87 protein-coding genes and 1 tRNA gene (1 of these 88 only partly in view) are annotated in these 105,149 nt (G+C 72.2%); 50 read left to right on the forward strand and 38 right to left on the reverse strand.

What is annotated here, in order from left to right:
• Window positions 1–337, reverse strand: partial view of a cell division ATP-binding protein FtsE gene (ftsE, locus tag ASF18_RS12705; protein ID WP_156394047.1) — the 5' end (the start) only. It extends 362 nt beyond the left edge of the window; 337 of the gene's 699 nt are visible here — the first part of the coding sequence; it begins with the start codon at window positions 335–337; the stop codon falls past the left edge of the window.
• Window positions 338–562: 225 nt separating this feature from the next.
• Here ftsE and ASF18_RS12710 point away from each other — a divergent pair, with 225 nt between their 5' ends.
• The 5 genes from ASF18_RS12710 to ASF18_RS23715 all read left to right on the forward strand — a co-directional run bounded on the left by ASF18_RS12710 (window position 563) and on the right by ASF18_RS23715 (window position 3,851).
• On the forward strand, window positions 563–1,369 hold the full coding sequence (locus ASF18_RS12710; RefSeq protein ID WP_056352038.1) for a zinc-ribbon domain-containing protein: 807 nt from the start codon (window positions 563–565) through the stop codon (window positions 1,367–1,369).
• A gap of 12 nt (window positions 1,370–1,381) precedes the next feature.
• Entirely contained in the window at window positions 1,382–1,951 is a 570-nt protein-coding gene (gene hpt, locus ASF18_RS12715; protein ID WP_056211657.1) for a hypoxanthine phosphoribosyltransferase, read from the forward strand.
• A 158-nt stretch (window positions 1,952–2,109) separates the two neighbouring features.
• Window positions 2,110–2,475 carry a response regulator gene (locus ASF18_RS12720; protein WP_055946868.1) on the forward strand — a complete coding sequence of 122 codons (366 nt, stop codon included), beginning with the start codon at window positions 2,110–2,112 and terminating at the stop codon, window positions 2,473–2,475.
• Window positions 2,476–2,515: 40 nt separating this feature from the next.
• On the forward strand, window positions 2,516–3,565 hold the full coding sequence (locus ASF18_RS12725; RefSeq protein ID WP_056352041.1) for a cysteine synthase A: 1,050 nt from the start codon (window positions 2,516–2,518) through the stop codon (window positions 3,563–3,565).
• 130 nt (window positions 3,566–3,695) lie between these two features.
• A complete protein-coding gene (locus ASF18_RS23715) occupies window positions 3,696–3,851 on the forward strand; it encodes a DUF3309 domain-containing protein (protein WP_156389751.1) in 156 nt (51 codons plus the stop codon).
• A gap of 9 nt (window positions 3,852–3,860) precedes the next feature.
• Here the strand turns inward: ASF18_RS23715 and ASF18_RS12730 are convergent, their stop codons facing one another.
• Window positions 3,861–5,345 (reverse strand): serine protease, encoded by a 1,485-nt coding sequence (locus ASF18_RS12730; RefSeq protein ID WP_244472688.1) that lies wholly within the window; start codon window positions 5,343–5,345, stop codon window positions 3,861–3,863.
• 147 nt (window positions 5,346–5,492) lie between these two features.
• Between ASF18_RS12730 and ASF18_RS12735 the strand changes: the two genes are divergently transcribed.
• From ASF18_RS12735 to ASF18_RS12750, 4 genes are all read left to right on the forward strand, one after another.
• Complete coding sequence (locus ASF18_RS12735; RefSeq protein ID WP_082487475.1) at window positions 5,493–10,868, forward strand: alpha-2-macroglobulin; 5,376 nt, start codon at window positions 5,493–5,495, stop codon at window positions 10,866–10,868.
• Between the two features lie 208 nt (window positions 10,869–11,076).
• Entirely contained in the window at window positions 11,077–13,095 is a 2,019-nt protein-coding gene (pbpC, locus tag ASF18_RS12740; RefSeq protein ID WP_244472722.1) for a penicillin-binding protein 1C, read from the forward strand.
• A gap of 164 nt (window positions 13,096–13,259) precedes the next feature.
• Complete coding sequence (locus ASF18_RS12745; RefSeq protein ID WP_156389770.1) at window positions 13,260–15,110, forward strand: KUP/HAK/KT family potassium transporter; 1,851 nt, start codon at window positions 13,260–13,262, stop codon at window positions 15,108–15,110.
• Between the two features lie 132 nt (window positions 15,111–15,242).
• Window positions 15,243–16,394, forward strand: coding sequence for a histidine kinase dimerization/phosphoacceptor domain -containing protein (locus ASF18_RS12750; protein WP_056211660.1), 1,152 nt, complete (start codon window positions 15,243–15,245; stop codon window positions 16,392–16,394).
• 36 nt (window positions 16,395–16,430) lie between these two features.
• On the opposite strand, the gene ASF18_RS12755 is transcribed toward ASF18_RS12750, so the two are convergent.
• Together ASF18_RS12755 and ASF18_RS12760 are read right to left on the reverse strand one after the other, a co-directional pair.
• Window positions 16,431–17,975 carry a sodium:proton antiporter gene (locus tag ASF18_RS12755; RefSeq protein ID WP_056352044.1) on the reverse strand — a complete coding sequence of 515 codons (1,545 nt, stop codon included), beginning with the start codon at window positions 17,973–17,975 and terminating at the stop codon, window positions 16,431–16,433.
• Window positions 17,976–18,041: 66 nt separating this feature from the next.
• Window positions 18,042–18,551, reverse strand: a complete 510-nt coding sequence (locus ASF18_RS12760; protein WP_056211665.1) for an OsmC family protein — start codon at window positions 18,549–18,551, stop codon at window positions 18,042–18,044.
• Between the two features lie 176 nt (window positions 18,552–18,727).
• Here ASF18_RS12760 and ASF18_RS12765 point away from each other — a divergent pair, with 176 nt between their 5' ends.
• The 3 genes from ASF18_RS12765 (at window position 18,728) to ASF18_RS12775 (ending at window position 23,185) form a co-directional block, all read left to right on the forward strand.
• Window positions 18,728–19,603 carry a cell envelope integrity EipB family protein gene (locus ASF18_RS12765; RefSeq protein ID WP_082487479.1) on the forward strand — a complete coding sequence of 292 codons (876 nt, stop codon included), beginning with the start codon at window positions 18,728–18,730 and terminating at the stop codon, window positions 19,601–19,603.
• 186 nt (window positions 19,604–19,789) lie between these two features.
• Window positions 19,790–20,365: a PilZ domain-containing protein gene (locus ASF18_RS12770; protein ID WP_056211668.1), complete on the forward strand. Its 576-nt coding sequence runs from the start codon at window positions 19,790–19,792 to the stop codon at window positions 20,363–20,365.
• 309 nt (window positions 20,366–20,674) lie between these two features.
• Window positions 20,675–23,185: an EAL domain-containing protein gene (locus ASF18_RS12775; RefSeq protein ID WP_056352047.1), complete on the forward strand. Its 2,511-nt coding sequence runs from the start codon at window positions 20,675–20,677 to the stop codon at window positions 23,183–23,185.
• 7 nt (window positions 23,186–23,192) lie between these two features.
• On the opposite strand, the gene ASF18_RS12780 is transcribed toward ASF18_RS12775, so the two are convergent.
• A complete protein-coding gene (locus ASF18_RS12780; protein ID WP_056352050.1) occupies window positions 23,193–24,497 on the reverse strand; it encodes an FAD-dependent oxidoreductase in 1,305 nt (434 codons plus the stop codon).
• A 292-nt stretch (window positions 24,498–24,789) separates the two neighbouring features.
• On the opposite strand from ASF18_RS12780, the gene ASF18_RS12785 reads away from it, so the two are divergent.
• From ASF18_RS12785 to ASF18_RS12800, 4 genes are all read left to right on the forward strand, one after another.
• Complete coding sequence (locus tag ASF18_RS12785; protein WP_056211675.1) at window positions 24,790–25,506, forward strand: sulfate transporter family protein; 717 nt, start codon at window positions 24,790–24,792, stop codon at window positions 25,504–25,506.
• 159 nt (window positions 25,507–25,665) lie between these two features.
• Window positions 25,666–26,805, forward strand: coding sequence for a complex I NDUFA9 subunit family protein (locus tag ASF18_RS12790; RefSeq protein WP_056211677.1), 1,140 nt, complete (start codon window positions 25,666–25,668; stop codon window positions 26,803–26,805).
• Between the two features lie 57 nt (window positions 26,806–26,862).
• Window positions 26,863–28,245: a glutamate--tRNA ligase gene (gene gltX / locus ASF18_RS12795; RefSeq protein WP_056352052.1), complete on the forward strand. Its 1,383-nt coding sequence runs from the start codon at window positions 26,863–26,865 to the stop codon at window positions 28,243–28,245.
• A 117-nt stretch (window positions 28,246–28,362) separates the two neighbouring features.
• The gene (locus ASF18_RS12800; RefSeq protein ID WP_056352055.1) at window positions 28,363–30,291 is read left to right on the forward strand and encodes an ABC transporter ATP-binding protein/permease; all 1,929 of its coding nucleotides are present in this window, start codon (window positions 28,363–28,365) and stop codon (window positions 30,289–30,291) included.
• 11 nt (window positions 30,292–30,302) lie between these two features.
• On the opposite strand, the gene ASF18_RS12805 is transcribed toward ASF18_RS12800, so the two are convergent.
• On the reverse strand, window positions 30,303–32,159 hold the full coding sequence (locus ASF18_RS12805) for a LysM peptidoglycan-binding domain-containing protein (protein WP_056352057.1): 1,857 nt from the start codon (window positions 32,157–32,159) through the stop codon (window positions 30,303–30,305).
• A gap of 221 nt (window positions 32,160–32,380) precedes the next feature.
• Here ASF18_RS12805 and ASF18_RS12810 point away from each other — a divergent pair, with 221 nt between their 5' ends.
• Complete coding sequence (locus tag ASF18_RS12810; protein ID WP_056352060.1) at window positions 32,381–32,983, forward strand: TIGR00730 family Rossman fold protein; 603 nt, start codon at window positions 32,381–32,383, stop codon at window positions 32,981–32,983.
• A 28-nt stretch (window positions 32,984–33,011) separates the two neighbouring features.
• On the opposite strand, the gene cysS is transcribed toward ASF18_RS12810, so the two are convergent.
• Window positions 33,012–34,391 carry a cysteine--tRNA ligase gene (cysS, locus tag ASF18_RS12815; RefSeq protein WP_056352063.1) on the reverse strand — a complete coding sequence of 460 codons (1,380 nt, stop codon included), beginning with the start codon at window positions 34,389–34,391 and terminating at the stop codon, window positions 33,012–33,014.
• Between the two features lie 329 nt (window positions 34,392–34,720).
• Between cysS and ASF18_RS12820 the strand changes: the two genes are divergently transcribed.
• On the forward strand, window positions 34,721–35,059 hold the full coding sequence (locus tag ASF18_RS12820; RefSeq protein WP_056211689.1) for a hypothetical protein: 339 nt from the start codon (window positions 34,721–34,723) through the stop codon (window positions 35,057–35,059).
• Window positions 35,060–35,138: 79 nt separating this feature from the next.
• Here the strand turns inward: ASF18_RS12820 and ASF18_RS12825 are convergent, their stop codons facing one another.
• Window positions 35,139–35,657 carry a CreA family protein gene (locus tag ASF18_RS12825; RefSeq protein ID WP_056352065.1) on the reverse strand — a complete coding sequence of 173 codons (519 nt, stop codon included), beginning with the start codon at window positions 35,655–35,657 and terminating at the stop codon, window positions 35,139–35,141.
• A gap of 163 nt (window positions 35,658–35,820) precedes the next feature.
• Here ASF18_RS12825 and ASF18_RS12830 point away from each other — a divergent pair, with 163 nt between their 5' ends.
• From ASF18_RS12830 to mscL, 7 genes are all read left to right on the forward strand, one after another.
• Window positions 35,821–36,831 carry a DUF2865 domain-containing protein gene (locus tag ASF18_RS12830; protein ID WP_056352067.1) on the forward strand — a complete coding sequence of 337 codons (1,011 nt, stop codon included), beginning with the start codon at window positions 35,821–35,823 and terminating at the stop codon, window positions 36,829–36,831.
• A 92-nt stretch (window positions 36,832–36,923) separates the two neighbouring features.
• The gene (locus tag ASF18_RS12835; protein ID WP_056352070.1) at window positions 36,924–39,218 is read left to right on the forward strand and encodes an OmpA family protein; all 2,295 of its coding nucleotides are present in this window, start codon (window positions 36,924–36,926) and stop codon (window positions 39,216–39,218) included.
• A gap of 639 nt (window positions 39,219–39,857) precedes the next feature.
• Complete coding sequence (locus tag ASF18_RS12840; protein ID WP_056352073.1) at window positions 39,858–41,528, forward strand: methyl-accepting chemotaxis protein; 1,671 nt, start codon at window positions 39,858–39,860, stop codon at window positions 41,526–41,528.
• 237 nt (window positions 41,529–41,765) lie between these two features.
• The gene (locus tag ASF18_RS12845) at window positions 41,766–42,980 is read left to right on the forward strand and encodes an MFS transporter (protein WP_056211698.1); all 1,215 of its coding nucleotides are present in this window, start codon (window positions 41,766–41,768) and stop codon (window positions 42,978–42,980) included.
• 180 nt (window positions 42,981–43,160) lie between these two features.
• Entirely contained in the window at window positions 43,161–43,871 is a 711-nt protein-coding gene (locus ASF18_RS12850; RefSeq protein ID WP_056211700.1) for a phosphatidylserine decarboxylase, read from the forward strand.
• A gap of 9 nt (window positions 43,872–43,880) precedes the next feature.
• Window positions 43,881–44,753 (forward strand): phosphatidylcholine/phosphatidylserine synthase, encoded by an 873-nt coding sequence (locus ASF18_RS12855; protein ID WP_056211702.1) that lies wholly within the window; start codon window positions 43,881–43,883, stop codon window positions 44,751–44,753.
• A 91-nt stretch (window positions 44,754–44,844) separates the two neighbouring features.
• Window positions 44,845–45,273 carry a large conductance mechanosensitive channel protein MscL gene (gene mscL, locus ASF18_RS12860; protein WP_056211704.1) on the forward strand — a complete coding sequence of 143 codons (429 nt, stop codon included), beginning with the start codon at window positions 44,845–44,847 and terminating at the stop codon, window positions 45,271–45,273.
• Between the two features lie 4 nt (window positions 45,274–45,277).
• On the opposite strand, the gene ASF18_RS12865 is transcribed toward mscL, so the two are convergent.
• The 4 genes from ASF18_RS12865 to ASF18_RS12880 all read right to left on the reverse strand — a co-directional run bounded on the left by ASF18_RS12865 (window position 45,278) and on the right by ASF18_RS12880 (window position 48,123).
• Window positions 45,278–45,544 (reverse strand): hypothetical protein, encoded by a 267-nt coding sequence (locus tag ASF18_RS12865; RefSeq protein WP_200917582.1) that lies wholly within the window; start codon window positions 45,542–45,544, stop codon window positions 45,278–45,280.
• Window positions 45,545–45,759: 215 nt separating this feature from the next.
• The gene (locus tag ASF18_RS12870) at window positions 45,760–46,170 is read right to left on the reverse strand and encodes a DUF1236 domain-containing protein (RefSeq protein ID WP_056211707.1); all 411 of its coding nucleotides are present in this window, start codon (window positions 46,168–46,170) and stop codon (window positions 45,760–45,762) included.
• Window positions 46,171–46,374: 204 nt separating this feature from the next.
• Entirely contained in the window at window positions 46,375–47,115 is a 741-nt protein-coding gene (locus tag ASF18_RS12875) for a sigma-70 family RNA polymerase sigma factor (RefSeq protein ID WP_056211709.1), read from the reverse strand.
• A gap of 150 nt (window positions 47,116–47,265) precedes the next feature.
• Entirely contained in the window at window positions 47,266–48,123 is an 858-nt protein-coding gene (locus ASF18_RS12880) for a class II glutamine amidotransferase (RefSeq protein ID WP_056352076.1), read from the reverse strand.
• Between the two features lie 313 nt (window positions 48,124–48,436).
• Here ASF18_RS12880 and ASF18_RS12885 point away from each other — a divergent pair, with 313 nt between their 5' ends.
• From ASF18_RS12885 to ASF18_RS12895, 3 genes are all read left to right on the forward strand, one after another.
• A complete protein-coding gene (locus ASF18_RS12885; protein ID WP_056352078.1) occupies window positions 48,437–50,983 on the forward strand; it encodes an ABC transporter transmembrane domain-containing protein in 2,547 nt (848 codons plus the stop codon).
• 228 nt (window positions 50,984–51,211) lie between these two features.
• Complete coding sequence (locus tag ASF18_RS12890; protein WP_056352807.1) at window positions 51,212–52,354, forward strand: murein L,D-transpeptidase family protein; 1,143 nt, start codon at window positions 51,212–51,214, stop codon at window positions 52,352–52,354.
• Window positions 52,355–52,585: 231 nt separating this feature from the next.
• Complete coding sequence (locus ASF18_RS12895; protein WP_056276078.1) at window positions 52,586–53,485, forward strand: MBL fold metallo-hydrolase; 900 nt, start codon at window positions 52,586–52,588, stop codon at window positions 53,483–53,485.
• A 45-nt stretch (window positions 53,486–53,530) separates the two neighbouring features.
• On the opposite strand, the gene ASF18_RS12900 is transcribed toward ASF18_RS12895, so the two are convergent.
• The 6 genes from ASF18_RS12900 to ASF18_RS12925 form a co-directional block, all read right to left on the reverse strand.
• A complete protein-coding gene (locus ASF18_RS12900; RefSeq protein WP_056211717.1) occupies window positions 53,531–55,003 on the reverse strand; it encodes an amino acid permease in 1,473 nt (490 codons plus the stop codon).
• 166 nt (window positions 55,004–55,169) lie between these two features.
• Window positions 55,170–55,832, reverse strand: coding sequence for a DJ-1/PfpI family protein (locus ASF18_RS12905; protein WP_056352808.1), 663 nt, complete (start codon window positions 55,830–55,832; stop codon window positions 55,170–55,172).
• 137 nt (window positions 55,833–55,969) lie between these two features.
• A complete protein-coding gene (locus ASF18_RS12910) occupies window positions 55,970–56,347 on the reverse strand; it encodes a response regulator (protein ID WP_056211718.1) in 378 nt (125 codons plus the stop codon).
• 15 nt (window positions 56,348–56,362) lie between these two features.
• Window positions 56,363–57,634: an ATP-binding protein gene (locus ASF18_RS12915; protein WP_056352081.1), complete on the reverse strand. Its 1,272-nt coding sequence runs from the start codon at window positions 57,632–57,634 to the stop codon at window positions 56,363–56,365.
• A 511-nt stretch (window positions 57,635–58,145) separates the two neighbouring features.
• Entirely contained in the window at window positions 58,146–59,648 is a 1,503-nt protein-coding gene (locus ASF18_RS12920; protein ID WP_082487481.1) for a M48 family metalloprotease, read from the reverse strand.
• Window positions 59,649–59,653: 5 nt separating this feature from the next.
• Complete coding sequence (locus tag ASF18_RS12925) at window positions 59,654–60,481, reverse strand: DNA-binding protein (protein ID WP_082487582.1); 828 nt, start codon at window positions 60,479–60,481, stop codon at window positions 59,654–59,656.
• Between the two features lie 1,514 nt (window positions 60,482–61,995).
• On the opposite strand from ASF18_RS12925, the gene ASF18_RS12935 reads away from it, so the two are divergent.
• The 4 genes from ASF18_RS12935 to ASF18_RS12950 all read left to right on the forward strand — a co-directional run bounded on the left by ASF18_RS12935 (window position 61,996) and on the right by ASF18_RS12950 (window position 66,491).
• Window positions 61,996–62,421 (forward strand): helix-turn-helix transcriptional regulator, encoded by a 426-nt coding sequence (locus ASF18_RS12935; RefSeq protein WP_056276073.1) that lies wholly within the window; start codon window positions 61,996–61,998, stop codon window positions 62,419–62,421.
• A gap of 141 nt (window positions 62,422–62,562) precedes the next feature.
• Window positions 62,563–63,741 carry a methionine adenosyltransferase gene (gene metK, locus ASF18_RS12940; protein ID WP_056276071.1) on the forward strand — a complete coding sequence of 393 codons (1,179 nt, stop codon included), beginning with the start codon at window positions 62,563–62,565 and terminating at the stop codon, window positions 63,739–63,741.
• Window positions 63,742–63,745: 4 nt separating this feature from the next.
• Complete coding sequence (locus ASF18_RS12945; RefSeq protein WP_082487483.1) at window positions 63,746–64,492, forward strand: tRNA (guanine(46)-N(7))-methyltransferase TrmB; 747 nt, start codon at window positions 63,746–63,748, stop codon at window positions 64,490–64,492.
• Between the two features lie 223 nt (window positions 64,493–64,715).
• Window positions 64,716–66,491: an HWE histidine kinase domain-containing protein gene (locus tag ASF18_RS12950; protein ID WP_056211728.1), complete on the forward strand. Its 1,776-nt coding sequence runs from the start codon at window positions 64,716–64,718 to the stop codon at window positions 66,489–66,491.
• Between the two features lie 27 nt (window positions 66,492–66,518).
• Here the strand turns inward: ASF18_RS12950 and ASF18_RS12955 are convergent, their stop codons facing one another.
• Window positions 66,519–67,463 carry a hypothetical protein gene (locus ASF18_RS12955; protein WP_056352090.1) on the reverse strand — a complete coding sequence of 315 codons (945 nt, stop codon included), beginning with the start codon at window positions 67,461–67,463 and terminating at the stop codon, window positions 66,519–66,521.
• 279 nt (window positions 67,464–67,742) lie between these two features.
• Between ASF18_RS12955 and ASF18_RS12960 the strand changes: the two genes are divergently transcribed.
• From ASF18_RS12960 to ASF18_RS12970, 3 genes are all read left to right on the forward strand, one after another.
• Window positions 67,743–68,342, forward strand: coding sequence for a superoxide dismutase (locus ASF18_RS12960; RefSeq protein ID WP_055946939.1), 600 nt, complete (start codon window positions 67,743–67,745; stop codon window positions 68,340–68,342).
• A gap of 436 nt (window positions 68,343–68,778) precedes the next feature.
• Window positions 68,779–70,320: a murein biosynthesis integral membrane protein MurJ gene (gene murJ / locus ASF18_RS12965; RefSeq protein ID WP_056352094.1), complete on the forward strand. Its 1,542-nt coding sequence runs from the start codon at window positions 68,779–68,781 to the stop codon at window positions 70,318–70,320.
• 78 nt (window positions 70,321–70,398) lie between these two features.
• Window positions 70,399–71,058 carry a haloacid dehalogenase type II gene (locus tag ASF18_RS12970; RefSeq protein WP_056352096.1) on the forward strand — a complete coding sequence of 220 codons (660 nt, stop codon included), beginning with the start codon at window positions 70,399–70,401 and terminating at the stop codon, window positions 71,056–71,058.
• 49 nt (window positions 71,059–71,107) lie between these two features.
• On the opposite strand, the gene ASF18_RS12975 is transcribed toward ASF18_RS12970, so the two are convergent.
• The 3 genes from ASF18_RS12975 to ASF18_RS12985 form a co-directional block, all read right to left on the reverse strand.
• Complete coding sequence (locus ASF18_RS12975) at window positions 71,108–72,796, reverse strand: methyl-accepting chemotaxis protein (RefSeq protein WP_056352098.1); 1,689 nt, start codon at window positions 72,794–72,796, stop codon at window positions 71,108–71,110.
• Between the two features lie 134 nt (window positions 72,797–72,930).
• Window positions 72,931–73,212 (reverse strand): hypothetical protein, encoded by a 282-nt coding sequence (locus ASF18_RS12980; RefSeq protein WP_056352101.1) that lies wholly within the window; start codon window positions 73,210–73,212, stop codon window positions 72,931–72,933.
• A gap of 430 nt (window positions 73,213–73,642) precedes the next feature.
• Window positions 73,643–74,272 carry a TlpA disulfide reductase family protein gene (locus ASF18_RS12985; RefSeq protein ID WP_056352816.1) on the reverse strand — a complete coding sequence of 210 codons (630 nt, stop codon included), beginning with the start codon at window positions 74,270–74,272 and terminating at the stop codon, window positions 73,643–73,645.
• A 54-nt stretch (window positions 74,273–74,326) separates the two neighbouring features.
• Here ASF18_RS12985 and argH point away from each other — a divergent pair, with 54 nt between their 5' ends.
• The 3 genes from argH (at window position 74,327) to ASF18_RS13000 (ending at window position 77,046) form a co-directional block, all read left to right on the forward strand.
• The gene (gene argH / locus ASF18_RS12990) at window positions 74,327–75,712 is read left to right on the forward strand and encodes an argininosuccinate lyase (RefSeq protein ID WP_056352103.1); all 1,386 of its coding nucleotides are present in this window, start codon (window positions 74,327–74,329) and stop codon (window positions 75,710–75,712) included.
• Between the two features lie 199 nt (window positions 75,713–75,911).
• On the forward strand, window positions 75,912–76,232 hold the full coding sequence (locus ASF18_RS12995; protein ID WP_056211741.1) for a hypothetical protein: 321 nt from the start codon (window positions 75,912–75,914) through the stop codon (window positions 76,230–76,232).
• A 100-nt stretch (window positions 76,233–76,332) separates the two neighbouring features.
• Window positions 76,333–77,046, forward strand: coding sequence for a hypothetical protein (locus ASF18_RS13000; RefSeq protein ID WP_056352108.1), 714 nt, complete (start codon window positions 76,333–76,335; stop codon window positions 77,044–77,046).
• A gap of 15 nt (window positions 77,047–77,061) precedes the next feature.
• On the opposite strand, the gene ASF18_RS13005 is transcribed toward ASF18_RS13000, so the two are convergent.
• The 3 genes from ASF18_RS13005 to ASF18_RS13015 form a co-directional block, all read right to left on the reverse strand.
• Complete coding sequence (locus ASF18_RS13005; protein ID WP_056276049.1) at window positions 77,062–78,003, reverse strand: ABC transporter ATP-binding protein; 942 nt, start codon at window positions 78,001–78,003, stop codon at window positions 77,062–77,064.
• A 37-nt stretch (window positions 78,004–78,040) separates the two neighbouring features.
• A complete protein-coding gene (locus ASF18_RS13010) occupies window positions 78,041–78,310 on the reverse strand; it encodes a hypothetical protein (RefSeq protein WP_056211747.1) in 270 nt (89 codons plus the stop codon).
• A 196-nt stretch (window positions 78,311–78,506) separates the two neighbouring features.
• The gene (locus tag ASF18_RS13015) at window positions 78,507–78,827 is read right to left on the reverse strand and encodes a hypothetical protein (RefSeq protein ID WP_056211749.1); all 321 of its coding nucleotides are present in this window, start codon (window positions 78,825–78,827) and stop codon (window positions 78,507–78,509) included.
• 190 nt (window positions 78,828–79,017) lie between these two features.
• Here ASF18_RS13015 and ASF18_RS13020 point away from each other — a divergent pair, with 190 nt between their 5' ends.
• On the forward strand, window positions 79,018–79,734 hold the full coding sequence (locus ASF18_RS13020; protein ID WP_056352113.1) for an HAD-IA family hydrolase: 717 nt from the start codon (window positions 79,018–79,020) through the stop codon (window positions 79,732–79,734).
• Window positions 79,735–80,127: 393 nt separating this feature from the next.
• Window positions 80,128–80,457: a hypothetical protein gene (locus tag ASF18_RS13025; RefSeq protein WP_056211753.1), complete on the forward strand. Its 330-nt coding sequence runs from the start codon at window positions 80,128–80,130 to the stop codon at window positions 80,455–80,457.
• A 19-nt stretch (window positions 80,458–80,476) separates the two neighbouring features.
• On the opposite strand, the gene ASF18_RS13030 is transcribed toward ASF18_RS13025, so the two are convergent.
• The 6 genes from ASF18_RS13030 to ASF18_RS13055 form a co-directional block, all read right to left on the reverse strand.
• Window positions 80,477–81,190: a TenA family protein gene (locus ASF18_RS13030; protein WP_056352116.1), complete on the reverse strand. Its 714-nt coding sequence runs from the start codon at window positions 81,188–81,190 to the stop codon at window positions 80,477–80,479.
• Window positions 81,187–82,077 carry an aldose 1-epimerase family protein gene (locus tag ASF18_RS13035; RefSeq protein WP_056352118.1) on the reverse strand — a complete coding sequence of 297 codons (891 nt, stop codon included), beginning with the start codon at window positions 82,075–82,077 and terminating at the stop codon, window positions 81,187–81,189. The genes ASF18_RS13030 and ASF18_RS13035 overlap by 4 nt, the downstream gene beginning before the upstream one ends.
• 56 nt (window positions 82,078–82,133) lie before the next feature.
• Window positions 82,134–83,060 carry a penicillin-insensitive murein endopeptidase gene (gene mepA, locus ASF18_RS13040; RefSeq protein WP_056352121.1) on the reverse strand — a complete coding sequence of 309 codons (927 nt, stop codon included), beginning with the start codon at window positions 83,058–83,060 and terminating at the stop codon, window positions 82,134–82,136.
• Window positions 83,061–83,185: 125 nt separating this feature from the next.
• Window positions 83,186–83,734 carry a hypothetical protein gene (locus tag ASF18_RS13045; protein ID WP_056276029.1) on the reverse strand — a complete coding sequence of 183 codons (549 nt, stop codon included), beginning with the start codon at window positions 83,732–83,734 and terminating at the stop codon, window positions 83,186–83,188.
• A gap of 5 nt (window positions 83,735–83,739) precedes the next feature.
• On the reverse strand, window positions 83,740–83,949 hold the full coding sequence (locus ASF18_RS13050; protein ID WP_055948660.1) for a TOBE domain-containing protein: 210 nt from the start codon (window positions 83,947–83,949) through the stop codon (window positions 83,740–83,742).
• Window positions 83,950–84,082: 133 nt separating this feature from the next.
• The gene (locus ASF18_RS13055) at window positions 84,083–84,391 is read right to left on the reverse strand and encodes a DUF2293 domain-containing protein (RefSeq protein WP_056381971.1); all 309 of its coding nucleotides are present in this window, start codon (window positions 84,389–84,391) and stop codon (window positions 84,083–84,085) included.
• 446 nt (window positions 84,392–84,837) lie between these two features.
• Here ASF18_RS13055 and ASF18_RS13060 point away from each other — a divergent pair, with 446 nt between their 5' ends.
• The 7 genes from ASF18_RS13060 to ASF18_RS13090 all read left to right on the forward strand — a co-directional run bounded on the left by ASF18_RS13060 (window position 84,838) and on the right by ASF18_RS13090 (window position 92,046).
• Complete coding sequence (locus ASF18_RS13060) at window positions 84,838–85,938, forward strand: HD domain-containing phosphohydrolase (protein WP_244472689.1); 1,101 nt, start codon at window positions 84,838–84,840, stop codon at window positions 85,936–85,938.
• A 350-nt stretch (window positions 85,939–86,288) separates the two neighbouring features.
• Window positions 86,289–86,879 (forward strand): FMN reductase, encoded by a 591-nt coding sequence (gene msuE, locus ASF18_RS13065; RefSeq protein WP_056211764.1) that lies wholly within the window; start codon window positions 86,289–86,291, stop codon window positions 86,877–86,879.
• A gap of 13 nt (window positions 86,880–86,892) precedes the next feature.
• Window positions 86,893–87,849: an aliphatic sulfonate ABC transporter substrate-binding protein gene (locus ASF18_RS13070; protein WP_056276026.1), complete on the forward strand. Its 957-nt coding sequence runs from the start codon at window positions 86,893–86,895 to the stop codon at window positions 87,847–87,849.
• A gap of 7 nt (window positions 87,850–87,856) precedes the next feature.
• Window positions 87,857–88,639 carry an aliphatic sulfonate ABC transporter permease SsuC gene (ssuC, locus tag ASF18_RS13075; RefSeq protein ID WP_056352124.1) on the forward strand — a complete coding sequence of 261 codons (783 nt, stop codon included), beginning with the start codon at window positions 87,857–87,859 and terminating at the stop codon, window positions 88,637–88,639.
• Window positions 88,640–88,693: 54 nt separating this feature from the next.
• Window positions 88,694–89,536: an ATP-binding cassette domain-containing protein gene (locus ASF18_RS13080; protein ID WP_056352127.1), complete on the forward strand. Its 843-nt coding sequence runs from the start codon at window positions 88,694–88,696 to the stop codon at window positions 89,534–89,536.
• A gap of 31 nt (window positions 89,537–89,567) precedes the next feature.
• Complete coding sequence (gene ssuD / locus ASF18_RS13085; RefSeq protein WP_056276019.1) at window positions 89,568–90,731, forward strand: FMNH2-dependent alkanesulfonate monooxygenase; 1,164 nt, start codon at window positions 89,568–89,570, stop codon at window positions 90,729–90,731.
• A 334-nt stretch (window positions 90,732–91,065) separates the two neighbouring features.
• A complete protein-coding gene (locus tag ASF18_RS13090) occupies window positions 91,066–92,046 on the forward strand; it encodes a sulfonate ABC transporter substrate-binding protein (protein ID WP_056211775.1) in 981 nt (326 codons plus the stop codon).
• 6 nt (window positions 92,047–92,052) lie between these two features.
• On the opposite strand, the gene ASF18_RS13095 is transcribed toward ASF18_RS13090, so the two are convergent.
• From ASF18_RS13095 to ASF18_RS23720, 4 genes are all read right to left on the reverse strand, one after another.
• Window positions 92,053–93,288, reverse strand: a complete 1,236-nt coding sequence (locus ASF18_RS13095; protein ID WP_056352131.1) for an oxalate decarboxylase family bicupin — start codon at window positions 93,286–93,288, stop codon at window positions 92,053–92,055.
• Window positions 93,289–93,413: 125 nt separating this feature from the next.
• Window positions 93,414–96,935: a DEAD/DEAH box helicase gene (locus ASF18_RS13100; protein ID WP_244472690.1), complete on the reverse strand. Its 3,522-nt coding sequence runs from the start codon at window positions 96,933–96,935 to the stop codon at window positions 93,414–93,416.
• Window positions 96,936–97,108: 173 nt separating this feature from the next.
• The gene (locus ASF18_RS13105) at window positions 97,109–98,602 is read right to left on the reverse strand and encodes a DUF2252 domain-containing protein (protein ID WP_082487485.1); all 1,494 of its coding nucleotides are present in this window, start codon (window positions 98,600–98,602) and stop codon (window positions 97,109–97,111) included.
• Window positions 98,603–98,835: 233 nt separating this feature from the next.
• Window positions 98,836–98,912, reverse strand: a tRNA-OTHER gene (locus ASF18_RS23720).
• A gap of 236 nt (window positions 98,913–99,148) precedes the next feature.
• Between ASF18_RS23720 and ASF18_RS13110 the strand changes: the two genes are divergently transcribed.
• Together ASF18_RS13110 and ASF18_RS13115 are read left to right on the forward strand one after the other, a co-directional pair.
• The gene (locus tag ASF18_RS13110) at window positions 99,149–100,780 is read left to right on the forward strand and encodes an alpha-D-glucose phosphate-specific phosphoglucomutase (protein ID WP_056352134.1); all 1,632 of its coding nucleotides are present in this window, start codon (window positions 99,149–99,151) and stop codon (window positions 100,778–100,780) included.
• Window positions 100,781–100,892: 112 nt separating this feature from the next.
• Window positions 100,893–101,663, forward strand: a complete 771-nt coding sequence (locus tag ASF18_RS13115; protein ID WP_056352136.1) for a glucose 1-dehydrogenase — start codon at window positions 100,893–100,895, stop codon at window positions 101,661–101,663.
• A gap of 188 nt (window positions 101,664–101,851) precedes the next feature.
• On the opposite strand, the gene ASF18_RS13120 is transcribed toward ASF18_RS13115, so the two are convergent.
• A complete protein-coding gene (locus tag ASF18_RS13120; protein ID WP_056352139.1) occupies window positions 101,852–102,745 on the reverse strand; it encodes a LysR family transcriptional regulator in 894 nt (297 codons plus the stop codon).
• A 96-nt stretch (window positions 102,746–102,841) separates the two neighbouring features.
• Between ASF18_RS13120 and ASF18_RS13125 the strand changes: the two genes are divergently transcribed.
• On the forward strand, window positions 102,842–103,963 hold the full coding sequence (locus tag ASF18_RS13125; RefSeq protein WP_056352142.1) for an aldo/keto reductase: 1,122 nt from the start codon (window positions 102,842–102,844) through the stop codon (window positions 103,961–103,963).
• A 240-nt stretch (window positions 103,964–104,203) separates the two neighbouring features.
• On the opposite strand, the gene ASF18_RS13130 is transcribed toward ASF18_RS13125, so the two are convergent.
• Window positions 104,204–104,578, reverse strand: coding sequence for a hypothetical protein (locus tag ASF18_RS13130; protein WP_200941355.1), 375 nt, complete (start codon window positions 104,576–104,578; stop codon window positions 104,204–104,206).
• A gap of 120 nt (window positions 104,579–104,698) precedes the next feature.
• Window positions 104,699–105,149: protein kinase (locus ASF18_RS24745; protein ID WP_244472691.1), on the reverse strand; the 451-nt coding region annotated here is incomplete at its 5' end.

Here is a 105,149-nt window from a genome sequence, read left to right on the forward strand (position 1 = left end):
CGTTCTCGTAGGTGGTGAGGTGGTCGAGCAGGCGGAAATCCTGGAAGACCACGCCCATGCGCCGCCGCAGGCCGGTCAGCGCCTCGCTGGAGATGTCGCTGACCTCCTCGCCGAAGACCGAGACGAGGCCGCGGGTGGGGCGCACCGACAGGAGGATCAGGCGCAGCAGGGTGGTCTTGCCCGCACCGGACGGCCCCGTGAGGAACTGGAACGAGCGCGGCGCGATCTGGAAGCTGACATCGCTCAGCACCTCCGGCCCGAGACCGTAGCGCATGCCGACGCTCTCGAACTGGACCACCGGCTCCTCGGCTCCGGAGAGGAGCGACTGCGTGTTCACCCGATCCGCCACGATCCCCCCAAGGTCCTGCCTAACCGAGGTCCTGCCTGACCAAGCCTGCCTGACCAAGCCTGCCCAACACAGTCGGCCCTTTTGCGACGGCCCCGCGCATCCGGGTTATAGGCCGTCCGCTTCACGGACGGTTAACCGTGTTGGCCGAGAACCGTTTGAGTCTTTTTGCCCCCGTCGGCAACCGTCCATCGAGATCCGAGGCCCACGGACGCCATGCTGATCGTCTGCCCGTCCTGTGCCAGCGAGTACGAGATCGACGTGGACCGCGTCGGCGCGGATGGGCGCTCGGTGCGCTGCGCGGCCTGCCGCGAGACCTGGTTCATCTCCCCCGACGACGTCTCCGCCGCCCTTGAGGCCGAGATGACCGCCGCCATGATGGCCGCCTCCGAGCTCGGCCCCGCCGCGGCGCAGAGCCGCGCCTCGGCCCAAGCCGATCTCGATGCCTGGGAATCGGCCCTGACCGCCGAACCCGAGCCCGTTCCATCGCCGCCCGAGACGCCGCGCCCGCGGGCGCGGGCCAAGCCCGTGAAGCCGAAGCGCACGGGCTTCCCCCTGGCGTCGCCTGGGGCCGCCCTCGGGCTCGCCGTGGTGGGCGGACTCGGCCTCGCCGTTCTCGGACGCGCCACGGTGGTGCGGGCGATGCCCCAGAGCGCCGGGCTCTATGCCCGCGTCGGTTTCCCGGTGAACCTGCGCGGCGTCGAATTCCGCGACGTCGTGGCGTTCCAGAGCCCGGGAGAGGGCGCGCAGGGCCAACTCGTGGTGGAGGGCGATCTCGTCGGTGTCGCCGCCGAGGCCACGGTGCCGCCGATCGAGGTGGAGGTCCGGGACGGCCGTGACCAGCCGCTCTATCGCTGGCGCATCGCGCCCCCGCGCACGACGCTCGAGAAGAGCGAGACCGCGCGCTTTCATGCGAGCCTGTCGGCGCCGCCGGCGCAGGGCCGCTCGGTCCGCGTGCATTTTGCCGCCGCCGAGGCGGGCGAGACCATGCCGAAGGCCGGTGCCAGCGCTCCGGCCCCGTGATAAGGAATGCGGATGACCAGCGCTTCCCGACGCGTCCGCGTCCTCTTCGACGAAACCGCCATCGCCCGGCGCACCGAGGAACTTGCAGCGGCCATCGCCGCCGCCAACCCCGAGAACCTGCTCGTGGTGGCTGTGCTCAAGGGCAGCTTCATGTTCGCCGCCGACCTCCTGCGCGCCCTGCACCGGGTCGGGCTGGAGCCGCAGGCCGAGTTCGTCCACCTGTCGAGCTACCGCACCGCCACGGTCTCCTCGGGGCAGGTCGAGATCCTGCGCGACGTGGAGAGTGAGGTGCGCGGACGCGACGTCCTCCTGGTGGACGACATCCTCGAATCCGGCCGCACCATCGTGTTCGCCAAGGACCTGCTGATGGCGCGGGGCGCCAAGCGGGTGCTCACCGCCGTGCTCCTGGAGAAGCCCGGCAAGCGGGCCGTGACCATCGACGCGGATTTCGTCGGCTTCACCTGCCCGGACGTGTTCGTGGTCGGCTACGGCATGGATGTCGCCCATGCCTACCGCCAGCTGCCCTTCGTCGGCCTCGTCGACTACGACAGCCGCGAGCCCGACCTGTTCGGCGGCACCTGAGGCGCGACCGCCCACGATCCGCGGAATTTCTCTGGCGCGCCAGAGAATATGAAACGATTTGGCCCTTAAAGGGCTTGCTGTGTCCGACGATCCCTTGACAGGGCGCCTCAGCGCTTGCGTGACTGAGCGCCCGGACCCGAGAGAGACACAGACGAACGATGGCCCGCATCCTCCTGGTGGATGACGAAGAGACGGTGCGGGGCTTCCTCAAGCGGGGCCTCGAGATCGACGGCCACGCCGTGGTCACGGCCACGGACGGCAGCGACGGGCTCGACCGGCTGACCGAGGCGGATGGCGCGTTCGACCTCATGCTCACCGACATCCGCATGCCGCTGATGGATGGGATCGCCCTGGCGCTCGCGGCCAAGCGCGACTTTCCCAATCTCACGATCCTGCTGATGACCGGCTTCGCCGACCAGCGCGAGCGCGCGCGGGGCCTCGATGCCATCGTGACCGACGTCCTGACGAAGCCGTTCTCGCTGGCCGACCTGCGTTCCACGGTGAATCGGGCCCTCGCCGCCTGACACGCGCCGGGTCCGTCGCCTCGCCCCCGGAATCCCGCGCATGATCCTCCATTCTGATCGTCCTCTGCCGGACATCCTCTCGGCCATCGGCGCCACGCCTCTGATTCGCCTGGCGCGCGCCTCGGAGGAGACCGGCTGCACCATCCTGGGCAAGGCGGAGTTCCTGAATCCCGGCCTCTCGGTAAAGGACCGGGCGGCGCTCTCCATCGTGCGCGACGCCGAGGCCCGGGGCGCCATCCGGCCCGGCGGCACGATCGTGGAGGGCACGGCCGGCAACACCGGCATCGGGCTGGCGCTCGTCGCCGCGGTGCGCGGCTACCGCACGGTCATCGTGATCCCGGAGACGCAGTCGGCCGAGAAGAAGGAAACCCTGCGCCTGGCCGGCGCCCGCCTGGTCGAGGTGCCGGCGGTGCCGTTCGCCAACCCGAACAACTACGTCCACGCCGCGTGCCGCCTGGCCGAGCGCCTGGCCGAGACCGAACCGGGCGGCGCCTTCTTCGCCGACCAGTTCGACAACGTCGCCAACCGGCAGGCGCACGTGGAAACCACGGGCCCGGAGATCCTGGCGGCGACCGGTGGGGCGGTCGATGGTTTCATCTGTGCGGCCGGGACCGGCGGCACCCTGGCGGGGACCGCCGAGGCCCTGCGCGCGGCGCGTCCCGGCGTGCGGATCGGCCTCGCCGACCCGGAGGGGTCCGCACTGCACGCTCATTACACCACCGGTACCCTGAGGGCGGAGGGCTCCTCGATCACGGAGGGCATCGGCCAAGGCCGGATCACCCGCAACCTCGCGGGCTTCACCCCGGACGTCTCCTTCCGGATTCCCGACGCCGAAGCCCTCCATATTGTCTTCCGGCTGATGCGGGAGGAGGGCCTCAGCCTCGGCGGATCGTCGGGCATCAACGTCGCCGGGGCGATCCGGCTCGCCCGGGATCTCGGGCCGGGCCACACCATCGTGACCATCCTGTGCGATGGTGCCGCGCGCTACGCCTCGAAGCTGTTCAACCCCGCCTTCTTGGCCGAGCGGGGCCTGCCGGTGCCGGATTGGCTTGGAACCGCATCGGATTCCCTGCCGGAGTGGCGAGCCTGACGTCGAACCGGCGAAAAACCCCGCCTTCGTGGGATTATGCCGCACGGACCGTTGAACGGAATCGCCACGGCGACGTTTGTACGGTCAAGCTCAAGCAATTCCGGTTGGGCGCGTGACGGAGTTCCCATCCATGACCCTGACCACCATTCTCCTCATCGTCCTGATCCTGATCGTTCTCGGCGGCGGCAACTTCCTCGGCGGCGGCGCTTACCGCGGACCGAGCTTCGGTCTCGGCGGCCTGCTGGTGATCATCTTGATCGTGCTGCTCGTCACCGGACGAATCTGACGGCCCCGCTCACGGCTGGCACGTGATGGCCACCACCGCGCCCACCAGGGTCGCGGCGGCTGCGCCCAGCGTGCCGGCCGCCTTCGGCGCAGGCGCTGTCCGCAAGCCCGCAGCGCCGAGGAAGACCGCGAGCGCGTCGGCCGGGACGAGCCTGTAGCTCGCAGGCGGCATGACCCCCGCGATCAGGCGGGGCTGTTTCGGAACCGTCGCGACGAGGCCCGCGAGCGCACCGGCGCGGTCCAGAACCGGAGCGCCGCCGGCGCCGGGCTGCAGCGGCGCGGCGACGCGCGCCCCGCCCGGCTCGGAGCGGCCCGGCGCCGCCACGACGCCCCCCTCGGCATCGACGGCCAACGCCACCACGGCCTCGCCCTCGGCGAGGGCGCCGGCGTGCAGGGCCGGCGTGCGTTCCGTCCGGCCGGGGAGCAGAGCCGTTTCCAGCAGCATCAGATCGGCGGTGCCGCCAGGGCTCGCCCGCGTCGGCAGGCCCGCGACCACCGGTGCCCGGCAGTCCACCAGCGCCGCTGCGCTGGTAAGCACCCGTCCCGGCGCCACGACCAGGCCCGTCGCGACTGGGGCCGGCCGGCTGCCTGCGACGGGCGGCAGGCTCGATGACGGAACGGCCGTCGCGGCCGGAGCCGGTGCCGAGGCGGGGGCCGTTTCGGGGAAGGGCACGAAGCTGTTGGCGATGGCGATGGCGAGGCGGTCGACCTCCCCGGACAGGGCCTTGTCGTAGCCGAGGGTGAGGCCGCGCAGGCCCGCCTCGCCGGCGGCGTAGCGGATGTAGGATTTGCCGGTTCCGGTCTCCGCGGTCACCACCAGGAAGTCGGGTCTCAGGAGCTTGTAGGTCACCCGCCGGTCGGGCCCTGGGGCGGTGATGCGGGCGAAGACCGCCTCCAGCCCGGTCTCGCCGGGCGGATAGGATTTCGTCTCCAGCGTGATGCGCCCGTCGGCGCTCTGCCAGCGGGTGCCCCCGGGCTGGGGCGTGCGCTTCGACAGGATGCGCTCGGGCACGCCCAGCACGACGCCGCTGGCCGGGTCCGGCTTCACGGCGAATCGGGCGGCCGCGCGCGCCGCGGCCCCCTCCTTGAGGAGGGCGGCGCGTCCGGCCGCGTCCGGCAGCCCCGCTCCGCCGGTTCGTCGGGCATGCGCCTGAAGCGCCTCGTAGCTGCGCCGCCCGAACGTGCCGTTGACCAGGCTGTTGTAGTCGCCGGTCCAGACCAGGGCGTCCTGCAGCCCCTTGCGCTCGGCCTCCGGCAGGGCCTCGAACAGGCTCCGTGCCGCCTCGAAGGCGGGATCGGGCGCAGCCGGCTTCGCCCGCGCGGGCGCCGATGCGGCGGGCGTCGACGGGATCGGCATCGGTATGGCGGGTCTCGGTATGGCGGATCTCGATGCGCCGGGGCTCGGTGCCGGCGGCGTCTGGGCGGAGGCCGCGCTCGCCGCCAGGGCCAGCACGAACCCGGTCAGGCCCCGGGTGGTCCGATCGCGTCGCATCATGGCCGAGTCGCGTCTCCCCCGCGAGAACCCGTCCGGTGTGGCAGAGCCCACGCCCGAATTCCAGGCCGTTGCGGCCGATGCGCGAAGTGCTACGGTTCCGCGCGGGACCGGTGCGACGGGCCGGCCTCCAGAGAACGGGGTGGAAGCATGGCGGGATCATCCGGATACGGGCGCTCGCCCCGATCTGTGGTCGGACTCTCTGGCCTCGTGCAGGTCCTCACGATCGCCGGGCTTCTGGCCCTCCCCGTCCAGGCGCAGGGGCAGGCCCAAGGGCAAGCCCAGTCGCCGACGACGCGCCCCGCTGCCAAGGTCTCGCCCAGGCCGTCCGCCGCCAAGAGCTTCGTGCGCGAAGACCTCGCCAGCGACGGTGTCCGCCTCGAAGCGACCCTGAAGGCCGAGGTGGGGAATCCCCGGCCCGATACCCGATCCGCCGCGAAGGCGCGGGCCGAGGGCGAGGCCCTGGTGGAAGCCGAGAAGCCGGCGGATGCCCTGAAGCCCCTCGGCCTCGCCGTGGCGAGCGAACCCGGCGAGCCGGCGAACTGGCTGGCCTATGCGCGCGCCGCCAGCGCGGTCGGCAGCGACGAGCAGACCGGTGACTACGCAGGCCGTCTGCGCCTGCGCCGCAACGCGCGGGCCGCTGCCTACCAGGGCTATCTGCGGGCGAGTGCCGGAGCGGTCGAGGCCGAGGCGCTCGCGACGCTGGGCGAGGTCTATGCCGCCGAATCGGAGTGGCGCCCGTCGCTCGAGGCCTACCGCGCCAGCCTGGCGCTCGCCGACGACGCGGACGTGCGTGCGACCTACGAGGGCCTTCGCGCCGAGCACGGCTTCCGCATCCTCAACTACACCGTCGATTCGGACGCTGCCGCGCCGCGCGTCTGCTTCCAGTTCTCGGAAGGCGTCGCGGCCAAGACCGACTTCACGCCCTTCATCGCCGTCTCCGGCGCAGCCAACGCCGCCGTCACCGGCACCGGCCAGCAGATCTGCGTCGACGGGCTCAAGCACGGCGAGCGCTACGCCTTCGTGGTCCGCTCCGGGCTGCCCTCCGGCGCTGGGGAGACCCTGCTCAAGGCATCCGATTACGAGGTCTATGTCCGGGACCGCTCGCCCCAGGTCCGCTTTACCGGGCGCAACTACGTCCTGCCCCGCACCGGTCAGGCCGGCGTGCCTCTGGTTTCGATCAACGCGGCCAAGATCGACGTTGAGGTCTTGCGCGTCGGTGACCGGGGGCTGCTGCCGTCGCTGCGGGCCGAGGACTTCCTGTCCCAGCTCAACGGGACGACGGCGCGGACCATCGCCGACCAGAAGGGTCGGCGCGTCTGGAAGGGCGTCCTCGACACGGCCAAGGCCGAGCTGAACCAGGAGGCCGTCACCGCCTTCCCGGTGCTCCAGGCGGTCGGCAAGCTGGAAGCCGGCATCTACATCATGGTGGCCCAACCCGCGGGAGCCACGGCGTCCACCGACGAGGAGGGCGGCTACGAGCAGCAGGCGACGCAATGGTTCGTGGTCTCGGATCTCGGCCTCACCGCCTTCAAGGGCCGCGACGGCGTCCACGTCTTCGCCCGCTCGCTGGCCTCGGCCGACGTGCTGACCGGTGCCGAGATCCGGCTGGTGGCGCGCAACAACGAGGTCCTGGCCACGGCGAAGACCGACGGCCAAGGCCACGCCGCCTTCGCGTCGGGCCTCGCCCGCGGGGAGGGGGGCACCGCACCGGGCCTCGTGGTGGCGCAGATCGGCGACGATTACGGCTTCCTTGATCTCGGCCAGTCGGCCTTCGACCTCACGGATCGCGGCGTGAAGGGCCGGCCCCAGCCCGGCGCCGTCGAGGCCTACGTGTTTCCCGAGCGCGGGGTCTACCGCTCGGGCGAGACCGTGAACCTCACCGGCCTGCTGCGCGATGCACAGGGCGCCGCCGTGCCGGAAATTCCTCTGACCCTGGTGGTCAAGCGTCCCGACGGCGTCGAGTACCGCCGCGCCCAGGTGGCGGATGCGGGCCTCGGCGGACGCGCCCTGGCGCTGCCCCTTCTGGCCGGCGCGCAGCACGGCACCTGGCGGGTGGCGGCCTACACAGACCCCAAGGCGCCGGCCATCGGCGAGGCGAGCTTCCTCGTGGAGGATTACGTCCCCGAGCGCCTCGACGTGACGCTCTCGAGCGCGACGCCGAGCCTGACCAGGGGTGCGCCCGCCACCATCGACGTGGCGGCGCGCTACCTCTACGGCGCGCCGGGCGCCGGGCTCGAGGTTTCCGGTACCGTCCTGGTCCAACAGGCGGCAGGCAGCGGGATCCAGGGCCTGGAGGGCTTCTCGGTCGGCCTCGACGACGAGCGGGTGGAGGCCGCCTCGGCGGAGATCGACGCCCGCGCCACCACCGATGCGGCCGGCAGGGCCCGGCTCGTCGTCCCGGTCCAGGCGCTCGCCGCCCCGCGCCCCGTCGAGGCGAAGATCACCCTGCAGGTGGGCGAGCCCGGCGGGCGGGCGCTGAGCCGCAGCCTGACCCTGCCGATCCTGCCCGACGCGCCGGTGCTCGCCATCCGCAAGGGCTTTGCCGGCGACCTCACCGAGGGCGGCGTCGCCGGCTTCGACGTGGTCATGGCCGCTCCCGACGGCCGGCGCCTGGCGCAGGGGAACGTGGCCTGGACGCTCCAGCGCGTCGAGAAGAACTATCAATGGTACCGCGAGGGTGGGCGCTGGTCCTACGAGCCGGTGACCAGCACCCGCCGCGTCGCCGATGGCCGTCTCGACCTGATCCCCGCCGCGCCGGGCCGCGTCAGCGCCACAGTGAGCTACGGCACCTACCGGCTGGAGGCGAGCGTGCCCGGTCGCCCGGCCGCCACCGCGAGCGTGACCTTCACAGTGGGCTGGAGCGGGGGCGAGACGGCGGACGTGCCGGACCTCCTCGACCTGCGCCTGGACAAGGCGGCCTACGCCACCGGCGAGACGCTGCACGCGCGGCTGCAGCCGACGTTCAAGGGACAGGCGACGCTGGCCGTCGTCAGCGACAAGCTGCACGCGCTCCTCACCGTCGACGTGCCGGCCGCCGGTGCCACCATCGACATCCCCGTGAAGGCCGAGTGGGGCTCGGGCGCCTACCTCGTGGCCACCGCCTACCGGCCCCTGGACCAGGCGGCCAAGCGCCTGCCGGGCCGTGCGCTCGGTGTCGCGTGGTTCGGGGTCGACCGGGACAGCCGCAATCTCGGCGTCACGCTCGACGCGCCGGCGAAGGTCCGTCCGCGCGAGACCCTGACCCTGCCGATCCGGCTCGCCGGCCTGCGAGCCGGCGAGGAGGCGCGGGTCACCGTCGCGCTGGTGGATGTCGGCATCCTCAACCTCACCCGCTACGAGGCACCGAACCCGTTCGGCTACTTCTTCGGCCAGAAGGCCCTCGGCCCGGAGATCCGCGACCTCTACGGATACCTGATCGACGGCATGCAGGGGACGCTCGGCGCCATCCGCTCCGGCGGCGACGGGGCTGCAGCCGAACTCGCCGATTCGCCGCCGACCCAGGCGCCGCTGGCGCTCTATTCCGGGCCGATCGCCGTCGGACCCGACGGCCGTGCCAGCGTCAGCTTCCCCCTGTCGTCCTTCAACGGCACCGGCCGGGTGATGGTCACCGCCTGGAGTCGCGCGAAGGTGGGCGCCGCCCAGGCCGACGTGATCATCCGCGATCCCGTGATCGTCACCGGCACCCTGCCGCGTTTCCTCAATGTCGGCGATCGCTCGCGCGTCCACGTCGCCATCGACAATGTCGAGGGGCCGGCCGGCGACTACACCGTGGATCTCGACCTGACCGGCTCCGTGCTGGTCGGTGCCGAGGCCCTGCACAAGACCCTGCGGCTGGAGGCGGGCGCCAGGGGGGGCCTCGTCATTCCCATCACCGCTGCCGGGCCGGGCCCGTCGCGGATCGACCTCACGCTCAGCGGCCCCGGACTGCCCGAGGGCGTCGGCCAGAGTTTCGCCCTGACCATCGGTCCCGGCACGGGGGCGCTCGCCCGCCGCTCCGTGGAGACCCTCGAACCCGGCGCGGCGTTGCACCTCTCCGACGAGCTCCTGGCCGACATCCTGCCCGGCACCGGCACGGTCTCGCTCTCCGCCTCGAATCTCGCCGGCATCGACGTGCCGGCGCTCCTCCAGTCCCTCGACCGCTATCCCTACGGCTGCTCCGAGCAGACGGTGAGCCGGGCGATGCCGCTCCTCTACGTCCACCGCCTCGCGGCTCAAGATCAGCTCGGTCAGGATCCGCTCGGCCTCGACAAGGCCGACGAGCGCGTGCGCCAGGCGATCGAGCGGGTGCTCGGCCGCCAGAACGCGGCCGGCGATTTCGGCCTGTGGTCCACGGATGGCGCCAGCGACACCTGGCTCAACGCCTACGTCACCGACTTCCTGACCCGGGCCCGGGAGCGCGGGTTCGCCGTGCCCCAGACCGCCTTCGCCAATGCCCTCGACCGCCTGCGCAACGCGGTGGCCAACACCACCGAGGTCGGCGACGGCGGCATGGACATCGCCTACGCCGCCTACGTGCTCGCCCGCAACGGCCGCCCGGTGATGGGCGACCTGCGCTACCTCGTCGACACCAAGCTGGCCGCGTTCGCGACGCCCCTCGCGCGCGGACAGATCGCGGCGGCCCTGGCGTTGTTGGGGGACCGGGGCCGGGCGGCGAAAGCCTTCGCCTCGGCGCTGGCCGGTTTCCGGGAGGCGGCTTCCACGACCTCGGCCTACCGGCCGGATTACGGCTCGCGCCTGCGCGACAGCGCGGGCTTGCTGGCGCTGGCCGCCGAGACGGGGCTTGCCCGCGACAGCGTCCAGCCGCTCGGTGCCATCATCGCGGCCGAGCGGGCCGCCGGCCGGCCGACCAGCACGCAGGAGGAGGCCTGGATGGTGCTGGCCGCCGAGGGCTTGAGCGCGGATTCCGACAACCTTCGCTTCACCCTGGACGGTAAACCGCAGAGCGGTGCTCTGGCGCGCCGCTACCGCGCCGCCGCCCTGGAGGGGAAACCCGTCACCCTGGTCAATGCCGGCACCCAGCCCGTGCAGGCGGTGGTCAGCGTCAGCGGCAATCCGATCGCTCCCGAGCCGGCCGAGGCGCGCGGCTACACCATCGAGCGACGCTATCACCGTCTCGACGGCGCCCCGGTGGATCTCGCGCAAGGAATCCACCAGAACGACCGTCTCGTGGTGGTGCTCACCGTGACCGAGGCCAAGGCCAGCGCCGGTCGCCTCCTCCTGGTCGACCGGCTGCCCGCCGGCCTGGAGATCGACAACCCGAAGCTCCTCGATGCCGATGCGCTCACCGGTCTCGCCTTCGCCAAGTCCGACGTGGCGCCGGTGCACACCGAGTTCCGCGACGACCGCTTCGTGGCCGCCTACGAGCGCACCCCCGAGCAATCGGCCTTCTTCCGGGTCGCCTACACCGTGCGGGCGGTCTCGCCCGGCACCTACGTTCACCCGGCCGCCACCATCGAGGACATGTACCGGCCGGAGCGCTTCGGGCGTACGGGGTTCGGTTCGATGACGGTGAGCGCGAAGTAGGGCCGTGGATACGGGCCGCGACCCTCCTCTCCGGTCCGATCGGGCGCGCACGGCATGGCGCACCGCGTCCCCCTCGTGGAGGGGGGGACGCGGTGCGCGTGACCGTGAAACTCCGAGTGCCCCCGGAACGGGGCGGGGACTTCGGCGCCTCGCGCTCGCAGCCCTTGCCGTTGTCGGTCTCGGCCCGACCCTCGCCCTCTGGCACTTCATCCAAACCCTGCCGCCCCTCGACCTGATCCCGGCCGGGCTCCGCTCGACGGTGGTGCTCGACCGCGACGGGCGGCTGCTGCGCCCCTTCGCCACCGCCGACGGGCGCTGGCGTCTGCCGGTGACCGGGTCCCAGGTCGATCCGCGCTTCCGCGCCATGCTCACGGCCTACGAGGACCGGCGCTTCGCGAGCCATCCAGGCGTCGATCCGACGGCGACCCTCCGGGCCGCGGGGCAATGGCTGGGGGCGGGCCGCATCGTCTCGGGCGGCTCGACCCTGTCGATGCAGGTGGCCCGCCTCGTCGAGCCGCGGGCCCAGCGCTCCCTGGCCGCCAAGCTGCGCCAGATGGTGCGGGCGGTGCAGCTGGAGCGTCGCCTCGGCAAGGACGGGGTGCTCGACCTCTACCTGGCGCTCGCTCCCTATGGCGGCCCGGTCGAGGGCCTGCGTGCCGCCAGCCTCGCGTATTTCGGCCGCGAGCCGGCCCGGCTCACCTTCGCCGAGAGCGCGCTCCTCGTGGCTCTGCCGCAAGCGCCGGAAGCCCGGCGACCCGACCGCTTCCCCGAGGCGGCCCGGCGCGCCCGCGACCGGGTCCTCGCCATCGCCGCCGCTCAGGGCGTCGTCACGGCGGCCGAGGCGGAGGCCGCCCGCGCCGAGCCGGTGCCATCCGCGCGAAAACCCTTCCCGATGCTCGCCGCCCACGCGGCGGAGGCGGCCCATGCCGCCGACCCGGGTGCCCAGGCGATCCGCCTCACCCTGGACGGCCGCCTGCAGGCGAGCCTCGAAACCCTGGCCGCCGAGCGCGCGGCCGCCCAGGGACCCGGGATCTCGGCCGCCATCCTGGTGCTGGACAACCGCACGGGCGCGGTTCTGGCCCAGGTCGGCAGCCCCGGCTACCTCGATGCGAGTCGCGCCGGCGCCATCGACATGACGGGCGCGATTCGCTCGCCGGGCTCCGCCCTCAAGCCGTTCATCTACGCGCTCGCCTTCGAGACCGGGCTGGCGCATCCCGAGACGCAGCTCGACGACCGGCCGGTGCGCTTTGCCGGGGCCTACGCCCCCGAGAACTTCGACCTCGGCTACCAGGGCAGCGTGACGGCGCGACGCGCCCTCCAGCTCTCCCTGAACGTGCCGGCGGTGGACCTGCTGGAAGGGGTCGGCCCCGCCCGCTTCATCGCCCGCCTGCGGGCCGCCGGCGCCCGCATCGACCTGCCCCGCGACACCGCGCCGGGCCTGCCGGTGGCGCTCGGCGGCCTCGGGATCACCCTCACCGACCTCGCCCGCCTGTTCTCCGGACTCGCCCGGCAGGGGCTGGTACCGAACCTGACCCGTCGCGTCGGGGAGGCGTCGGGCGGAGGGGCCGGCGCGCCGCCGCAGGAGGCCCGCATCACGGACGCCGTCGCTGCCTGGTACGTCGCCGACATCCTTCGGGGTGCGCCGCCGCCCGAGAATGCCCTGGCGGGCCGGTTCGCCTACAAGACGGGCACCTCCTACGGCTACCGGGATGCCCTGGCGGTGGGGTTCGACCGGCGCATCACCCTCGCGGTCTGGGTCGGACGGCCGGACGGCAATGCCGTGCCGGGCCTCGTCGGCCGGGTGGTGGCGGCCCCGATCCTGTTCGATGCCTTCGCCCGTTTCGGCGGCGAGCCCGACTCCGTGCCGATGCCGCGCGACGCCCTGGTGACCACCACGGCCGGCCTGCCGCCGCCGCTACGCCACATCCGGCGCGACATCCCCAAGACCCTGTCGGCGGCGCTGGGGGGCGCCCTGAAGATCGCCTACCCGCCAGACGGCGCCCGCATCGATCTGGGCCTGTCGGAGCCCGATCCCGCATCGTCGGCGCGTCTCGCCCTGAAGGCGCTGGGCGGCGTGCCGCCCCTGACCTGGATGGTCGACGGCCTGCCGGTGGCGGGGGGCGCGCGCCGACAATCGGCTTGGGCTCCGGACGGTGCCGGCTTCGCGCGGATCTCCGTGATGGACGCCACGGGCGCCAGCGACAGCGTCGTGGTCCGGCTCGAGTAACGTCCCCGCCCGGGGTTTCACGCCGGAGGGCGGCCCGGCCCCTGGTCGGGCGGACAGCCGCCCCTACCTGCGAGCGGCAGAGCGAACCTTCGCCGTTGCCGGAGAGCGTGCCCGTGGTCCACGAGGAATCCCGTTCGGGACGGCCGGCCCTGCGCCCGGCGGTGATGCTGGGGGCGCTCGGCATCGTCTACGGCGATATCGGCACGTCCCCCCTCTACGCCTTCAAGGAGGCGGTCCGCGCCGCGAGTGCCGGGGCGCCCCCGACTCCGATCGCGGTGACGGGGGCCGTCTCGCTGATCCTGTGGTCGCTGATCCTCATCGTCTCGATCAAGTACGCCGTGCTGATCCTGCGCGCCGACAACCGCGGCGAGGGCGGCATCGTCGCCATGCTGGCGCTGCTCGGAGCCCGGAACGCCAAGCCCGGCTCCTGGGCCGGCCTTCTCCTCGTGGTCGGACTCATCGGCGCCGCGCTCCTCTACGGCGACGGCGCGATCACGCCGGCGATCTCGGTGCTCAGCGCGGTGGAGGGCCTGAAGGTCGAGGCTCCGGCCTTGTCGCGCTTCGTCGTGCCGATCACGGTGCTGATCCTGGTCGGGCTGTTCCTGGTCCAGAGCCGAGGCGTGGCCTTCATCGGCCGCATCTTCGGCCCGGTGATGTTCGTCTGGTTCGTCGTGCTGGCGTTGCTCGGTCTCGGCGGCATCTGGCATGCGCCGCAGATCCTGACCGCTCTCAACCCGCTCAAAGCCGTCGAATTCCTGACGCATGCGGGCTGGCACGTCAGCTTCGCCATGCTGGGCGCGGCCTTCCTGGCGGTCACCGGCGGCGAGGCGATGTATGCCGATCTCGGGCATTTCGGAGCCGGCCCGATCCGCGCCTCGTGGTTCGGCCTCGTGCTGCCGGCCCTGGTGATCCACTATTTCGGACAGGGCGCGCTGCTCCTGGTCGAGCCCGACGCCATCGAGAACCCGTTCTACCGCCTCAGCCCGGACTGGGCGCATTATCCGCTGATCGGCCTCGCCACGGTCGCCACCGTGATCGCCTCGCAATCGATCATCTCGGGGGCCTTCTCGCTCACCCAGCAGTCGATTCAGCTCGGCTTCCTGCCGCCGATGCGGGTGGTCCACACCGCCCGGCACGAGCGCGGACAGATCTACGTGCCGATGGTGAACTGGCTGCTCGCCGCCGCCACCCTGAGCGCGGTCCTGGTCTTCGGCTCCTCGGATGCCCTGGCCGGCGCCTACGGCATCGCCGTCGCCTCCCTGATGGCGATCACCACCCTGCTCGCCGCCCTCGTGGCACTGAAATGGGGCTACAACCCCGTGGCCGTGCTGGCGGTGAACGGGTTCTTCCTAGCGATCGACTTCGTGTTCCTCGGGGCCAACAGCGTGAAGCTGTTCGAGGGCGGCTGGTTTCCGCTGATGCTGGCGGCCGTGGTGGCGTTCCTGATGCTCACCTGGCGCAAAGGAAACCAGCTCGTCGAGTCGGCCCGGGTCGCCCTGCGCCAGCCCGAGGTCGAATTCCTGGAGCAGCTCCGGCGCGATCCGCCGATCGTCCTGCCGGGCAACGCCGCTTTCCTGTCCTCCGCCACCAGCGCCATTCCGCTGCACCTGTCCCGCTTCGTCGCGCGCAGCCACGCCCTGCACGAGCGCATCCTCATCGTGACCGCCCGCTACGAGGAGGAGCCGGCCGTCGCTCGCGATCAGCGCGCCGAGGTCATCCCGATCACGCCCGACATCACCCGCGTGATCCTGCGCTACGGCTTCATGGAGGATGCCTCGGTGCCCGACGGCCTCCGCTGCGCCGTGGATGCCAAGCGCCTGCCGGCAGAGTGCCTCGAGGATCTGACGATTTTCATCGGGCACGAGACCATCATCCCGAAGAGCGACCAGCGCGGCATGGCGACCTGGCGGGAGGAGATCTACGCCTTCCTCCTGCGCAACGCCGAGCGCACCGGCGCGCATTTCTGCGTGCCGACCCGGCAATTGGTCGAGGTCGGCACCGAGATCGAGATCTGAGCCGGGCGCGGGCCATCAACTCTCGTGCGGACCGTGCTGTATGACCTTGCGGGCAGCGCTCCGGGTGTCGCACAAGGGAGCCATGCGGACGGGCGGCCCGGCCGCGCCGAAACCGGGACGTGTAGCGTAGCGATGACCGAACTGGCGCCGAAGGCCCTGGCGATCCGCCTGCGGCAGCAGGCGATCCTCTCCGATTTCGGGGTCGAAGCCCTGCGGGCCACCGAGCTGCTGCCCCTGCTCCAGCGCGCCACCGAACTCTGTGCCGAGGGCATGGAGGCGCAGTTCTGCAAGGCGCTGGAATACAAACCGCACCAGGATTGCCTCCTCGTCTGTGCCGGTGTGGGCTGGGCCGAGGACGCGGTGGGCACCACCATCATCGGTGCCGACCTCGCCTCGCCGGCGGGCTATGCCCTGAAGACCGGCCGGCCCGTGATCTCGAACCATCTCGAGAACGAGACGCGCTTCCGCACGCCGAAGCTGATGGCCGACCACGGCATCCGCCGCGCGATCAACGTGCTGATCGCCAACCGCGACGGCAATTACGGCGTGCTGGAGGTGGACGACACCCGCGAGGGCCAGTTCGAGGAGGCCGACATCGCCTTCATGCAGGGGTTCGCCAACCTCGTCGGCGGTGCCATCGAGCGCCAGCGGGCCGAGGCACGGCTGAAGGCGGCCCTGGAGCGCCAGGAGCTCCTATCCCGGGAAATGAGCCACCGGGTGAAGAACAGCCTCGCGGTGGTGGCGGGCTTTCTCGGGCTCCAGGCCCGGGGCTCCGACAACGACGACGTGAAAAGCGCCCTCGCCGATGCCCGCACCCGGGTCGAGGCAGTGGCCCAGGTCCACGACCAGCTCTGGCGCCAGCCGAGCCTCGAGGCGATCGACGTCGCGGGCTTCCTCGAGGCCCTCTGCGCCAAGCTGCAGGAGAGCGCGCCGCGCCACCGCCTCGTCTGCCGCGCGGCGCGGATGAACATCCCCGCCGATCTCGCGATCCCCCTCGGCCTCTTCGTCAACGAACTCGTCACCAACGCGATCAAGTACGCCTACGCGGACGGCGAGGGCGAGATCAGGGTCGAGGCCCGGCCCGACGGGGCGGCCGGCCTGATCCTCGCGGTGGAGGATGACGGCGCCGGGCTTCCGGACGGATTCGATCCCACGGCGGCGCGCAGCGCCAGCCTCGGCATGCGCATCATCAACAGCCTCGCCCGCCAGCTCGGGGGCGCCCTCGCGGTCGCCCCGGACGTGCAGGGCGCACACTTCTCCCTGCGGGTGGCGCCCGTGGCCTGAGGCGTCGGGGTCGAGATGCGACTCCGCGCCCGCGTGTCAGGTCTCGGCCCGGGGCGTCGCATTCATCTCGGCCCAGTCGAACTCCTCCTCCAGCACGTAGTAGGCGTCGTCGCCGATCGTGCCGGAGCGGCGCAGGGCCAGCACCCGGTCGCGGGCCGCCTCAATGGCGCGCCGACGGGCGGCATCGGCGGGCAGCGCCTCGGAGGCGAAGCCCGTGTCGCGGGCCTCGGCCTGCTCCAGGGCGATGCAGAACTCCTCGCGCAAGGCCTCGGAGGGGGCATCCTCGGCATTCTCCAGGCTCTCCAGGGCGGCTCGGTAGGCTTCGGTGCGGCCGTGCCCGACCTCGCGCCCGACCGGGTCGTTGTCCTCCAACCCAAGCCGGCCGAGCAGGAGACGCAGGGTCAGGCCCTGGATCGTCAGCGTGCCGATGATGACGCAGAACGCGGTGAGCACGATGAGGTCGCGGTAGGGAAAGCCCGGATCGCCGTCGGGCAGGGCCAGGGCCGTGGCGATGGTGACGATGCCCCGCATGCCCGCCCAGGACACCGCGATCCCGGCCGAGAGCCCGCGGTCGCGGGTCTCGGTCCCGTCGGCTCCCAGGCGGGCGAGGTGGGCCGTGGGCAGGACCCAGAGGAAGCGCACCACCACCACGGTGAGGAACACCGCCGCGCCGACCAGCGCGTAGGAGATCTGCTGCTCCCGGGTCAGGCGCTCCAGGATCGGGCCGATCTGCAGGCCGATCAGCACGAAGGCGAGGACGTTCAGCACGAACACCGCCGTGTCCCAGACCGCGTAGGAGACGATGCGGGTGCGCGGCGGGGTGTGGCCCGGCGCGATGCGCGCCACCGTGATGGCGAAGGTGACCACGGTGAGCACCCCGGACAGGTGCACGTGCTCCGCTCCGATCCAGATTCCGAAGGCGGCCACGAACTGCAGGACGATGACGCTCGGCGCGTCGGTGGCCGGGCGCGTGGCGGCGCTGTAGAGGAGGGCGAGGACCGGCCCGGCGACGAGGCTGCCGAGGATGCCCACGAGGAAGGCCGGGCCGATCTGGCTCACCGAGAAGGTGCCGGTGACCGCCGCCGTGACCCCGAGGCGGTAGATCATCAGCGAGCCCGCGTCGTTGAGGAGGCTCTCGCCGCGCAGGATCGTCGTGAGGCGGTGGGGCAGCGAGACGTGGCGCAGCACCGACAGCGCGGCCACGGCGTCGGGGGGCGCCACCACCGCGCCGAGCACGATGCAGGCCGCCCAGGGCATGTCCGGCACGAGCCACTTCACCACCACGGCCACGGCGGCCGTGGTCGCGACCACCGCCCCGAAGGCGAGGCCGGCGATCGGGCGCCAGTGGGTGCGCAGGTCCCGCACCGAGGTGTCGTAGCCCGCATCGAGCAGGACGGGCGCCAGGAAGAGGGCCAGCGCCAGCTCCGGGTCGAGCACCAGGTTGGGCACGGCCGGGATGAAGGCGAGGCCGATGCCCCCCAGGGCCAGGAAGACGGGATAAGGGGCACCCACCCGGCGGGCGAGCCCCGCCAGGAGCACGGCGCCGAGAAGGACGCCGACTGTCCATTGAAAAATCATCATGTCGAGGGGAACGCGCCAGCACGGCCCCGGGATCATTCGCCCCGGCGCGAAACCCGGCGCTGCCGGTCAGCCCTGCGCGAGGGTGACGGCCAGCTCCGGCTTGTGGTTCAGGGTCTGGAACACGACACAGTAGCGCTCTGTCAGCTTGAGGAGCTGGTCGAGCTTGTCCGGGGGGGCGTCCGTGTCGAGGGCGAAGGTGAGGCGGATCGCGCGGAAGCCCACGGGCGCCGCCTTGTCGACCCCGAGGGTGCCGCGGAAATCGAGGTCGCCCTCGGCGCTCACCGTGCCGGACCGGAGCGCGACGCCGATCGCGGTGGCCACCGCCTTCAGGGTCACGCCGGCGCAGGCCACCAGGGCTTCGAGCAGCATGTCGCCCGAGCAGAGCTCGGCGCCGGAGCCGCCGGTGGCCGGGTGCAGGCCCGCCACCGCGAGGGCGCGCCCGGTCTCGACCTTGCAAGCGATGGCCGTGTCGTCGAGGCTGCCCCGGGCCCGCAGGGTCACCACGGCCGAGTCCGGGGCGTTGCGGTAGCGGTCCTTGATCGGGGCCTGGAGCGAGCGCAGGGTATCGGCGTCCATGGGCGTTTCCTTCTCCCGTCTTCCGGTTCTACTTCTCCGATCCGATCTAGGGCGCCCCGTCGGCGCGGCGAATGCGGACGGGGGGGGACCGAGCCTCGCGCGGGCCCGCGGGGTGCCCTATCTGAGGGGCGTCGGCGGGGCCCCTGTCCTCCGGCCCCGTCCTGTCAGGAGAGTCCATGCGTCGTCCCAGCGTGAGTGCAGCCGTCCCGAGGGCGCGGATGGCCGTCCCCGGCATCGCCGTCGGTCTCGTCCTGTTCGCGACCGGGGCAGGGGCCGCCGCGCCGATCACCCTCGCCAACCATCGGGCCGTCTACGATCTCTCCCTCGCCGAGAGCAGCGGCACGCGGGCGGTGGAGAGCGCGCGGGGGCGCATCGTCATCGATTTCACCGGGGATGCCTGCAAGGGCTACACGATGCAGACCCGCCAGGTGACCGTTCTGGAGAGTGGCGAGACCGGCAGCCGCACCTCGGACCTGCGCAACAGCACGTTCGAGAGCGGGGACGGGCGCAGCTACCGCTTCAAGACCAGCACGGTACTCAACGGCACGCCCGGCCAGGCTGTGGACGGCACCGCCGAATCGAGTTCCGACCTCCTGAAGGTCAAGCTGAAGGAGCCCAAGCGCGACCAGTTCCAGGATGCGGGCGAGGTCCTCTTCCCCACGGTGCACATGCGGCGCCTGATCCAGGCGGCCCGCGACGGGCAGAGCACCGTCTCCGTCAAGGTCTTCGACGGCTCCGACGATGGGCGCAAGGTTTACGACACCCTCGCGGTCATCGGCCGTCAGGTCCCGGCGCCGGCGGCCTCCGACAAGGCGGCCGAGCGCGACAAGCCCCTGCGGGAGGGGCCGATGGCGACCGTGCCGCGCTGGCCCGTCACCCTGAGCTATTACATTCCCGGCGAGGGCGAGCGCACGCCGATCTACGTCCTCAGCTTCGACCTCTACGAGAACGGCGTCAGCGGCGCGCTGCGGCTCAACTACGGCGAATTCGCGGTGGTCGGCGACCTCACCCGCCTCGACACCCTGGCGTCGAGCAGCGACTGCCATCCCTAGCCCGTCCGACCGGGTGAGGGGCGGGTCCGCACCGACGCGGCGTGCGAGGATTCCGAGCAGGGCCTTCTGCACGGAAATCGTGCATGGCCGGCCTTCCCGGGCCCGGTTGGATCAAATTTTCGGCGTTCGGGTAAAGGAATGTCGGGGGGCGCCCCGTCTTATGGCCTCCGCAACCTCAGGATGGCCATGGGCGAGACCCTCACAGCAACGCAGACGAGAGTGATCCTGCCTGCCCTCTGCTGGAATCGGTATCGTGCCGATTTCTACGCCGTCACCGCCGATCTCTCCGTCACGGGTCTTCGCTTCCGTTCGTCCGTCGTGCCGTCCCTGGGCGAGATCTTGTCCTGCAGCATCCGACACGCGGGCGCGATGGAAGCCCAGGTCATCGAGGGCGGCAAGGAGCAGTTCGTCACCCGGGTGATCCGCGCCGAGGCCCCGCTGCCCGTCATCGTGCGTCGCCTGCTCGACCTCGCCGCCGAGCAGAACGGCGGCGAGGTGCCCCAGCGTGTCCATCCGCGCTTCGTGCCGGATTCGCCCGACATCCTCGTCACGATGTCCTGCGGCACCCGGATCCCGGGCCGCCTCCTCAACGTCTCGGCCTCGGGCGCGGCCGTGCGGATCGACATCCGCTTGGAGCCCGGCACGCAGATCACCCTGGGCCGAACGCCGGCCACGGTCGCGCGCTGCTTCGAGGACGGCATCGGCGCGGCGTTCCTCCAGCCCCTTCCGGCGAAGGATCTCGGCCCCCACGTCCTGTTGTGACGCGCGATCTCTTCTCGTGACGCGGGAGTGCCTCCGGCCCGTCCGAGGCCGGTCCGGTTTCTGAGGCGATCAGGAGGGGGGGGCGATCCGGGACGGGATAACTGGCGACGCAACCGCTGCGGGACCGCGCGAAAGGCTACAATTAAGTTTCTATCAAATGATCGGGACTAGCCTGTGGCCTCGCCCTCCAGTCGGAGACTTGACGATGCGGTACGCGGACGATGCGACCCCGATTCCGTCAAGTCCTGTCCGGTTGGGTCGATCCGGCAGGCCCCCACTGCTGGCGATAACCTGAAGATCGCTCAGCTGATGCCGCGTCCACCTGCCCCCGTCCTCGCCTGCCCCTCCCTCGCCTCCGGGCCGCTCGTCTCCCCCGCCGCCGGGGCGCGGGTGCGCGAGGCCACGTGGGGACGCCGGGCGGGTGATCGCGTTCGCGCCTCGGCACCGGGGAGCCCGGAGCCGGCGGCCGAGGGGGCGCCGTCCCGCGCCGCGAGCCTTCGGACCAATCGCTACGATCTGGAGGCCCGCGCCGGCCATCTCGACGAGGTGCTGCAATTCGCACCCTACCTGGCCTTGACCCATACGGTGGTCGTCGGTGCCGTGCTGCTGCTCTTCTGGAGCGAGGCGCACCGGACCTACCTGCTGATCCTGTTCGGCAGCGTCGCCGGTCCCATCACCCTCGCGGCGATCGGGGCGCGGCGCTACCGCCGGCGGCGCCTGGGGGAGCGCGACGTCGTCACCGGGCATCGGCTCGCCGCCCTGTTCTCGCTGATCCTGGGGCTGGCCTGGGCCAGCATGCCGCTGATGATCCTCCCCACCGCGGGCACCCAGGACCAGACCTTCGTGGTGGCCATCGGGGCCGGCCTGATGGCCACCACCTACACCTTCGGCTCGCTCGCGCATCTCGGCCTAGTCTACTCCGCGCCGATCGCCCTGGGCAGCCTCGCCGCTCTGTTCCTTGTCGGAGGGGCCGCCAACGGGTGGCTGGCGATGCTGATGGGCGTCTATTCGGCCTTCGTCGCCTTCACCGCCGGGCGGATGGGACGTCTCTCGGAACAGCGGATCATCGATCGCGTCCGGGTCGGCGAGCAGAACGAGACGATCAGCCTGCTGCTCCATGACTTCGAGGCGAGCACCAGCGACTGGCTCTGGGAGACCGACCCAATGGGACGCCTCCAGCACGTGTCCGAGCGCATCGGCCAGGTGGCGGGCGAGGACCCGGCGATCCTACACGAGGCGCCGTTCGCGGCACTCTTTCTCGGCGTTCGCAAGCCCCGTCGGATGACCCCGGAGATCGCCGAGATCCTGGCCCTCGTCGCCGGGCGCAAGGCCTTTCGCGAGCGCGTCGTCGAGGTCACCATCGGCGGATTGACGCGGTGGTGGCGCCTCAGCGGCAGGCCCATCACCGACGGCGGCGAGACCTTCCTGGGCTTTCGCGGGGTCGGTTCGGACATCACCGACACCCGCCAGTCCGAGGCGCGGATCGCCTATCTGGCGAGCTACGACCCGCTGACGGGCCTGGCCAACCGGACCCAGTTCCAGGGCGTGGCGACCCAGCTCTGCGCCCGGGCGCAGACCGGGGGCGAGGCCTGCGCGCTGCTCTATCTCGACCTCGACGGCTTCAAGTTCGTCAACGACACCTTCGGCCATGCCCTCGGCGATGTCCTGCTGGTCCGGGTGGCCCAGCGCCTGACCGGTACGGTCCCGCCCCAGGGGCTGGTCTCGCGCCTCGGCGGCGACGAGTTCGCCATCCTCCTGCCCGGCGGCGACGAGGATGCCCTGACCGAACTGGCCCGGCGCCTCATCGCGGCCCTGAGCACACCCTACACTCTCGACGGGGTTCAGGTGGAGATCGGCGCCAGCGTCGGCCTCGCCCTAGCGCCGCGCGATGCGCACAGCCCCGAAGGCCTCCTCAGCAAGGCCGATCTCGCCCTCTACAGGGCCAAGGCCACCGGCCGCGGCAAGGTCCGGGTGTTCTCGCCCGACCTCGAGGCGACGATGCGCCTGCGGCGCGAGCTCGAGGTCGATCTCAAGCGGGCGGTGGCGCAGGGCGAATTCAGCCTGCACTACCAGCCCCTGGTGGGTCTGGAGGACGGTCGGGTCCGTACCTTCGAGGCCCTGCTGCGCTGGACCCGCGGCGCCGGCGGCCCGGTCTCCCCCGCCGATTTCGTGCCCGTCGCCGAGGCCTCGGGCCTGATCACCGAGATCGGCCGCTGGGTCCTGATGCAGGCCTGCCGGGAGGCCGCGCGCTGGCCCGACGACATCCGGCTGGCGGTGAACCTCTCGCCGATCCAGTTCCGGAACACCGACCTCGTCGCCGACGTGACCCAGGCGCTGGAGGCCAGCGGGCTGAGGCCGGAGCGCCTGGAGATCGAGGTCACCGAGTCGGTGTTCTTCGAGATGAACGCGACGACCATCGCCAACCTCAACGAGTTGCGCGCCCTGGGCATCCGCGTGGCGCTCGACGATTTCGGCACCGGCTACTCGTCGCTGAGCTACCTGATCCGGTTCCCGGTGGACAAGATCAAGATCGACCGCTCCTTCATCAAGGACATGGACAGCCGACCCGAATGCCTGGCGATCATCGAGGCGATCCTGACCCTCGCGCGCAAGCTCTCGATCACCGTCACCGCGGAGGGCGTCGAGACGAGGGAGCAGGCGCAGATGCTCAGGGCGAGCCGCTGCGACGACATCCAGGGCTTCCTCTTCAGCCCGGCCCGACCGGCCGACGAAATCCCCCACCTCATCGCATCCCTGCCGGTGCGCTTCGGCGAGATTTTCCCCCTCCTGCCCCTGATGTTCCGCCGGGCGCCGGCCTGAGGCCGTCCTAAGCGCGCAGGCGCTCGGCCACCGCCGCGGCGGCCCGCGCGCCCTCCGCATAGGCGCCCCCCGCCGTGCCCCATTGCAGGCGCGACAAGGCCTCGCCGGCGAACCAGATCCGGTCCGCCACGGGCGCCTGCAGGCGGACCCGGGCATCGGCATGGCCCGGCGGCACCACGGCCCAGGATCCGCGCGCCCAGGGGTCGTGGCGCCACGCGCTCACCGCCGGGATGCTCAGGTCGTGCAGGGCGCGGGCGCCGACATGTGCGGCGAGCGTCGCCCGCACCAGGTGGCGGACCCCGTCCGGCCCGGCCCCACGGGCGTCGAGGGCGGCGGCCATCGGCGCATCGAGCTCGAAGAAGTGGAACGGCGTGCCGTCGATCCGGGTGAGGAGGCCCGGGCTCGCCTCGCGCCCGCCGACGAGGCTCGCGAGCCGGTCCGCCCCCCGGAATGGGCAGGAGGGCCAGTGCAGCACCGCATGCTCGTAGATGCCGGTGGCGAATCCCGTGATCGCGTCCGCGACCTCCGGGGGAAGGACGGGGGTGAAGAGAGGCGCGGCCCGCAGCACCATGGTGGGTATCGTGACGATGACGGCCCGGGCCGCGAAGCTCCGGGATCCCGTGTGCACCCGTACGCCCGCGCCCGACCAGTCGATGCCGGTGACCGGCGTCCCAAGGGCGATGGGCAGCCCCTGGGCGAGGCGGGCGAGATAACCGCCGTAGCCCCCGGCGATGAAGCGGTTGTCGCCGTACTCCATGCTGGGAAAGTCCTGGAGCGAGACGCGGGCGAGGGACTGCCCGGAGACCAGGCCGTGGACGCGCTCGACCCGCCGGCCCCAGGGTCCGAGGCCCGGCGGCAGGGCGGTGGCCGCTGGCCGGTCCGGCCCGGCCCAGCCCGCCTGGGTGCTCATCGCCCGGTCGGCCACCGCGAAGGCACGGCCGAGGGCCGCCGCCTCCGCCGGCCGGCCGCGCCGGCGCCCGACCCAGAGATGGCTCTCCTGGGCCGCCATCCGCAGGGGCTCCCCCCGCTGGGTTCCGAGCCGCACCAGCGGGTTGATCGGCCCCGCATGCAGCCAGTGCCCGCCGAGGTCGACGGCGTGACCCCGCAGGGAGACCGTGACGAGGCGCCCGCCGACCCGGTCGCGCGCCTCCAGGACCGCCACCCGGACGCCCAGGGCCGCGAGGCCGCGCGCCGCCGCGACGCCGGCGGCGCCCGCCCCGACGACGATGACCTCCGGATCGTCGGGCAGGGGGGCCAGGCGCGGCGCGATGCTCGGGCGCCAGCGTTCGTGCTCGGGGCGGGACGTCCGCATGGATGACGGTCTCGTTCCTGTCGGCGAAGGATGGCGATGGGCCTAGCAGAGGGCGGTGCCGGGCGACACCGTGCGACCGGTCGCACGCCGGTCACACGCCAGAAAACTCGGGCGTCCAGGGTCGGCGCCGCGAATCGCCCGTCCGCCGCCCGGCGGGACGGGTGGTGCAGCGATGGCCCGCACTTGCGCCTGCGCACGGCCATCGCCAGAACCTCGGGACACGGCGCGCGCGGGGGCGACGCAGGCCGGGACCTCACGAACGGATCGATCCACGACCACGGGATACCCAGGTATGCTCATCCAGGCCGCCTTCGCCGCCGTCCGGCAGGTGTTCTCAGCCCCCTTGCGCGCGATCCTGTGGAAGTCCCTCGGGCTCACGGTGGGCATCCTCGTGCTCGTCTGGTTCGGACTGACGCGGGCGATCAACTGGTTCCTGTCCCAGCACCATCTCTCGGTGGATTATCCCTTCCTCGATACCCTGGCGGTGTTCTTCGCCGGGGCCGGCCTGTTCGTGGGCCTCGCCTACGTTATGCCGGCGGTGTCGATCCTGGTGGCGGGCTACTTCCTCGACGACGCGGCCGAGATCGTCGAGCGCACGGACTTTCCGGGCGAGCCGCCCGGCCTCGCCCTGCCCCTCGGCACCGCGATGTTCTACGCCGTCCGCTTCGCCGGCCTCGCCCTGTTGGTGAACCTCGTGGCGCTGATCCTGTTCTTCGTGCCGGGGGTGAATCTCGTCGCGTTCTTCGGGGCCAATGCCTACCTGCTGTCGCGGGAGTATTTCGAGCTCGCCGCCGGACGCTTCCGGCCGATGGCGGAGGCCGGCGCCATGCGCCGCCACTACGGCGGCACCACGCTCCTCGCCGGCGTGCTGCTGGCCGGCCTGATGGTGGTGCCGGTGCTCAACCTCGTCACCCCGCTCTTCGGCATCGCCCTGATGGTGCACGTCCACAAGGGCCTCAGCCGGCGCACCCCGGTCGCCGGACCGCAGCCCCAGCCGCGCCTGCGCTGAGGCTCCCCCGGAGCTGCCGAGGGCCGAATTTCATCGTTCGGCCTCCCGTCTGGCCTGGAAGTGGTCTAGATACGCTGCACCAGGCTCAAGGACCGGCGCCGATCCAAGCCCCGCAGGGGCCGGACCAGCGCGGGGGCCGCTTTTCGAGACGCACGAGCGATGACCGGCTTCGAGACCCTCCCCCTGACCCGCCCCGCCTCGCAGCTCGTCACCGTGTTCGGCGGATCGGGCTTCCTCGGGCGCCACGTGGTGCGGGCGCTGGCCAAGCGCGGCTACCGGATCCGGGTGGCCGTGCGCCGGCCCGACCTCGCCCTGTTCCTGCAGCCCCTCGGCAAGGTCGGCCAGATCGTCGCCGTCCAGGCCAACCTGCGCTACCCCGACTCGATCGCCCGGGCGGTCCACGGCGCCGACATCGTCGTCAACCTCGTGGGCATCCTCCAAGAGACCGGCAAGCAGACCTTTTCGCAGCTGCAGGCGGAAGGCGCGGGCGAGATCGCCCGGGCGGCGGCCGCCGTCGGCGCGCCCCTGGTCCACGTCTCGGCCATCGGCGCCGATGCACACTCGCCCTCGCAATACGCCCGCACCAAGGCCCTCGGCGAGGCCCGGGTCGCCGAAGCCGGCGGTCCGCACGTGATCCTGCGGCCCTCGCTGGTGTTCGGCCCCGGCGACAGCTTCTTCAACCGCTTCGCCGCCCTGGCCCGTGCCCTGCCGGTGCTGCCGCTGGCCGGCGCCGCGTCGCGCTTCCAGCCCGTCTACGTGGCCGACGTGGCCGAGGCGGTGGCCCGCGCCGTGGAGGGCCACGTGCCCGCCGGCAAGGTCTACGAACTCGGCGGCCCGGAGGTCGAGACCCTGGAATCGCTGGTGCGCTACATGCTCAAGGTCACGATGCGCAAGCGCGTGGTCCTCGGCCTGCCGCAGCCGGCCGCGATGTTCCAGGCCCGCGCCCTCGAGGTGGTCGACACCCTCACCCTCGGCCTCCTGCCGGACAGCCTGAAGCTCACCCGCGACCAGGTCGTCCTGCTCCAGAACGACAACGTCGTCTCCGAGACGGCCAAGGCCGAGGGGCGTACCCTGGAGGGCATCGGCCTGCAGCCCACCGCCATGGAGGCGGTGGTGCCGGGCTACCTCTGGCGCTTCCGCAAGGCGGGCCAATTCGCCAAGATGCAGGAGTTCGAGAGCGCCATCCCCGAGACCCTGACGCCGAAGCCCTTCGTGCCGCGCAGCGGGAGCGGACCAGCCCTCGGGCCGGATTCGAATGCCCCGAGCCGGATGGGCGTGAGATGGGGCACCCGGGGCTGAGGCTTTCGCCCGTCACCGGAGTCCTCAGGGCCGGCGAAATGGTCTAGAGGGCGCCTCATGACTCACGCCACCTCGCCCCAGGCCGACACGCCCCGCGCCGGCGCGCCCCTCGTGCGCTTCGCGCCCTCGCCCACCGGCTACCTGCACATCGGCAACGCCCGGCCGGCGCTCCTCAACGCGCTCTTCGCGCGGGCGCGGGGCGGGCGCTTCCTGCTGCGCCTCGACGACACCGACCGGGAGCGCTCGACGCAGGCCTTCGCCGACGCGGTCTCCGAGGACCTCGCCTGGCTCGGGATCGTGCCCGACCTGTTCGCGCGGCAATCCGACCGGGTGGCGGTCCACGATGCGGCCGCCGAACGCCTGAAGGCGATGGGCCGGCTCTATCCCTGCTACGAGACGCCGGAGGAGCTCGAGCGCCGCCGCCGGCGCCAGCTCGGGCGTGGCCAGCCGCCGATCTACGACCGGGCCGCCCTGACCCTGACGGAGGCCGAGCGGGCTGCCCTGGAGTCGGAGGGGCGCACGCCGCACTGGCGCTTCAAGCTCGACGCACGCACGGTGGCCTGGGACGACCTCGTGCGCGGCCCCGCCCATGTCGACTGCGCCTCGCTCTCCGATCCGGTGCTGATCCGGGCCGACGGCAGCTACCTCTACACCCTGCCCTCCGTGGTCGACGACGCCGAGATGGGCGTCACCCACGTCATCCGGGGCGAGGACCACGTCACCAACACCGGCGTGCAGGTGCAGATCTTCGAAGCCTTGGGCGGCGCGATCCCGGTCTTCGGCCATCACAACCTCCTGACCACCGCGGACGGGGAGGGGCTCTCGAAGCGCCTCGGCCACCTCTCGCTGCGCGGCCTGCGCGAGGCCGGCTACGAGCCGGGCGCCGTGCGCTCGCTGGCCGTGCTCACCGGGTCGGCCGAATCGGTCCGCGCTGTGGCGGGCCTGGACGAGCTCGCCGGACTCGTCGACCTTGCACAGATTTCGCGGGCTCCGGCGAAGTTCGACCCGCACGAGCTCGACGGGCTCAACGCCCGCCTCGTCCACGTCATGCCCTATGCGGAGGTCGCCGACCGCCTCGCGGCGCAAGGGGTCGCGTCCGAGCGCGCCGCGGCGTTCTGGGAGGCCGTGCGGCCCAACCTCGCCAAGGTCTCGGAGGCGGGCGACTGGTGGCGCGTGGTCACGGGCCCGGTGAGCCCCGTCATCGCCGACCCGGCCTTCATCGGGGCCGCCGCCGCGCTCCTGCCGGCCGAGCCCTGGGACGGGGAGACCTGGAAGGCCTGGACGGGGGCCGTGAAGGCCACCACGGGGGCCAAGGGCAAGGCGCTGTTCATGCCGCTGCGCCTCGCCATCACCGGCCTGGAGCACGGGCCGGATCTCGCCGGCCTGCTGCCGCTGATCGGGCGGGACGTGGTGCTCCGCCGGCTGGCGGGAGAGGGCTGACGGCGGGTCCCTGCGGTGCATGCAGGCCCGACCCGCCGGCACCCGTGACTGTCGCTGGCCGGGCGGGGCGCCTATATCCGGGCCCGACGCCCTCTTCATCCCGAGTTCCTGACCCGAATGAGCACCGATCCCGCCCCGGCGGCACCGGCCGCGGCCGCGCCGCCCGCGCGCCCCGGCCTCGTCGCCACCTATCGCCGCCTCTGGCCCTATCTCTGGCCCCACGGCCGGCCCGACCTGCAGCGACGCGTCTTCCTCGCCTTCGGCCTGCTGATCGTCGCCAAGTTCGTGACGATGGTGACGCCCTTCACCTTCAAGTGGGCCACCGACGCCCTGGTGGCGCTGACCGACCCCAAGCCGGGTGCGGCCATCCCCACCGGGCTGTTTGCCGCCCCGATGCTGCTGATCGGCCTCTACGGCCTGTCGCGCATCCTCATGGCGGGTCTGACGCAGGTGCGCGACGGGCTGTTCGCCAAGGTGGCGATGCATGCGGTGCGCCGCCTCGCGCTCCAGACCTTCGAGCACATGCACCGGCTCTCCCTGCGCTTCCATCTGGAGCGCAAGACCGGCGGCCTGACCCGCGTGCTGGAGCGCGGGCGCGGCGGCATCGAGGAGCTCTCGCGCCTGATGGTGCTGACGCTGGTGCCGACCATCGTCGAGTTCCTGCTCGTGATCGGCGTCCTCGCCTACGAGTTCGACTGGATCTACTCGGTGGTCGTGTTCGTGATGGTGGCGGCCTACCTCGCCTTCACCTGGAAGGCGACGCAGTGGCGCATCGAGATCCGGCGCCGGATGAACAATTCCGACACCGACGCCAACACCAAGGCTGTGGATTCGCTGCTGAACTTCGAGACCGTGAAGTACTTCGGCGCCGAGCGGCGGGAGGCGGAACGCTACGACGTCTCGATGGCCAAGTACGAGAAGGCCTCGACGCAGACCTACGTCTCGCTCGCGGTGCTCAACGCCGGCCAGGCAGTGATCTTCACCGTGGGCATGACCATCGTGATGTGGCTGGCAGCGCGCGACATCATGGCGGGGCGTACCACCCTCGGCGGCTTCGTGCTGGTCAACACCATGCTGGTGCAGCTCTCCATGCCGCTCAACTTCATGGGCATGATCTATCGCGAGATCAAACAGGCGCTGATCGACATCGACGACATGTTCCAGATCCTGCACCGCAACCCGGAGATCGCCGACCGGCCGGACGCGCTGCCGCTCGCCGTCTCGGACGGCGTGGTGCGGTTCGAGGACGTGCGCTTCGCCTACGACCCGGCCCGGCCCATCCTCAAGGGTGTCAGCTTCGCGGTGCCCGCGGGCAAGACGGTGGCGATCGTCGGCCCTTCGGGGGCCGGCAAGTCGACCCTGTCGCGCCTGCTGTTCCGGTTCTACGAGCCGCAGGGCGGCCGCATCCTCATCGACGGCCAGGATATTTCGCGGGTCCGGCAGGCCAGCCTGCGGGCGGCCATCGGCATGGTTCCGCAGGACACGGTGCTGTTCAACGACACCATCGGCTACAACATCCGCTACGGCCGCTGGGACGCCACCCCGGCGGAGGTGCGCGCCGCCGCCGCCCTGGCGCAGATCGACCGCTTCATCTCCGCCCTGCCGGAGGGCTACGACACGCCCGTGGGCGAGCGTGGCCTGAAGCTCTCGGGCGGCGAGAAGCAGCGCGTCGCCATCGCCCGGACCATCCTGAAGGGACCGCCGATCCTCGTCCTCGACGAGGCGACATCGGCCCTCGACTCCTTCACCGAGCGCGAGATCCAGGATGCCCTCGACACCGTGAGCCAGGGCCGCACCACCCTGGTCATTGCTCACCGTCTCTCCACGGTGGTCAATGCGGACGAGATCATCGTCCTCGACAAGGGGGTGATCGTCGAGCGCGGCGACCATGCCACCCTGCTGGAGCAGGACGGCGTCTATGCTTCCATGTGGAGCCGTCAGCGCGAGGCCGACGCCGCCCTGGAGATCCTCCAGCGCAGCGAGGCGGCGCTGCCGGTGCCCAAGGAGCGACCGGCCCTCGTGCCGGAGCCGGCGCCCGCCGCGTAGGGGCCGCGCCGTCAGCCCCGCTTGTCGGGTTGCGGAACCGCCGCGGTGCCGTCGGTGGGCAGGACGAAGATCTGGCCCGGATAGATCAGGTCGGGATTGCGGATCTGCGGCTGGTTGGCGTCGAAGATCACCGTGTAGCGCGTGCCCTTGCCATAGATGCGCCGGCTGATCTGCCACAGGCTGTCGCCCCGGATGATCGTCGCGGTCCCGATCTCCGGGACGAAGACCGTCGGGCTCCGTTCCGCCAGAGCCGGGGTCAGGGCCTGTCTCTGGGCGGGTGTCTGGGGCGGGGCCGGGACAGGGCTTCGCAGCGCGGGCGCCTCGGCCTGTGCGGTGGCGGGCGGCGTGACCGAAGCGGGGCGCGGCGGAACCTGCGGCGACGGCGGCTGCGGGGAAGCCTCTCGCGAGGGCGAATCTTGCGACGTCCGTGCTTGCTGCGCCGGGGTGCGCGCGGGGGCTGCGGACGGTGCCGGCGTCGGGGCCTGGGGCGTTCCGGTCCCGGAATTCGCGGGCGGGAGCGCGGCGGGCGCCTGGGGGGCCGCTGCCCGGGGCACGGCCGCCGGGGGCAGTGTCGCCGGGTTCTCCGGCGTCCCCAGGCGTGCGACCGGGCCCGGTGCCGGCGGATTGCCCGGCTGCGCGACGGCCGGCCCGCCCTCGGGCGGCCGGCCCGCCCCCGGTGCCGCCGGCTTGGTCACCGCCGCGGGCACGTTGAAGGCGACCTCGGAGCGGGTCTTCACCTTGCCGGAGACGGGATCGACCTGGTCCACCCGGACCTTGTAGTCGCCCGGACGGACGCCGCGCCCGATGGTGAAGGCCACCCGGCCGTCGGCGCCGGCACTGCCGGGCGCCACCAGGGCGTCGTTCAGATAGAGCCGCACGGTGGCTCCGGGTGGGGCCTGGCTCGTGACGTAGAGCCGTCCGCCCTCTTCCGCCTCGACGCTGACGATCTTCACCGGCCCGGTGCGGTCCGCGTCGGTCTTGCCGGGGCGGGTCTGCGCCGTCGGGGCCGGATTCCGGGGCGCGCGGCCGTCGGGCATGGTCGTTGCGAGGGTGCCATCGGCCTTGCCGCTCCGGCCGGCCTCGGTCTTATCCGGGAGATTTTTGCCCGAGGCGCCCTTGCTCGAGTCCATCCTGTCCGGTTCGGTTTTGCCCGAGGCGGCTTTCCCCGTCTCGGTCCTGGCCGCATCGGCAAGGGTGGTCCCCGGCGTCGCCGGAGCCGGGTCCGGCTGCGAGAGCACGATGGTGGGCTTGTCGGGGGAGGTCAGGGCGATGAGGGGCTTGGCATTGCGATGGGGCGAGACCACCACCGCCACGCTGTCGCGCGAGATCCGGGCCTGACCGTCGGCACCGAGCACCCGCAGGGTGATCTCACTGCTGCCGGTGGGCAGGGCGGGGGGCACGATGGCGAACTGGCCGGAGGGGTCGACGAGCGCACGGGCAATCGGCTCGTTGTCGCGCAGAAGCTCGACGGTGGTGTTGGGCGCGGCCCGCCCGGCGATCACCGCCTCGCCATTGGGCTCGATCCGGATGATGTCGAAGGTCGGCGCCTCGCTGCCCGGCGAGGTGCCCGAGGCCTGCGCCGACGGCTGGCCCGGGCCCAGGGCCGCCAGGGGCTTTCCCGCCGGCGCCGTCCCCTCCCCGGGGCTCGCATCCCGCCGGACCGGCGGATTCGGCTCGGCCGCGCCGTCGGTCCGGGCTGGGGGCTTGCCGGTGGGGGGGGCGCTCTCCTCGGGGGCGCCGGAGCCCGCCGGGGATCCGAGGCCGCGCTTGAACAGGGTGCCTGCGCCGTAGAGGGTGACCACGAGGGCAAAGCCCGCCAGAAGCCCCACGCAGGCGAGGAAGATGCTCCGTCGCAACTCCGCCCTCATGACACGCCACTCCTTCGTCCACCGGCACGGCGGCCGAAATTCCATCGCCGCGGGATCGGGCCCGTCGACAAACCGGCGATTGATGGCGACATATTAGCGAACATGATCGGATCACCAAATCATACCCGCCGGATCACGGCCGGATCTTCCGTAAAATCAGCAGTTTGGCTCGTGGACCGCTGCGGACGGGCCCCGGCCGCTGCGCATCAGGGAGGTCCGGCATGGCTCCGGTAAGGACGGTCTGCGTCTATTGCGGCTCGGGCTTCGGCGGCGATCCGGCCTTCACGGCTGCGGCCGTGACCCTCGGCAAGGCCCTGGCGGAGGCCGGGATCGGCCTCGTCTACGGCGGCGGCAATGTCGGCCTGATGGGCACCGTCGCCCGGGCGGTCCTCGAGAACGGCGGCCACGTCACCGGCATCATCCCCGATTTCCTGAAATCGCGCGAGCGCATGCTCGACGAGATCCAGGAGACCATCGTCGTGGAGGACATGCACACCCGCAAGCGGCTGATGTTCGAGCGCTCGGACGCCTTCGTGGCCCTGCCCGGCGGCATCGGCACCCTGGAGGAGCTGGTGGAGCAGCTCACTTGGGCGCAGCTCGGCCAGCACAACAAGCCGATCCTGCTGCTCTCGGTGGCGGATTTCTGGACGCCCCTCCTGACGCTCCTCGACCACATGCGGGGGCAGGGCTTCATCCGGGAAGGGCTCGACCTGAGCTACCTCGTGGCCACCGAGGCGGCCGACGTGATCGGCCTGCTGCGCGACGCGGCCGGATCGGTCGCGCCGGCCCCCGCCGCCGAAGCCCTGGTGGCGGAGCGGTTCTGAGGCGACGGCCCCGGCGCGGCGGCCCGGCTCAGGTCGCCACGCTCCAGGTCGTCCCGTCCTTGCCGTCCTTCACGGCGACGCCCATGCCCAGGAGTTCGTCGCGGATCCGGTCCGAAGCGGCCCAGTCCTTGGCGGCCCGGGCCGCGCGCCGGTCGGCGATCAGCGCCTCGACCCGGGCGACGTCGACGCCGGCCGCCCGGATGGTGCCCTGGTCGCGCGCCGACTTCGTCTGGGTGAGCAGGCCGAGGAGGTTGGCTCCGGCCTTCAGGGCCGCTGGCTCGTCGAGGCGGTGCAACTCGGCGAGTGCCGCGGCGGTGTTGAGGTCGTCGAGGAGCGGCTCGCGCACGCCCTCTGGGATCGCCGCGGCCGCGGCCACGTCGCCGACGACCCCGTACCAGCGGTCGAGCATCCGGGCCGCCTCCTCGAGGCCGCGCAGGGTCCAGTCGATCGGCTGGCGATAATGCGTCTTGAGCATAGCAAGGCGCGCGACCTCGCCGGGCCAATCCTTCAGCACGTCCCGGATCGTGATGAAGTTGCCCAGCGACTTCGACATCTTCTCCCCCTCCACCTGGAGGAAGCCGTTGTGGAGCCAGACGTCGGCCATCACGTCGGTGCCGAAGCAGCAGCGCGACTGGGCGACCTCGTTCTCGTGGTGCGGGAAGATGAGGTCGATGCCGCCGGCATGGATGTCGAAGCGCTCGCCGAGATGCTTCCAGGACATCGCCGAGCACTCGATGTGCCAGCCCGGCCGGCCGGGCTCGGCGATCCCGCAGGGGGAGGGCCAGGACGGCTCGCCGGGCTTCGAGGGCTTCCACAGCACGAAGTCGAGGGGCGAGCGCTTGTAGGGCGCGACCTCGACGCGGGCTCCGGCTTCCATCTCGTCCAGGGGACGCTTCGAGAGGGCGCCGTAATCGGGCATCGAGGGCACGTCGAAGAGCACGTGGCCGTCCGCCACGTAGGCATGGCCGCGCGTCACCAGGCCGGCGATGATGGTGTGCATCTCGGCGATGTGGTCGGTGGCCCGCGGCTCGACGAAGCGCGGGCGCCCGCCCGGCACGTTGACGTCCTCCGGCATCAGCACGCCGAGTTCGCGGATGTCGGCGTGGAAGGCCTTCAGGGTGCCGTCGGTGAGTTCGCGGATGCTGATGCCGCGCTCGGCGGCCCGCGCGTTGATCTTGTCGTCCACGTCCGTGACGTTGCGGGCATAGGTGACGTGGGGCGCGCCGTAGAGGTGGCGCAGCAGGCGAAACAGCAGGTCGAAGACGATGATCGGCCGGGCGTTGCCGATATGGGCGGCGTCGTAGACGGTGGGGCCGCAGGCATACATCCGCACGTTCGTGGGATCGATCGGCGTGAAGGCGGCCTTCTCGCGGGTCAGCGTGTTGTAGAGCCGCAACATCGAGGCCATGAAACTTTCCTTACGTCCCGGGCCTCCATCCGGACCCGTCCGTCCCTGAAAACACCGCAGCGCGTTGGTTTCGCGCGGCTTTTGCCGCAGCGCACCCAAGCGCCCGCCACACCGTCGCCGCGTTCCGCCCGGGGCCCTGTTGCGCGAAGGCGACGGCCGGGCCGCCCGTCCTGCGCTACCCCAAAACCATGAGCAATTCGAGAACGACGCCGGACCGGCACGCCTTCGAAACGCCTGCCGCGAAAACGACGGCACGGCGAAAGGGTTTGTTAACCTGGTGCCGCGAAATTTTCGCCCCATACGCTTCCGACACCAGCAAGGTTCTGCCCATGCGCCGCGCGACCGCCAGTATCGGCGCTCTTCTCGCTCTCGTCCTCTCCGCCCACGGCGCCCTCGCCTCCGACGGGGAGAGCCCGGCCAAGGCACCCGGCACCGTCGAGAAGACGTTCCTGATCCCGTCGAGCGAGGGGTACGGCGTCGGCGACTGCCTCACCAATGGCGAGAGCGCCTGCGGCCAGGTGGTGGCCAATGCCTGGTGCGAGGCGCAGGGCTTCGCCTCTGCCGGCTCCTTCGGCGTCGCCGCCCAGGACGAATATACCGGCGCGATCCCGCCGGCCCCGGTGGCCAAGCCCGCCGAGCGCCCGATCCGGATCACCTGCCAGGATTGAATCCTCGGGCGGGATGGATTCCGCCCGAGCGTGACAGGCAGCCGGGTCGCTCCGACGTGAGGCGATCCGGTCTCCCGGCCTACTTCTCCATGAACGCGTCGCAGCGTGGCGGCGGCTCGGTGCCCCAGGGCATCAGCGGCACGGCGGAGGTGGAATTCTTGGGCGAGCCCTGAATCACCTTGTCCGAGTAGACCATGTAGATCAGCGTGTTGCGTTTGGTGTCGCAACCGCGCACGATCTGCATCGACTTGAAGATCAGCGACCGGCGCTCGCTGAACACGACCGCGCCCTGCTTGAACTTCTCCTTGAACTGCACCGGGCCGACCTGACGGCAGGCGAGGGAGATGTCGGAGACATCCTCCGCGAGGCCGAGGGTGCCCTTGATGCCGCCCTTCTCCGGTTGGGTGTACCAGCAGGCCACCCCTGCCACCGACGGATCGTCGATCCCGTAGACCACGAGCTTGTCGTTGGGTGTCAGAGGTCGCCACACGGTCGACTTGTCGAAGATGCGGTCCGCATCGTCCGCGCGCGCCGGTTGTGCGGCGAGGCCGAGCCCCAGCGCCAGCGCGCAGCCTGTGAGACCCCGAAGCCACAACATCGTATCATTCCCCTCAGTTTGTTCCGAGCGGATGTGGGAAGGGTGTCGCGGTCGTGCGAGGGTCGCTAATAAACTTGTGTTGAGCCCGTTCGCCTCCGCTTCGTCGAAGTTTCCTTCGGGGGACGTCGCGCGGCGGCGTCCCGCCATCCATTGCAATCAGGCCATGCCGCTGATCCCCTCCCAGATCCGCACGCTCGTCCGAGTGCTCGCCGGCGTCCTCGCCGTCACCACCCTGACGGGTATCGCCGAGGCGCAGACCTCTGCCTGTCTGCGCTACCGCTCCGAACTCGCCGGCCTCAGCGACGGCGCCAGCACCGCGCGGGCCCTGCAGAACGAGATCGGCCGCCTGAATGCCTATTATCGCACCCTGAACTGCGAGGGGGGGCGGTTCCTCTTCTTCGATTCGCGCCCCCCGCAATGCGGCGCGGTTGAGCAGCGCATCCGCGCGCTCAACGCCGGCTACGGCGCCGAGAACGGCGAGGTGACGGCCGCCCGCCGGCAGCAGCTCACGGAGGCGATCGCCGCCGCCTGCACGGATGCGGCGAGCCGCAGCCTGATCAAGGCGGACGGCCCTCCGGGCGAGGCGCGCGCGCGGGGTGGCGCACAGGTGATCTGCGTGCGCACCTGCGACGGCGCCTACTTCCCGATGACCAACCTGCCCGACGGGCGCGAGGGCGCCGACGAGCTCTGCCAAGCCCTCTGCCCCGGCGCGGAAGCCGCCGCCTATTCGATGCCGCACGGCGACGAGGCCCTGAAACAGGCCGCCACCGTGAAGGGGAGCCGCGCCTACACGGCCCTGCCCAACGCCTTCAAGTTCCGCACCTCCTTCACGCCGAACTGCTCGTGCAAGCGCGAGGGGCAGAGCTGGGCCCAGTCCCTGGTCAAGGCCGAGAGCATGCTGGTCCGGCACAAGGGTGACATCTTCGTCACGCCGATGCAGGCCGAAGCCCTGTCGCGCCCGCCGAAGGTCCGCCTGACCCTGGTGGGACGGGCCGACAAGACCGCCGCGGGCCTCGCCGCCGACGCCGCCACGCGCAGTGCCGGCGTCGCCTCCGATGCGCCTGCGCTGACAGAGCCGGCCGCGGCCGTGCCGGGGGCGGGCGAGGAGCGCCAGCCGGTGCGCATCATCGCCCCGAACCTGTTCTCGACCGCCCCCCGGCCGGGGAATCCCTGAGGGGGACAGTCGGCGCCGCGCGGCCAAAAAACGGGAACCATCCCGCTCGCATTCTGTTCCGAAGGCCTCATCAACGACGTGAGTGACCTTCGATGCGGAGCATCCGCCACCTTCTCCTGACCGGCACGGTTCTGCCTGCCCTGCTCCTGTCCGGCCCCAGCCTGGCCCGGCCGGACTCCGCATCGGGTGGCACCATCCTGCTGGCCCAAGCCGGGCCGGGCGAGGGGCCGCGGGGCGAGGGCCCCCGGGGTGGGGGTGCCGAAGGTCCGCGGGGCGGTCCGCCCGGCGGCGGACGTGAACGACCGGAGCCGCGGCAGGAGCGCCCCGAGCCGCGCCAGGAACGGCCGGCTGCCCGCCCCGAGCCCCGCCAGGAGCGGCCCGAGCCCCGCCAGGAGCGGCCGGAGCCTCGCCAGGAGCGGCCCGAGCCGCGTCCAGAGCGGCCGGCCGCCCGCCCCGAGCCGCGCCAGGAGCGCCCTGAGCCCCGTCAAGAACGACCCGAGTCCCGTCCGGAGCGCCAGGAGCGTGTGCCGGCCGCGTCGCCGGCCGAGCGTCCCGCCGCCCGTCCGGATCGCCCGGAGCCGCGCCAGGAGCGTCCCGCCCGCGAGGAGCGTGGCCCCGGTCCGGACCGGGATCAGGCGCCGCAGCGTCGTGCCCCCGGTGCCGATGGGCCCACGGAGCGTCCGTCGCCCCCGCCGGCCGCCCGGGAGCGCACCCCCGACCGGCCGAACACGCCCGAGCGTCCCGCCGCGCCCGAGCCGAACCGTCCGGCGCCCGCGCAGCCGCGCCAAGCCCCGCCTGCTGCACAAGCCCCGCCTGCTGCACAAGCCCCCGCTCCGGCGCAGGCCCCGGCGCCGAACGCACCCGAGATCCGCAAGCCGGCCAACCCCGTCAATCCGAACGTGCCGGGCGCAGCCCAGCCGGGCCGTCCGAATGCCCCCGGCGAGCCGCGTGCCCCGGGCCAGCCGGCTTCCCCGACTCCGCAGCCTGGCCAGCCCGGCGCCGCGGCGCCCAATGCGCGGCCCGGCGTCCCGGGACGTCCGTTCGTCCCGCCCGGTGCCCCGAATCCGGACGCGCCGCGTCCCGACGGCCGTCCGGGTGCGGGTGCCAACCCGGCCGACGCCCGGCCGGATCGGGACGGACCGATCCCGGGCGGTCGGGATGCGAGAGATCCGGCTGCCAGGGAGTCCGGGACCCGCGACCTGCGCCGCGACGGCCCCGATCGGAACGGCCCCGGCCGCGACGACGCGGGCCGACCCGATCTCCGGCCCGGCGATGCGCGCCGCGACGATCGCGGCATCGACGCCCGCCGCGAGGATCGCGGCATCGACGCCCGCCGCGAGGATCGCGGCATCGATGACCGCCGCGAGGACCGCGAGCGGCGTGACGCCTTCGAGCGCCGCGACGCGCGCAGCGGCTTCAATGCGCCGGGGCGGCCGGGTTACGTCCCGGGCGGCTTCCGGGACGATGACGATGTCCGCGACTACGATCAGGTACGCCGCGACCGCCGCGAGTTCTCGGAAGGGGGCCGGACCTATATCCGCGAGCCCGGCCGCATCATCGTGCGTGACCGCGACACCTACTTCATCCGCCACGACGAGAACGAGCGCTTCCGCGATCTCGACCGGCGGGCCTATCGCAGCGAGCGTCGCGGCGGCGATACCATCACGTATCTCGACCGGCCGGGCGGCGAGCAGATCGTCACCATCGTGGACGATGACGGCCGTCTCGTGCGCCGGTCCCGCCGCTTCCGCGACGGACGCGAGGTCGTCATCATCGACAACAGCTTCGGCGGTGGCGTCGCGCGGCCGATCTACGAGGACGTCGTCGAGTTGCCGCCGCCGGACATCCGCATCCCGCGCAATCGCTACGTGGTCGATTACGAGGGGGCGGACGAGGGCGCCGTCTACGAGGCCCTGTCGGCCCCGCCGGTGGTGGCGGTGGACCGGCGCTACACCCTCGATCAGGTCCGCTACAGCCCGCAGTTGCGCGCCCGCATGCGCAGCGTCGACATCGATACGATCAACTTCGACACCGGCTCGTTCACGGTGACGCCGGACCAGGCCGCCCGCCTCGCCACCATCGCGTCGGCGATGAACCGGGCGATCAAGGCCAATCCGCAGGAGGTGTTCCTGATCGAAGGCTACACCGACGCGGTGGGGGCCGACATCGACAACCTCTCGCTCTCCGACCGCCGCGCGCAGTCGGTGGCCACGGTGCTGACGCAGAACTTCCAGGTGCCGCCCGAGAACCTGACCACGCAGGGCTATGGCGAGCAGAACCTGAAGGTGAACACGCAGAGCGCCTCGCGCGAGAACCGGCGGGTGACCGTCCGCCGCATCACGCCGCTGATCCAGCAGCAAAGCGAGGCGCCGCCGCCGCCGCGCTGAGGCGATAAGTTCGGCGACCGGCGGGCGACAAGCCGCCGGTTGCCCGCTGCGCGCCCGTCGCTTGCCGACCTTCGACGGACCGGTGACGGCGAGAAGGCTGCGTGGGTCGCCTGACGGGCCCGATCGACCCTGGTCGTCGATCGGTCAACGCAGACACCCGGGACGCATGGGTTCGTCCCAGCCTGTCGTTCCTGCGCGTGGCCGGCAGGATCGCATTCCCGATGTGCTCCCGCGTCGCTGCGACGGTCCACCGGTCGCGATCCGGTCCGTCATGAGCCTGGGGCCCGGCGCGCGGGTCGCGTCACCGCCCCGTTGCACCGGCCGGACGTCGAACGGTCCTGCCCAGGCAGGCCGCGGGGGCACGGGACTGGAGCGGTTCCGCCCTGTCGCCGTTCGGCCGCTCGCCTGCCGGCGCGTTCCCCCCGGAAACGGCGCTCCGCGAGCCGACAGGACGGCGACACGGATCGCCTCGAACCGCCGCGTGGAATCCAGGCGGGCACCGGCCATGAATTTCGACCGTGACCGGGGTCCGGATTATCAAATCTTTAATCGATCAATCTACAGTCTAGATCGTCTTTCGGGCCTGTTGTGTTCTGATCGCCGCAGAAACGACAGCATTTTAGGCGCTCTTACCAAGCAATGTCGATCAAGCTGAAGTGGATATTGATTTCGATCATCGGTTCTGTCATCGCCGCCCTGGTGGTTCAGGGCGGGATAGCGATGAAGAGCTTGGAGAAAATCCGGGCGAATTCCACGCAAATCTCTACGGTATGGATGCCGAGCGTGCGGAGCTTGGGCGAGATCAAGTTCACGTTGACGAATCTACGGCTTGTCGATGCGCGCTATGTCATGGGTCGGGATTCGGCGGCTTCGCTCGAAACGCTCAACGCGGCGCGCGAGAAAGCGGTCGAAACCGCCCTGAAGGCTCATCGGTCGTACATCGCCGCCCCTGAGGAACGGGTGATCGCCGAAGACATCGCCAAGCGCTACGCCGCGTATGACGAGGTCCGCGGCGGGTTTCTGGCCTCGTTCAGGGCTGGTGACCAGAGCGCGATGGTCGACGCGTTCGAGATGACGCGGCCGGCTTACATGGAACTGATGAAGGTCATCGACGACGATGTCGCCTACAACGACCATGGGGCCGCCGCGGCGGAGGCCGCCTCGAAGATCGACTACGCGAACGCCTTCAGGCTCACGGTCGCGGTGGGCGGCGTTTCGCTCCTGATCGGCGTTTGCGGCGCGGTGTTCGTCCTCTTCGGCGTGACGCGTCCGATCGCTCGGATCACCGGTGCGATGCAGGCGGTCGCGGGGGGCGATCTGGCGCGGGACATCCCCTATTCCGGCCGCCGCAACGAGATCGGCGCGATGGCCTCGGCCCTTTCGGTCTTCCGCGACAACCTCCTGGAGACCGAGACCCTCCGCCAGCAGCAGAAGACAAGCGACTTGGCGGCGGAGGAGCGGCGCCGGCTGGGGATGCACCAGATGGCCGATCATTTCGAGACGGCCGTGAGCGGCATCATCACCCGGGTGACCAGCGCCGCCACGGAGCTTCAGGCCACGGCCCAGAGCATGGCCGGCACCGCGACCGAGACCGCCAGCCAATCCACCACCGTGGCCGCCGCCGCGGAGGAGGCCGCCTCCAACGTCAACACCGTGGCGGCGGCCACCGAGGAGCTCGGCTCGTCCGTGCAGGAGATCGGACGCCAGGTCGACGGCTCGGCCCAGCTCGCGCAACGCGCCGTGGTCGAAGCGGAGCGGACGGCCACCCTGGTGCAGAATCTCAGCACGGCCGCGACCAGGATCGGCGACGTGGTGGCGATGATCTCGACCATCGCGGGCCAGACCAACCTTCTGGCCCTCAACGCCACCATCGAGGCGGCCCGCGCGGGCGAGGCGGGCCGCGGCTTCGCGGTGGTGGCGGCGGAGGTCAAGGAGCTCGCCAACCAGACCGCCCGGGCCACCGAGGAGATCGGAACCCAGATCGGTCAGATCCAGGGCTCGACCGGACAGGCGGTCTCGGCCATCGGCAGCATCACCGACCGCATCCGGGAGATCAGCGGCGTGTCGACCACCGTCGCGGTGGCGGTGGAGGAGCAGGGGGCGGCCACCCGGGAGATCGTCCGCAACGTCTCGCAGGCGGCGGTCGGCACCGAACTGGTGACCTCCAACATCGTGAGCGTGGCGGGGGCCGCCGAGGAGACCGGCGCCGCGGCCGCCCAGGTGCTGTCCTCCGCCAGCGAACTCTCGCGCCAGTCCGAGCATCTCGGCGCCGAGGTCGCCCGCTTCCTCGCCACCGTCCGGGCAGCCTGAGCAGCCCGACCAGTGCCTCCGAGGGCACCGGGCGGCCTCGGGGACATCCGGCGCCGGCTGCCATGGCGGGCGCCGGTGCGGTTTCCCCATCGTCGGCCCGGCCTATATACCCGCCTCGGCAGCGCGGGCCCTCGGGGCTCCGCTGCCTTCGGCTCCCGTTCGCGAGGGGCCGGTGGCCGGGCGAGATCATCCGCTGCGGCGTGTCACGGCTTCCGGGCCGACTCCGCAGGAGCATTCATGGACGAGGCGAGCGAGCGGTTGATCGAGGCCGGAACCCCGGCCTTCCGCCGCACCGCCATCGCGCTGGGGGCCGCCGGGTTCTCCACCTTCGCGGTGCTCTACGGCGTGCAGCCGCTGCTGCCCATCTTCGCCGACGACTTCGCAGTCTCTCCGGCCGAGAGCAGCCTCGCCCTGTCGCTGCCCTGCGCCATGCTGGCGATCGCGCTCCTGGTGGTCAGCCCCCTCTCGGAGGTCTGGGGCCGCAAGCCCATCATGGTGGCCTCGCTGTTCGCCTCGGCGCTCCTCACCATCGTCGCGGTCCTGGTGCCGAGCTGGCACGGCTTCCTCGCCCTGCGCGCGCTCACGGGGCTCGCCGCCTCCGGCCTGCCGGCCGTGGCGATGGCCTATCTCGGCGAGGAGATGCACGGGCGTGCCATCGGCCTCTCGATGGGGCTGCTCATCGGCGGGAACGCGGCGGGCGGCATGGTCGGTCGCCTGCTCACCGGCATCATCGCCGACCATGCCTCCTGGCGCTGGGGCCTCGGCACCATCGGCGTGCTGGCGCTCCTCGCCGCCATCGCCTTCGTCTACCTGCTGCCGGATTCGCGGCGCTTCCGGGCGAACCGGATGCGCTGGCGCGAGGTGCCGGGCACCTTCGGTCAGCACTTCCGCGATCCCGGTCTGCCCTGGTTGTTCGCCGAAGCGTTCCTGCTGATGGGCGGCTTCGTCTGCATCTACAACTACATCGGCTTTCGCCTGCTCGATCCGCCCTTCTCCCTCAGCCAGAGCGCCATCGGGGCGATCTTCGTCGTCTACCTGTTCGGGACCGTCTCCTCGGCGCTGACCGGCGAGATCGCGAGCCGGCTCGGGCGGCGCAAGGTGCTGTGGCTCGCTATCCTCCTGGGCCTCGCGGGCGTGACCCTGACGCTCTCCGCCCATCTCGGCCTGATCATCCTCGGCATCGTCCTCGTCACCGTGGGCTTCTTCGGCGCGCATTCCGTGGCCAGCAGCTGGGTCGGGCGCCGGGCCCTGCGCGACCGGGCCCAGGCCTCGTCGATCTACCTGTGCCTGTACTATCTCGGCTCCTCGGTGCTCGGCACCGCCGGGGGCTGGTTCTTCGCCCATGCGGGCTGGGTCGGCGTGGTGGCGTTCTTCGCGACCCTCTACGGCCTCGCGCTGGCGATCGCCCTGCGGCTGGCGCGCCTGCCGCCCCTCGTCCAGGCCGATGGCTGACACCCGTTCCCGGTTTGCCGGCGGGGCCTCGCGCGTCCCTGATCCGAAACCGCGATGGGATGCCTCGCGCGTCCCTGATCCGAAACCGTATGACGGACGCCGCTCCGTGCCTTATGAGGGGGCCCCTGCCCAGGGAGCCTTCCGGGGGCGCCCACCAGACGAAAGCAGTCCGAAACACCCATGACCGATCTCCTCGAGACGATTCGCCGGACGCTCGTGCCGATCCACAAGGAGGGCTATCCCTTCATCGTCATCGGCATCGTGCTGACGGTGATCGGCGCTTACTTCGCGCAGTTCCTCGGCTGGATCTTCCTGATCCTGACCCTGTGGGTCTGCTACTTCTTCCGCGACCCCGAGCGGATCACTCCCGTGGGCGACGGCCTCGTGGTCTCGCCGGCGGACGGGCGGGTGAACCTCATCTCGACGGTGCTGCCCCCGCCGGAGCTCGACCTGCCGCAGGAGCCGATGCTGCGCATCTCGGTCTTCATGAACGTGTTCGACTGCCACGTGAATCGCGTGCCGGTGACGGGTCGGATCGGGCAGATCCACTACACGCCGGGCCTGTTCCTCAACGCCGAGCTCGACAAGGCCAGCGACGACAACGAGCGCAACGGCCTCGTCATGGAGACGACCCACAAGGGCGCGCCCTTGCGCATCGGCGTGGTGCAGATCGCCGGGCTGGTGGCGCGCCGCATCGTCGGCTGGGTCCACGCCAACGACACTCTGAACGTCGGCGAGCGCTTCGGCCTCATCCGCTTCGGCTCGCGCGTCGACGTCTACCTTCCGGTCGGCACTCGCGTGCTCGTCGGCCTCGGCCAGAAGGCCGTGGCGGGCGAGACCGTGCTCGCCGATCTCGGCGGCGGGCCCGAGCGCACGTTCCGGCGCATCTGAGGGGTTCCCATGGACGACCTGTTCCCGCCCTTCGCCCCCGATGCCAACGAGCCCCGGCCGCGCCGATTCAAGCCGGTGCCGTTCCGGATGATCGCACCGAACATGATCACCCTGATGGCGCTCTGCCTCGGGCTGACGGCGATCCGCTTGGCCTTCGAGGGCAAGTTCGAGCCCGCGGTGATCTCCATCGTGGCCGCCGCCTTCCTCGACGGCATCGACGGACGCGTGGCCCGGATGCTCAAGGGCACCTCGCGCTTCGGGGCGGAGCTCGACTCCCTGGCGGACTTCGTCAATTTCGGCTGTGCGCCGGCGCTGATCCTGTACGGGTTCGCCCTGAAGGAGCTGCGCTCGGTCGGCTGGATCGTCGCGCTGATCTTCGCCATCGCCATGGCGCTGCGGCTCGCCCGCTTCAACGCGATGCTGGACGATCCCAACCGCCCGGCCTGGAAGAAGGACTTCTTCGTCGGCATGCCGGCACCCGCCGGGGCGCTCACCGCGATGCTGCCGCTCTACCTCAACTTCCTCGGCCTGCCGATGGAGCACTGGGCGGCCCCCGTAGTGCTCGGCTACATGCTCTGCATCGCCCTGCTGGTGGTCTCCACCGTGCCGACCTTCTCGGGCAAGACCATGGGCAAGCGCGTGCCCCGGGACTGGGTGCTGCCGATCTTCCTCGTGGTGGTGGCGGCCTTCGGCCTGTTCATCAGCTTCCCGTTCGAGGCGATGGTGGCGCTGGCGCTCGGCTACCTCATCACCCTGCCGATCGGGGCGGCGCAGTATCGCCGCCGCGCCAAGGCGGAGGGACAGGGCTCCGCCGCGCTCGCTGCGGCCGACGATCTCTCCGAACGGGCGAGGCCGGCCCACGATCGGGCCGTGGACAGCTGACGCAGGGCGCTGTCGCTCCCGGGTTGTCATCGTCTAAGTTGATCGCGGCCCGGAAGCTTCGTCCGGGCACGAAGCATGCGGGGGCGGGTCGATGCTCGAGGAGTTCAAGAAGTTCGCGTTGCGCGGCAACGTCGTCGACCTCGCCGTCGGCGTGATCATCGGTGCCGCCTTCGGAGCCATCGTGACCTCGGCGGTGCAGGACCTGTTCATGCCGATGATCGGCGCGATCACCGGCGGTCTCGACTTCTCGAACTACTACATCGCGCTGTCATCCAGCGTGCAGAAGGGCGCGGCCTATGTCGACGCGAAGAAGCAGGGCGCGGTGATCGGCTACGGCCAGTTCATCACCGTGGCGCTGAACTTCCTCATCGTGGCCTTCGTGCTGTTCCTCGTGATCCGGGCGATGAACCGCCTCGTGAGCAAGGAGGAGGCCAAGCCCGAGGCCGTGGCCGAAGTTCCGGCCGACGTGAAGCTGCTCTCCGAGATCCGCGACATCCTGGCGACCAGGCCGAGGGTCTGACGATCTAGGGGGCTTCGTCGGGCTTCGGGGCAGCCCCGAGGTCGCCGAGCAGACCCTCGAGGGCCTGCTCGACCGCGACCGTGCCCTCCTCGTGGGTCTTCAGCCGCACCTCGAGCCGCTTCAGCTGGGGGGCGAAAGCCTCCGGGGCGGCCGGATCGCCGAGATAGTCCGGGACGGTCTCGCCAGTGGTGAACACCGTCCGCAGCTGTTGGCCGAGATGATCGCGGACCGGCTCGGGAAGGGCCGGGTCGAGCGTGGAATCGTCTGCCATTGTCTGGGTATCCCTCGCGTCCATCGACAAATTCGTACCCACGCGACGCGTACCGGGAAGAGTAACGGCCGAGATCGTCAAGTGTTGCACCGGTCATCGTCCGAAGGCCACCGGGGGAGGGCGGGGATGAACTGGTCCGAACGGAAAAAGGCCTCCGGCGAGGGCGTCGCCGGAGGCCTCGATCAATCCCCGCGCCGAGGGCGCGGCGGAAATCCTTAGTCGATCACTTCGACGATGCGGTGGCTGCGGTCGACCAGCACCGGACGCTCGTTGACGATGGTGTAGCGGGCGCCGCGGGCGTTGTACTCGGCGGGGACATCGTAATAGGTCACGCCCGAGTTCGGCAGCACGGCGCCGACGCGGACGTCGCCGTTGTAGTCGTAGGACGAGCGACGCTCGCGGGTGACGTACTGACGGAAGCGGGGACGGTCATCGACGCCGAGGATGCCGCCGACCGTGCCGGTCGCCGCACCGACCGCGCCGCCGACGATCGCTCCGACCGGGCCGGCCGCATCCGCACCCTCTTGGGCGCCGCGCTCGGCGCCGCGTACCAGGCCCTGCGCCTGGGCGGCCACGGGCAGGCTGAGGGCGATCGCGGAAGCGGCGAGAAGGGTCTTGAAGTTCATCGTGAAGCTCCTGAACGAGGATCCCGCGACGCTGTGAAGCGCTGCCGGGTTCAGGGCAGTAACGTCCAACTCCCGGAAGGGATGCGTCGAAAGTTCCGGGACCGAACGGAGCGGAGGGCCTTGTCCGCCGCGCCGGCGGCCACGGCCGGACCCCTTACGGGCCGGCGGTCGCGAGCCGCCGGAATCGGACTTCCCCGGGCGGGATCAGGCTTCCTTGGGCATGGCCGACTGGATCAGCCGATCCGAGCTCAGGTCCTCCTCGTCGTAGCCCAGGAGCTCGGCGAGGCGCCCGCGGGCCCGGCTGACGCGGCTCTTCACGGTGCCGACCTTGCAGCCCATGATGGCCGCGGCCTCCTCGTAGGAGACGCCCTCGGCGCCGACGAGCACCAGCGCCTCGCGCTGGTCCGGCGGCAGCTTGCCCAGAGCCGTCTGCAGGTCCTCGACGTCGAGGCGGTCGCCCTGGTGCGGGGCGGTGGCGAGGCGGGCGGCGTAGGAGCCGTCCTGGTCCTCGACCTCGCGCACGCGCTTGCGGTGGTCCGAGTAGAAGATGTTGCGCAGGATCGTGAACAGCCAGGCGTTCAGGTTGGTGCCCGGCTGGAAGCGGGCGCGGTGCTGCCAGCCCTTCAGCAGGGTGTCCTGCACGAGGTCGTCGGAGCGGGCCGGGTTGCTCGTCAGCGACAGGGCGAAGGCGCGCAGGGACGGCACGGCCGCCAGCAGGCCGTTGCGGAACTCGGGCTCGATCGCCTCGCCGCGCGCCTTCAGGGCGGCCTCCAGCTGCGCGATGAGTTCGGCGAAGCGGGTCGGCTGTTCGTCCGCGGGCAGGCGGTCGTAGACCGTGCGCAGGTGCTCGCCCAGATGGGTCCGGATGTTCGAGGACAGGTTCGGCCGGCCATCGGCAGAGGCCGACAGGGCGTCGGGGGCGGTGTCGGTCACGTCGCGTGTCATGGCTCGTCGTAATCTGGGGCGGTCAGGTTTCGTGTCGGCCCGAGGCGTCCGAGAAGCACCCGCGTGGTCAACTGATGTCGGGCGTTGTAGCGCATCTGGGCCGGCCACGCATCCCGCCGGACAACCGTGGCGGTTCTGCGCCGCGCCGCATCAACAGCCGCAGGGGGACGGGACCCGGTCCGGGCGCGGGATCGCCTTGGCGGAGGCCCCCTTGGACGAGCCTCCCGGGGCATTGGCCGGCTTGAGGGTGCGCACCACGCCGTCGCGCAGGGAGAGCACGTGGCCGCGCTCCACGTCGGTCCAGCACTCGTCGCGGGTGAGGGCCTTCGTGGCGATCACCGTGACGACATCCTTCGCGCCGGTCTCCTGCGCGAAATCGACCCGCCAGTCCTCGTCCACCAGGGTCGCGGTGCCGAAGGGGGCACGGCGGGTCAGGTAGCACAGGCGCTTGCCGCAATGGGCGTAGAGGGTGCGGCTGTCCGACAGCAGCATGTTGAAGACGCCGAGGCCGTGCAGGGCCGCGCACAGGTCCGCCACGGCCCGGTCGATGCGGGCCGGGCTCGGCAGGTCGGGCCAGCGCTGCTGGAGCTGGTCGAGCATCCAGCAGAAGGCGTGCTCGCTGTCCGTGGAACCGACCGGCTTGAACCAGGTCAGGGGCCACTTCTTCACGCCCTTGAGCTGGCCATTGTGCGCGAAGGTCCAGCGTCGGCCCCACAATTCGCGGCTGAAGGGATGGGTGTTCTCGAGGTTGACCCGGCCGCGATTGGCCTTGCGCACGTGGGCGATGACGATGCGGCTCTTGATCGGCGTCCGGCGCAAGAGCCGGGCGAGCTCCGACTGCGCGCTCGGTTCCGGCTCGTGGAAGGCGCGGGCGCCGCGTCCCTCGTAGAAGCTGATGCCCCAGCCGTCGGCATGCGGGCCGGTCTCGCCCCCGCGCCGCGCCAGGGCGGCGAAGGAGAAGCGGATATCCGTGGGCACGTTCGCGCTCATGCCGAGCAGTTCGCACATGGAGGTTCGGGGGACTTCGCGAGGGACGGAGGGAGGACGTTGCGGGGCGGCGGACCCCTGGGGGTGCCGAGCGACCCACTCTAGAGGATTTTCCCGCCCGCGGGAGCCGCTAATCCGCCTGAAACGTCCGGAGTGCGCGCTGGGTCCGCGCCGCCGGCGTCGCGCCGGGCGATGATCGGGAACGGCGGCGGAGAAGGGCAGCGGAGAAGGGCGGTCCGGCCCGCCGAGGTGCGCCCCCGCGCTTTCGCCGCCGGGGACGATCCTCTAAGCCGCTCCCCGGGCCCCTTTCCGGGGCGTCGTGGACAGGGTGCCGATGGACCGCGATCCGATCGCCTTCACCTGGCGGACCGCGCGGCGGGAGCATGCCGCCGCGGTCGGGCTGGCGCTCGGTCTCGGCGGACCCCTCGCGCTGCTCGCACTCCTGTGCCTGCGGGATCTCGTCGGCGTGCAGGTGCACGACACCAATCCCACGGGACCGTTCCTGCGGATCGCCGCGGCCCTGCCCTGGCGTCCCGCCGCCGAGGGACCCTTCGTGGCCTTCGCGGGCTGGATCCTGCCCCATGGCGAACTCGTGCGCGCGGCCTTCCTGGGGCTCGCGGCGGCGGCCCTCGCCTCGGCCGGTCTCGGCTGGGCCGTGGCGCGCCTGTGCTTCCATGCCCAGACCCGGACGGTGGCCGCCCTGCAGGGGCGGGTCACCGAGGCGATCCTGCGCGCGCCGCCCGGCGCCCGCGACGAGGCCCGCGCCCTGGCCCAGGCCATGGGAGACCTCCTCGCCCGCCTCGACACGCTGTTCGGCCTGGCGATCCTGGTCCCGGCGCTGGCGGTCGGCGGCACCGTCCTCGCCCTGGTCCTCGCCGGCCTCGCTGCGCCGCGCCTCGTGGTCACGGTCGCCGCCGGGCTCCTGGCCGCCGGCCTCGCCCGGGCGCTGATCCAGCGGCGGATGCAGGACCGGGCCGCCCTGCGCCTCCGGGCCGGCGGGGCCGCCGGGCGGGCTCTCGCCGACCTGATCCGCCGCATGCCGGCGGTGCGGGCGCACGGGGCCGGCGCCTTCGAGCGCGAGCGCCTCGCGGCCAAGGGCGCCAGCACCCGCGACGCCCTCGCGGCCTCGGAATCCGCCCTGGCCTATGCCCGCGCGCCCTCCATGGCGCTGGCGATCCTGCTGCCCGCGATCGTCGTGGCGGTGGCGCTGTGGCGCGGCCACGACGGCACCACCGAGCCGGTGGAGCCCGGGGCGCTGCTGGCCGCCGCCGGTGGTTTCGCCCTCGCGGTGGTCGCCCTCACCGTGACCCTGCGGATGGCGAGCCTGCATCGCATCCTCGCCGGCCCGTTCCGCGACGTCGCCGTCGCCGTGCCGGCCCTGGAGGGCCGTGCCCCGGCCCGCCCCGGCACGGTGACGGCCCTGCCGGAGGCGGGCGCCCTGGTGGCTCAGGGGGTCGGGGCCTACGATCCCGCCACCGGCGAGCGGCTGGCCGGCGTCGACGCCGCCCTGCCGATGCCCGGCCACGTCGCCATCCTGGGCGAGCGCGGCAGCGGCAGCCGGGTGCTCGCCGCGATCCTGGCCGGGCAGCTCGAACCCTCCGCCGGCGCGGTCACCTACGGCGGCATCGACCTGCGCGCCTTCGAGCCGGAGGAGCGGGCCCGGCGCATCGCCCTGGCGGGGGCCGAGGCCATTCTCATCGAAGGGTCCCTGCGCCAGAACATCCTCTACGGCGCCTCCGGGACCCCCGATCCCGACGACCTCATCGCCACCCTGCGGATCACCGGCCTCGACGCCTTCGCGTATGCACGCGGCCTGGAGGGCACGGTCGATCCGGCGGCCGAGCCGGAGATCGCCCGTGCCGTGGTGGCCGCCCGCCACGCGGTCCGCGAGGCGCTCGCCGCCGACAAGGCCGGCCGCCTGGTGGAGCCCTTCGATCCGGCCCGCTACAACCACCAAGCCACGGTGGGCGAGAACATCCTCTTCGGCGAGGCGGTGGGGCCGGCCTTCGCATCCGACCACATCGCGGCGCACCCGTATCTCCGCGCCGTCCTGGAGGCGGAGGGCCTCAGTCGCCCTCTCACGGAGATCGGTCTCCAGGTCGCCCGCAGCCTCGTGGAGATCTTCGCCGACCTGCCCGACGATCATCCGCTGTTCGAGACGTTCTCGCTGTTCCCGGCCGCCGAGCGGGGCTTCTTCGAGGATCTCGTCGGCCGCCAGCCCGAGGCCAAGGGCTGGCGCCGCGGCCCGGCCGGCCAGCGCGACCGCAAGCGCCTGATCGGCCTCGCCCTGCGCTACAGCGAGACGCGGCATCGCTTCGGCCTCATCGACGCCGCCTTCGAGGAGCGGCTGGTGGAGGCCCGCCGCTCCTTCGCACGCCTGATGCCCGCCAACCTGCGGGGAACGGTCGAGTTCTACGATCCGGCCCGGCTCACCGCCGCCGCGAGTCTGGAGGAGAACATCCTGTTCGGCCGCATCAACGGCGAGGAGGCCGGCGCCGAGGCCCGGGTGCGGGCCCTGGTGCGCCGGGTGCTCGCCGACGAGGGCCTGGAACCGGCCGTCTACCGCCTCGGCCTCGAGAGCCGGGTCGAGCCCGGCCTCGCCGGGGGCGGCGCCAGCCTCGGCGAGAACGCCATCGGCCCGCGCGAGCGCATCGCCATCGACCTCGCCCGCTGCCTCGTGCGCCGGCCGGACATCGTCGTCATCGCCATCGCCCTGGAGGACCGGAAGGGCGACGAGATCCGCGCCCGTCTGGCGGCCCTGCGGGCGGCCCGGGCCGGCCGCGGACTCATCGTCTGCCTGCCGGATGCCGAGGCCCTGGCCGGGGTCGAGCCCTTCGACGCGGTGCTGCGCATCGAGCGCAACACGGTGCTGGCCGCCTGATCGCGGGTGAGAACCCGGGACTTCTCCGGCTTTCCGGGGCCTTCCCCTATTGCCGCCCCATTGGGATGCGATAGGCAGGAGGGCGTGCATCGTGCACGGGCGTCCGCCCGCCAGCGGACGGGTCGCTCTTCAGGACCACGCATGGTCTTCCTGTCCCGGGGCCCGCTCCGCCGTGCGGCGTCGGCCCTTCTCGCTCTCGCGACGCCGATCCTGGCCCTCGGCGCCGTGATGGCGGCGTCGCCGGCCGCGGCCGAGCCGTCCAAGGCCTTCGCGCCGATTCCGGCCGCCACCCTGGCCCTCATGCAGGCGCGGGGCACCACGGCGGCGGCCCCGGTGCTGTTCCGGGCCTACAAGAAGGAATCCGAGATCGAGGTCTGGAAGCGGGCCGGCAGCGGTCGCTTCGTCCACGTGAAGACCTTCCCGATCTGCCGCTGGTCGGGCCAGCTTGGCCCCAAGCGCAAGAGCGGCGACCGCCAGACCCCCGAGGGGTTCTACACGGTGCCGCAGCGCCAGATGAACCCGAATTCGCGCTACTACCTCTCCTTCGACGTCGGCTACCCCAATGCCTATGACCGGGCCCACGGCTCCACCGGTTCGGCCGTGATGGTGCACGGGGTCTGCTCGTCGATGGGCTGCTTTGCCATGACGGACCAGGTGGTGGGCGAGATCTACGCCATCGCCCGGGAGGCCTTCGCCGGCGGTCAATCCGCCTTCCAGTTCCAGTCCTTCCCGTTCCGGATGACGGCCGCGAACATGGCCCGGCACCGGGCCGATCCGAACATCGATTTCTGGCGCCAGCTCAAGGAGGGCGCCGATCGATTCGACGCCCTCGGCGAGGAGCCGGCCGTCAGCGTGGTCGGCGGTCGCTACGCCTTCGCCCCCGCGAAGGATCCGGCCAAGGAGGTCCAAGTCGTCGCCTATCGCGGGGCCGAGGAGGCGCGCATCGCCACCTTGGTGGAGGAGGGGAGCGCGGCCGTGCGCACCACCTATTCCGACGGGGCGCAGCATCCGTTCTGGGCGGCGCTCGCCGCCAAGGGGGCCTCCCTCGGCGACGTGAGCCGGCCGGAAGCCCTCGCGTATGCGGGCCAGGAGGTGGTGGTCATCGCGGCCCGGCCACGCCCGGTCCCCGTGGCCGAGGCGGTGTGGTCGCGCTGGATCGCGCCGGACTCGCCGCTCTCGCGAACCCGGATGCCGGGCTTCGTCCCGGCTTATGAGCGCATGGCGCCGCTCTTCGCGCCCCTGGCGACCGCCGCCCTCGGGACGGAGGCTTATCCTGTCGCCTGGCCGCGCCTGGTTCGCTTCGGCCTGTCGGGCACCCTGCCGGTGCCCGGTCCGGCCCGGGGCACCCTCGACGTCCTGGCGCAGCGGTGAGTGGGCCGGTGGCCGGGTCGACACAGTTCGCCGGCGAAGTTCCGGGCCGGATGCCTCGCCGCCCAGCCATGTGCGGGCTCGCACATCGGGGGGAGGGGCGGCTTACTACCTCAGAGCAGTTCCACTTCGATCCCGGCACCCGCCTACCGCCGACCCGCGAGGATTGGATCGCGCCGGTGCGACGAAGGGCACCCGATCCAGATTGGGATCGGGGCATATGGTAATCGAACGATGACCTTCTCCTCCCGTCCCTTCGCGGATGACGGCCTCACCCTGACCTTCTGGGGTGTACGCGGTTCGACGCCCGTCAGCGGCCCGGATTACATCGAGTTCGGTGGCAGCACGCCCTGTCTCGAGATCCGGTGCGGCGAGCGGCTGTTCCTCCTCGATGCGGGTTCGGGACTGAATGCCTGCGGCCGCCATCACCGCGATGCGATGCCCAAGGAGATCGACCTCCTCTTCAGCCACCTGCACCTCGACCACACCGCCGGTCTGCCGTTCTTCAAACCCGTGGTGCTGGACCCGGAGCGGACCCTCAACACCTATTGCGGCAATCTCGACGGGGAGAGCGCCGCCGCGGCCCTCGACCGGCTGTTCGCGCCGCCGCTGTTTCCCGTCACCCTCGACATCATTCCCTGCCGGCTCGCCCATCACGGCTTCAAGGCCGGCGAGCGGCTGACCTTCCCCGACGGCGCCACCGTCGACACGATCCTGCTCAACCATCCGCAGGGCTCGGTGGGCTACCGCTTCGAGCATGCGGGCCGGCGGCTCTGCGTGATCAGCGACATCGAGCACAGCGATCCGTGGCCGGACGCGGCCCTGAAGGACTTCGTGCGGGACGCCGACCTCGTGGTCTATGACGGCATGTTCACCGAGGGCGAGTATCCGGTCTGCCGGGGCTGGGGCCACTCGACCTGGCAGAAGGGCGTGGAACTGGCGCAGGCCGCTGGCGTGAAGGCCCTCGCCATCATCCACCTGCATCCCTGCCACACCGACGCGATGCTGCGCAGCGTCGAGGCCGACATGCAGGCGGCGATGCCCACCGCCTTCATCGCCCGTGAGCGCCAGACCGTGGCCGTGGGCGAGCCGGTGTGCAGCGCGCCCACCCTGGCCCTGGCGCGCACCGCCTGAGGCGCAGGGTCCCTCGCCCGAACGGGGCGGGACCTGCCGGCTCGATCAGGCCGCTTCCTCCCGCCCGACGCGGCTGTGGCGCCGGCTCCAGGCGAAGTAGATGACGAGGCCGATGGCGAGCCAGACCAGCAGGCGCAGCCAGGTCTCCCCGTCGAGCGAGACCATCATGGCAAAGCAGCTGAGGATGCCCAGGATCGGCACCAGGGGGACCAGGGGCGTGCGGTAGTCGCGGCGCGCATCCGGCTGGGTCCGGCGCAGGATGATGACGCCGATGCAGACCAGGATGAAGGCCAGCAGCGTGCCGATGCTCGTCATGTGGCCGAGCTGGGAGATCGGCAGGAAGCCGCCCAGCGCGCTGGTGAACACCATGAAGAACAGGTTCGAGCGGTAGGGCGTCTTCCAGGCCGGGTGGATCTTGGAGAAGAAGCCCGGCAGCAGCCGGTCCTGGCTCATGGAGTAGAACACCCGGCTCTGGCCGAGCAGCAGCACCAGGATGACGGTGGAGAAGCCCGCGATCACGCCGAGCGTCACGAGGCTGCGCAGCCACAGGAACGGCGTCTGGCCGATGGCGGTGTTCACCGGGGCGGCGTCGCCCTTCATCTGGTCGTAGTGCACGAGGCCGGTGAGCACCCCCGCGAAGGCGATGTAGATCACCGTGCAGATGGCGAGCGACCCCAGGATGCCGATCATCATGTTGCGCTGGGGATTCTTGGCCTCCTGCGCGGCCGTCGAGACCGCGTCGAAGCCCACATAGGCGAAGAACACCACGCCGGCGCCCCGCATGATCCCGCTCCAGCCGTACTCGCCGAAGGTGCCGGTGTTCTCGGGGATGAACGGCACGTAGTTCTGCGCCTTGATGTAGAACAGCCCGACCCCGATCACGACCGCCACCACGGCGAGCTTGATCAACACCACCACGGCGTTGACCCGGGCCGATTCCCGGATGCCGATCATCAGCAGGGCGGAGGCCGCCACGATGATGAAGATCGCCGGCAGGTTGACGAGGCCGTGGGCCGTGGTGCCGTCGGCGAGGGCGTAGGTCTCGAAGGGGGAGTGGACGAGGCTCGGGGGCAGGTTGATCCCGAGGGTGTCGCGCAGGAAGCGCGTGACGTAGCTGGACCAGCTCACCGAGACCGTGGCCGCGCCGACCGCGTATTCGAGCACGAGGTCCCAGCCGATGATCCAGGCCACGAACTCGCCCATGGTGGCGTAGGCGTAGGTATAGGCCGAGCCCGCCACCGGGATCATGCCGGCGAGTTCGCTGTAGCACATGCCCGCGAAGGCGCAGGCGATCGAGGCGATGGCGAAGGAGATCACCACCGCGGGGCCCGCATGCTCGGCCGCCGCGATGCCGGTCAGGGAGAACAGGCCGGCGCCGATCACCGCACCGATGCCGAGGGCGATCAGGCTCCAGGGGCCGAGGGTGCGGGCGAGCTTGTGCTCGCCGCCCTCCGCGTCGCTGTTCAGCCGTTCCAGCGATTTCGTGCGCGTGAGGTCGCCCGCGAGGCCTGCCGCCATAGGGTGGTCCTATCCTGGTTGGGAGCGGATGACCCGCCCGGCATTGCGGGCGGGCGCGGAAGAGGATGGCAAGGGTGTGGTCTTCGTGAGGGGCGATCTTGGCGTTTGCCCAACGCAGTGGCAAACGGCGATTGGCGGCCCCGGCAGGTTTCGGGCCGCGCTCCCGTCACGGGCGCGTGATCGCCGCGGCCGCCGCGTCCGCACCGTCGATGAGTGGGCCGAGGATCGCCCGCGCCCGCGCGGTGATGGCGGGGCCGGCCGCTTCCGGCGTTCCGGCCACGAAGGGGGGCGCCGGGGCGTATTCGGCCACGAGCTGGCTCGTGCGGGCCGCCTCCGGCCCGGCGAGCCGCGCGCAGAACGCCAGGGCGAAGTCCAGACCCGCCGAGACGCCCGCCGCCGTGACGCGGTTGCGGTCGAAGACCACGCGCTCATCCACCGGAATGGCGCCGAGGCGCGGCAGCACCCGGTCGCGGACGCACCAGTGCGAGGTGGCGCGATAGCCCTGCAGGAGGCCGGCCGCCCCGAGGATCAGCGAGCCGGTGCAGACGCTGGTGATCCAGCCGGCGCGCGTCGCCCGGTCGCGCAGGAAGGCCAGGGTGTCGGCATCGCGCATCTGCGCGGGCGTGCCGTCGCCCCCCGGCACGAACAGCACGTCGAGGTCGCGCGGGCAGGTCTCGAAGCTGTCCCCGGCCAGGAGGGTCAGGCCGGTATCCGATGAGACAGGGCCGGCCGAGCGTGCCACGAGGTGCAGCCCGCCTCCGGCGATGCCGGCGAGGAGGGCCTGCGGCCCGACGAGATCGAGGGCGGTCATGCCCGGATAGAGCAGCATCGCGATGCGCAGCGCGCGTGTCCGCGCGGGCCCCGCCTCGGGCGCCCCGGCCGCGGAGGATCCGACGGCGGTCAGCGCCGCGGCGCCCGCGAGCCCCGCGACCGCGACGGCGCGGCGGGTGGGGCCGGGGGGCTGGATCACGCGTTCGGCCCGACCGCGAAGGATTCGATGGCCTTGATCAGCGTCGCCGCGCGGTAGGGCTTGGTGAAGAACACGCTGCCCGCGATGAGGCGGGGCGGCGTCTGCGAGAACCCCGTGGCGTAGATGACCGGCAGGTCGGGACGCAGGGTCCGCGCGGCCTCGGCGAGCTGCCATCCGTCCATCAGGCCGGGCAGCCGGATATCGGTGAACAGGATGTCGACGGACGCTTCCGCCTTCAGGATGTTCAGGGCGATCTCGGCGGTCGCCGCCTGGAAGACGGCGAAGCCGGCATCCTCGAGATCGGCCGTGATGACTTCCAGTAGCAGAGACTCGTCCTCCACCATGAGGATGCGTGGTTTGGCCGAGCCGCTCATCGTCGTGGCGTTCCGTCAGGCGTAGCCCAGGCGTGGTGTGCGGCCGAGCCGGGACGCCTCTCCACTCGGATGAGGGGACGATAGCTCGGTTGGATCCCGAGGCAAGTAGATCCATACCGTCGTGCCACGGCCCGGTGCACTTTCAATCACGACGTGCCCATCGGATTGCTTGGCAAAGCCGAAGACCTGGCTCAGGCCGAGGCCGGTGCCCTCGCCCACCGCCTTGGTGGTGAAGAACGGCTCGAAGGCACGGGCGAGAACCTCCGGGCTCATGCCCTGGCCGCTATCCGCGACCGCGATGGCCACGTGATCGACGGGGCGCAGGGCGGGGATCTGCTCGGCTTCCGCGGCGGGAACGTTGCGCGTGCGGATGACCGTGCGTCCGCCCTCTTCGGTCGCGTCGCGGGCATTCACCGCGAGGTTCAGCAGGGCGTTCTCCAGTTGGTTGGCGTCGACGCAGACGGGCCAGACCTGCGGCGCGAGGGTCATTTCCGGGCGCTCCACCGTGTCGAGGGCCCCGCGCAGGAGTTCCGACAGGTCGCGGATCAGCCGGTTCGGGTCGACCCGCACCGGCTGGAGGGGCTGGCGCCGGGCGAAGGCGAGCATCTTCTGCACCAGGGCCGCGGCGCGCTCGGCCCCCGTGAGCGCGCCGTTCAGGGAGCGGCGCGCCCCGCTCTCCGGAGGCAGGAAGCGCTCGATCCGGTCGAGGTTGCTGATGACGACGCCGAGCAGGTTGTTGAAGTCGTGGGCGACGCCCCCCGTGAGGGCGCCGATGGCCTCCAGCTTCTGGCTCTGGCGCAGCATCTCCTCGGCCCGGTCGCGCTCGGCATGGGCCTCGTGCAGGGCGGCCAGCGCCGCGTCGCGCTCGCCGATCCGCGCCAGCAGCTCGGCATTCGCCCTGCGCAGCTGGTCGGGCGAGGGCAGGGCGAGGGCCCGCGGCAGCAGGACCCAGAGCAGGATCGCCGTCACGATCGAGGCGGCGGCGGTGATCGCCTTGATCACGGCCTCGGCCGCGTAGTCCGGCACCCACAGGGTCCAGATTCCGAAGAGATGGGTGGTGCCGCAGGCGAGGATGAAAAGGGCGAAGGCCCAGAACATCCATCCGAAGGCGATGTCGCGCCGCCGGGTCACGAAGACCCCGAGGGCCACCGGGATGGTGAAGTAGGCGAAGGCGATGATCGCGTCCGAGACGACATGCGTCCAGATCAGCTCCGGCCGCCACAGCAGGCAGATCCCGTGTGGTGCCAGGCTGGTGCGGTCGAGGAAGCCGCTCAGGATCGCGAGCATGTCAGGTCTCGGAGGCTCCGGGTTCATCCGCTTCCGACCGGGCAGGCGCAGCGGGCATGATCTGCGTCCAATTATAGCCTGAACAACGCCTGACGTCCCAGACAAAAGCGCGTGTTGACTATGAGCTATTAAGGGTCACGACTGGGGCGTGCGCTGATTTATTATGGCTCTGCACGGGGACGGCGCCGCCGCGCGGTTTTGGCCCGCGGTCTCGGCGCGCGTGCGCTCCCCCGCATGGAGGGTGAACCATGTGCGGGGTCAGCCGCTCGGCGCATCGGTCGAGGCGGAGGAGCCGGTGGTCCGCGGCGGGGCGAGATTCCCGAGAGTGGCACGGAAGGGAACTCGCAGCCGATCGATCCGCCGCGATCGCCGAGGCCTCGACGGTGCGCGAAACCGGAGCGGGGAAGCCTGTCCCACACGGCCGGGCACCGACCGGCGCCGAAGTCCGCTCCCGACTCGCCGCTCCCGACTTGTTGATCGCGTCTTGCCGAGTGCTTCTCGCCGGGCGCGTCTATTCCACCACGACCTTGTAGGTCTGGCCCGCCCGGAGGGGGGCGCCGCGCTCCAGGCCGTTCAGCACGAGGAAGCGCTCTACCGGTTTATCCGGGACCACCATGCGCTGCGCCAGGGCCTCGACGGTCTCGCCGGCGCCGGCCGTCACCACCACGAGGCGCAGGGGCCGCAGGGTCCGGGCCTCGGCCGGATCGATCGCGGACAGGCTCTCGGTCCAGCGCCGGAAGGCGCCGTCCGGATCGGTGCTGCCCTTGGCCGCCATGATCATCCGGAAGGTGGTCTCGCCTACCCGGATCACGGCGAGGCGGAAGGTCCAATCCTTGCCGCGGGACAGGGCCGTGGCCGCCGGGTAGCCGGCGACCATCCGGTTCTCCAGGGAGCCCGGCTCGACGACATCGTTCCAGGTCGCCTTTAGCACCTCGTCGAGGCCCTGGCCCGGATTGCTCTCGACCTGATCGAAGAGCAGGCGCCGGCTGCCCTCTCCGGTGGTGCCCAGGACCGCGTTGCGGGTGTTCTCGATGGAGAAGCCTTCCGGCACCTCGAAGGCGATGCCGAGGGCGGGATGGAGGAACTTGCGCCCGCGCACGACGCCGTCGCCCGGATTGTCGCCGTAGGCGATGCCGTCGATGGCCGCGAGGTAGCGGGCGCGCTCGTCGACCCCGAGGCCGGGGGCACCGATGAGGCGGGCGGCGCGGGTCACCAGCGTGATGCGCTCGGTGGTGCCCGGATGGGTCGCCAGCATATCGGATTCGCCGGCCATGCCGGTGCCGGTCTTCAGGGCTGTGGTCCGGCTCAGGGCCGTGAGGAACCGGCCGGCGCCGAACGGATCGTAGCCGGCGCGCGCCAGGGTGCGCACCCCGACGCTGTCGGCCTCGAGTTCCTGATCGCGCGAGAACCGGGCGAGGGCGAATTTCGACTGGCTCTGGAGCTGGGCGCCCGTCACGGGATCGTTGAGTACGTCGGCCACGACCTTGCTGACCAGCTGCGAGCGCAGCGCCAGCTCGGTGCGCGCCGTGGCGTGGCGCAAGGTGACGTGGGCGATCTCGTGGGCGAGGACGGCGGCCACCTCGGAGGTGTCGCTCGCCAGTGCCAGCAGGCCCCGGGTGACGTAGAGCCGGCCGCTCGGCAGCGCGAAGGCGTTGATGACGGGCGAGTCGAGCAGGGTGACCGCGTAGGTCTCCTCCGGCCGCTCGGTCGCCTTGACGAGGCGGTCGGTCACGTCGCTGACGAGACGCAACGTCGCCGGGGACCGGTACTCGCCGCCGAAGGAGGCCACGAGCTTGGCGTGGTCGGCGTCCGAGGCGGTGCGCTCGCGCCCCGTCGTGCGCGGCGCCTCGCGGGGCACGGCCAGCGCCGCCTTCTGCACGACGGCACCGGTCTGGTCGCCGATGCAGCCCGAGAGCAGCAGACCGAGGAGCGGCCAGGCGGCGGCCTGCCGGCCGGGCCGGAGCCGGCCCGCCGGCGAAGGAGCGGCCATCGTGAGGCGAAGGATCGAACCCATGCCGTTCAGCGCCGCTGCGCCTGCTCCCCGTCCAGAACTTCGATCATGTCGGCACTCGCGATGTCGAGGGTCGGGCCGCGCCACGCCTCGACCACCCCCCGGACCCGGACCTCTCGCCCGCGCAGGGAGGCCGCACTCAAACCACGTTCCTGCAAGACGCGCCAAGTGCGTTTCGACACGGTCACGGTCAGCCCATCCTCGCCCCGGCCTGCGAAGTCGAGATAGGTGCGGCGCGGGCGCTCGCCGACCCACCGCACCGCGCCCTGCATCACGACGAAGTGACCCAGTCTGGCGCGCAGGGCCGGGCCGTCCCGGACGTCCGGACCGGCTTGGCCCCAGAGGCCGCGGCCGCGCCGTCGCGCCCCGGCCTCGACCGCCAGGAGAGCCGGCCGGCACAGGGTGTCCCGCTCGCCCGCATCGACCGCGACGAGGCCGAGGGCCACCAGCCCGGCCGCGAGATCGGGCGTCGCCGCCTCGGCGTCGCTCTCGGCCACCGTCGCGTCGACGTGGGACCGGCCCCATCGATCGCTCTCGCCCCGGGCGACCAGCGTCAGGGAGCGTCCGTTGCGGGCGAGCAGCCAGGCGCCGGCCTCCGACGCCAGGTCCGGCCTGTCCGGCCAGCGCACGCCGTCCAGCACGGCCCGTTGGCCGGACGCGAGGATCAGCTCGCCCCGCACGCCGAGGCCGGCGAGACGCTCCGCCCGCGCCGGCGCCTCACGGCACTCGGGCGCGCCCGCGCCGGCCGGGTTCGGCAGCGCGAGAGCGGCGCCCACGGCCAAGCCGAGACGCCGTCCTCCCCGCAGGCGGGGCGATCGTCGCTGTACGATCGTCACGAAACCGACTCCCGGGCGATGGTGCGAATCCCCCGCCATTGTCGCCCCGTACGGGGTAGAGACAAGGAAGGGGGCCGGCGCGCCGGCCGGTTCATGCCGCATTGCGGCAAGATGGCCACAGGCGAGACGACCGCCCAAGGGGAGGGGAGGCCGGCGGGGCTGGGCCTCGCGGACCGGCCGGCAGAGACGTGCGTCCCCGGTTGGCGGGTCCGGACGATGATGCTAGGAACACCCCCGGTGAGTCTCCGTAGCTCAGCTGGACAGAGCACAGGTTTCCTAGATCTTAATTGGGCGTCGCGAGGGGAAACCGCGCGGCGGATCCGCTCAAATTCGGGGAACGCTCACCGTGTGCTTCCGGCGCACGCAGCCAATCCCGAGCCAAGCCCGGCACCCGCATCCGCGGGCTTCGGGACGGTGTAGAGACTAGACGGGCGGCACCTAAGGGGTTCGGCGACGAAGCCTACGGTGAAGGGATAGTCCAGACCACGAACGGGCGCCTCCGGGCGCGCGGCGGCGGAAGCCGAAGTGGGATGAAACCTGGGGTCGCAGGTTCGAGACCTGCCGGGGACGCCACCACGTACGCGCCGTGTCCGGCGCGCGATTGCATCGATCTCGCTTCAGAATTTTGTAGGCTCGGGCTTGGAGGCTTGGGCCGTTGCGCCGGGCATGCCCCCGCAAGGGCAGGGGGCGACCCGTACACGCCCGCGTGCCTGGGCTCGGCGCCCGCAGGTGCGGATCGAATCGGCGCGCGCTGGCGGGCCGGTGTCCGAATGGAGGCTTGGTCCGGAAGGCCCGTCCTAGGGCTTGCGGGTCCGCGAGGCTTCCTCGATGGCCGCCTGATGATATCCGCTGTCGTGGTAGGCCGCTTGGGACGGGCGCTGCCCCTTCGCCTCGCCGTCCGTCTTGCCGATCGCGGGTAATCCCTGTGCCGCCGAGGCCCGCGGATTGCGAAAGGGCAGAATCGTGGCCGTCTGTTGATGATGTCCCATAGTCATGACGCGTGAGGTCCCTTCATGCGCTGCCTTCGCAGCGCCGTGGGACAAGAGTATAGGTCTGCCTGATACGTTTTGCATCACGAGGAGCCCGATAAATCCTTCAGATGCGAGAAATATAGGCTTGCCCCATATTCTTTCAGGATTGGTCAAGGTCTCTGACCGTTCGAGGCGTGAAATTGGGCATGACCGCTTCTTGATCTGACGGTTGTTGATGGGCGGGCGCGATCTCGCCGTCCGGCACCTGGATGCCGTCTGCCCCAGGGCTCGACCACGCCGGCCGCCCGGGCCCGGTCGCGATGCGGGAAATGTGGGGTGGACGGCTTGTCCACATGATCGCCCGGTCGCGTGATCCCCAGGGCCCCGTTCGGTTTGACGCCTGCGGGAGGGGGCCATACCGTCCCGCCGGGCGAACGGAAGGCAGGTCGTCTCCGCGGCGAAGCCTTCGCTGAGGGCGAAGGGGCCGGACGTGGTCAGGCCCTGGCGCTGCAAGGGCTCGCAGCAGAGCGTGGGACGGGCAAGATGGCTGGGCAGAAGACGGACGCACGGGACGTTCACGTGGGGCAGCGAATCGCCGAGCAGCGCAAGAGGGCGTCCCTGACCCAGAAGCGCGTCGCCCAGAGCTTCGGGATGTCGGCCGCTCAGTTGCAGAAGTACGAGAAGGGCACGAACCGCATCAGCGCCATCCATCTCGACACCTTCAGCCGACTGACGGGGGTGCCGATCGCCTATTTCTTCGACGGGCTGGAGCACGAGGGCGCGGGACCGTCCGGCGGCGACGCAGGACCGGGGTTCGCCGAGGGGCCCCAGGAGGTCTACGCCGCCGACAATCCCTGGCTGGGCCTGACGAACGTCGTGGTGCAGCACGTGAGCGCACATTTCCCCGAGCCGGAGCGCCGCCGGTTCGCCGCGATCCTCCAGGCGATCGGGCGCCAGCTTGATGACTGATCTATCGTCCGATTCGTTCGCTTTGGCGGATTTATCCGGTCTTCCGGCTTGACCCTGCGGGGCCGTCCTGCCAGACACGCGCGCCTGATCAATCGGGAACGGCGCCGCGACAGCTTGGGCGCTCACAGCATGGGGACCCCAATGCCGCGTTCAAACTACCTGTTCACGAGCGAATCCGTCTCGGAAGGCCACCCCGACAAGGTCTGCGACCGGATCTCCGACACCGTCGTGGACGCCTACCTCGCGGCGATGCCGGAGGCCCGCCTCGGCGTCGAGACCCTGGCCACCACCAACCGCATCGTCATCGCGGGCGAGGTGCGCGGTCCCGATTCCGTGACCTTCGACCATCTCGCCGAGCTGACCCGCGCGGCGGTCAAGGACATCGGCTACGAGCAGTCGGGCTTCCACTGGAAGAACAACGACATCGCCATCCACCTGCACGCCCAGTCGGCGGACATCGCGCAGGGCGTGGACTCGTCCGGTAATAAGGACGAGGGCGCGGGCGACCAGGGCATCATGTTCGGCTACGCCTCCGACGAGACGCCCGAGCTGATGCCGGCGCCGATCTACTACGCCCACAAGATCCTCAAGGACCTCGCCGACGCCCGCAAGGCCCGCCAGGGCGACGCCGCCAAGCTCGGCCCCGACGCCAAGAGCCAGGTCACCGTCCGCTACGAGAACGGCCGCCCCGTCGGCGTCACGCAGATCGTGCTCTCGACCCAGCACCTGGACGAGTCCCTCGACTCGGCCGACGTGCGCGCCATCGTCGAGCCCTACATCCTGGCCGCCCTGCCGCAGAACTGGGTCTCCGAGGAGACCGTCTGGCACGTGAACCCGACCGGCAAGTTCGTGATCGGCGGTCCCGACGGCGATGCCGGCCTCACCGGCCGCAAGATCATCGTCGACACCTACGGCGGCGCGGCGCCCCACGGCGGCGGCGCCTTCTCGGGCAAGGATCCGACGAAGGTCGACCGCTCGGCCGCCTACGCGGCGCGCTACCTCGCCAAGAACGTGGTGGCCGCCGGCCTCGCCACCCGCGCGACGATCCAGCTCGCCTACGCCATCGGCGTCGCCAAGCCGCTCTCGATCTACGTCGACCTCCACGGGACCGGCCAGGTCGACGAGGCCCGGCTCGAGGACGTGCTGATGAACGCCTTCGACCTGTCGCCCCGCGGCATCCGGACGAAGCTCGGCCTCAACAAGCCGATCTACGCCCGCACCTCCGCCTACGGCCATTTCGGCCGCGCCCCGGAGGCCGATGGCGGGTTCTCGTGGGAGCGCGTCGATCTGGCCGACAGCCTCAAGTCGGCCCTGGCCTGACCCCATGACCCTGGGGCGGGACCAGCTCCCGCCCCACCCGGGCGGGCACGAATCACCGGAGGGCGCCGACCGCGCCTTCTACGGCCGCCGCAAGGGCAAGCGCCTGCGGGCCGGCCAGGAGCAGCGCCTGTCCGAGCTGCTGCCGACCCTCCGGCTGACCCTGCCGCCCGCCGGCGAGCCCCTCGATCCTCCGAGCCTGTTTCCCGTCCCGGTGGACGAGGTCTGGCTCGAGATCGGCTTCGGCGGCGGCGAGCATCTCGCCGCCCAGGCGGCCGCCCACCCCCGCACCGGCATCATCGGCGCGGAGCCCTTCGTCAACGGCGTCGTCAAGCTCCTGCGCGCGGTGGACGAGGCGGCCCTCCGCAACGTCCGGATCTGGGACGAGGACGCCACGGCCCTGCTCGCGGCCCTGCCCGATGCCAGCCTGGCCCGGGTCTACCTGCTCTATCCCGATCCCTGGCCCAAGCGCCGGCAGCGCAAGCGCCGCTTCGTCTCCGACGGCGCCCTGGCGGAGATCGCCCGCGTGATCCGGCCCGGCGGCGTGTTCCGCTTCGCCAGCGACATCGACGATTACGCCGGCTGGACCCTCGTTCGCGCCGCGCGCTGTCCGGACCTCGCCTGGACCGCCGAGGCGGCCCGGGACTGGACGCAGCCCTGGTCGGATTGGCCGGGCACCCGCTACGAGGCCAAGGCCCTCGCCGCCGGCCGGCCGCCGAGCTACCTCGAATTCCGCCGGGTCGGACCGGCCTGAGCGCGGTGGCGGCGTAACCCGGTTTGCCGACATCCTTTTGATGGGGTTGTTCGAGAAACGCGCATCCCCATCTCAGCCCGGCCTTGTTCCGCTCGGACTTCGGTTGTCTGATGGGCCGCGATCACCGCGAGCCGTCCGGTGGAGCGCGGCCGCGCGTCCGTGACACGAGGTCGGACGCGCCGAGCGAGGATGTGGCGTGCACGACGCTTCGGACAAGTCTTCCATGGACAAGTCTTCCATCGCGGGCGTCGGGACGGACTTGGCGTCGGCGCCCGCCCCGGATGCCGGGCCAGGATCGGGTCTGCACGGGACGGCCTTCGCACAGGCGCCGATCGGCATCCTGGTGGTCGACGGGGCCGGCCTCATCCGCGACGCCAACCCCCATCTCTGCGATCTCCTCGGCTATGAGCCGGGCGCCCTCAATGGGCGGGCCCTCTCGGTCCTCGGCGCCGTGGCCCAGCGCGTCTGCATCCGGCGCTGGCTCCGGGCGGACGGCACCGGCCTGGACATGCGCATCCGCCCCTCGAAGCAGCGCGACGACCTGCAGATCCTCGTGGTCGAGGCCGTCGATCCCGACGAGGTCGCGCGAGCCGAGGAGAACCGCGCCGCCCTGACGGCGGCGGGCCTGGGCGAGTGGCGCTACGACTTCGCCGACGGCCGGGTCGTCCTGTCGCGCCGGGCCGCGCATCTCCTCGGCTATGCCGCGGACGATCCGGTCACCTGGACCCGCCTCCAGGCCGCGATGGACGGCGGCGAGGTCGCCCGCATCCGGGCCCAGGTCCGCGCATCCTTGCGGGACGGCGCGCCCTTCACCTTCGAATGCCGCCTGCGCCGGGCGCCGGACGGCACCGCGATCGATGTCGGGGTCCGGGGGCAGGCCATTCCGGCGGGGGAGGGCGCCGATCGACCCGCGACCCTCGTCGGCGTGGTCGAGGACGTGACCACCCACGTGGAGGCCCGCAACGCCCTGCGGGACGGCGAGCAGCGCCTGCGCATCGCCACCTCCCTGGCGGCCCTCGGGATCTTCGAATGGCACATGCTCGACGACCAGGCGATCTGGGAGAACGAGCGCATGTTCGCAATCTTCGGGCGCAGCGCCGCCGACGGCGCCCTGGGCAAGCGCGAATTCCTCGAGACCGTGCTGCATCCCGACGACCGCCCGGCCTTCCGCGCCGCGATCACGCAGGCCCTGCGCGAGGACACCACCCTGGCGGTCTCGGCTCGCATCCGCCGCCTCAGCGACGGGGCGTGGCGCACCCTCGACTTCGCCGGGCGCTTCGAGCGCGACGCGCCCAACCGCCTGCCGCGCCGCCTGATCGGGGTCGTGGCCGACGTGACCGAGCGCCGGCTCGCCGAGGAGCGCCAGACGCTCCTGATCCGCGAGCTGCACCACCGGGTGAAGAACACCCTGGCCACGGTCCAGGCCATCGTCGGATCGACCGCCCGCACCGCCTCCAGCATCGAGAGCTTCTACGAGGCCTTCGTCGGCCGGATCATGTCGCTGGCCCACACCCACTCGGTCCTCACCGAGGACACCTGGCAGACGGCGTCCCTGCGCACCCTGCTCGCCAACGAGTTGAAGCCCTATGCGGAAGGATCCCTGAACGGTGCGGAGGAGCGGGACGCCCGCATCCAGCTCTCCGGCCCCCCCGTCGACATGGCGTCCGAGGTCGCGGTGCCGATCGGCATGGCGATCCACGAACTGACCACGAACGCCGCCAAGTACGGGGCCCTGTCCACCCGGGACGGCCGGGTGGCGATCACCTGGGCGCTCGAGCCCGGCGGTCCGGCCGGGACCCTGCACTTCACCTGGGTCGAGAGCGGCGGCCCACCGGTCGCACCGCCGAAGCGGCAGGGCTTCGGCTCGCGCCTGCTTCAGCGGGTGCTGACGGCCCAGGTGCGGGCCGAGGTCTCCATGAACTACCCGCCGGAGGGGTTCACCCTGACGATGCGGGCGCCCCTGCCGGTCCGCAACGCGGCGCTGAATCCGCTGGCCTGAGGGCGCTCCCGCGAAGGAGGGCTGCGATCAGGCCGCGCCGCGGCTGTCGGTCTCCCCGCCCGCCTCGACGAAGGCCTTGAGTTCGTCGAGGGAGCCGAAGGTGAAGCGGCCCCGCGGCGTGTCCGCCTCGATCACGCCGGTGGAATACATAACGTAGGTGTTCCCTCCCGAGGCATAGGTGCCGACGACCTGCGGTTCCTCCGCGACGGGGGGCGTGGACTCGGCGGCCGGCGCCTCCGGGGACGGTTCGGGCTTGTCCTCGGGAACGCCCACGAACTCGGCCGTCTCGACGGCGGACGGATGCGGGGGAACGGGGTCGGGCGCGCGACGGGGCTCCGCCTCGGCCTCCTTGAAGCGAGGGGCGCTCTCGGGCGCCGGCTCGGGTGCCGGCGCGGGAGCGGGGCCGTCGAACAGGTCGTTCTCCGTCGCCCGGGTCTCGGGATCCGGTGCGGCGTCGGCGATGCGCGGCTCCGGGATGTGCGGCTCCGGACGATCGTGGGACGCGTCCGCCGGCAGCAGGTTCGGCAGCAGAGGTTCGGCGGCCGAGGGCTCCGGGGATGGCGGCGCGGGGTCGAAGAAGGTCGGTTCCAGGCCGGGGCGAGTGGAGGCGGCGCCTCCCAAGCCCGCGCCGGCGCCCAGACCCGCTCCCAGGCTCGCGGCGGTGGCGGCGAGGCTCGGCCGGGCCCGCTGGGCGGCGCTCGGGTCTGCTGCGCCGCCGGGGGCGAGCCCGGTCTCGGCCGGGGGGAAGGACGGGGTCGCCGGACGCGCCTCGCGGAAGGCGCGCTCCAGGCCGCGCAGGCGGCCCGCCACGACCGCCAGTCCCAGCACCACGGCCCCGGCTGACGCCGTGGTGGCGCCCGCGATGGTCATGGCGAGACCGCTCTCCAGCCGGACGAAGGGGAAACCCTGGATGACGGATACGATTCCGCCGACGATCATGACGGCGGCCAGCGCGAACAGCGCGATATTCATGGATGTCTCGACAAACGCCTGCACCTTCAGGTGCGGCGCGCACACTAAAGGCCTGGGGGGCATTTGCAAAACGCACACTCGCACGCCGGGCGCAGCCACGCCCCGGGCAGGCCCCCGCGGATCGCCGCCGTCCGGGCATCGTCTCCGCTCGGGCGCGGACGCCACCCGGGCATCGACTTCATCCGGGCATCGACTTACGTAACGGCGCGTTGGTGCGAGGATCGCGCGCGGATCGCGCGCCTGATCGTGTCCGATGTCTCACGAGACGGAGAGTTGCCCATGACCTTCACCTTGCCCGAACTGCCCTACGCCTACGACGCGCTCGGCCCCTACATGTCGAAGGAAACCCTCGAGTTTCACCACGACAAGCACCACAAGGCCTATGTCGACACGGGCAACAAGCTGCTCGAGGGCACGGGCCTGGAAGGCAAGAGCGTCGAGGAGGTCCTGACCTCGGCCTACGGCAACAACCAGCCGCTCTTCAACAATGCCGGCCAGCACTACAACCACATCCATTTCTGGCAGTGGATGAAGCCCAACGGCGGCGGCGCCGCCCCGGGTGCGCTCGCCAAGAAGATCGACGAGGATCTCGGCGGCTTCGAGAAGTTCAAGGCCGACTTCATCCAGGCCGGCGTCGGTCAGTTCGGCTCCGGCTGGGCCTGGCTCGCGGTCAAGGACGGCAAGCTCGCCATCATGAAGACCCCGAACGGCGAGAACCCGCTCGTGCACGGCGCCAAGCCGATCCTCGGCGTCGACGTCTGGGAGCACTCCTACTACATCGACTACCGCAATCGCCGCCCCGACTACCTCAAGGCGTTCATCGAGAACCTGGTGAACTGGGAGCACGTGGAAAAGATGTACGGTGAGGCCACCGCGTAAGGCCCCACGATCCTACGGCCTCGCCGCGAGGCTGGGGACAGGCGCCGTCTCGCGAAGGACAGGGCCGTCGCTGACGGAGACCGGCTGACCGGAATTCTCCGGCGGCCCGCCGTCATCCCGGAGCCACGTCGCGGAAGCCGGGATCCGGAAACGCAGGTGGTGCGAGATTTCGCACGGGCGGCGGCTCTGGAGTCCGGGCTCGTCTCCGACGACCCGGAATGACGGCGAGGTGTCTTGGGCGAGTGTCTGGTCCAAGGCGAGAGGGCCTGCTGCGCCGGGGCGGACCTGCCCGGTCGGGCAAACACCGACCGAGGGCCGTCCGTCCGTGCGCGGCGCAAGGCGCATGACCGTTGAACGGTTCCGCGTTTGCGCCGGGCGCGCCGGCATGGTCTAGGGCTCGCCCGACTCTCCCCGCCCCGCGTCCCGGCAGTCCCCCATGATCCGCAGCATCCTCTCCGTCGGCGGTTGGACGCTGGTTTCGCGCGTCACCGGGTTCGCCCGCGACGTGGTGATGGCCGCGATCCTGGGAGCCGGGCCGGTGGCCGACGCCTTCGTGGTGGCGTTCCGCCTGCCGAACCACTTCCGGGCGATCTTCGGCGAGGGCGCCTTCAACACCGCCTTCGTGCCGAGCTACGCCAGCCTGTCGGAGACCGAGAAGGCCGACCCGGAGACGGGCGCGGCCCGGCGCTTCGCCGACCGCATCTTCACCCTGATGCTGCTGGTGCAGATCGGCTTCCTGGCCCTCGCCATGCCGGCGATGCCCTGGGTCGTGCGGGCCCTGGCGCCCGGTTTCTCGGAGGACCCGGAGCGGTTCGCGCTCGCCGTCTCGCTGACCCGGATCACCTTCCCCTACCTCCTGTTCATGACGCTGGTGACCCTGTTCTCCGGCCTCCTCAACGCCCATCGGCGCTTCGCCGTGGCGGCCGGTGCGCCGGTCCTCCTGAACCTGTCGATGCTGGCCGCCCTGGCCTCGGCGTCGCTCTTCCCCAACGCCGCCTACGCTGCCGCCTGGGGCGTGACGGTGTCGGGCGTGCTGCAATTCGCCCTGGTGTGGTGGGATTGCCGGCGGGCGGGCATCGCCCCGACCCTGACGACACCGACCCTGCGCGACCCGGCCATGCGGCGCTTCTTCAAGGTGCTGGGGCCGGCGGTGATCGGCTCGGCCGGGTTCCAGATCGCCTCCTTCGCCGACACGATCCTGGCGAGCTTCCTGCCGACCGGTGCGGTCTCGGCCCTGTACTACGCCGACCGGCTCTACCAGCTGCCCTTCGGGGTCATCGCCATCGCGGCCGGCACGGTGCTCCTGCCGGAGATGAGCCGGCGCATCGCCGGCGGCGACGTCGCCGGCGCGCATGCGTCGCAGAACCGCGCCGCGGGCTTTTCCCTCGCCCTCTCGGCGCCCTTCACGGTGGCGTTCCTCACCCTGCCGGTCCTGATCATGACGGCTCTGTTCCAGCGCGGCGCCTTCGGGGCGGAGGATGCCGCCCGCGCGGCCTCGGTGCTCGCCGCCTACGGGCTCGCCCTGCCGGCCGTGGTGCTCCTGCGCAGCGCGCTCCCGAGCTTCTACGCCCGGCAGGACACGATGACCCCGCTCATCGCCTCGCTGACCGCCATCGCCGTCAACGTCGCCCTGAAGGTGGTGCTCACCGGTCCCTACGGCGTGACCGGCCTCGCGATGGCCACGGCCATCGGCCAGTGGGTCAACCTCGGTCTCCTCGTGGCCCTCGCCTGGCGCCGCGGATGGATGGCACCGGGCCGCACCCTCGGGGTCACCGGCGTCGGGGTGGTGGTGGCCTGCATCGCCCTCGCGGCCACCGCCCATTACGGCCTGCCCCTGGCCGATGCCCTGGTGCCGGCCCTGCCGCGCCTGCGCGAGATGGCGGTGCTGGGCCTGCTCGGGATCGCCGGAACGCTGGTCTACGCCGTGCTGTTGTTGGGGACGCTGCGCCTGTTCGGGCTTCGCCTGCGGCGCGCCTGATCCCGCCTCCGCTCGCTCGCAGGCGAGGGAACCGCCGCGCCGGCGCGGCGCTCGACCGGATGCGACAGAGGAGCCCGCATGACCGAATCCCCCCGCATCGCCGTCTTCGACGCCTACGGCACCCTGTTCGACGTCCACGCGGCGGTGTCGCGCCACGCGGACGCGATCGGGCCGGACGCGGCCGCCCTGTCCGAGACCTGGCGCGCCAAGCAGCTCGAATATTCCTGGGTGCGCGGCCTGATGGGGTGCCACGCCCCGTTCTGGGGCCTGACCGAGCAGGCCCTGGACTACGCCCTCGCCCGATACCCGGAGGTGGACCGGGCGCTACGGCCCCGGCTCCTCGACGCCTATCGCGACCTCGACGCCTATCCGGAGGTGCCGGGCACGCTCCGCGCCCTGCGCGCGGCGGGATGGCGGACCGCGATCCTCTCCAACGGCGACGCGGCGATGCTGGAGCGGGCGGTGGCCTCGGCGGGGCTGGCGGACCACCTCGACGCGGTGCTCTCGGTGGAGTCCGCGCGAACCTTCAAGACCGCCCCGGCCGCCTATCGCATCGCCACGGAGCGCTTCGGGGTCGGGCCCGAGGCCGTGCTGTTCGGCTCCTCGAACCGCTGGGACGTGGCCGGGGCGGCCGCCTTCGGCTTCCGCCCCGTCTGGGTCAACCGCAGGGGGCTGCCGGACGAATATGCCGATCAGCCCCCCGAGCGGGTGATCGAGAGCCTCGACGCCCTGCTCTGAGGGCGGGGCCGCCCGGGATGCGGCTGTCAGGCCGCCCGGATTGCGGCTGTCAGGCCGCCCGGATGGTGGCCAGGAACTGCGAGACCTGGCCGCCGAGATGCTCCGACTGGCGCGACAGCGCCGAGGCCGAGGCCAGCACCTGGGCGGCGGCCGCGCCGGTCTCCTCGGCGGCGCCCGCGACGCCCGAGACGTTCTGCGTGACCTCGCCGGTGCCGATGGAGGCCTGGGCCACGTTGCGCACGATCTCCTGGGTCGCCGCGCCCTGCTCCTCCACCGCGGCCGCGATCGAGGCCGCGACGTCGCTGATCTCGCGGATGCGCCCCGTGATGGCGCCGATCGCCTCCACCGCCTGGCCCGTCGAGCCCTGGATGCGGGCGATCTGGCCGGTGATCTCGTCCGTGGCCCGCGCCGTCTGGTTGGCGAGCTCCTTGACCTCCGCCGCCACCACCGCGAAGCCCCGGCCCGCCTCGCCGGCGCGGGCCGCCTCGATCGTCGCGTTCAGCGCCAGCAGGTTGGTCTGGCCCGCGATGGTCGAGATCATCGCCACCACGTCGCCGATGCGCTGGGCCGCCTCGCTCAGGTCGCGCACGAAGGTGGCGGTCTGCCCGGCCTCCGTCACCGCCTCGCGGGAGAGCTGGGCCGAGCCCTGGACCTGCCGGCCGATCTCGTCGACGGAAGAGCCGAGCTCCTCGGCGGCGGCCGCCACCGTGGTGACGTTCGCCGAGGCCTGGTCGGCGGCGGCGGCCACGGAAACGGAGCGCTGCGCCGTCTCGCTGGCATTGGCCGACATGCTGCGGGCCGTGTCCTGCAACTGTGCGGCGGCCGTGCCGACCTGCGCCACGACGCCCCCCACCGCGGCCTCGAACTGATCGGCCAGGCTGCGCAGGGTCTCCCGGCGCAGGGCCTCGGCCCCGGCCCGGGCCGCCGCGGTCTCGGCCTCCAGGGCGCGGGTGCGCAGGATGTTGTCCTTGAAGACCTGGACGGCGCCCGCCATCGCGCCGATCTCGTCCCCCCGCTCGGCGCCCGGCACGGCGACCGCCGTGTCGCCGGTCGCGAGCCGCCGCATCGCCTCGGTCATCCGCTGCAGGGGGCGGCTGACCCCGAGGGCGAGGGCGAGGGCGGCACCGGCCGCGATCAGCAGTCCGAGGCCCACGAGGATCGCGGTGGTCAGCAGGGCGGTGTCGTAGGTGTCCTGGGCGCGGGCGCCGCTGGCGCGGGCGCTGCCCTCTTCCAGCTCGACGAGCTTCTGCAGGGCGCCGAGGACGGCGTTGATGCGCGTCGACATGTCGGTGTTGTAGGTGCGCTGGGCGCCGGCGAGATCTCCGGCCTGCGCCTGGGCGACGATCCCCTCCTGCAGGGTCCGGTAGGCGGTCCATTCCGTCTCGAACGTCCGGTAGAGGGCCTGCGACTCCGGCTGGGCCGGCAGGCCGGCGTAGGCAGCCTGCGCGGCGCGCATCTCCGCCTCCCGCTTGGCCAGGGTGGCCGAGACGTCGGTGCGGGCCGCCGGCGTGTCGGCAGTGATCAGGCGGCCGCCATTCACCCGCTGGCGCAGGACCAGGACCTGGAGCTTGCCCAGGAGCTGCACGGTCGGGAGGCGCTCGTCGCGCATCTCCCGCGCCACTCCGTTGACGGCGCGCAGCTGCATCAGGGCCGACCCGCCGATCACCGCCACGAGACCGAAGACGAGGCCGAAGCCGAGGAACAGCTTGGTGCGGATCGACAGGGCGCGAAGGGACATGCGGCGAGGAGCCCGACTGGAGGGGAGTCCCCGCATCATTCGCGACAGGCGTTAAAAATTCCCACGGGTCTTCATGTCGAGGGACGATGTTCGTCGCGAATGATCGTCATCTGTCATCGCCCGTGATTGAATAGTCAGGGCGATAGCGTCCAGTTCGACTGATGAATGACCAGCGTCATTCCGCGACCGTCCGGGCTCTTCACCGACTGGCTCGTGTAATCCGCCGTCCCCGACATCCCGGCGTACTTGCCCGTTCCCCCGACGAAGACGTGCGTGCCCTTGGCGCCCTCGGCTTCGTCGGTGGAGAAGATCTGGTCGCCATCGGCGTCGCTGTCGATGCAGGACCCGCGGTTGAGCGCCTCGCCGCCGACGACCTCGCGCATCCCGAGGCAGCGCGTGCCCATGTCGTTGAACATCGGGCCGCCGGACTCGTTGCGGGCGTTCCCGGAGCTGCTTGGGTCGTCACGGTCCGCTCGCCGAGCTTCATCGTGACGAAGGCGGAGGTGAGGTGGGTCGTGGAGTAGCTGTCGGTGCCGCTGCGCGGCAGTTCGGCAGCCTGCGCAAGGGGCGCGGCCAGAACGGCCGCGAACAGAAAGCCCCATGTCGTGACATGATGGACAGGCCTCCGTCTGAGAACAGGCGCAGAGACATTCGCATCGCTCGATGGCGATCGATCATGGTCGCGACGGAACTGCGTGACGACTGGGGGCTTTGCGTTTTTAGACTGGCGAAAAGGTTTACCTGCCAGGCCGTGACCGAACACGACCGTCCGGCGGGTGTCCCGTCCTGGCGGCAATCCGGGCGTGATGCGGCCGGGGCCTCCGCGCTCTCCCCACCGCGTCAGACTCAGGATCGCCCGAGGGCGGCCTCGATCAGCGTGACGCCGTCGGCGCTGTCCCACTCGGCCGGTCCCTTCATCACCCCGAGGGTGCAGCCGGCGCCGTCGACCAGGAGGGTGGTGGGCAGGCCGAGGGAGCCGGTGGCCTTCTGGATCGCCGGCAGGACCCGGCCGCCGGGATCGGCATAGTAGGCCAGCCGCGCGATGCCGTTCTGCTTGAGCCAGGCGGGCGGCGCCGCGAGGTTGCGGGTGTCGACGTTGATCGCCACGACGCTGAAATCCGGCCCGCCGAGCCGGCCCTGGAGCCGGTCGAGGGCCGGCATCTCGGCCTTGCAGGGCGCGCACCAGGTCGCCCACAGGTTCACGAGGCGCAGGCCCCGCACGCCGTCAAGGGTGGCGTCGGTTCCCTCCGGCCCCTTGAAGGCCAGGGCCGGCGCGGGCACCGGCGCGGTCGCGACCTGGAGGGCGGCGACGGCGCCCCGGGCCAGGGGGGCGATGCGGGCGGCCGCCGCGACCGAGCCCGCGCAGGGGCCGGCGGAGTTGCCGCCGGTCGAGCCCGTCCCGTATACGGCAAGCCCCGCACCGAGTGCGGCGACGAGGACGGCCCCGGCGATCAGCGCAGATCTGCGGCCGGGCATCATCGTTGCGTCCGGGGGCGGACGGGCAGGGCGGCTGGAAGGACGTTTGAAAACATGAGCAACCGGATGTGGGGCGGGCGCTTCGCGAGCGGCCCCGCCGAGATCATGGAGGAGATCAACGCCTCCATCGGGTTCGACAAGCGCCTCGCGCCCCAGGACATCCGCGGCTCGCTGGCGCATGTGGCGATGCTGGGACAGGCGGGAATCCTCCCCTCCGCCGATGTGGCTGCGATCGAGGGCGGCCTCAAGGCCGTGCGCGACGAAATCGAGGCGGGCGGCTTCGTGTTCAAGCGCGAGCTCGAGGACATCCACATGTCCGTCGAGAGCCGGCTCACCGAGATCGTCGGCCCGGCGGCCGGGCGCCTGCACACCGCGCGCTCGCGCAACGACCAGGTCGCCACCGACATGAAGCTGTGGGTGCGCGACAGCCTCGACAGCCTCGACGCCCAGGCCGCCGGCCTGCAGAAGGCCCTGGCCGAGAAGGCGCTGGCCCATGCCGGCACGGTGATGCCGGGCTTCACCCACCTGCAATCGGCCCAGCCCGTCACCTTCGGGCACCATTGCCTCGCCTACGTGGAGATGCTGGCCCGCGACCGGGGCCGCTTCCGCGATGCCCGTGCGCGCCTGAACGAGTGCCCCCTCGGCGCCGCGGCGCTCGCCGGCACCTCCTTCCCCATCGACCGCCACGCCACGGCCGCGGCGCTCGGCTTCGACCGGCCGACGGCGAACTCCCTCGACTCGGTGGCCGATCGCGACTTCGCCCTGGAATCCCTCGCCGCCGCTTCGATCTGCGCCGTCCACCTGTCGCGTTTCGCCGAGGAGCTGGTGGTCTGGACCTCGGCCCAGTTCAACTTCGTGAAGCTCTCCGACGGCTACACCACCGGCTCGTCGATCATGCCGCAGAAGCGCAACCCGGACGCGGCGGAGCTGGTGCGGGCCAAGGCCGGCCGGGTCATCGGCGCGCTCACGGGCCTGCTTATCGTGATGAAGGGCCTGCCGCTCGCCTATTCGAAGGACATGCAGGAGGACAAGGAGGGCACCTTCGACGCCCTCCAGGCCCTCTCGCTGTGCCTCGCCGCCATGACCGGCATGGTGCGCGACCTCGAACCCAACGCCCCGGTGCTGGCCCGCGCTGCCGGCTCCGGCTACGCCACCGCGACCGACCTCGCCGACTGGCTGGTGCGCGAGCTCGGCCTGCCGTTCCGCGAGGCCCACCACGTCACCGGTCGCCTCGTCGGCGCGGCCTCCGCCCGCAACGTCGGGCTGGAGGCACTCTCCCTGGCCGAGATGCAGGCCGCCGAGCCCCGGATCACGCAGGCGGTCTACGCCGTGCTCGGGGTCGAGAACTCGGTCACGAGCCGGACCAGCTACGGCGGCACCGCGCCGGACAACGTGCGGTCGCAGGCGAACCGCTGGCTCGCGGCCCTCGGGCAGGACTGATGCGGACGCCGCGTCATCGGAGCGGTGCCCGTCTCGGCAAGCCTGCGCGGCGCTCGACCGAAGCCCCCATCCGCCATCCCGGAGGGATCGAACCGATTTGGACTGACCCGAAAAGAACCGGACTCGGGGCAGGTGCGTTCACGGCTCAGCTATGTGATGCTGTGTAGGACCCTGTCCCGAGCCCCTCGGAGATCTGCTCATGCCTGCTGAAAGCCGGATCGCGCCGGATGACGTCCCCGCCCTCGCGGCCGAAGCCACGGCGCTGATCGACGCCGCCCTGAGCCGCCTGCCCGAGGCCGACCGGGCCGCCTTCTGGGCCTCGGTGCGCAAGTGCTACAACACGCCCTACAACGATCCGGAGCCCCGCGCGCTGCCGCGGGTGCAGAGGCTCGCGGCCTTCGAGGCGACGGGCCCGGACCCCGCGGAGTCCCCCACCCTGTCGACGCTGGCCGCACCCGCCCTCGCGAGCGTGATGGCGGCGCTGCCGGGCGTGTTCGCCGCCGAGCCCCACGCCGCCTGATCGGGGCGGGACACGCAATCCTGAAACCGGCGCCGCGCGGCGTCGCACATCCGGACAGTCGGCCGGGCTCCCGGTCCGGCGACGTCCCGAAGGGTCTTCCATGGTTCCTGTTCTGCGACGCGGCCTCCGGCTCGGGGCCGCCATCCTGGTCCTGTCCGGTCCCGCCGCCCTGGTCGGCGCCCCCCATCCCTTCGCGGCCGGCCCGGCCCGGGCCCAGAGCCAGGCCCAGGCCCAGACACAGGAGGCCGCCCCCGAGGAGGCGGAGGCCCCGGGCCGCCGGAAGTCCCGCCGGGGGCGCGAGCGCGCCGCGAAGGCCGCCGTGACGGCCCCCGGCATGCAGCAGGCCACCCCGGTGGCGATCTTCGGCGACTGGAACGTCTTCGCGAGCGGCCAGGGCAAGACCCGCGTCTGCTACGCCATCGCCCAGCCGCAGACGCGCTCGCCCAAGACCCTGAAGCGCGACACGGCCTACCTCTTCGTCACCGTGCGCAAGGCCGAGAACGTGGCCAACGAGGTCGCGGTGATGCTGGGCTTCCCGGCCAAGCCCGCGAACAGCCAGGCCAAGGCCAATGCCGGCCCGGCGCCCACCGACCCGACCCTGATCCTCGGCGCCACCCGCTACGGCCTCGTCACCAAGGACAACAACGCCTGGCTCCAGAACCCGGCGGAGGAGACCCGGGTGGTCACCGAGATGGGGCGCACCCCGAAGCTGCAGGTCAAGACCACCTCGCTGCGCGGCAATCCCACCAGCGACGAGTACGCCCTGGCGGGGTTCGCCGACGCGATGAAGCGCGCCCGCGAGGAGTGCAAGTAGGGGACCGGTCAGGCCCTACGCCACCGCTCGGGCTGCCTCGGCCCGGATCGCCGCCAGGGTGAGGTGGACCGGCGGTCCGTCGCCGGTGAGGTTGAGACCGTCGGCACCGGTGGCGAGCAGGAGGGACAGGGCCTCCCGCAGGGACGCCCCGGCCGCGATCGCGGGGGCCTCCGGGAGGGCGCCGGGGCTCGCCAGGCTCCCGGCGGCGATCAGGGCGAGGCGGCGCAAGGCCCGGTCCTGCCCGACGAAACCCGCGACGAAGGCGTCGGCCGGCGCGGCCAGGAGGCGTTCGGGCGCATCGGCCTGGACGATGCGGCCGTCCCGCATCAGCACGACGCGGTCGCCCATCCGCATCGCCTCGTCGATATCGTGGGTGACGAGGAGCACCGTCTTGCCGAGGCGCCGCAGGATGGCGCCGATCTCGGCCTGCAGGCGGTCGCGGGCGACGGGGTCCACCGCGCCGAAGGGCTCGTCCATGAGGAGCACCGGGGGATCGGCGGCCAGCGCCCGGGCGACGCCCACGCGCTGGCGCTGGCCGCCGGAGAGCGCGTGCGGGCGGCGTGCCCGGTACTGCGCCGGGTCGAGGCCGACGAGGTCGAGCATCGCGTCGACCCGCTCGGCGATCCGGGCACGGGGCCAGCCGAGCAGGCCCGGCACGGTGCCGATGTTGTCGGCGACGCTGCGGTGGGGAAACAGGCCGACGCCCTGGAGCACGTAGCCGATGCGCCGGCGCAGGGCGACGGGATCGGTCCGCGTCACATCCGTGCCGCCGACGCGGACGCGGCCGGCATCCGGCTCCACCAGCCGGTTGACCATCCGAAGGGTCGTGGACTTGCCGCAGCCGGACGGGCCGATCAGGGCGCAGACGCTGCCCTCGGCGACGGCGAGGTCGAGGGCGTCGACGGCGGGGCGTTCGGCCCCGGGGAACCGCTTGCTGACGCCTTCCAGGCGGATCACGGGGCCCTGACCGGCGCGCGGTCCGGCGGCCTAAGCCTCAGCAGCCCTTGCAGATCGAGCCCATGGTGGTGCGCATCTTGGTGTCCCAGGCCTTGTCGCGGGCGGCCGAGGCGCGCTGGGCCTTGGCCATGTCCGCCTCGGTGGAGGCGCGGGTATAGGGGGCCTTGCCCGCCTCCGCGCGGCCCGGCGGCTTGGTCACCCCGGTGGGCGCGATGTTGCGCTGGGGCGCGCCCGGGGACGGCTGCGCCAGGACCGGCGCGGCGCCGAGGAGGAGGGCCAGGGTGGAGGCGGCGACGATGCGGGGCATGAGGAGCGACGGATCCCTGACAGGTGGCGAGGCGCCGGGACGATCGGGCGTGAACGGCGCCGCGCCCCGATGATCCCGTTCATCTACGATGGGGACCGCACGGGATTATGGCACCTCGGCCGGATGGCGCGAAGGCGGCGGGCGGCAGCGCGTGCGAAATGGCACCCGGTCCGGCGGTCGCCGCCGCGACCGGCCCTCACGGACCGCTGAGGAAGCCGATCCGCTCCCGCGCCGGCTGTCCGAGCCAGAGCAGGACGGCCCCGATCACGAGCCCGATCAGGGCGGCGGGCGCCAGGGTCAGGGGCAGGACCAGGATCTTCCAGAGCCAGGGGGCGACGCTCTCCACCGTGCCCTGGAGAGCGTTCGCCCGGTCCTTGAACAGGGTGAAGGCGAGGTCGCTGACGCTGGTGAGGCGCGGGGTGTTGTTCGCGACGGAGCGGGCACCGTCGTAGACGAGGCAGACGAAGCCCGCCGCCAGGAAGACGAGGCCGAGGAAGCGGCTGAGGAAACGGACCATCGCACCCGATCGCACCCGCCGGCATCCGCGCCGGCCCTTCAGGCTGAGTAGGAGGGCGCGCCGACGGGCGCAAGCCACCGGTGGCTCGGCCGGGCGTCGCGGTTTGCGCGGGATCGCGATCGCGCCATATGCGGGGCACGGGGCCGCGCGGCGCGGGGCCCATCCGCAACCCGAGACCCGACCGAACCCCATGCGCGACGCCTCCACGCTCCTCCATCCGGTGCCCGCGCCCGGCGCGACGGCCCCACCCCTCGCGCTGGTGATCTTCGATTGCGACGGGGTGCTCGTGGACAGCGAGCCGATCAGCCTGGCGCGCCTCACCGCCGGCCTCAACCGCATCGGTGTGCCCATCGACGTCGAGACCGTGCGGGCGCGCTTCGCCGGCACCTCGATGGTCTCGATCATGGGCCACATCGCCCAGGATTACGGAATCGCGGAGCCCGAGGGCTTCGTCGACGCCGTGAAGGCGGACACGCTGCGCGCCTTCGACTCGGAGCTCCGGGCGGTCGCGGGCGTCGCCGCGGCGGTCGCCGCCCTCGGGCTGCCCTCCTGCGTCGCCTCCAGCAGCGACCCCGTGCGCCTGCGTCACTCCCTGGGGCTGACGGGGCTGCTCCCGCTGTTCGAGGGGCGGATCTTCTCCTCGACCCTGGTGGCGCGGGGCAAGCCGGCGCCCGACCTGTTCCTCCACGCCGCCGCCGCGATGGGGGTCGCTCCCGCGGCCTGCCTCGTCATCGAGGACAGCGTGCCCGGCGTCACGGCGGCCCGCGCCGCCGGCATGCGCGTCGTCGGCTTCAGCGGCGGCGGGCACTGGACCCACGACCCGGCGGCCGCGGACCTGACCCGGGCCGGTGCGGCCCGGATCTTCCGCGACTACCGGGACCTCGCCGGCGTCATCGCCGCCGCTTGATCGGGTCTGCGAAGGAAGCACGCGCGCCGGAGGCCGAGCGGGGCCGTTTCTGCTAACGACTGTGCTGCATTCGGAAGATCGATCCGTTGACGAAACGCAGCGGGATGAGCATCTTCAAGACGTTCGGCGATGCCTGGAGGTGCCGCCGCGCCGCGGTGATTTGAAGTGTGTAGCTTGCGCCGCGTCATCAAACGCTAAAGCACCGCGATGCGCTCGCGCCTCGTGGTCCTTCTCGGAAAGGATGACTTGCCGTGACTGTCTGCAACGCATGCTTCCCGCGGGGCGATGCCCCGCGTCTCCGGTCCCAACACGGCCGTTGTCGACGCTGACCATCCCCTCGCGTCCCACCGTTCGTCTCGCGCCGGCCCCGCGCCGGCCACCGGAGTCCTTGTCATGCCGCATCTTCAGATCGAGGCCGAGCGGGCGCTGAATCGCCTGCACGCGGCCCCCAGCCTCGTGGATCACCGGGCGGAGCGCGCCCGCAACCGCCTCCATGCCGAGCCCGCCCCGCCGCGGGTCATCGAGATCGGCGAGATCACCGCCGGGATCGCCGTTCCGGAGCCCGGGGGCGTGCGCTTCTTCGCGTCGAGCCGCGCCTTCGCCCCCCTCGACGGCACGGTCTACCGCAGCGTCGAGCAGGCGGCCCGCGCCGCCCGGGACCGGTTCCGCGACCGGACCCGTCCGGCCGCCCAGGCCCGGGGACCCCGGCTCCAGGCCGTTTGATGGGGCGAAGCCCCTCGCCTCAGACCGGCCAGGCCGCTCCGCGATAGGCTCCGTCCCAGAACAGGTATTCGAGGCGGGTGGCCTGGGTGTAGGCGCGGTGCATCCGGGCCCGGACCTCCGGCGAGGCGCCCCGGGCCGCCTCGTCGGTGGCCGCGATCATGGCGGCGACCGCCTGTGCGAAGTCCTCGCCCGCATAAGTGTCGATCCAGGCGCGGTACGGATTGTCGGCCCGCGCCCGGGAAAAGATGTCCCGGCCGATTTCGGCATAGATCCAGAAGCAGGGCAGCAGCGCGCCGAGCACCACCTCGTAGGGCTCCGCATAGGCGGTGGCGACGAGGTAGGAGACGTAGTGGTCGCAGGGCGGCGAGAGCGGGGTCTGCGCGAAGGTCTCGGCGTCGATGCCGTAATCGCGGAAGAAGCCGCCGTGGAGCGAGCGCTCCACCACGATGGCGGTCTCGGCCGCCCGGGCGAACTGTACCATCCGGTCGGGGTTCGGCGCCTTGGCGGCGGCCAGCGCCAGGGCCCGGCCGAAGCCCACGAGGTAGTGCGCGTCCTGCACGATGTAGTGGATGAAGCGCGCCTGCCCGAGGGTGCCGGCGGCGAGCTCGGCGTTGAACGGCATGGTGCGGATGGCCTCGTAGGCCGCCGCGTTGCGCGCCCAGGCCTCCGCCGAGAAAGCCTCCGCCGAGAAAGCCTCCGCCGAGGACGTGGCGGCCAAGACGGTCTCCGTCATGCCCGGCTCTCCTGCTCGAACGACAGGGTGACCCCGTGGCGCGCCCGTCCGCCCGGGGCCAGCAGGCGCTGCGAATCCCGGCCCGTGAGGTCGCCCGCGAAACCGTCCCAGTCGGCATGGCCGGTCCAGCATTCCAGCGAGAGGAAGGGGGCCGTCGGCTTGGTCCAGACCGCGAGGTGGGGGAAGTCCGACACCGCCAGGCGGATCGCCGCGCCGTCGGGGCCGGTGAAGCGCATCCAGCTGCTCGCCGCATCCCGGAAGACCAGGGCCTCGGTGAACAGCGCCGGATCGAGAGGCAGGGTGTCGCCCTCCAGGGGGATCGGCCGCTCGTCGCGCAGGAGGAGGCCGCCCGCCCCGACCTCGGGGGCGAAGGGGCGCTCCGGGTGCTCGAACCGGACGGCGTAGCCGCCCCCGGCCGCGCGGGCGCCGCCGGCGAAGGGCCAGGGGAAGGCCGGGTGGAAGCCGAGCCCGTAGGGCAGGGGCACCGTGTCGGTGTTCTCGATCCAGATCTCGAGGTCGAGCAGGCCGGGGCCGACCCGGGCGGTGATGTCCAGGCGGAAGGCATAGGGGTAGTGCACCCGCGTCTCGGCGCTGTCGGTGAGGCGCAGGCTCACGCTGTCGTCGGCCCGCTCGATCACCGTGAAGGGCAGGTCGCGGGCGAAGCCGTGCTGCGGCATCGGGTAGGCCGCGTCGCCCACATGGATCGTGCCGTCGGTGGAGGCGCCGACCACCGGAAAGAGCCACGGCGCGTGCCGGTTCCAGTGCGCGGGGTCGCCGCTCCAGAGATAGTCGCGGTCGCCCACCTGCCAGGAGACGGGCTCGGCCCCGTCGGCGTCGATGACCGCCTGCGTGCCGTCGCCGGCCGTGATCGTGATCCGTTCGCCCATCGGTGTCCTGTCGTCCGGCTGGCCGCCCCCGCGGTGGGGGGCGGCGGGAGAGGTCCTCAGCGCGCCTTCAGCACCGCCCGGCAGGCGGCGGGAAGGGCCGCCATCGTCATCGGCGGCTTCGGGCGCGGCGGCTTCGTCGCGGGCTTCGGGTTCATGATCGCGTCGCTGAACCAGTAGGCCAGCTCCTCGCCGCAGCCGTCGCCGGAGGGCGGCGGGGCCTGGTCGCCGCACTGGTCCTGGCCCGCCGGACAGGCGAGGCGGATGTGGTAGTGATAGTTGTGCCCGTACATCGGCCGCACCTTTGAGAGCCAGGCGCGGTCGCCGCCGGCCTCGCGGCACAGGGCCTTCTTGATCGCCGGGTTGACGAAGATGCGCGCCACCTCGCGCTCCTGCGCCGTCATCCGGATCAGCTTGAGGTGCTCGGGGGTCCAGACCTGCGGGTCGATGTCGAGGCGGTCGGGGCGGACCACGTTGGTGGCGGAGGTCTCCTCGCGCTCGAGCCGGCTCATGCGGTGGTCCGGCATCGGGGTCAGCCAGATGTCGGCGTCGAGGCCGAGCTGGTGCGAGGCGTGGCCGGTCAGCATCGGCCCGCCGCGCGGCTGGGACATGTCGCCGACGAGGAGGCCGTTCCAGCCGATGCGGGGCGCCTTGGCGGCCAGGCGCTCCAGGAAGTCGACGAGGGGCGGGGTACCCCACATCCGGTTGCGCGACAGGCGCATCACCTGCCAGGTCGGCCCGTCCACGGCCAGCGCCTCGCCGCCCGAGAAGCAGCCCTTGGCATAGGAGCCGTAGGCCTGGGCGGGGCCGGGGGCCGGGGTGGTGGCGCGGCCGAACAGGGCTTTGGCCGGCGTGTCCGGCGCGTCCGGGTTGGCAAGCGGCGGCAGGGGCTTCGGGTTGACGCTGCCCCGGTCCTGGGCCGCAGCGGGCAGGCCGAGACAGGAGCCGAGGAGCAGGAACGTCGCGAGGCGGAGGCGAAGGGTCAGCGGAGGGCTCCCGGGATCGCGTCCCCGCCGGGCGGGGCGCCGAGGATCGTCTGAGGCGAAGGTTCGCGGTTCACGCCCACGCTAGTCCATCGGGGATCGCCCCGTCGAGGGTCCGCGGTGCCGCCCTATTCCACCGGCGCCACGGCGATCCGGATCGTGTCGGCGGGCGCCCCGCTGACCAGGAGGGTGATCGGCGCGGTGCCGAGCTGGAACCGCACGCTCTTGGCGAGCATCGGGCAGCCGGGGCGCATCGTGCTGGCGGTCGGGGGCCGCGTGGTCCGGTCGTCCTGGCTCACGTCGATCCAGGCCCGGTCCGACAGGGTGACCTGGTAGGCGCCGGGGGCCAGGGGCGCCGCGAGGTGCAGCACGCCGCCATAGGAGCCGGGCTTCGGCGCCCGCGAGGGCGCGACGGGCGGGGCGACCGCCTCCTGCGGCTTCAGGGCGAGGATCGCGGCCGGCATCGCAGCCGGCAGGGTGCCGCCGGATTCCACCCGCGGCAGGCTCGCGGCCGAGAACCAGGCCTGCTCGCGCAGGAGCGACCAGTCGAACTGCGTGCAGGCCGCCGGGTCCGCGGGCGGCGACGCGCCGGTCTCGCCGGCGGGCTGCGCCTGCCCCCGGCCGGCGGACGGCGCCAGGAGAGCGGCGGAGAGCGCGATCGCGGCGAGCCGGCGCATCGTCCTCAATCCACCGCCACCAGGACGTCGGACGACTTCACCACGGCATAGGCCTCGCCGCCCACGGTCAGCTTCAGGCTGTCGACGGATTCGTTGGTGATCGAGGCGGTGACCAGCTGGCCGCCGGCGATCTCGATCTTCACATGGGCCGTGGTGGCCCCCTTCTCGACCGAGACGACCTTGCCCTTGAGGACGTTGCGTGCGCTGATCTTCATGACGATGGGTTCCCTCCCCTTGGCCCGGCCCGGACGGATGGGCCGGCGCGGCGGGACGATGCCGTTCGCGCCGGCGCGGTGCAACCCGTCCGGATGCAACCCAGCACCGGAGCCCACGCGACCGTGATCGGGCTCACGGGGCTTCGTCCTCCTCTTCCGACACCCGGCGGCGCGAGCCCCAGGCGGCGAGGGCGGCGTTGAGGTCGTCGAGGACGAAGTGGCGGGCGCTGTCGCGGTCGTAGCCCTCCGCGAGAAGGTCGTCGTATTCGGTGAAGACGTGGCGGGCATAGGCCACGAGGGCGAGCCAGGCCGCGTTGTCCGGGCGCGCGTTGCGCAGGCCCGGGCTCGCCAGGGCGCGGTCGATCACCGCCTCGGTCTCGAAATCGGGCAGGCGCGGCGCCGCCTGCGCCAGGGCCGCCGCCACCGCCTCACGCCGGTTCATCGCCCGTTCTCCGTCATCGCCGCCCGCCGCCCGCATCCGAGTCGGGCGGGCACGAGGTGCGCGACCGCGCCGCAAAAGTCCACGACCGCCGATGGCTGCCGGCCCACACGCCGTGCGGCCGTCCCGGCGGGGGGGCGTCGTGCGGGGGCGCCGCCCGGCGGCGGCGTGGTGCGCCGGCTCCCGTGCCGCCCGTCGTCGCCGGCGCATCCACCCGCACGGACCCCCGCCGGCGGCGCTCGCATCGAGAGGTTGACAAGCTCTCGGCGCGCCTGCGCCGCCTGACCTGTGCCGAAACGGGATGTCTCAGGCACTGACACCCGTCGCTCATTCGCGGAGACCACGTAGACGGGGCACCACGACTGCCTGATGCTTTGTCGTGAATTGTTCGATAATGATTTCGTGTCAAATGTTGAGGGTCGGGCTCGGAAGCCGGACCGCGCACCAGGTTGACGGACCCGCTCGTGACCCAGGACAATTCCGTTCTCATCGTTTCGGACAGGCCGCAACTGGCGGCCCTGCTCTGCCGCGCCGTCGAGAACGTGCTCGCCTGCCGTTGCATCGAGCCCCGCGAGGCCCTGCCGGCGGTGCTGCCCCTCGTCGCCGTGGTCGACATCACCGGCGACGCGCGCCTCGCCGCCGCCTGGATCGTCCGGCTCCACGGCGCCCGGATCGCGAGCCTGGAGCTCACCAACCGGCCCCCCGCCGCGCGCGGCCGAGCCGCCGTCGCCACCCGCACCCTGCCGGCGGATGCACCCCGCACGGCGGTCCTCGCCACCCTCTTCGCCCTCGTGGACGCCTGGCAGGCCGCCCGCCGGAGCGCCGTAGCCGCCCCCATCCGGAAGGTCCGGGACATCGCCGAGCGGGCGCGGGCCGCCGTCGGCCTGGTGGCGGGCGCCTTCGAGGCGGCCGAGGCCGGCCGTCCCGTGAGCGCGGAGGGGGTCGATGCCGGCACGGAGCTGATCCTGGCAGCCGTCTCCGATTCCGGCATCCGCACCTGGCTCGACGTCATCCAGAGCCACGACCAGCAGCTCTACCAGCACTCCCTCAGCGTCGCCGGCTACGCCGCCGCGTTCGGGGCCGGCCTGCGGCTCGCCCGCGCCGACCAGAAGCGCCTGGCCCAGGCCGCCCTCCTGCACGATGTCGGCAAGGCGAAGATCCCCCTGGCGATCCTGAACAAGCCCGGCCGCCTCACCGCGGAGGAGATGGCGGTGATGCGCACCCATCCGGCCGTCGGCGCCGACCTCCTCGCCGCCCAGGGCGGATTCGACGCCGCGACCCTCGCCGTGGTGCGCTCGCACCACGAGATGCTCGACGGCAGCGGCTATCCCGACGGCCTCGCGGGGGCGGCGATTCCCGATCTCGTGCGCCTCGTCACCATCTGCGACATCCACTCGGCCCTGACCGAGCGGCGCCCCTATCGCGATCCGCTGCCCCACGGGGAGGCCCATGCCCTGATGCAGGGCATGGTGCCCAAGCTCGATGCCGACCTCCTGGCGGCGTTCCGCCGGGTCGTGCTGCAGGGCGTGCTCGACGACGCCGTCGTCTGAGACGCGATCCCGGGCGCCGTCCCGCGCGGACGAGGCCCGACGCCGTCCGGCGGTGAAAGTCTCGCTATGACGAAATTCTCGGCATGATAATGCCTGTCGAACGGGATCATCTCCCGGGGGCGCGCAGTCCGGAGAGATCCTCTCCGCCGTGGCACGCATTCAAAAGAACGTTTCATTGATTCTCGTGTGTGCAACGGGCACGTTTTCGTCAGAACGACGTCACGGAAAACCCGTGGCAGAGCCCGGTTCACAGAGCACAGATCTCTCGAATGTCCAGAGTTGGCCAGCGCTCGTCTTGAGCGATGGCGCCGTCACGTCTGGAGATCTTTGGCGTCCACGAAAGTCACCCTATGTCGCTGCCCCGCATCGTCGGCTTCACCGCCAATCTCCAGCGCCCCTCGAAGACCCGGGCGCTGGCCGAGTCCCTCGCCGAGGCGGTGGGCACGCACCTGCGGGCCGAGATCCGCCTGTTCGACATGGTGGATGCCGGCACGGGCCTCGGGGCCGCCTGGTCGCGGGACCTGCTGCCGCTGCCGGCCCGCCGCATCGTCGAGGCCATCGAGGGCGCCGACGCGCTCATCGTCGGCTCGCCGGTCTACAAGGGCGCCTATACGGGCCTGTTCAAGCACCTGTTCGACTTCGTCGACCCGGCCGCCCTCGTGGGCAAGCCCGTGATCCTCTCGGCCACCGGCGGCGGCCCGCGCCACGCGCTCGTGGTCGAGCATTCCTTACGCCCGCTCTTCGGGTTCTTCAGCGCCCACACCATCCCGAGCGCGGTCTACGGCTCCGACGCGGATTTTCGCGACGGCGTCCTCGTCGACGACGGCGTGAAGGCCCGCATCGCCGACGCCGCGAGCCAGCTCGCGGACCTGCTCCAGGCCCGGGCCGCCCGGATCGCCGCGCCGGAGGCCCCGGTCGCCGCCTTCGCCAGCGCCGGCTGAAGGCGCCCCGCCGATGCTCTCCCGACGCACCCTCCTCGCCGGCGCCCTGGCGGCGGGCCTGCCCGCCCCGTCCCGGGCCGGGGAGGCCGGCACCTTCCGGATCGGCTACCAGAAGAACGGCATCCTCGTCGTCGCCAAGCAGCAGGGCGCCATCGAGCGGGCGCTGAAGCCGCTGGGCGTGTCCGTGCGCTGGACCGAGTTCTCGTTCGGTCCCCCCGTCCTCGAGGCCCTCGGCGTCGGCGCCATCGATTTCGGCCAGACCGGCGCGCCCCCCCCGGTCTTCGCCCAGGCGGCCGGCAATTCCCTCCTGTACGTCGCAGCCCAGGATGCCGGCGGCTCCGGCGAGGCGATCCTGGTGCCGCAGGGGTCGCCCCTCGGGACGCTCGCCGACCTCAAGGGCAAGCGCGTCGCCTTCGCCAAGGGCTCGAGCGCCCACTACCTCGTCGTCCGCGCCCTGGAGAAGGCGGGGCTGGCCTACACGGACATCGAGCCCGTGACCCTGGCGCCGGCGGATGCGGCGGCGGCCTTCGCGCGGGGCGCCGTGGACGCCTGGGCGATCTGGGACCCGTACTTCGCCATCGCCGAGCGCCAGCCCGGCACCCGCATCCTGGCAAGCGCCGCCGAGATCGAGAAGCCCACCAACTTCTTCCTGGGCAACCGCGACTTCACGCAAGGCAACGCCCCCGTGGTCCAGGCGGCGGTCGGCGCTCTCGCCGAGGTGGCCGCCTGGTGCGAGGCGCATCGCCCGGAAGTGGCCGCCCTGCTGTCGAAGGGCACCGGCGTGCCCCTCGACGCGACGCAGCGCGCCGTCGACCGCAGCGTCTACGTCATCGCGCCGCTCACCGAGGCGGTCATCGCCGGCCAGCAGCGCGTGGCCGACCGCTTCCAGGCCCTGGGCCTGATCGCCAACCCCATCCGCGTCCGCGATGCCGTGTGGACGCCGCCGGCTCCCCCGGCGAGCAAGGGCTGACCGCAGAATGACCACGTCCCTCACCACCCGCACCCTCGAGCGCCTGACGCCCTGGCTCGTGCCCGCCGTGATCCTGCTCGGCTGGCAGGTCGCCGCCTCGACGGGCCTCGTCTCCACCCGGTTCATGCCGGCCCCCTCGGGGGTCGTCGCGGCGGGCTGGGAGGCGGCGCGCAGCGGCGAGCTCTGGACCAACCTCTCGATCAGCTTCGCCCGGGCGGCCGTCGGCTTCCTCATCGGCGGCGGCATCGGCTTCGCCCTCGGCCTCGCCAACGGCCTGTCGCGCCTGTCCGAGCGCCTCACCGACACGACGCTGCAGATGATCCGCAACATCCCGCACCTGTCGCTGATCCCCCTGGTGATCCTGTGGTTCGGCATCGACGAGGAGGCCAAGCTCTTCCTCGTGGCGATCGGGGTGTTCTTCCCCGTCTACGCCAACACCCTGCACGGCATCCGCTCGGTGGACCCGCAGCTCGTGGAGATGGGCCGGGTCTACGGCATGTCGCCCACCACGCTCTTCACCCGCGTGGTCCTGCCCGGCGCGCTGCCCTCGATCTTCGTGGGCCTGCGCTACGCGCTGGGCATCATGTGGCTGACGCTCATCGTGGCCGAGACGATCTCGGCCTCCTCGGGCCTCGGCTACATGGCGATGCAGGCCCGCGAGTTCATGCTGGTGGACGTCGTGGTGCTGGCGATCGTGATCTATGCCGGCCTCGGCAAGGCCGCCGACGCGGTCACCCGCCTGCTGGAGCGCCGGTTCCTGGCCTGGAACCCGGCCTACCGGAACGCGTGACGCGGCGGCGGCTCTCCTCCCGAAATCCTCATCTCCCCTTCGACGGTCCGTCCCATGCTCGCCACCGCCCTCCGCGTCCCCGAGGATTCCCCGATCCGCGATCCGAAACCCCGCGGGGTCGCCGCCCCGAAGGCGCCGGCCCGCGCCGCGCCGCCCTCCGCCACGGGCATCGGCGTCACCCTGCGCGACCTGCGGAAGGACTTCGACGGCCACACGGTGATCGAGGGCCTCGACCTGCACATCCCGGCCGGGCAGTTCGTGGCCGTGGTCGGACGCTCGGGCTGCGGCAAGAGCACCCTGCTGCGCCTGATCCTCGGCCTGGAGCAGCCGAGCGCCGGCCGCATCGCCCTCGAGTCGGGCGCCGTGCGCACGCCCCCGAAGCGCATCATGTTCCAGGAGCCGCGCCTGCTGCCCTGGGCCCGGGTCGTGGACAACGTGGCGGTGGGCCTCGGCGAGGGCGGCCGCAAGGCCGAGCGCCGCGCCAGGGCGCAGGCGGCGCTGGCCGAGGTTGGCCTCTCCGAGAAGGCCGGCAACTGGCCCGCGACCCTGTCGGGCGGCCAGCGCCAGCGGGTGGCGCTCGCCCGCGCCCTCGTCAGCCGCCCGGGGCTGCTCGCCCTCGACGAGCCCCTGGGCGCCCTCGACGCCCTGACCCGCATCGACATGCAGGCGATGATCGAGCGGATCTGGCGGGCGCAGGGCTTCACCGCGATCCTCGTCACCCACGACGTCGCCGAGGCCGTGGCGATGGCCGACCGCATCCTCGTGGTGGAGGCCGGCCGCATCGCCCTCGACGTCGCCGTGGACGTGCCGCGCCCGCGCCGGCGGGGCGATGCCGACCTCGCGGCCCTGGAAGGCCGCATCCTCGATCACCTGTTGTCCGAGCGCGCGCCGTCCTGAGCGCCGCCTCCCCGTCCAAGAAAGATTTCCTATGACCGGTCAGACCGACGTTCTCTGGTTCCTCCCGACCCACGGCGACGGCCGCTACCTCGGCGCCCAGGAGGGCGCCCGCGACGTCTCGCTCGCCTATCTGCGCCAGATCGCCCAGGCCGCGGACGAGCTCGGCTATTACGGCGTGCTCCTGCCCACCGGGCGCTCCTGCGAGGATTCCTGGGTGGTGGCCTCGGCGCTGGCGCCCCTGACGAAGCGGCTGCGCTTCCTCGTGGCCGTGCGCCCCGGCCTGCAGGAGCCGTCCATGGCCGCCCGCATGGCCGCGACCCTCGACCGGATCTCGGACGGGCGCCTGCTCATCAACGTCGTCACGGGCGGCGACCCGGTGGAGCTGCGCGGCGACGGCGTCTTCCTCGACCATGACGAGCGCTACGTCGTGACGGACGAGTTCCTGCACATCTGGCGCGGGCTGATGGCCGGCGAGACGGTCAGCTACGCAGGCAAGCACCTCCGGGTGGAGGAGGGCCGGGTGATCTTCCCGCCGGTGCAGACGCCCTATCCGCCGCTCTACTTCGGCGGCTCGTCGCCGGCCGGCATCGAGGTCGCGGCCGAGCATTGCGAGGTCTACCTCACCTGGGGCGAGCCCCCGGCGGGCGTCGCCGAGAAGATCGCCAAGGCCCGCGAAGCGGCCGACCGGAAAGGAAAAACCTTCTCCTACGGCATCCGCCTGCACGTCATCGTGCGGGAGACCGAGGGCGAGGCCTGGGCCGCGGCCGAGAGCTTGATCTCGCGCCTCGACGACGCGACCATCGCCAAGGCGCAGGCCACCCTGAAGCGCCAGGATTCCGTCGGCCAGAGCCGGATGATGGCCCTGCACGGGGGCGACCGCACCAAGCTCGAGGTCTCGCCGAACCTCTGGGCCGGCGTCGGCCTGGTGCGCGGCGGCGCCGGCACCGCCCTGGTCGGCTCGGCCGATCAGGTCGCCGACCGGATGAAGGAGTACATCGACCTCGGGATCGACCGCTTCATCCTGTCGGGCTACCCGCACCTGGAGGAGGCCTACCGCTTCGCCGAGCTGGTCTTCCCCAAGCTGCCCTTGCGCGCCACCACCGGCGTCGCGCCCACGAACGCCCGCAACAACGGCCCGTTCGGCGAGGTCATCGCCAACGACATCGTGCCGAGCCGCCGCATCGCGGCCCATTGAGGCGCTGACGTCGAAGGCGCCTCCTCGGCGTCGCCGCCGCTCATCGCGGGCACGACGCGGTGTCCGCGCTCCTCGCCCCGCAGGCGGCTACCGTATTCACGCATCCGCCTCTGCAAGCTCGGCGCGTCCCTCTCCCCCTTGTGGGGAGAGGTGAGGAGTGGGGGGCGGGTGACCCTCAGCCGGCCGAGGCTGGCGGAGCCACCCCCACCTCCCACTCCTCCCCACGAGGGGGAGGAGGGCCGCGTCGTGCCGACAGGTGGAAATCCGAGTCGCCGCAGGCGGGGAGAGAGGCTACCCGGCGCTCCACCGCACCCCCAGCCCAGAGGACAGTCCCATGCCCGCCGCCACCCGCGCGCTCGCGCTCCGCTCCGACGGCACCCGCCGCGCCGGGATCCTGCTCGCCGCCCTGGCCGTGCTGACCTTCGGCGTCCTGCACGCCCGCGCGGACGAGAAGGTGATCCGCATCGGCTACCAGAAATACGGCACCCTGGTGCTGCTCAAGGGCAAGGGCCTGCTGGAGCAGCGCCTGAAGCCGCTCGGCTACCGCGTCACCTGGGCCGAGTTCCCCTCGGGGCCGCCCCTGATGGAGGCGCTGAATGCCGGGGCCGTCGATCTCGGCTCGGCCGGCGAGGCCCCCCCGATCTTCGCCCAGGCCGCCAACCCGGACCTGCTCTATGTCGGCCACGAGCCCGCAGCACCCAAGGGCGAGGCGATCCTGGTGGCCCAGGACGGCCCGATCCGCACGGTCGCGGACCTCCGCGGCAAGAAGATCGCCCTGAACAAGGGCTCGAACGTCCATTACTTCCTGGTCCGGGCCCTGGAGCAGGCGGGGGTGCCCTACGAGGCGGTGACGCCGACCTTCCTGGCGCCGGCCGACGGGGCGGCCGCCTTCGCGCGGGGCGCCGTGGACGCCTGGGCGATCTGGGACCCCTACCTCGCCTCGGGCGAGCGCAGCACCGGCGGTCGCATCCTCGCCGACGGCACCGGCCTCGTGCCGAACCGCCAGTTCTACCTCTCGACCCGCGCCTTCGCCGCCGCGCACGGCCCGGCCCTCGACGCGACGCTCGCCGCCATCGGCGCGATCGACGCCTGGGCCAAGGACAACACCGACGCGGTGGCGGCCGAACTCGCCCCCTCCGTCGGCATCCCGGCGCCGATTCTCACGGTGGCCCTGCGCCGCCTCACCTACGGGGTCACGCCGCTGAACGCCGAGACCACCGCCGACCAGCAGCGTGTCGCAGACACCTTCCACCGCCTCGGCCTGCTGCCGAAGCCCGTGGACGTCGCCGCGGCGGTGAGGAAGCCCGGGAGTTGATGCGGCTCAGCCCGGCAGCACCGGCGCCTTGACCGCCGGCAGGCGGTCGAGATCCGCCGGATTGAGGTGGGTGTGCGCCGCCACCAGGGCGTGCGGGGTGAGGGCGAGCCACTGGCGCAGGGAGATGTCCGCGTAGGTCGGGCTGCGGAACATCTCCAGGAAGGTCAGGGGCGTCGGGCCGGTGTTCTCGATGTAGTGGCCCATGGCGAAGGGGACGTAGCCGACGTCGCCGGCCTGGTAGTCGAAGGTGCGGGCCTTCGATTCCGAGCCGAACACCGTCATGCGGCCCTGGCCCGCGATGTAGAACTGCCACTCGTCGCCGTTCGGGTGCCAGTGCAGCTCGCGGATGGCTCCGGGCTCCAGCTCCACCAGGGCGGCCGCGATGGTCTTCGAGGCCTTGAACACCGAGGAATCGGTGATGCGCACGGTGCCGCCCGGCAGGCTGAGGGGGGCCTGGGCCAGCATCCGGTGGCTGAAGGGCTCCGGCACCGGGCCGCTGCCGCCCATCCGGTCCGCGTCGAGGGGGCCGGGCATCGGCCCCGGGAAGATGTAGAGTTCCTTCTCCGGCACGCCCGCGAAGGCGCTCTCCGGCAGGCCGAAATTCTTGGCCAGGATGTCCCTCGGCGTATGCGCCATCCAGTCGGTCAGGAGGAAGGTGGAATCCTCCGAGAACCCGCCATCGTCGAAGACCAGCAGGAACTCGCAGCCGTCGACGCCGTCGGCGGACAGGCCCTGGATCGCGTGCGGGATGCCCGAGGGGAAGTACCAGAGGTCGCCCGCGCCGACATCGTCCGCGAAGGTCCGCCCCTGCGCGTCCACCGCGGTGATCCGGGCCCGGCCCTTCAGCATGTAGGCCCACTCGGCCTCCTTGTGCCAGTGCATCTCGCGCACCACCCCGGCGCCGAGCCGCATGTTCACCCCCGCCATCGCCTTCGACACCGGCAGTTCGCGGATCGTCGTCTGCCGGGCCCAGCCCCCCTCCTCGAGGCGCATGTGGCTGTCGGCGAAGGACCATTTCAGGTTCGGCATCGTGCCGTGGTCGGTCCGGGGCGGGCGCAGGGTGAAGGGGTCCTGCGCCTCCCGGGCCGGGTTGCGGGGCCCCAGGATCGAGGCGCCGTCCTTGCCCCGGATCGGGCTCTGCGCCCCGGGTGCCGCGGGCTGAGCCTGCGCGCCGGCCACGGTGAGGAGGGAGCCCCCGGCGGCGGTGGCGGCCAGGAGGCTTCGGCGGGACAGGTCGGTCATGGGCAGCGGGTCTCGGGCATCGGGTCGCGTCTGGCGTCCGGGAGCGCCGCTGGGCGCCCCCACGCCCTCGTCAATCGGCCCCGCCGCCGGCCGTTCCGTGCCTCACGGCCTCGTGCGGCGGCCCGTCAGGCCGCCGCCGCGAGGGCGGGTGCCGGGCGCTCGCCCTGCGCCGCCAGGCGCTCCAGGAAGGCGGCGGCGAGGCGCCCGCGCGTCGCCGGGTCGTCGCTGCCCTGGCGCAGGAGCACCCGGTTGTCCTTGCGCACGATATGGGCGTGGGCGGGCACCGGCAGGGGCGGCGCGTTCGGCCGCAGGTCGGCGGCCAGCCCCTGCGGTCCGCCGCTGAGGCGGTGGATGCCGAGCCCGAGGCAGCCGACCCGGAGCCGGGCCAGGGCGATCAGGTCCTCGAAGGCGGCGGGCGGCGGGCCGAAGCGGTCGACCACCTCGCTGCGCAGGGCCTCCACCTCCTCCGGGTTCGCGAGGCGCAGGGTGCGGGTGTAGAGGCTGAGCCGCACCTCCGGCTCGGGCACGTAGTCGGCCGGCACGGCGCCCGACAGGCCCAGCCGGATCTCCGGGTTCCAGTCCTCGGCGGGCTCGCCCTTGGCGGCGCGCAGGGCCAGGTGCAGCAGGTGCTGGTAGAGCCCGAGCCCGATGAGCTTGACGTGGCCGGCCTGATTCTCGCCGACGAGGTCGCCCGCCCCGCGCAGGTCGAGGTCCCGGGCGCTGATGGCGAAGCCCGCGCCCAGGCGGTCGAGGGCCTCCAGCGTCCGCAGGCGCTTTTCCGTGGCGGGCGTCAGCGGCCGGTCGGGGCGGCTCAGCAGGTAGACCACGCCGCGGCGCTGGCCGCGCCCGACCCGGCCGCGCAGCTGGTGCAGCTGCGACAGGCCGAAGCGCTCGGCATCCCAGACCAGCATGGTGTTGGCGCGCGGCACGTCGAGCCCGCTCTCGATGATGCTGGTGGCGAGCAGCACGTCGCCCTCGCCGTCGGCGAAGCGCACCATCACGTCGTCCATCTCGGCGGCGTTGAGCCCGCCATGGGCCACCCGGGTCTGCAGGTCCGGCACCAGCTTGGCGAGGCGCGCCGCCATGGGGGCGATGTCCTCGATGCGCGGGCAGACCACGAAGCTCTGGCCGCCGCGCCGGTGCTCGCGCGTGAGGGCGTCCCGCATCGCCTCGTCCTCGAAGGGCCCGATCACGGTGCGGATGGGCTGGCGCACGGAGGGCGGCGTGGCGATGACGCTGAGGCTCTGGAGCCCCACCAGCGCGCTCTGCAGGGTGCGGGGGATCGGGGTCGCGGTGAGGGTGAGCACGTGGCCGTCCCCCGCCGCCTCCCGCAGCCCCTGCTTGATCTTGGCGCCGAAGCGCTGCTCCTCGTCGATGACCATCAGGCCGAGATCGGCGAAGCCCACGCCCTTGGCCGCGAGGCAGTGCGTGCCGACCACGAGGCGGATCGTGCCGTCGGCCAGCCCCGCCTTCACCCGCTTGGCCTCCGCGGCCGAGACGAGGCGGGAGAGGTGGGCGACCTCGAGGCCGAAGCGGGCGAAGCGCCGGGTGAAGGTCTGCACGTGCTGGCGCGCCAGCACCGTGGTCGGGGCGACGATCGCCACCTGCTTGCCGGCGAACACCGCCGCGGCGGCGGCCCGCAGGGCGACCTCGGTCTTGCCGAAGCCGACATCGCCACAGACGAGGCGGTCCATCGGCCGGCCGGAGGCCAGGTCCGCCATCACGCCGCTCACCGCCGCCGCCTGGTCGGCGGTCAGGGCGAAGCCGAAGCCGGCGGCGAAGCGCTCCATCTCGCGCTCCCGCGGCACCAGGACCGGCGCCCGGATCGTCCGGCGCTTCTCGGCGTCCGCCAGCATCACCCGGGCGGCCCGGGCCATGCAGGCCTCCGCCTCGAGGCGGCGGCGTCCCCAGCTTCCGCCCTCCAGCTTGTCGAGGGTCACGGCCTCCACCTCGGAGCCGTAGCGCCAGATCCGGTCGGCCTGCGAGACCGGCACCATCAGGATGCCGTCGCCGGCAAAGCGCAGGCGCAGGGCGTCCTCGCTCCCGCCCTCGCCGGTGCTCACCGCCTCCAGGCCCTCGAACACGCAGAGCCCGTTGTCGCGGTCCACGGCGACGTCGCCGATGCGCAGCTCGATCTCGCCGATGGGCAGGATGGCGCTCGGGCCCCCGGCCGCCACGGTGGCGGCACGGGCGCCGAAGAGGTCGGCGGCGGCGACCACCGCCACCCCCTCGCCGGGCACCCGGAAGCCCGCCTCGATCGGGGCCTCCAGGCTGAGGAGCGCGCCGGGCTTGGCCGCGACGGCCTCGGCCCAGGCCCGGACCGTCCGGGCCTTGCGGCCCAGCGCCCGTTCGGCGATGCGGACGAGGCGCGCCAGGGGCTCGGCCGGTCCCGTGAGGAGGATGCGGTCGCCCGCCTTCAGGCGCTCGCGCAGGGTCTCGGCCAGGGCCGTGTTCGGCCGGGCCTTGCGCACGAAGGCCGGCATGGTGAGGTCCTCGGCGCCCTCCGCCTCGGCCTCGGCGACCCGGCGCGCCGCGAGCTGGGCCGCCCAATCCGCGGGGCTGAGATAGAGGCCGCCATCCTCGGCCCCGCCGCGCCGGGACCGGGCCGCGGCCTCGCGGCCTTCGGCGATCTGCTCGAAGAAGGCCTGCGCCCGCTCCTCCGCCCCGTCCTCGACCACGAGGCGCGCGTCGGGCACCTGATCGAGGACGGTGACGAGGGACGGGTAGAACCGGGCGAGGCCGTGTTCCTGGCCGGTGAAGGGCGCGAGCCGGCTCTCCGAGCCCTCGGGCAGGAGGATCTCCGTGGCGGGGTCGATGACGAGCAGGTCGGCATCGGCCAGCGAGCGCTGCGAGACCGGATCGTAGGAGCGGATCGCGGTGACCCGGCCCTCCTCGTACTCGATGCGGCAGGGGCGGTCGGCGGCGGCCGGGAAGACGTCCACGGTCCGGCCCCAGACCGCGACCTCGCCGGGCTCGTCGACCCGGTCGTCGAGGATGTAGCCCAGCCGCTGCAGGAAGGCGGAGACGGCGGAGGGATCGAGGGCGTCGCCGACCCGGACCTCCAGGCGCGCCTGCGCCCAGGTCTCGGCCGGGGGCACGCGCTGGATCAGGGCGGGGGCGGTGGTGAGGACGATGTCGGGCAGGGCCGCGGTGTCGGTGAGCCAGCGCAGCACGCCGGTGCGCGCGCCCATCACCCCGCGCGAGGGCGACGCCCTGTCGTAGGGCAGGCAGTCCCATTCGGGGTAGATCGCGACGCTGCGCTCGGGCGACAGGGCGCGCAGGATCTTGGCGATGACGTCGAGCCGGTGGCTCTCGCGGGCCATGTGGATCAGGGGCTTGCCGGTCCGCGTCAGGTCCAGGAGGGCGACCGCCAGGGCACCGGTGGGCACCAGGGGCGCCACGATCTCGGGGCCGGCCGGGGCGGCCTGCGCCGGCGCCGCGGCCGGACGGCCCGCACCGGTCCCCTTCCCAGATTCCTTGCCGGCCCCCTTGCCGGATGCGGCGTCGGAAACCGTCTCGGCCGGTGTCCCCGAGGCCTTGCGGGAGGCGGGTTTCGGTGCCGCCTTGGCACGCTGCCCCTGGGGCGACGTCTTGATCGGCCGCTCGACCGTTTTCTTGCCCGTTTCCTTGGCCGATCCCCCGGCCATTTGCTCGGCCGATCCCTCGGCCGTCGCGGTCGAAGCGGAAGACGACGCGGTCCTGCGTTTTGCCATCTGGGGTGTGCGCTGCCCGGCTCGAGAAGAGGACTCGGGAAACGCGGCCGGAGGGTCCGGGCTCCGTTCTTTCGCCCGCCGTCCCCAGTTTGTCGCAGGCCTGTGGATCACATCTCCGGGTCGGGCGCCGCCTCCAGGCGGCCCTGCGCGATGGCGGCCTGGAAGGCGGCGAAGTCGGCCTCGTTCTGGTCGCCGTAGGCCAGGGCCCAGTCGGCCAGGGCCTCGCGCAGGTCGCACTGGCGGTCGCGGCCGCAATAGCCCGCGATGGCCGCCGCATCCCCGGTGCGGGCATGCGCCCGCGCCAGCAGGGCGCCGTAGGCCCAGGAGAAGTAGATCAGCGGCTGGCCGGTGAGGCCGGCCACGGGGATGTCACCCTTCATGTTCTTCATCTGGCGCACGTAGAACGGCCGGCCCTCGATGGTGGTCCAGCCCAGCAGCGGGTCGCCCACCGCCTGGAGCAGGCGCTGGCCGTAGATCACCCGCTCGCCCTCGTGGTCGCCGTAGGCGTCCGGCATGCCCGCGAGGTAGGGGGCATGGGCCGGCGTCACCGCCTCCTTGACCTGGAGGAAGAGGACGTCCTGGTCGGAATTCCCGCACAGGAGCGCCACGTAGGCGCGGGTGCCGACGCTGCCGACCCCGACGACCCGGTGGGCGACGTCCACCACGTGGTAGCGGCTGAGCATGAACCGGCGCTCGCGCGGCAGGGTCTCGGCATAGTGCTCCAGCCCGCCGATCACCGCCTCGCGGGTCTCGGCATCGACGCTCGTGAGGATCGGGGGCGCCGCCTTGAAGCGCCAGCCGCCGTCGGTGCGGCGCTCGCCGACCCGGGCGAGCAGGCTCTTGTTGTGCTTCTTGCGCGCCTTCTCCACCGCCTTGGCGATGACCGCCTCGGAATGGGCGTCGATGGTGAGCCCGGCGAAGTCGAGCTGGTCGGCCCGGGCCGCCTGGTGCCAGACGTCGAGGGGCCCCTGCGGCGCCAGCTCGGTCATGGTGTGCTGGTAGCCCGCCACCGCCGCGAGGGCGGCCTCGCGGCGCTCGGCCTTGGCGACCCCGTCGGTGCGCGCCGCCACCTCGATGCTGGCGGCGAGGCGCTTCAGGTCCCATTCCCAGGGGCCGATCGTGACCTCGTCGAAGTCGTTGAGGTCGAGGACGATGTCGCGCTGGGGCGTGCCGAACAGGCCGAAATTGGCCAGGTGCGCGTCGCCGTTCATCACCACCGCGATGCCGCTGCGCGGGGTGTGGGCGAGGTCCCAGGCCATGACGTGGGCGGCCCCGCGCAGGAAGGCGAAGGGCGAGCTCGCCATGCGGGCGACCCGGAGCGGGATGAGGTGCGCCTGGCGCCCCTCATGCGCCGCCTCGATCAGCGCGACGGGGTCGGGCCGGTGGGCGGGCGGCGTCCAGGCCGCGTGGGCGGCGTGCGGCACCGCCTCGCGCAGGGCCTTGCCGGCGTGGCGACGCTTGTCCCAGGGCTCGCCCGCCTCACGCAGGTTGATGCGCGGGATGTCGGCGAGGGGCGCCAGCAGGATGTCGTCGGCCTCCGGGCGGACCTCGGTCGCGCTCGACCCGTCAGCGCGCAGGCTGACATCCTGGGGGCATTCCATGCACGGTCCTCACACGCGAATTCGTGAAGGACAAATCTTGACCGTTTGGGATCGTTCCCGGGGCAACACGTCTCAGGACCGGGATTCATCCCGCTGCCCAGCGTCGGGACGAGACTGCGGAAGGCGACGTCGGCAAGGGGCGTTGCGGCGGCCGGCGTTCAGGCCCGGTCGTCCGCCCTTGGGGGGGGAGGGCGAACCTCAAAGACGTGCCGCGGGGGGGCGGTCGTGCAGGATGGAGGCCGGGGTCCGGATTTGAACCGGACGTACGAATCCTTGCGGGGATCCTGGCTCGACACTCACCCACCTGGCCGAGATCCAGGAAGCATGGAATCCGCGACGCGGCAAGGCGGATGTGCTTCGGGAACGCTGGCGTTGTCATCGCTCTCTGAAGACCATCCCCGTCCGCGACGCTGTCCGAAGCGTGCGTGGTCGCCCCCCATCGGCGCGAAGCTTGCCCCGAAGGCCGGCTCCCCTGCGGGCCGGCGCCGATTGACCCGCAGCGGCAAACCGCGTTCTTGAGCGCGGCGATTCAGGAGTGCTTGAACGATGTCCGCAACGACCGTCCCGACGACGCCCTACGACGACCAGAAGCCGGGCACGTCCGGCCTGCGCAAGAAGGTGCCGGTCTTCCAGCAGGCGCATTACGTCGAGAACTTCGTCCAGGCGATCGTCGACTGCATTCCCGATCGGGCGGGCGCCACCCTGGTGCTCGGCGGCGACGGGCGCTTCCTGAACCGCCAGGTGGTCCAGACCACCCTGAGGATCGCCGCCGCCAACGGCTTCGCCCGCGTGCTGGTGGGCCAGGGCGGCCTGCTCTCGACCCCGGCCGCCTCCTGCGTCATCCGCAAGCACGGCGCCATCGGCGGCATCATCCTGTCGGCGAGCCACAACCCGGGTGGCCCCGAGGGCGATTTCGGCATCAAGTTCAACACCGCCAATGGCGGCCCGGCCCCCGAAAGCGTCACGGCGGCGATCCACGCGCGCACCAAGGCGCTGACCGAATACCGGATCGTCGCCGGGCCCGACCTCGACCTCGACACGATCGGCGAGACCCGGATCGGCGACATGACCGTCGCGGTGATCGACCCCGTCGCCGACTACCTCGCGCTGATGCGCGAACTCATCGACTTCGACGCGATCACGCGCCTGTTCGCCGGCGGCTTCCGCATGCGCTTCGACGCCATGAGCGCGGTCACCGGCCCCTACGCCCACGCCATCCTGGAGGGCGTGTTCGGCGCCGAGCCGGGCACCGTCCTCAACGGCACGCCGCGGGAGGATTTCGGCGGCCACCACCCGGACCCGAACCCGGTCCACGCCCACGACCTCTACGAGCTGATGCTGAGCGCCGACGCGCCGAACCTCGGCGCGGCCTCGGACGGCGACGGCGACCGCAACATGATCGTGGCCCCCGGCCTGTTCGTGACCCCGAGCGACAGCCTGGCGATCCTGGCCGCCCACGCCCACCTCGCCCCCGGCTACGCTCAGGGGCTCGCGGGCGTCGCCCGCTCGATGCCGACGAGCCGGGCTCTGGATCGGGTGGCGGCGTCGCTCGGCATCGCGGCCTACGAGACCCCCACCGGCTGGAAGTTCTTCGGCAACCTGCTCGATGCCGGCCTCATCACCCTCTGCGGCGAGGAGAGCGCCGGCACCGGCTCGAACCACGTCCGCGAGAAGGACGGGCTCTGGGCCGTGCTGATCTGGCTGAACATCCTGGCGGTCACGGGCAAGCCGGCCCAGGACGTCGTGCGGGGGCACTGGGCCGCGTTCGGGCGCGACTACTACACCCGACACGATTACGAGGAGATCGATGCGGAGGCCGCCAAGGGCCTGATGGAGGGCCTGCGGGCCAAGCTCGCCACGCTGCCGGGCAGCAAGCTCGGCGGCCTCACCGTCGCGGCGGCGGACGACTTCCGCTACGTCGATCCCGTCGACGGCTCCGTCACCGAGCAGCAGGGCGTGCGCGTCACCTTCGCGGAGGACGCCCGGGTGGTCTACCGCCTCTCCGGCACCGGCACGGCGGGGGCGACCCTGCGGGTCTATATCGAGCGCTACGAAGCCGCCCCAGATCGGCTCGAATTGCCGGTGGCGGAGGTGCTGGCCCCGGTGGTGGCGGTGGCCAACGCGCTGGCCGACATCGCCGCGCTCACCGGCCGCGCCGCGCCGAGCGTCGTCACCTGAGGGGCGCACGCCCGCACGGGCGCCCGTGATCCGGCGTCGCGGCCCGGAACAGGGCCGGGCGCCGGTCCCTTGTCCCCGCATCGATTCGAACGGTGCGAGGAGACGGGCTCACATGACGCTGGAAGGCAAACGCGCGCTGATCACGGGCGCGGATTCGGGAATCGGACAGGCGACGGCCGAGCTGTTCGCCCGCCAGGGCGCCGACGTGGCGATCACCTACAACACCGACGCGGACGGTGCCCGCGAGACCGCGCGCCGGGTCGAGGCGGCGGGCCGCCGCTGCCTGGTGATCCAGAACGATGTCGGCGATCCGGCCTCGGTGGCGGCGACCTTCGCGCAGGTCGCGCAGGATCTCGGCGTGCTCGACATCCTGGTGAACAATGCCGGCCAGGCGATGAGCGGCATGCCGGTGGCCGAGATGGACGACGGCAAGCTCGAGCAGATCCTGCGCGTCAACCTGATGGCCCCGGTCTTCTGCGCCCGGGCCTTCATCAAGGTCCGCCGGGCCCAGGGCGGGCGCGGCAAGATCGTCATCGTCTCCTCGGTGGCCCAGCACCTGCCCACCCCGGAGAGTGCCCCCTACGGCATGTCGAAGGCGGGCGTCGGCTCGCTGTGCCGCAGCCTGGCGCGGGAGCTCGCCGAGGATCGGATCAACGTCAACAACGTGGCGCCCGGCCTGATCGAGACGCCGATGACCGCCGACCGCTTCGAGAACCCGGACAAGCTCGCCCAGTCCCTGGAGCGCATCCCGTGGCACCGGGCCGGCCAGCCCGACGAGATCGCCAAGGCGATCCTCTACCTCGCCTCGGACGATGCCGACTACGTCACCGGCCACACCCTGGTGGTCGACGGCGGCCTGACCATGCAGTGGGGCGGCGCCTGAGGGGGTGACGGGGGCCGCGGGGCGGCCGCCCGGGTGGGCGGCGCCTGACGCCCGGTCCGGTCCGGGTCGGGCCGGACCTCGTCGGCCCGCCCCGCGCTCCGGCGGCCGGAAGGCCGGCGGAGCGCCCTGTGGCGAGATCGCGACGAAGCGGTCGCGAGGACACCCGCGTCGCGCCGGACCCCGGCCGGTCAGGCTTCGGGCCGACGCAGGGCGTCGATCAGGGCGCGAAGCGTCGGCGTCGCCTGCCGGCTCGGATGGTAGAGGTGGTAGCCGGGGAAGGGCGTGCACCAGTCCGCCAGAACCTGCACGAGGCGGCCCGCCGCGAGGTCGGCGGCCACGTCCTCCTCCAGCATGTAGCCGAGCCCGGCCCCGGCCCGCACCGCGGCCCCCGACAGGTCCGCATCGTTGACGATGAGCTGCCCCTTGGCCCGCACGCGCACCTCCTGGCCGTCGCGCGCGAACTCCCACGGCAGCAATCCCCCGCCGCCGACCAGTCGGTAGTTGACGCAGTTGTGCGCGTCCAGGTCGGCCGGCGTCTCGGGCCGCGGATGGCGCGCGAAATAGGCGGGCGTGCCGACCACCACCGTGCGCAGGTCCGGCCCCAGCCGCACCGCCACCATGTCCCGCTCCACCGACTCGCCGAAGCGGATGCCGGCGTCGAACCGGTCCGCGACGATGTCGGCCAGGCGATCGTCGATGACGACCTCGACCGAGACGGCCGGATGGTCGAGGAGGAAGCGCGGCAGGGCCGGCTCGAGCACGCGGCGTGCGGCCGAGGAGAAGGTCGTCAGCCGAAGCGCACCGGACGGCGCACCGCGCCAGTCGGCGAGGGCTGCAAGGCCGCCTTCGATCTCCGCCAGCGCCGGGGCCAGCGACCGCACGAGCCGCTCGCCCGCCGGCGTCGGCGCGACGCTGCGCGTGGTGCGCGCCAGCAGCCGAACCCCGAGCCGTTCCTCCAGCCCGCGGACGGCGTGGCTGAGCGCCGAGGGCGACAGGCCGAGTTCCGCCGCCGCACGCGTGAAGCTGCAGGTGCGCGCGACCGCCGCGAAGGCCGCGAGATCATCGAGTGTGCCTCGTCGCATTGCTGAATTCCACTCACAGAACCTTGCCGATGAATCCGGCTAATCCCCCTGGGCCGGTGGCCTTATCCTGGGTGATAGCAGCAAGGATATGCAACAATGGACCTCACGCATTACCGTACGCTCGGCCGCTCCGGCTTGGCGGTTAGTCCCCTCGCGCTCGGCACCATGACCTTCGGGACGGCGCGCTGGGGGCTGGACGAGGCCGGCAGCCGCGCCGTGTTCGACGCCTATCGGGAGCGGGGCGGCAACTTCGTGGACACGGCCGACGTGTATGCCGGGGGCGAGGGCGAGGCGATGCTCGGGCGCTTCATCCGCGCGTCCGGCGTGCGGGACGGGATCGTCCTCGCGACCAAGTCGGGGTTCGCGACGGGCAACGGTCCGCATGCGGGCGGCAACGGTGCCAAGCACGTCCACGCGGCGCTGGAAGGCTCGCTGCGCCGTCTGCGAACCGACTACGTCGACCTCTACTGGGTGCATGTGTGGGACGGGGTCACGCCGGCCGAGGAGTTGCTGGAGACGATGGCCGGTCTCGTGCGCGCCGGGAAGGTTCGCTATTGGGGCGTGTCGAACACGCCCGCCTGGTACGTTGCCACGCTCGCGACGCTGGCCGCACGACGCGGGCTGCCGGGGCCGATCGCCCTGCAGTACTTCTACGCCCTCGTGAACCGGGACGTGGAGGACGAGCACATCCCGCTCGCCGCCGCATTCGGCCTGGGCGTGGTGCCGTGGTCGCCGCTCGCCTACGGGCTGCTGAGCGGCACGTACGACCGCGCGACGGTGGAAGCGGCCGGACCCCGCGCGGGCGGCCTGCCGAGGGATGCGGCGGCGTCGGGCGAGGCGCGTCCCGCCGGCGACAAGCGGCTCGATGGGGCCAATCCGTTCGGCGACAGCCTGTTCACGCCGCGCAACTGGACCATCGTCGAAGCGGTGCGCCGGGTGGCGGAGGCCATCGGGCAATCGCCGGCGCGCGTGGCGCTCGCCTGGGTGATGGGGCGACCGGGTGTGACCGCGACGCTGATGGGCGTGAGCCGACCGGCGCAGGTGGCCGACAACATCGCTGCGCTCGATGTCGTGCTCGCCGCGGAGCATCGCGCCGCGTTGGAGGCGGTCAGCGCGCCGGCGGAGCCACGCCTGATCTACGGCCTGTCGCGAGCGCCGTTGCGGCAGGCGGTCGTGTTCGGCGGCGCGCGGGTTCAGGCCTCGGGCGAGGCGGCCTGAGGCCCATCCCGTCCCGCCCACGCTCCCGCGCCCTGAGCGAGCACCGCTCGATCGGACGGCCAATGTCCGGCGTCATGGCGGTGCGCCCCAAGAGCGGACGGTCGGCCGGGGCGCGTCCCGGGCCTCGAAGGCCGTCCCCCGGGAGTCTGTCAGGCTCATCCTGAACCCGACAGACCCTCGAGTCCTGTCCGGTCGTTGGTCTTTTCGGAAGAACCGGTTTCCCCGAATCCCGGACAACCGCTAGCGCGGGTTCTGCCAGGTGGTCGCGGCGGGGGCGGTGGTGACCGGGGCGAGGCTGCCGGTGGCGGCCGGGGCGGCGGGGCGGACCGGCGCGGCGCGCTCCTCGGCCACCCGCAGCTTGGGCGGGGCGACCGCGGCCCGCCGGGCGGCGCGCACCCGGCGGCGGCGCGGGCGGGGGCTCTCGGCGGTGGCGCCGATATAGCCGCCGACGATGCCGCCCACGACCGCCCCCACCGGTCCGCCCACCAGGGCGCCCGCCACCGCGCCGGTGCCGACGCCCACCGTGGTCTTGCTCGCGGCCATCGCGGCCTGCGGGGCCGCGAGGGCGCCGAGGAGCAGCAACGCGGAAGTAAATGCCTTCATGATCCCCGTCATCCCTTGATTCCGGCTGCGGTCCCTGGCGGGCCACCGTGACGAAATCGGGGCCGCTTCGGGCCGGGGCGCGGGTTCGGCCCGCCGGGACTTGCGCCGGGCGGCGCCTGTGCTTTCCGCACATCAGTCGTCGCGGCCGGCCCCCGTCGTCGCAGCCGGCAGAAGGGCGAGGAGATCCGAAAAGTCCGGGCGCGCCGCGATGTCGGGCCCCGTGCAGGCCCGCTCCAGGTCGCGCCAGGGGCCGGCGCCGATGTCCGCGAGGGTGAGGAGCTCGCCCAGGAGCAGCCCCCAGGCCCGCATCTCGATCCGGCGCAGGGCCGCGCCGGCCGGCCCCGCGGGCAGGGTCGAGGCGGCGCCGAAATCGCTGACGACGGCGGCGCCGTCCGTGCCGTCCCACAGGATGTTGTGGCCGTAGAGGTCGCCGTGCAGGATGCCGCGGGCGTGGAGATGGGCGCAGGCCTCCGCGGCGGCGCAGGCGATGCGCAGGGCCGCCGCCGGCGTCAGGGCGAGGCCCGGGGCGTAGACGTCGCGGCTGCAGCTCTCCAGGCTCGGCGGCCCGGCGAGCACCCGCCAG

It is taken from the genome of Methylobacterium sp. Leaf89, from assembly GCF_001422215.1.
Classification (GTDB): Bacteria; Pseudomonadota; Alphaproteobacteria; order Rhizobiales; family Beijerinckiaceae; genus Methylobacterium.

Coding starts and splice junctions, on each gene's coding strand:
- ASF18_RS12710 (WP_056352038.1), top strand. CDS start 563: ATGCTGATCGTCTGCCCGTCCTGTGCCAGCGAGTACGAGATCGACGTG.
- hpt (WP_056211657.1), top strand. CDS start 1,382: ATGACCAGCGCTTCCCGACGCGTCCGCGTCCTCTTCGACGAAACCGCC.
- ASF18_RS12720 (WP_055946868.1), top strand. CDS start 2,110: ATGGCCCGCATCCTCCTGGTGGATGACGAAGAGACGGTGCGGGGCTTC.
- ASF18_RS12725 (WP_056352041.1), top strand. CDS start 2,516: ATGATCCTCCATTCTGATCGTCCTCTGCCGGACATCCTCTCGGCCATC.
- ASF18_RS23715 (WP_156389751.1), top strand. CDS start 3,696: ATGACCCTGACCACCATTCTCCTCATCGTCCTGATCCTGATCGTTCTC.
- ASF18_RS12730 (WP_244472688.1), bottom strand. CDS start 5,345: ATGATGCGACGCGATCGGACCACCCGGGGCCTGACCGGGTTCGTGCTG.
- ASF18_RS12735 (WP_082487475.1), top strand. CDS start 5,493: ATGGCGGGATCATCCGGATACGGGCGCTCGCCCCGATCTGTGGTCGGA.
- ASF18_RS12745 (WP_156389770.1), top strand. CDS start 13,260: ATGCTGGGGGCGCTCGGCATCGTCTACGGCGATATCGGCACGTCCCCC.
- ASF18_RS12750 (WP_056211660.1), top strand. CDS start 15,243: ATGACCGAACTGGCGCCGAAGGCCCTGGCGATCCGCCTGCGGCAGCAG.
- ASF18_RS12755 (WP_056352044.1), bottom strand. CDS start 17,975: ATGATGATTTTTCAATGGACAGTCGGCGTCCTTCTCGGCGCCGTGCTC.
- ASF18_RS12760 (WP_056211665.1), bottom strand. CDS start 18,551: ATGGACGCCGATACCCTGCGCTCGCTCCAGGCCCCGATCAAGGACCGC.
- ASF18_RS12765 (WP_082487479.1), top strand. CDS start 18,728: ATGCGTCGTCCCAGCGTGAGTGCAGCCGTCCCGAGGGCGCGGATGGCC.
- ASF18_RS12770 (WP_056211668.1), top strand. CDS start 19,790: ATGGGCGAGACCCTCACAGCAACGCAGACGAGAGTGATCCTGCCTGCC.
- ASF18_RS12775 (WP_056352047.1), top strand. CDS start 20,675: ATGCCGCGTCCACCTGCCCCCGTCCTCGCCTGCCCCTCCCTCGCCTCC.
- ASF18_RS12780 (WP_056352050.1), bottom strand. CDS start 24,497: ATGCGGACGTCCCGCCCCGAGCACGAACGCTGGCGCCCGAGCATCGCG.
- ASF18_RS12785 (WP_056211675.1), top strand. CDS start 24,790: ATGCTCATCCAGGCCGCCTTCGCCGCCGTCCGGCAGGTGTTCTCAGCC.
- ASF18_RS12790 (WP_056211677.1), top strand. CDS start 25,666: ATGACCGGCTTCGAGACCCTCCCCCTGACCCGCCCCGCCTCGCAGCTC.
- gltX (WP_056352052.1), top strand. CDS start 26,863: ATGACTCACGCCACCTCGCCCCAGGCCGACACGCCCCGCGCCGGCGCG.
- ASF18_RS12800 (WP_056352055.1), top strand. CDS start 28,363: ATGAGCACCGATCCCGCCCCGGCGGCACCGGCCGCGGCCGCGCCGCCC.
- ASF18_RS12805 (WP_056352057.1), bottom strand. CDS start 32,159: ATGAGGGCGGAGTTGCGACGGAGCATCTTCCTCGCCTGCGTGGGGCTT.
- ASF18_RS12810 (WP_056352060.1), top strand. CDS start 32,381: ATGGCTCCGGTAAGGACGGTCTGCGTCTATTGCGGCTCGGGCTTCGGC.
- cysS (WP_056352063.1), bottom strand. CDS start 34,391: ATGGCCTCGATGTTGCGGCTCTACAACACGCTGACCCGCGAGAAGGCC.
- ASF18_RS12820 (WP_056211689.1), top strand. CDS start 34,721: ATGCGCCGCGCGACCGCCAGTATCGGCGCTCTTCTCGCTCTCGTCCTC.
- ASF18_RS12825 (WP_056352065.1), bottom strand. CDS start 35,657: ATGTTGTGGCTTCGGGGTCTCACAGGCTGCGCGCTGGCGCTGGGGCTC.
- ASF18_RS12830 (WP_056352067.1), top strand. CDS start 35,821: ATGCCGCTGATCCCCTCCCAGATCCGCACGCTCGTCCGAGTGCTCGCC.
- ASF18_RS12835 (WP_056352070.1), top strand. CDS start 36,924: ATGCGGAGCATCCGCCACCTTCTCCTGACCGGCACGGTTCTGCCTGCC.
- ASF18_RS12840 (WP_056352073.1), top strand. CDS start 39,858: ATGTCGATCAAGCTGAAGTGGATATTGATTTCGATCATCGGTTCTGTC.
- ASF18_RS12845 (WP_056211698.1), top strand. CDS start 41,766: ATGGACGAGGCGAGCGAGCGGTTGATCGAGGCCGGAACCCCGGCCTTC.
- ASF18_RS12850 (WP_056211700.1), top strand. CDS start 43,161: ATGACCGATCTCCTCGAGACGATTCGCCGGACGCTCGTGCCGATCCAC.
- ASF18_RS12855 (WP_056211702.1), top strand. CDS start 43,881: ATGGACGACCTGTTCCCGCCCTTCGCCCCCGATGCCAACGAGCCCCGG.
- mscL (WP_056211704.1), top strand. CDS start 44,845: ATGCTCGAGGAGTTCAAGAAGTTCGCGTTGCGCGGCAACGTCGTCGAC.
- ASF18_RS12865 (WP_200917582.1), bottom strand. CDS start 45,544: ATGGCAGACGATTCCACGCTCGACCCGGCCCTTCCCGAGCCGGTCCGC.
- ASF18_RS12870 (WP_056211707.1), bottom strand. CDS start 46,170: ATGAACTTCAAGACCCTTCTCGCCGCTTCCGCGATCGCCCTCAGCCTG.
- ASF18_RS12875 (WP_056211709.1), bottom strand. CDS start 47,115: ATGACACGCGACGTGACCGACACCGCCCCCGACGCCCTGTCGGCCTCT.
- ASF18_RS12880 (WP_056352076.1), bottom strand. CDS start 48,123: ATGTGCGAACTGCTCGGCATGAGCGCGAACGTGCCCACGGATATCCGC.
- ASF18_RS12885 (WP_056352078.1), top strand. CDS start 48,437: ATGGACCGCGATCCGATCGCCTTCACCTGGCGGACCGCGCGGCGGGAG.
- ASF18_RS12890 (WP_056352807.1), top strand. CDS start 51,212: ATGGCGGCGTCGCCGGCCGCGGCCGAGCCGTCCAAGGCCTTCGCGCCG.
- ASF18_RS12895 (WP_056276078.1), top strand. CDS start 52,586: ATGACCTTCTCCTCCCGTCCCTTCGCGGATGACGGCCTCACCCTGACC.
- ASF18_RS12900 (WP_056211717.1), bottom strand. CDS start 55,003: ATGGCGGCAGGCCTCGCGGGCGACCTCACGCGCACGAAATCGCTGGAA.
- ASF18_RS12905 (WP_056352808.1), bottom strand. CDS start 55,832: ATGCTGCTCTATCCGGGCATGACCGCCCTCGATCTCGTCGGGCCGCAG.
- ASF18_RS12910 (WP_056211718.1), bottom strand. CDS start 56,347: ATGAGCGGCTCGGCCAAACCACGCATCCTCATGGTGGAGGACGAGTCT.
- ASF18_RS12915 (WP_056352081.1), bottom strand. CDS start 57,634: ATGCTCGCGATCCTGAGCGGCTTCCTCGACCGCACCAGCCTGGCACCA.
- ASF18_RS12920 (WP_082487481.1), bottom strand. CDS start 59,648: ATGGGTTCGATCCTTCGCCTCACGATGGCCGCTCCTTCGCCGGCGGGC.
- ASF18_RS12935 (WP_056276073.1), top strand. CDS start 61,996: ATGGCTGGGCAGAAGACGGACGCACGGGACGTTCACGTGGGGCAGCGA.
- metK (WP_056276071.1), top strand. CDS start 62,563: ATGCCGCGTTCAAACTACCTGTTCACGAGCGAATCCGTCTCGGAAGGC.
- ASF18_RS12945 (WP_082487483.1), top strand. CDS start 63,746: ATGACCCTGGGGCGGGACCAGCTCCCGCCCCACCCGGGCGGGCACGAA.
- ASF18_RS12950 (WP_056211728.1), top strand. CDS start 64,716: ATGGACAAGTCTTCCATCGCGGGCGTCGGGACGGACTTGGCGTCGGCG.
- ASF18_RS12955 (WP_056352090.1), bottom strand. CDS start 67,463: ATGAATATCGCGCTGTTCGCGCTGGCCGCCGTCATGATCGTCGGCGGA.
- ASF18_RS12960 (WP_055946939.1), top strand. CDS start 67,743: ATGACCTTCACCTTGCCCGAACTGCCCTACGCCTACGACGCGCTCGGC.
- murJ (WP_056352094.1), top strand. CDS start 68,779: ATGATCCGCAGCATCCTCTCCGTCGGCGGTTGGACGCTGGTTTCGCGC.
- ASF18_RS12970 (WP_056352096.1), top strand. CDS start 70,399: ATGACCGAATCCCCCCGCATCGCCGTCTTCGACGCCTACGGCACCCTG.
- ASF18_RS12975 (WP_056352098.1), bottom strand. CDS start 72,796: ATGTCCCTTCGCGCCCTGTCGATCCGCACCAAGCTGTTCCTCGGCTTC.
- ASF18_RS12980 (WP_056352101.1), bottom strand. CDS start 73,212: ATGTTCAACGACATGGGCACGCGCTGCCTCGGGATGCGCGAGGTCGTC.
- ASF18_RS12985 (WP_056352816.1), bottom strand. CDS start 74,272: ATGCCCGGCCGCAGATCTGCGCTGATCGCCGGGGCCGTCCTCGTCGCC.
- argH (WP_056352103.1), top strand. CDS start 74,327: ATGAGCAACCGGATGTGGGGCGGGCGCTTCGCGAGCGGCCCCGCCGAG.
- ASF18_RS12995 (WP_056211741.1), top strand. CDS start 75,912: ATGCCTGCTGAAAGCCGGATCGCGCCGGATGACGTCCCCGCCCTCGCG.
- ASF18_RS13000 (WP_056352108.1), top strand. CDS start 76,333: ATGGTTCCTGTTCTGCGACGCGGCCTCCGGCTCGGGGCCGCCATCCTG.
- ASF18_RS13010 (WP_056211747.1), bottom strand. CDS start 78,310: ATGCCCCGCATCGTCGCCGCCTCCACCCTGGCCCTCCTCCTCGGCGCC.
- ASF18_RS13015 (WP_056211749.1), bottom strand. CDS start 78,827: ATGGTCCGTTTCCTCAGCCGCTTCCTCGGCCTCGTCTTCCTGGCGGCG.
- ASF18_RS13020 (WP_056352113.1), top strand. CDS start 79,018: ATGCGCGACGCCTCCACGCTCCTCCATCCGGTGCCCGCGCCCGGCGCG.
- ASF18_RS13025 (WP_056211753.1), top strand. CDS start 80,128: ATGCCGCATCTTCAGATCGAGGCCGAGCGGGCGCTGAATCGCCTGCAC.
- ASF18_RS13030 (WP_056352116.1), bottom strand. CDS start 81,190: ATGACGGAGACCGTCTTGGCCGCCACGTCCTCGGCGGAGGCTTTCTCG.
- ASF18_RS13035 (WP_056352118.1), bottom strand. CDS start 82,077: ATGGGCGAACGGATCACGATCACGGCCGGCGACGGCACGCAGGCGGTC.
- ASF18_RS13045 (WP_056276029.1), bottom strand. CDS start 83,734: ATGCGCCGGCTCGCCGCGATCGCGCTCTCCGCCGCTCTCCTGGCGCCG.
- ASF18_RS13050 (WP_055948660.1), bottom strand. CDS start 83,949: ATGAAGATCAGCGCACGCAACGTCCTCAAGGGCAAGGTCGTCTCGGTC.
- ASF18_RS13055 (WP_056381971.1), bottom strand. CDS start 84,391: ATGAACCGGCGTGAGGCGGTGGCGGCGGCCCTGGCGCAGGCGGCGCCG.
- msuE (WP_056211764.1), top strand. CDS start 86,289: ATGTCGCTGCCCCGCATCGTCGGCTTCACCGCCAATCTCCAGCGCCCC.
- ASF18_RS13070 (WP_056276026.1), top strand. CDS start 86,893: ATGCTCTCCCGACGCACCCTCCTCGCCGGCGCCCTGGCGGCGGGCCTG.
- ssuC (WP_056352124.1), top strand. CDS start 87,857: ATGACCACGTCCCTCACCACCCGCACCCTCGAGCGCCTGACGCCCTGG.
- ASF18_RS13080 (WP_056352127.1), top strand. CDS start 88,694: ATGCTCGCCACCGCCCTCCGCGTCCCCGAGGATTCCCCGATCCGCGAT.
- ssuD (WP_056276019.1), top strand. CDS start 89,568: ATGACCGGTCAGACCGACGTTCTCTGGTTCCTCCCGACCCACGGCGAC.
- ASF18_RS13090 (WP_056211775.1), top strand. CDS start 91,066: ATGCCCGCCGCCACCCGCGCGCTCGCGCTCCGCTCCGACGGCACCCGC.
- ASF18_RS13095 (WP_056352131.1), bottom strand. CDS start 93,288: ATGACCGACCTGTCCCGCCGAAGCCTCCTGGCCGCCACCGCCGCCGGG.
- ASF18_RS13100 (WP_244472690.1), bottom strand. CDS start 96,935: ATGGCCGGGGGATCGGCCAAGGAAACGGGCAAGAAAACGGTCGAGCGG.
- ASF18_RS13105 (WP_082487485.1), bottom strand. CDS start 98,602: ATGGAATGCCCCCAGGATGTCAGCCTGCGCGCTGACGGGTCGAGCGCG.
- ASF18_RS13110 (WP_056352134.1), top strand. CDS start 99,149: ATGTCCGCAACGACCGTCCCGACGACGCCCTACGACGACCAGAAGCCG.
- ASF18_RS13115 (WP_056352136.1), top strand. CDS start 100,893: ATGACGCTGGAAGGCAAACGCGCGCTGATCACGGGCGCGGATTCGGGA.
- ASF18_RS13120 (WP_056352139.1), bottom strand. CDS start 102,745: ATGCGACGAGGCACACTCGATGATCTCGCGGCCTTCGCGGCGGTCGCG.
- ASF18_RS13125 (WP_056352142.1), top strand. CDS start 102,842: ATGGACCTCACGCATTACCGTACGCTCGGCCGCTCCGGCTTGGCGGTT.
- ASF18_RS13130 (WP_200941355.1), bottom strand. CDS start 104,578: ATGACGGGGATCATGAAGGCATTTACTTCCGCGTTGCTGCTCCTCGGC.